The organism is Dubosiella newyorkensis, from assembly GCF_001945605.1.
GTDB classification, from domain to species: Bacteria; Bacillota_I; Bacilli_A; order Erysipelotrichales; family Erysipelotrichaceae; genus Dubosiella; species Dubosiella newyorkensis.
Genome location: NZ_MPKA01000067.1, coordinates 1 through 115,343 on the forward strand (window position 1 = coordinate 1; position 115,343 = coordinate 115,343).

102 protein-coding genes and 3 pseudogenes (1 of these 105 running past the window's edge) are annotated in these 115,343 nt (G+C 44.5%); 15 read left to right on the top strand and 90 right to left on the bottom strand.

The window, feature by feature from the left end; genetic code table 11:
* The 5 genes and pseudogenes from BO225_RS06735 to BO225_RS06755 all read right to left on the bottom strand — a co-directional run.
* Window positions 1-182 (bottom strand): annotated as a pseudogene (locus BO225_RS06735) (hypothetical protein); the annotation flags it as partial.
* Between the two features lie 99 nt (window positions 183-281).
* Window positions 282-2,186 (bottom strand): extracellular solute-binding protein, encoded by a 1,905-nt coding sequence (locus BO225_RS06740; protein ID WP_076341492.1) that lies wholly within the window; start codon window positions 2,184-2,186, stop codon window positions 282-284.
* Between the two features lies 1 nt (window position 2,187).
* On the bottom strand, window positions 2,188-3,018 hold the full coding sequence (locus BO225_RS06745; protein ID WP_076341493.1) for an ABC transporter permease: 831 nt from the start codon (window positions 3,016-3,018) through the stop codon (window positions 2,188-2,190).
* Entirely contained in the window at window positions 3,018-4,601 is a 1,584-nt protein-coding gene (locus BO225_RS06750) for an ABC transporter ATP-binding protein (RefSeq protein ID WP_076341494.1), read from the bottom strand. Before BO225_RS06750 ends, BO225_RS06745 begins: the two co-directional genes overlap by 1 nt.
* Window positions 4,602-4,614: 13 nt before the next feature.
* On the bottom strand, window positions 4,615-5,148 hold the full coding sequence (locus BO225_RS06755; RefSeq protein ID WP_076341495.1) for a helix-turn-helix domain-containing protein: 534 nt from the start codon (window positions 5,146-5,148) through the stop codon (window positions 4,615-4,617).
* 187 nt (window positions 5,149-5,335) lie between these two features.
* Between BO225_RS06755 and BO225_RS06760 the strand changes: the two genes are divergently transcribed.
* On the top strand, window positions 5,336-5,623 hold the full coding sequence (locus BO225_RS06760; RefSeq protein ID WP_076341496.1) for a rhodanese-like domain-containing protein: 288 nt from the start codon (window positions 5,336-5,338) through the stop codon (window positions 5,621-5,623).
* A gap of 20 nt (window positions 5,624-5,643) precedes the next feature.
* On the opposite strand, the gene BO225_RS06765 is transcribed toward BO225_RS06760, so the two are convergent.
* From BO225_RS06765 to BO225_RS06780, 4 genes are read right to left on the bottom strand one after another with little or no spacing between them, the layout of a single operon-like run.
* Entirely contained in the window at window positions 5,644-7,101 is a 1,458-nt protein-coding gene (locus tag BO225_RS06765) for a TrkH family potassium uptake protein (RefSeq protein WP_076341497.1), read from the bottom strand.
* On the bottom strand, window positions 7,070-7,756 hold the full coding sequence (locus BO225_RS06770; RefSeq protein WP_076341498.1) for a potassium channel family protein: 687 nt from the start codon (window positions 7,754-7,756) through the stop codon (window positions 7,070-7,072). Before BO225_RS06770 ends, BO225_RS06765 begins: the two co-directional genes overlap by 32 nt.
* A gap of 3 nt (window positions 7,757-7,759) precedes the next feature.
* Window positions 7,760-8,218 carry an NAD(P)-binding protein gene (locus BO225_RS06775; RefSeq protein ID WP_076341499.1) on the bottom strand — a complete coding sequence of 153 codons (459 nt, stop codon included), beginning with the start codon at window positions 8,216-8,218 and terminating at the stop codon, window positions 7,760-7,762.
* Window positions 8,212-8,544: a tetratricopeptide repeat protein gene (locus tag BO225_RS06780; protein ID WP_076341500.1), complete on the bottom strand. Its 333-nt coding sequence runs from the start codon at window positions 8,542-8,544 to the stop codon at window positions 8,212-8,214. Before BO225_RS06780 ends, BO225_RS06775 begins: the two co-directional genes overlap by 7 nt.
* A 99-nt stretch (window positions 8,545-8,643) precedes the next feature.
* Here BO225_RS06780 and BO225_RS06785 point away from each other — a divergent pair, with 99 nt between their 5' ends.
* Both BO225_RS06785 and BO225_RS06790 read left to right on the top strand, forming a co-directional pair.
* Complete coding sequence (locus BO225_RS06785; RefSeq protein WP_076341501.1) at window positions 8,644-10,134, top strand: ATP-binding protein; 1,491 nt, start codon at window positions 8,644-8,646, stop codon at window positions 10,132-10,134.
* The gene (locus tag BO225_RS06790) at window positions 10,131-10,817 is read left to right on the top strand and encodes a response regulator (protein ID WP_233120304.1); all 687 of its coding nucleotides are present in this window, start codon (window positions 10,131-10,133) and stop codon (window positions 10,815-10,817) included. The genes BO225_RS06785 and BO225_RS06790 overlap by 4 nt, the downstream gene beginning before the upstream one ends.
* Before the next feature lie 465 nt (window positions 10,818-11,282).
* Here BO225_RS06790 and BO225_RS06800 read toward each other — a convergent pair whose 3' ends face one another.
* From BO225_RS06800 to BO225_RS06875, 16 genes are all read right to left on the bottom strand, one after another.
* A complete protein-coding gene (locus tag BO225_RS06800; RefSeq protein ID WP_076341504.1) occupies window positions 11,283-12,254 on the bottom strand; it encodes a HipA domain-containing protein in 972 nt (323 codons plus the stop codon).
* On the bottom strand, window positions 12,251-12,574 hold the full coding sequence (locus tag BO225_RS06805; RefSeq protein ID WP_076341505.1) for a HipA N-terminal domain-containing protein: 324 nt from the start codon (window positions 12,572-12,574) through the stop codon (window positions 12,251-12,253). The genes BO225_RS06800 and BO225_RS06805 overlap by 4 nt, the downstream gene beginning before the upstream one ends.
* Window positions 12,571-12,780, bottom strand: coding sequence for a type II toxin-antitoxin system Y4mF family antitoxin (locus BO225_RS06810; RefSeq protein ID WP_076341506.1), 210 nt, complete (start codon window positions 12,778-12,780; stop codon window positions 12,571-12,573). Before BO225_RS06810 ends, BO225_RS06805 begins: the two co-directional genes overlap by 4 nt.
* Before the next feature lie 194 nt (window positions 12,781-12,974).
* Window positions 12,975-13,739, bottom strand: coding sequence for an enhanced serine sensitivity protein SseB C-terminal domain-containing protein (locus BO225_RS06815; protein ID WP_076341507.1), 765 nt, complete (start codon window positions 13,737-13,739; stop codon window positions 12,975-12,977).
* A gap of 2 nt (window positions 13,740-13,741) precedes the next feature.
* A complete protein-coding gene (locus BO225_RS06820; protein WP_076341508.1) occupies window positions 13,742-15,070 on the bottom strand; it encodes a TldD/PmbA family protein in 1,329 nt (442 codons plus the stop codon).
* A complete protein-coding gene (locus BO225_RS06825; RefSeq protein ID WP_076341509.1) occupies window positions 15,063-16,451 on the bottom strand; it encodes a TldD/PmbA family protein in 1,389 nt (462 codons plus the stop codon). The genes BO225_RS06820 and BO225_RS06825 overlap by 8 nt, the downstream gene beginning before the upstream one ends.
* A gap of 79 nt (window positions 16,452-16,530) precedes the next feature.
* Window positions 16,531-17,031, bottom strand: a complete 501-nt coding sequence (locus BO225_RS06830) for a hypothetical protein (RefSeq protein ID WP_076341510.1) — start codon at window positions 17,029-17,031, stop codon at window positions 16,531-16,533.
* An 85-nt stretch (window positions 17,032-17,116) separates the two neighbouring features.
* Entirely contained in the window at window positions 17,117-17,863 is a 747-nt protein-coding gene (gene trpA / locus BO225_RS06835; protein WP_076341511.1) for a tryptophan synthase subunit alpha, read from the bottom strand.
* Complete coding sequence (gene trpB / locus BO225_RS06840) at window positions 17,856-19,040, bottom strand: tryptophan synthase subunit beta (RefSeq protein ID WP_076341512.1); 1,185 nt, start codon at window positions 19,038-19,040, stop codon at window positions 17,856-17,858. The genes trpA and trpB overlap by 8 nt, the downstream gene beginning before the upstream one ends.
* Entirely contained in the window at window positions 19,037-19,639 is a 603-nt protein-coding gene (locus tag BO225_RS06845; protein WP_076341513.1) for a phosphoribosylanthranilate isomerase, read from the bottom strand. The genes trpB and BO225_RS06845 overlap by 4 nt, the downstream gene beginning before the upstream one ends.
* Window positions 19,636-20,415, bottom strand: coding sequence for an indole-3-glycerol phosphate synthase TrpC (gene trpC, locus BO225_RS06850; protein WP_076341514.1), 780 nt, complete (start codon window positions 20,413-20,415; stop codon window positions 19,636-19,638). The genes BO225_RS06845 and trpC overlap by 4 nt, the downstream gene beginning before the upstream one ends.
* On the bottom strand, window positions 20,408-21,418 hold the full coding sequence (trpD, locus tag BO225_RS06855; RefSeq protein WP_076341515.1) for an anthranilate phosphoribosyltransferase: 1,011 nt from the start codon (window positions 21,416-21,418) through the stop codon (window positions 20,408-20,410). The genes trpC and trpD overlap by 8 nt, the downstream gene beginning before the upstream one ends.
* Entirely contained in the window at window positions 21,415-21,975 is a 561-nt protein-coding gene (locus tag BO225_RS06860) for an anthranilate synthase component II (RefSeq protein WP_076341516.1), read from the bottom strand. Before BO225_RS06860 ends, trpD begins: the two co-directional genes overlap by 4 nt.
* A gap of 84 nt (window positions 21,976-22,059) precedes the next feature.
* Entirely contained in the window at window positions 22,060-23,415 is a 1,356-nt protein-coding gene (locus BO225_RS06865; protein ID WP_198936111.1) for an anthranilate synthase component I family protein, read from the bottom strand.
* A gap of 548 nt (window positions 23,416-23,963) precedes the next feature.
* Window positions 23,964-24,656 (bottom strand): N-acetylmannosamine-6-phosphate 2-epimerase, encoded by a 693-nt coding sequence (locus BO225_RS06870; RefSeq protein ID WP_076341517.1) that lies wholly within the window; start codon window positions 24,654-24,656, stop codon window positions 23,964-23,966.
* Window positions 24,657-24,707: 51 nt separating this feature from the next.
* Entirely contained in the window at window positions 24,708-25,328 is a 621-nt protein-coding gene (locus BO225_RS06875) for a hypothetical protein (protein ID WP_076341518.1), read from the bottom strand.
* 123 nt (window positions 25,329-25,451) lie between these two features.
* Here BO225_RS06875 and ilvC point away from each other — a divergent pair, with 123 nt between their 5' ends.
* A complete protein-coding gene (gene ilvC, locus BO225_RS06880) occupies window positions 25,452-26,477 on the top strand; it encodes a ketol-acid reductoisomerase (RefSeq protein WP_076341519.1) in 1,026 nt (341 codons plus the stop codon).
* Window positions 26,478-26,694: 217 nt separating this feature from the next.
* On the opposite strand, the gene BO225_RS06885 is transcribed toward ilvC, so the two are convergent.
* The 7 genes from BO225_RS06885 to BO225_RS06915 all read right to left on the bottom strand — a co-directional run bounded on the left by BO225_RS06885 (window position 26,695) and on the right by BO225_RS06915 (window position 35,807).
* Entirely contained in the window at window positions 26,695-27,372 is a 678-nt protein-coding gene (locus tag BO225_RS06885) for a DUF4357 domain-containing protein (RefSeq protein ID WP_076341520.1), read from the bottom strand.
* Window positions 27,373-27,450: 78 nt separating this feature from the next.
* Window positions 27,451-28,377, bottom strand: a complete 927-nt coding sequence (locus BO225_RS06890; RefSeq protein WP_076341521.1) for a site-specific integrase — start codon at window positions 28,375-28,377, stop codon at window positions 27,451-27,453.
* 20 nt (window positions 28,378-28,397) lie between these two features.
* Window positions 28,398-28,991 (bottom strand): restriction endonuclease subunit S, encoded by a 594-nt coding sequence (locus BO225_RS06895; RefSeq protein WP_076341522.1) that lies wholly within the window; start codon window positions 28,989-28,991, stop codon window positions 28,398-28,400.
* 92 nt (window positions 28,992-29,083) lie between these two features.
* Window positions 29,084-30,697: a type I restriction-modification system subunit M gene (locus BO225_RS06900; RefSeq protein ID WP_076341523.1), complete on the bottom strand. Its 1,614-nt coding sequence runs from the start codon at window positions 30,695-30,697 to the stop codon at window positions 29,084-29,086.
* Between the two features lie 63 nt (window positions 30,698-30,760).
* Window positions 30,761-32,044, bottom strand: a complete 1,284-nt coding sequence (locus BO225_RS06905) for a restriction endonuclease subunit S (protein ID WP_076341524.1) — start codon at window positions 32,042-32,044, stop codon at window positions 30,761-30,763.
* 9 nt (window positions 32,045-32,053) lie between these two features.
* A complete protein-coding gene (locus BO225_RS06910) occupies window positions 32,054-35,248 on the bottom strand; it encodes a type I restriction endonuclease subunit R (protein WP_076341525.1) in 3,195 nt (1,064 codons plus the stop codon).
* A complete protein-coding gene (locus BO225_RS06915; protein WP_076341526.1) occupies window positions 35,241-35,807 on the bottom strand; it encodes a restriction endonuclease subunit S in 567 nt (188 codons plus the stop codon). The genes BO225_RS06910 and BO225_RS06915 overlap by 8 nt, the downstream gene beginning before the upstream one ends.
* Window positions 35,808-36,123: 316 nt before the next feature.
* Here BO225_RS06915 and BO225_RS06920 point away from each other — a divergent pair, with 316 nt between their 5' ends.
* Window positions 36,124-37,257: a polysaccharide deacetylase family protein gene (locus tag BO225_RS06920; RefSeq protein WP_076341527.1), complete on the top strand. Its 1,134-nt coding sequence runs from the start codon at window positions 36,124-36,126 to the stop codon at window positions 37,255-37,257.
* A gap of 64 nt (window positions 37,258-37,321) precedes the next feature.
* Here BO225_RS06920 and BO225_RS13140 read toward each other — a convergent pair whose 3' ends face one another.
* The 4 genes and pseudogenes from BO225_RS13140 to BO225_RS12990 form a co-directional block, all read right to left on the bottom strand.
* Window positions 37,322-37,630 carry a hypothetical protein gene (locus tag BO225_RS13140; protein WP_473213613.1) on the bottom strand — a complete coding sequence of 103 codons (309 nt, stop codon included), beginning with the start codon at window positions 37,628-37,630 and terminating at the stop codon, window positions 37,322-37,324.
* Window positions 37,610-38,491: pseudogene (locus BO225_RS13145) on the bottom strand (alpha-amylase family glycosyl hydrolase); the annotation flags it as partial. The gene BO225_RS13140 and the pseudogene BO225_RS13145, both read right to left, overlap by 21 nt.
* 16 nt (window positions 38,492-38,507) lie before the next feature.
* On the bottom strand, window positions 38,508-39,293 hold the full coding sequence (locus tag BO225_RS12025; RefSeq protein WP_233120305.1) for a PTS transporter subunit EIIC: 786 nt from the start codon (window positions 39,291-39,293) through the stop codon (window positions 38,508-38,510).
* A gap of 310 nt (window positions 39,294-39,603) precedes the next feature.
* Window positions 39,604-39,738 (bottom strand): annotated as a pseudogene (locus BO225_RS12990) (hypothetical protein); the annotation flags it as partial.
* A 136-nt stretch (window positions 39,739-39,874) separates the two neighbouring features.
* Between BO225_RS12990 and BO225_RS06945 the strand changes: the two are divergent.
* From BO225_RS06945 to BO225_RS06955, 3 genes are read left to right on the top strand one after another with little or no spacing between them, the layout of a single operon-like run.
* The gene (locus BO225_RS06945; protein WP_076341532.1) at window positions 39,875-41,146 is read left to right on the top strand and encodes an ATP-binding protein; all 1,272 of its coding nucleotides are present in this window, start codon (window positions 39,875-39,877) and stop codon (window positions 41,144-41,146) included.
* 54 nt (window positions 41,147-41,200) lie between these two features.
* On the top strand, window positions 41,201-42,019 hold the full coding sequence (locus BO225_RS06950; RefSeq protein WP_076341533.1) for a histidinol-phosphatase HisJ family protein: 819 nt from the start codon (window positions 41,201-41,203) through the stop codon (window positions 42,017-42,019).
* Between the two features lie 24 nt (window positions 42,020-42,043).
* The gene (locus BO225_RS06955) at window positions 42,044-42,427 is read left to right on the top strand and encodes a VOC family protein (RefSeq protein ID WP_076341534.1); all 384 of its coding nucleotides are present in this window, start codon (window positions 42,044-42,046) and stop codon (window positions 42,425-42,427) included.
* 24 nt (window positions 42,428-42,451) lie between these two features.
* On the opposite strand, the gene treR is transcribed toward BO225_RS06955, so the two are convergent.
* Window positions 42,452-43,165 (bottom strand): trehalose operon repressor, encoded by a 714-nt coding sequence (gene treR / locus BO225_RS06960; RefSeq protein WP_076341535.1) that lies wholly within the window; start codon window positions 43,163-43,165, stop codon window positions 42,452-42,454.
* 98 nt (window positions 43,166-43,263) lie between these two features.
* Between treR and BO225_RS06965 the strand changes: the two genes are divergently transcribed.
* A complete protein-coding gene (locus tag BO225_RS06965; RefSeq protein ID WP_076341536.1) occupies window positions 43,264-43,581 on the top strand; it encodes a hypothetical protein in 318 nt (105 codons plus the stop codon).
* Window positions 43,582-43,682: 101 nt separating this feature from the next.
* Here BO225_RS06965 and amrS read toward each other — a convergent pair whose 3' ends face one another.
* From amrS to BO225_RS07010, 9 genes are all read right to left on the bottom strand, one after another.
* Entirely contained in the window at window positions 43,683-44,498 is an 816-nt protein-coding gene (amrS, locus tag BO225_RS06970; protein ID WP_076341537.1) for an AmmeMemoRadiSam system radical SAM enzyme, read from the bottom strand.
* Window positions 44,495-45,883 carry an AmmeMemoRadiSam system protein A gene (gene amrA / locus BO225_RS06975; protein WP_076341538.1) on the bottom strand — a complete coding sequence of 463 codons (1,389 nt, stop codon included), beginning with the start codon at window positions 45,881-45,883 and terminating at the stop codon, window positions 44,495-44,497. Before amrA ends, amrS begins: the two co-directional genes overlap by 4 nt.
* 76 nt (window positions 45,884-45,959) lie before the next feature.
* The gene (locus BO225_RS06980; protein WP_076341539.1) at window positions 45,960-46,565 is read right to left on the bottom strand and encodes a hypothetical protein; all 606 of its coding nucleotides are present in this window, start codon (window positions 46,563-46,565) and stop codon (window positions 45,960-45,962) included.
* Between the two features lie 43 nt (window positions 46,566-46,608).
* A complete protein-coding gene (locus BO225_RS06985) occupies window positions 46,609-48,057 on the bottom strand; it encodes an alpha-amylase (RefSeq protein WP_198936112.1) in 1,449 nt (482 codons plus the stop codon).
* Window positions 48,058-48,104: 47 nt separating this feature from the next.
* Window positions 48,105-48,932, bottom strand: a complete 828-nt coding sequence (locus tag BO225_RS06990) for a hypothetical protein (RefSeq protein WP_143356789.1) — start codon at window positions 48,930-48,932, stop codon at window positions 48,105-48,107.
* Window positions 48,911-49,312: a hypothetical protein gene (locus tag BO225_RS06995; RefSeq protein WP_143356790.1), complete on the bottom strand. Its 402-nt coding sequence runs from the start codon at window positions 49,310-49,312 to the stop codon at window positions 48,911-48,913. Before BO225_RS06995 ends, BO225_RS06990 begins: the two co-directional genes overlap by 22 nt.
* A 106-nt stretch (window positions 49,313-49,418) precedes the next feature.
* A complete protein-coding gene (locus BO225_RS07000) occupies window positions 49,419-49,901 on the bottom strand; it encodes an HD domain-containing protein (RefSeq protein ID WP_076341542.1) in 483 nt (160 codons plus the stop codon).
* A gap of 77 nt (window positions 49,902-49,978) precedes the next feature.
* On the bottom strand, window positions 49,979-51,676 hold the full coding sequence (locus tag BO225_RS07005) for an ABC-ATPase domain-containing protein (RefSeq protein WP_076341543.1): 1,698 nt from the start codon (window positions 51,674-51,676) through the stop codon (window positions 49,979-49,981).
* A gap of 73 nt (window positions 51,677-51,749) precedes the next feature.
* Entirely contained in the window at window positions 51,750-52,499 is a 750-nt protein-coding gene (locus BO225_RS07010) for an alpha/beta hydrolase (protein WP_233120306.1), read from the bottom strand.
* A 210-nt stretch (window positions 52,500-52,709) separates the two neighbouring features.
* Between BO225_RS07010 and ftsH the strand changes: the two genes are divergently transcribed.
* Window positions 52,710-54,575, top strand: coding sequence for an ATP-dependent zinc metalloprotease FtsH (gene ftsH / locus BO225_RS07015; RefSeq protein ID WP_076341544.1), 1,866 nt, complete (start codon window positions 52,710-52,712; stop codon window positions 54,573-54,575).
* A gap of 95 nt (window positions 54,576-54,670) precedes the next feature.
* A complete protein-coding gene (locus BO225_RS07020) occupies window positions 54,671-55,276 on the top strand; it encodes a flavin reductase (RefSeq protein ID WP_198936113.1) in 606 nt (201 codons plus the stop codon).
* Window positions 55,277-55,327: 51 nt separating this feature from the next.
* Here the strand turns inward: BO225_RS07020 and BO225_RS07025 are convergent, their stop codons facing one another.
* From BO225_RS07025 to BO225_RS07075, 11 genes are all read right to left on the bottom strand, one after another.
* Window positions 55,328-56,629, bottom strand: a complete 1,302-nt coding sequence (locus BO225_RS07025; RefSeq protein WP_076341546.1) for an O-acetylhomoserine aminocarboxypropyltransferase/cysteine synthase family protein — start codon at window positions 56,627-56,629, stop codon at window positions 55,328-55,330.
* Window positions 56,630-56,838: 209 nt separating this feature from the next.
* A complete protein-coding gene (locus BO225_RS07030; protein WP_076341547.1) occupies window positions 56,839-57,747 on the bottom strand; it encodes a LysR family transcriptional regulator in 909 nt (302 codons plus the stop codon).
* Between the two features lie 109 nt (window positions 57,748-57,856).
* Window positions 57,857-58,270, bottom strand: coding sequence for a pyridoxamine 5'-phosphate oxidase family protein (locus tag BO225_RS07035; RefSeq protein WP_076341548.1), 414 nt, complete (start codon window positions 58,268-58,270; stop codon window positions 57,857-57,859).
* A gap of 2 nt (window positions 58,271-58,272) precedes the next feature.
* Complete coding sequence (locus BO225_RS07040; RefSeq protein ID WP_076341549.1) at window positions 58,273-59,748, bottom strand: family 1 glycosylhydrolase; 1,476 nt, start codon at window positions 59,746-59,748, stop codon at window positions 58,273-58,275.
* Window positions 59,749-59,817: 69 nt separating this feature from the next.
* A complete protein-coding gene (locus BO225_RS07045) occupies window positions 59,818-60,561 on the bottom strand; it encodes an HAD-IIB family hydrolase (RefSeq protein ID WP_076341550.1) in 744 nt (247 codons plus the stop codon).
* A 72-nt stretch (window positions 60,562-60,633) separates the two neighbouring features.
* Window positions 60,634-61,884, bottom strand: coding sequence for an alcohol dehydrogenase catalytic domain-containing protein (locus tag BO225_RS07050; protein ID WP_076341551.1), 1,251 nt, complete (start codon window positions 61,882-61,884; stop codon window positions 60,634-60,636).
* Between the two features lie 5 nt (window positions 61,885-61,889).
* Window positions 61,890-62,825: a 1-phosphofructokinase gene (gene pfkB, locus BO225_RS07055; RefSeq protein ID WP_076341552.1), complete on the bottom strand. Its 936-nt coding sequence runs from the start codon at window positions 62,823-62,825 to the stop codon at window positions 61,890-61,892.
* Window positions 62,822-63,286, bottom strand: a complete 465-nt coding sequence (locus tag BO225_RS07060; protein ID WP_076341553.1) for a PTS mannitol transporter subunit IIA — start codon at window positions 63,284-63,286, stop codon at window positions 62,822-62,824. The genes pfkB and BO225_RS07060 overlap by 4 nt, the downstream gene beginning before the upstream one ends.
* A 20-nt stretch (window positions 63,287-63,306) precedes the next feature.
* A complete protein-coding gene (locus BO225_RS07065) occupies window positions 63,307-65,349 on the bottom strand; it encodes a BglG family transcription antiterminator (protein ID WP_076341554.1) in 2,043 nt (680 codons plus the stop codon).
* Window positions 65,350-65,355: 6 nt separating this feature from the next.
* Complete coding sequence (locus BO225_RS07070) at window positions 65,356-66,729, bottom strand: PTS mannitol transporter subunit IIBC (RefSeq protein WP_076341555.1); 1,374 nt, start codon at window positions 66,727-66,729, stop codon at window positions 65,356-65,358.
* A 166-nt stretch (window positions 66,730-66,895) separates the two neighbouring features.
* Complete coding sequence (locus BO225_RS07075) at window positions 66,896-67,267, bottom strand: BlaI/MecI/CopY family transcriptional regulator (protein WP_076341556.1); 372 nt, start codon at window positions 67,265-67,267, stop codon at window positions 66,896-66,898.
* Window positions 67,268-67,623: 356 nt separating this feature from the next.
* On the opposite strand from BO225_RS07075, the gene BO225_RS07080 reads away from it, so the two are divergent.
* Window positions 67,624-68,688 carry a sugar kinase gene (locus BO225_RS07080; RefSeq protein ID WP_076341557.1) on the top strand — a complete coding sequence of 355 codons (1,065 nt, stop codon included), beginning with the start codon at window positions 67,624-67,626 and terminating at the stop codon, window positions 68,686-68,688.
* A gap of 13 nt (window positions 68,689-68,701) precedes the next feature.
* Here the strand turns inward: BO225_RS07080 and BO225_RS07085 are convergent, their stop codons facing one another.
* The 8 genes from BO225_RS07085 to BO225_RS07120 all read right to left on the bottom strand — a co-directional run bounded on the left by BO225_RS07085 (window position 68,702) and on the right by BO225_RS07120 (window position 77,402).
* Window positions 68,702-69,178, bottom strand: coding sequence for a methylated-DNA--[protein]-cysteine S-methyltransferase (locus tag BO225_RS07085; RefSeq protein ID WP_076341558.1), 477 nt, complete (start codon window positions 69,176-69,178; stop codon window positions 68,702-68,704).
* Window positions 69,172-71,577 (bottom strand): glycyl radical protein, encoded by a 2,406-nt coding sequence (locus BO225_RS07090; protein WP_076341559.1) that lies wholly within the window; start codon window positions 71,575-71,577, stop codon window positions 69,172-69,174. Before BO225_RS07090 ends, BO225_RS07085 begins: the two co-directional genes overlap by 7 nt.
* Before the next feature lies 1 nt (window position 71,578).
* Window positions 71,579-72,286, bottom strand: a complete 708-nt coding sequence (deoC, locus tag BO225_RS07095; protein ID WP_076341560.1) for a deoxyribose-phosphate aldolase — start codon at window positions 72,284-72,286, stop codon at window positions 71,579-71,581.
* 80 nt (window positions 72,287-72,366) lie between these two features.
* Entirely contained in the window at window positions 72,367-73,554 is a 1,188-nt protein-coding gene (locus BO225_RS07100; protein ID WP_076341561.1) for an oxygen-binding di-iron domain-containing protein, read from the bottom strand.
* Window positions 73,555-73,659: 105 nt separating this feature from the next.
* Complete coding sequence (locus BO225_RS07105; protein WP_076341562.1) at window positions 73,660-74,985, bottom strand: MATE family efflux transporter; 1,326 nt, start codon at window positions 74,983-74,985, stop codon at window positions 73,660-73,662.
* On the bottom strand, window positions 74,982-75,413 hold the full coding sequence (locus BO225_RS07110) for a MarR family winged helix-turn-helix transcriptional regulator (protein WP_076341563.1): 432 nt from the start codon (window positions 75,411-75,413) through the stop codon (window positions 74,982-74,984). The genes BO225_RS07105 and BO225_RS07110 overlap by 4 nt, the downstream gene beginning before the upstream one ends.
* Before the next feature lie 71 nt (window positions 75,414-75,484).
* Entirely contained in the window at window positions 75,485-75,985 is a 501-nt protein-coding gene (locus BO225_RS07115; RefSeq protein ID WP_076341564.1) for a nitroreductase family protein, read from the bottom strand.
* A gap of 13 nt (window positions 75,986-75,998) precedes the next feature.
* The gene (locus BO225_RS07120) at window positions 75,999-77,402 is read right to left on the bottom strand and encodes an aldehyde dehydrogenase family protein (RefSeq protein ID WP_233120307.1); all 1,404 of its coding nucleotides are present in this window, start codon (window positions 77,400-77,402) and stop codon (window positions 75,999-76,001) included.
* Between the two features lie 49 nt (window positions 77,403-77,451).
* Here BO225_RS07120 and BO225_RS07125 point away from each other — a divergent pair, with 49 nt between their 5' ends.
* A complete protein-coding gene (locus BO225_RS07125; RefSeq protein ID WP_076341565.1) occupies window positions 77,452-78,960 on the top strand; it encodes a carboxypeptidase M32 in 1,509 nt (502 codons plus the stop codon).
* Window positions 78,961-79,348: 388 nt separating this feature from the next.
* Here BO225_RS07125 and trxA read toward each other — a convergent pair whose 3' ends face one another.
* From trxA to BO225_RS07170, 9 genes are all read right to left on the bottom strand, one after another.
* Entirely contained in the window at window positions 79,349-79,675 is a 327-nt protein-coding gene (gene trxA / locus BO225_RS07130) for a thioredoxin (protein WP_076341566.1), read from the bottom strand.
* 61 nt (window positions 79,676-79,736) lie between these two features.
* Window positions 79,737-81,113, bottom strand: a complete 1,377-nt coding sequence (gene purF / locus BO225_RS07135) for an amidophosphoribosyltransferase (protein ID WP_076341567.1) — start codon at window positions 81,111-81,113, stop codon at window positions 79,737-79,739.
* A 38-nt stretch (window positions 81,114-81,151) separates the two neighbouring features.
* Window positions 81,152-81,613: a pyridoxamine 5'-phosphate oxidase family protein gene (locus tag BO225_RS07140; protein WP_076341568.1), complete on the bottom strand. Its 462-nt coding sequence runs from the start codon at window positions 81,611-81,613 to the stop codon at window positions 81,152-81,154.
* Window positions 81,591-82,736 carry an AI-2E family transporter gene (locus BO225_RS07145; protein WP_076341569.1) on the bottom strand — a complete coding sequence of 382 codons (1,146 nt, stop codon included), beginning with the start codon at window positions 82,734-82,736 and terminating at the stop codon, window positions 81,591-81,593. The genes BO225_RS07140 and BO225_RS07145 overlap by 23 nt, the downstream gene beginning before the upstream one ends.
* Window positions 82,737-82,853: 117 nt before the next feature.
* On the bottom strand, window positions 82,854-84,113 hold the full coding sequence (locus BO225_RS07150) for an RNA-binding domain-containing protein (RefSeq protein ID WP_076341570.1): 1,260 nt from the start codon (window positions 84,111-84,113) through the stop codon (window positions 82,854-82,856).
* A gap of 117 nt (window positions 84,114-84,230) precedes the next feature.
* Window positions 84,231-85,472, bottom strand: a complete 1,242-nt coding sequence (locus BO225_RS07155) for a mechanosensitive ion channel (RefSeq protein WP_076341571.1) — start codon at window positions 85,470-85,472, stop codon at window positions 84,231-84,233.
* A 142-nt stretch (window positions 85,473-85,614) separates the two neighbouring features.
* Window positions 85,615-87,285: a formate--tetrahydrofolate ligase gene (locus BO225_RS07160; protein WP_076341572.1), complete on the bottom strand. Its 1,671-nt coding sequence runs from the start codon at window positions 87,283-87,285 to the stop codon at window positions 85,615-85,617.
* Window positions 87,286-87,287: 2 nt separating this feature from the next.
* A complete protein-coding gene (gene purD, locus BO225_RS07165) occupies window positions 87,288-88,523 on the bottom strand; it encodes a phosphoribosylamine--glycine ligase (RefSeq protein ID WP_076341573.1) in 1,236 nt (411 codons plus the stop codon).
* Between the two features lie 16 nt (window positions 88,524-88,539).
* Window positions 88,540-88,863, bottom strand: a complete 324-nt coding sequence (locus BO225_RS07170; RefSeq protein ID WP_076341574.1) for a cyclic-di-AMP receptor — start codon at window positions 88,861-88,863, stop codon at window positions 88,540-88,542.
* 178 nt (window positions 88,864-89,041) lie between these two features.
* Here BO225_RS07170 and BO225_RS07175 point away from each other — a divergent pair, with 178 nt between their 5' ends.
* Complete coding sequence (locus BO225_RS07175; RefSeq protein ID WP_076341575.1) at window positions 89,042-90,448, top strand: polysaccharide deacetylase family protein; 1,407 nt, start codon at window positions 89,042-89,044, stop codon at window positions 90,446-90,448.
* Window positions 90,449-90,484: 36 nt separating this feature from the next.
* Window positions 90,485-91,003: a GNAT family N-acetyltransferase gene (locus tag BO225_RS07180; protein ID WP_076341576.1), complete on the top strand. Its 519-nt coding sequence runs from the start codon at window positions 90,485-90,487 to the stop codon at window positions 91,001-91,003.
* Window positions 91,004-91,027: 24 nt separating this feature from the next.
* On the opposite strand, the gene BO225_RS07185 is transcribed toward BO225_RS07180, so the two are convergent.
* From BO225_RS07185 to BO225_RS07260, 16 genes are all read right to left on the bottom strand, one after another.
* Window positions 91,028-91,870: a Cof-type HAD-IIB family hydrolase gene (locus BO225_RS07185; RefSeq protein ID WP_076341577.1), complete on the bottom strand. Its 843-nt coding sequence runs from the start codon at window positions 91,868-91,870 to the stop codon at window positions 91,028-91,030.
* A 93-nt stretch (window positions 91,871-91,963) separates the two neighbouring features.
* A complete protein-coding gene (locus BO225_RS07190; protein WP_076341578.1) occupies window positions 91,964-92,452 on the bottom strand; it encodes a PocR ligand-binding domain-containing protein in 489 nt (162 codons plus the stop codon).
* Between the two features lie 61 nt (window positions 92,453-92,513).
* On the bottom strand, window positions 92,514-94,976 hold the full coding sequence (locus BO225_RS07195) for a hybrid sensor histidine kinase/response regulator (protein WP_076341579.1): 2,463 nt from the start codon (window positions 94,974-94,976) through the stop codon (window positions 92,514-92,516).
* The gene (locus tag BO225_RS07200; RefSeq protein ID WP_076341580.1) at window positions 94,973-95,320 is read right to left on the bottom strand and encodes an Hpt domain-containing protein; all 348 of its coding nucleotides are present in this window, start codon (window positions 95,318-95,320) and stop codon (window positions 94,973-94,975) included. Before BO225_RS07200 ends, BO225_RS07195 begins: the two co-directional genes overlap by 4 nt.
* Window position 95,321: 1 nt before the next feature.
* A complete protein-coding gene (locus tag BO225_RS07205) occupies window positions 95,322-97,361 on the bottom strand; it encodes a bifunctional diguanylate cyclase/phosphohydrolase (RefSeq protein WP_076341581.1) in 2,040 nt (679 codons plus the stop codon).
* Between the two features lie 2 nt (window positions 97,362-97,363).
* The gene (locus tag BO225_RS07210; protein WP_076341582.1) at window positions 97,364-98,419 is read right to left on the bottom strand and encodes a type IV pilus twitching motility protein PilT; all 1,056 of its coding nucleotides are present in this window, start codon (window positions 98,417-98,419) and stop codon (window positions 97,364-97,366) included.
* Between the two features lie 2 nt (window positions 98,420-98,421).
* Window positions 98,422-98,787, bottom strand: coding sequence for a hypothetical protein (locus BO225_RS07215; protein ID WP_076341583.1), 366 nt, complete (start codon window positions 98,785-98,787; stop codon window positions 98,422-98,424).
* Window positions 98,777-99,154, bottom strand: coding sequence for a hypothetical protein (locus BO225_RS07220; RefSeq protein ID WP_076341584.1), 378 nt, complete (start codon window positions 99,152-99,154; stop codon window positions 98,777-98,779). Before BO225_RS07220 ends, BO225_RS07215 begins: the two co-directional genes overlap by 11 nt.
* A gap of 4 nt (window positions 99,155-99,158) precedes the next feature.
* Window positions 99,159-99,590, bottom strand: coding sequence for a DUF4860 domain-containing protein (locus BO225_RS07225; protein ID WP_076341585.1), 432 nt, complete (start codon window positions 99,588-99,590; stop codon window positions 99,159-99,161).
* A 2-nt stretch (window positions 99,591-99,592) separates the two neighbouring features.
* Complete coding sequence (locus BO225_RS07230; protein ID WP_076341586.1) at window positions 99,593-99,886, bottom strand: hypothetical protein; 294 nt, start codon at window positions 99,884-99,886, stop codon at window positions 99,593-99,595.
* Between the two features lie 9 nt (window positions 99,887-99,895).
* Window positions 99,896-100,942 (bottom strand): type II secretion system F family protein, encoded by a 1,047-nt coding sequence (locus tag BO225_RS07235; RefSeq protein ID WP_076341587.1) that lies wholly within the window; start codon window positions 100,940-100,942, stop codon window positions 99,896-99,898.
* 2 nt (window positions 100,943-100,944) lie between these two features.
* Window positions 100,945-101,805 (bottom strand): transglutaminase-like domain-containing protein, encoded by an 861-nt coding sequence (locus tag BO225_RS07240; protein WP_076341588.1) that lies wholly within the window; start codon window positions 101,803-101,805, stop codon window positions 100,945-100,947.
* Window positions 101,806-101,952: 147 nt separating this feature from the next.
* A complete protein-coding gene (locus tag BO225_RS07245) occupies window positions 101,953-102,861 on the bottom strand; it encodes an NAD(P)/FAD-dependent oxidoreductase (RefSeq protein ID WP_076341589.1) in 909 nt (302 codons plus the stop codon).
* Window positions 102,862-102,886: 25 nt separating this feature from the next.
* Window positions 102,887-103,834, bottom strand: coding sequence for an HPr(Ser) kinase/phosphatase (gene hprK, locus BO225_RS07250; protein WP_076341590.1), 948 nt, complete (start codon window positions 103,832-103,834; stop codon window positions 102,887-102,889).
* A gap of 6 nt (window positions 103,835-103,840) precedes the next feature.
* Entirely contained in the window at window positions 103,841-106,660 is a 2,820-nt protein-coding gene (uvrA, locus tag BO225_RS07255) for an excinuclease ABC subunit UvrA (RefSeq protein ID WP_083632133.1), read from the bottom strand.
* Between the two features lie 146 nt (window positions 106,661-106,806).
* On the bottom strand, window positions 106,807-115,343 hold the 3' portion of the coding sequence (locus tag BO225_RS07260) for a Spy0128 family protein (RefSeq protein ID WP_143356791.1). Its footprint extends 2,491 nt past the window's final position; the window shows 8,537 of its 11,028 coding nt (coding positions 2,492-11,028); the start codon falls outside the window, past its right edge; its stop codon occupies window positions 106,807-106,809.

Here is a 115,343-nt window from a genome sequence, read left to right on the forward strand (position 1 = left end):
ATATACAACGATTCGATCTCCCGAACCGAATAGTCTTCGAATTCCGGAATCGTTTTTTTCACGATATAAGCCAGGATCGCCTTTTTGGAAAGCACCTTTTTGCAGGCCGCATCGAATGTCTTTTCTTGATTCCATTGTAGCATAGGATACGAGAATATTTCTTCTCGAACAAAGCTGTACATAGTGATTCCCCCTTCTTATATTCAATACGACAAAAATCAAAAAAATGGTCCCAAAAAAGAAAAGAACTTCTCCAAAAAATTTAGAGAAGTTCTTTTTCCTTAATTCGCGTTGCTTGCCGCGATCTTCACTTTCGCGAACATATCGGCAATCATCTTTCGCGTATCCGCATTATATTCGAACACTTCATCGTTTTTATAACCTGTCCGCGGAACATACGCGTTGATTCCTTCAAAATCTGTTTCGGCAAGCTCATCCTCCACCTCTTTATTTGGAGAAGTATACCCTACATAGCTTGAATTATCATACGCAGCTTCATATTGACACGTATAATTGATAAACGCGTACGCCAAATCAACATTTTCTGCATTCTTTGGAATAACCATCGCATCCGTCCACAAATTCGTACCACTTGTCGGCAAATAGTATCCGATATTCTCATTTTCAGACATCACATACGCGGCATCCCCCGAATAGATCAAACCAAGCGCTTTACGACCTTGCGCCATATTATCTATGATCTCATCCGTCACGATCTCAGGATCCATTTCCTGCACACAACGAAGCAACCAATTATACGCTGCATTGATTTCTTCCGGATCCGAAGTATTCATCGAATAGTTCAGCGCCTTCAAAGCCATCATGAACGAATCACGCTCCGAATCGTACAAATACAAATCACCTTTATACTTTGGATCCAAGAAAATATTGAACCCTTCCTTTTCCAGATCAGAAAGAGGCACTTTATTTTTATCATACACGATTCCTACGCTGCCCCAGAAATAAGGAACAGAGTACGCATTATGTGGATCATACGCCAAATCAAGAACACTAGAATCCAAAAGATCCATTGAATCTTGGATCCGCGATGGATCCAAAGGTTGCAACAAGTCTTCCTGAATGAGCCGTTGAATCATATAATCGCTAGGAATCAAAATATCATAACGATCTTTGTTCGCCACCTTGATATACATCTGCTCATTCGAATCAAATGTATCCATGACCACTTTGGCCCCTGTCTCCTCTTCAAAATCAGAAATGAAGTTTTCCCCAACATATTCTCCTGGCATATAGATATGGAGCGTTTGTCCCGCATACGGTTTACTTCCCGCTTGCCGACCCCATCCAAACAAGCCGATCACTAGCGCAACAATAGCCACCGCCCCTACGATCTTTGGCCACTTCTTCTTTGGCAGAAGCTCTCCCATATTCACTTCTTCTTTCTTCACCATTTTCTTTCTCAAAAACGGAAGAATATTCATCAACACCAAACCGATCGTAATGAAAAGAACCACAAGCGTCGAAATCGCGTTGATGCTTGGATTCACGCGCTTCGACATCGTATACACCATGATCGAAAGGTTCTTTACCCCTTGACCTGTCGAAAAATAAGAAATGATAAAATCATCAAACGACATCGTAAACGCGATCAACGCTCCCGAAACGATTCCCGGCATGATCTGAGGAACAATAACTTTCGTGAGCGCCTGCCAAGGAGAAGCTCCAAGATCCATCGCCGCATCTGCCAAATTTGGATCCAAGCTTCTAAGCTTTGGCATGATCGAAAGCATCACATACGGAATACAAAAAGCAATATGCGCTAATAATAAAGTCGTAAAGCCTCGATCGATCTGGAACGTGATGAACAAAAGCATCAAGCCGATCGCCGTTACGATCTCCGGATTCATCATCGGCAAATCGTTGACCTGCTGAATATAACGCTTCACCCACTTTTTCGAATACGCCATCCCGATCGCCGTGATCGTTCCTACGATCGTCGAAACAGCCGTTGCGATCAGCGCGATCACGATCGTGACATATAACGATTCCATCATGCCATGATTCTTGAACATCGCCTCATACCAGCGCAGCGAGAACCCCGTAAAAGCCGTCAGCGATTTCGAATCATTGAACGAGAAGATGATCATAAAAACGATCGGCAAGTAGAAAAAGATCAGCGCAAGCGTCATGATGACCTTGCCAAAAATTCTCTTGTCCTTCTGCATCCTATCTCTCCTTGTTGGCTTTTTGATCGAGCTTGCGGACAAAAAGCATCAAAAGCATCATTACGAGCGCCATGATCATCGAGATAGCCGAACCAAAATTCCATTCTCCCACAGTGATGAATTGATTCTCGATGACATTTCCAATCAAGAAATATTGACCGCCACCCAACAATTTTGGAATGAAGAAAGCCGAAACCGCAGGCAAGAAGACAAGCGTGATCCCCGAAACGACACCTGGAAGCGAAAGCGGAAACACGATACGCCAAAACGTTTGAAATTTATTGGCACCTAGATCCGAACTCGCATCCAGCAACGAACGATCCATCTTCGAAAGCGACGTGTTGATCTGCAAGATCATAAATGGCAGAAAGTTGTACACCATACCAATCAACACAGCCGTTTGTGTATATAAGAGCTTGACATCATGAAACCCAAACAACGAAAGCAGCCAAGCAGCCGGTCCTCCATCGCTCAAGATCCCGATCCATGCATATGTACGAACTAGCATATTGATCCACATCGGCACAGTGACCGCCATGATCAAGACACCTTGCATCTTTTCTGAACAGCGGGAAATAAAATACGCGATCGGATAGCCAAGCAACAAACAAATCGCCGTCGTCTTCAAAGCGATCCACAACGAACGCCACAAAATGATCAAAAAGTCTTTATCTGTAAAAAAGCGAATATAATTATCCAAACTCAACTGGAAGTGAACGATCGAGTTGCCCGGCTTCAAAAATGAATACATCAAAATCAAAATCATAGGGACAAGCAACATCACAAAACTCCAAATCAAGTAAGGGATCGCCAATTGAGCAAACTTTTTCATTAGAATCCCATCTTCTCCATCACATGAATATCTTCAGGCTGGAAGGAGAGTCCGACCTCTTTGCCTTCCTCCACAAAATCTGTCGTATGGATCTTCAATTCCCGACCTGTCGTCCAGAACGTCATCGGATAGATCCCTTCCTTGATCGTGTCTGGATCAAAGTTATAATCCACCGAAAGATCGACTTTCTCATCTTCATTGTCCAGTTTCCAGCCTTGCGCGTTCGCCCACGTCTTCAAATCCGTATCGAGAGCCATCGATTCTTTGATCTCATCGACCGTTTTAAAGAAGTTGAACGCCGAAACCGCCTCATTCGCCTTTTTATTCTCTACGACACGCTGATCGACCACCCAAATACGGCGTGTGATCGAAAGCCCATTGATCGTAGAAAACGTGACCTCATATTGACCGATCTCGTTCTTTAAATCGGTATCCACTTTTTGGATCGGAAAATACTCATCGGTTTCTTTTGACCACGCTTGCGCATCGGCGCGAGCGATCAGAACCGACTCATCCCAATCCTTCATATCCTCGATATCGAGATAAAAGTCATTCGCCGAGATCCGAACATCTTCTTTTTCCACGACATTGGTTTCGTTGTTGTTGACATGCATATTCACAGTCACATGCGTTCCAGGAACCGTCTCGACCATCACTTCATAATGCACACCTTTGAACAACACGTTTTCTACCGTCCCAGTCAACTTGCCTTGATTCAGAGGTACGATATCAATATCTTCCGGACGAATGATGATATCCACATTCTCGTTTTCCTTGAATCCAACATCGACACAATCAAAATTCATATCATCAAAACGCACAAGCTTGTCTTTGAGCATCTTCCCTGGAATGATGTTCGATTCTCCGACGAACTGCGCTACATATTTATTGACTGGTTCGTTGTAGATCTCTTGTGGAGAGCCCACCTGCTGGATCTCCCCCTCCTTCATAACCACGATCTTATCCGACATCGTCAGCGCCTCTTCTTGATCGTGCGTCACAAAAATAAACGTGATCCCGACCTCTTGCTGGATCCGCTTCAATTCGTACTGCATCTCCTTGCGAAGCTTGAGATCGAGCGCCCCTAACGGCTCATCCAAAAGCAGAACATTTGGCTCGTTTACCAACGCTCTTGCGATCGCGACCCGCTGCTGCTGGCCCCCCGAAAGAAGGGTGACATCTTTATTTTCATACCCCTCTAGACCAATTAGACGCAGCATCTTCATCACCTTCTGCTCGATGACATCTTTACTCATCTTTTTGATTTTCAAGCCAAAAGCGATATTATCAAACACATTCATATGCGGAAAGAGAGCGTACTTTTGAAACACCGTATTCAGCTCCCGCTTATAAGGAGGCAGTTTCGCGATATCTTTTCCATCAAAGATCACTTCTCCTTTATCCGGTTCTAGAAAGCCGCCTAAGATCCGCAGTAGCGTCGTTTTTCCGCAGCCACTCGGCCCTAAGAGCGTCACAAACTCGTTTTGATAAATATCGAGATCGATCCCTTTCAATATGATCTGGTTGTCAAATTTCTTGACAATATTCTTAAATTGAATGATCTTCTTGTTTTCTTGTTCCATGGTCTGATCCTTTCTAAAACATCGGAGGCATCGTGATCCAAAGCACCTTGGCTTCTTTGCGACTCGGATTCTTTAAATAATGACTTGGCGCCGCGTTCAAATAAAACGTCTCTTTCGCCTTGAGACGATACGTCTCTTTCCCCATCACTAGGCAAATATCGCCTTTCAGCACATAGCCAAACTCTTGGCCGCGATGTGGATCGATCGTCTGCGAGATCCCATTGCCTTCTAGCGTGAGCAAGATCGGCTCCATCTCGTTTTTTTGCGCGTTCGGCACGATCCACTCGATCGTATACCCTTCTTGCTCGGAGACAAAAAAATCCTCCTTGCCAAAAACGACCTGCTCCTTTCCTTCTTCTTTAAAAAAGGAAGCGAGATTCGTTCCGAGCGCTTCGAGAATATCTTCCAATGAAGAGATGCTCGGAGAAGTCAAATTCCGTTCGACTTGCGACAGAAAACCTTTCGTCAGCTCCGAACGAGAAGCGAGTTCCTCAAGCGTCAGATCATTGGTAAGACGCAGTTGTTTGATCTTTGTTCCAATGTCCATACTCCGCTCCTTGTGTTTAAAATATAAAACTATTTATTTATATCTAACAAACAATCATTATTATAAACAAAAAGTTTGCAAATACAATACACAACTGATTGCTATTTTTTTATTGTTATATCTCAAGCAAAACAATAGGGTTCCAACATAAGTGACCCTATACTAAATATTGAAAGAAGGAAAAAAAATGGAACAAAAAGAATATCCAACCGATGCGTTCGTCAAAGAAGCGCACGAAAAACACATTCCGATCATCGATGTGCGTCCAAAAGAAATGTATGAAGAAGGCCACATTCCAGGAGCGATCAATATCCCGCTCTCTACGATCCAAGATGCGGATGTCAAAGATGGAAGCTACCTCTATTGTATAATCGGCTACCACGCCGGACTCGCCCAAGAAGCACTCGCAAAAAGAGGCATCCACACGACCGATATCGGCGGACTCGATTTCTATCACGGACCACTTGAAAAATAAAAAAGATAGAGCCAAAAACTCTATCTTTTTATGAATTGCTTTCTTACGGAATACAGCGCGACAAAGACGACGAAAATCTCCAAACGACCCAACACCATTCCGATCATTTCCACGAGCAAGACAGGCTCGATCGTCTGCGGTCCCGTCATTCCGAAAGACAAGCCGACCGTTCCTAAAGAAGAGGCAAAATCAAACAAGGCTTCGATCACGCCACAATTGGAAAACACACAAATCAAGAACGTCCCCGCCATCAAGATCAATATATAGACCCCAATAAAACAAAAGATCTGCCGGATCAAAGCATCTGTTGCCCTTACTTTTCCTTGCGTGCGCGTAAATTCGATCGAGGAAAGTCCAGGAACATCTTCCACTTCTCTTCTTATATGTGCTTTGATCGCCTTCAAAAACAAATCGACTCGCATGATCTTGATCCCTCCTGCTGTAGAGCCCATTCCACCTCCGATGATCATCAAAACGAGCAGCACACATATCGGAGCGGAGGTCCACTCTGCATACGACATCGAAGAAAAGCCCGTCGTCGAGATTGCCGAAATTCCATCTAGGAGCGCTTTTCGAAAACTCTCGATCCACGAAAAGTCCATCTGAAAGCGAAGCAGCACAGTCAATACCACAACAGAAGCGACGATCAAGCCGCTCATGAACTTGACTTCGCTCACCTTCCAAACTTGCTTGAACTTGCCTTTGGTCAAAAGAAGCAGCACCGCAAAATTCGTCGTTCCAAACAACATCAATACGACCGTCACGAGCTCGATCGCCCAAGAATCGTATTCGCCAATGCTTCCAGCCTTTACCGAAAATCCTCCTGTCGAAAGAGAAGCCATCGCGTGGTTGATCGAATCAAAAAGAGGCATGCCCGCCATACAATAAGCCAACGTGCCTGCTGCCAACAAAAAAAGAAAGATCTTAAAGATCGTCCTTGCGGTTTTTTTCAAAGTCGGCATGAGCTGATCTGGATGCCCTTCGCTTTGAAAAAGCATCACATCGTGTGGGTCGTGTGTGACCATGACCATCATCATCACAAAGCCTAGGCCGCCACAAAACTGCATGAAGCTGCGATGAAACAAAAAGATATGCGGCACTTGGTTTACATCCATGACTGAAAGGCCTGTCGTCGTCCATCCCGAAGTCGATTCAAACAACGACTGGATCAAAGGAAGCTGTCCAGAAAACACAAAAGGCATGGCGCCGATCAAGATCGCCCAAAGCCACGTCCCCACCACGACAAGCGCGCTCTTTTTTCCAAGAGCTGGACGGTTTTCTTTTGAAGATCCCTTTTTCTGACAAGAACGAACATAAAGCAGCGTCCCGATGCCAACGGAAAACAACCCACTGTATAAAAAAGACAAACTATATTTTAAATCTTGCGGATAAAACACCACCACCCCAATAGGAATAAGACATAAAAGCCCAATCAAGATCATTAGTTTACCAAAACAAATGTTTACGCTGCTTTTCATTGCTCTTTTCTCCTTTCAGGATTTGGATCGCTTCTTGTTTTTGGACATCACTTGTGATCAGCACGAGCTGATCGCCTTCCATGATCGTCGTTTCTCCTTGGGGAACGAACAATCCATCCTGTCGTAAAATACTGCCAATCACAGTATTGCTCGGAAGCGAGAGCTCCCATAACTTTTTATGGATCGCAGCGTCGCTCGCCTCCATATCCAACTTGACGATCTGAAGTCCTTCTTCCAACCGCATTTCGTCCATAAACGCCTCTTGTTCGATCATGCGCGTGATCAAAGAGACTGCGCAGACAACGCGATCGACCCCACATCGTATAAAGAACTTCTTGTTGGCTAAATTACTTACAAGCGCAGTCGTACGCACCTTTGGAAAAATATTCTTCGCTAGGCGGCAAATCATCAAATTGTCTTCATCTCGCGGACAGAGCGCAATGACTTGACAAAACGCTTCCATTTGCAGATCTTCAAGGACATAGGGTTTTGTCCCATCGGCACAAATAACTTTTGAAGGACGATATTCCATTAGCTTTTGACAATCTTCTTCGCTTTTATTGATCAAAACTGGCATCATTCCTCGAGTGGATAAAGATTGGGCGAGCGATTTCGCTTTAGCGCGCCCTCCAACGATCAATACTTTTTCTTTCATGTTCTATCTCCGTAAAATTTGCGTATTCTCGCTTTCCTTCTGCAACAAAGAAGAACAGCGCTCTACCCATAGATCATCTAAACAAATCGTTTCGATCGCATAACCATCCATCACCTGTTTTCTTTCTGGATCGATTAAGCGGACAAAGATCTTGGCATGCTCGTTACACTCTCTTAAAAGAAGAGCGCACATCACATTCGTGCAATCATCATTGGTCGTCACGAAGATCTGATCCATCTCTTTTACGTGGACCATCGACAAATCATCCATATCTGTCACATTTCCGCATGCTTTCAATCCATCATAATTTGGAGATAGCTTGACGAAGGCCGCTTCGTTTTGGTCCACGATCGTGACGCTCTCTTCTCTTTGCGAACAAAGGCTCGCTAGAGAAGCGCCTAATCGAGAACATCCAAGAACGAGCACGTTATGTTCATGCTTTCTATTTCTTCCTTTTACCATGCTAGTAACCTCCTTTTCTTGGGCGTTTCTTCATACACGCCACTTCCTCGATATTCGACTTCGCTGAATAAAAATAAATTTTCTTTTGCGGGCGTATATGTCGAATCGAGTCCGACAGCAGCCCGAAAATGCTTGATCGCTGTTTGGCGGTTGCCGATCTTCATCAACAACAACCCCATAAAATTATGTGGCTGCGGAGAATCTGGATATTCCATCATAAGATCCAAGATCTTCTGTCTTCCTAATTCATACTTTCTATTTTCTATATATTCACGAATTTCTTGACTTGCCTGCCGCAAGTTCATCGTTGTTTGTTCCACGTTCATTGCCTCGCTTTCAACTACAGTATAAGCATACAGAAAACGATGCAAGAAAGGTGTGAGAGTCGACTTTTGAATGTTAGAATTGTGTGAGGAAAGAAAAATATGCTACAGACGACTCCAAAAGCGCAAAAATCGCTTCTTAAAAACCTTGGCATGATGATCTTATGCCTTTTATTACCGACTGCGATCGGCTTTTTATTTATTTCCTTCAAGCTGAGCGACACGACGATCATCTTGTTGTATTTATTTGGCGTGGTTTTGTGCGCCAAGTTCACAGATGGTTTTTACTATGGGATCAACGCGTCGGTGATCGCGGTGATGCTCTTCAACTATTTTTTCACCGATCCCCTATTTACTTTGCGGGTGAATAATTCCGATTATCCGATCACGATGCTGATCATGATGATCATTTCCCTTTTGATCAGCACATTGACCTCGCAAGAAAAACAAAGCGCAACTCTCGCTCGGCATAGCGCCTTGCAAGCCACGACGCTCTACAACTTTACGAACACGCTTTTAGAAGCCAACGAGATCGAGCAAGCCCAAGAGATCATCGTTCGCTCCTTTAGCGACACGTTCCATACTAAAGCCGCTTTTTTACCTCAGACCAAAAAAGGCCAGGCGGCCCCTTATCTTCTCCAGCAAATCCAAGCGAACACGATTAAGCATCGAAAATATCGACCAGAAAATCTAGAGCGCGAGTTTTCAAGTTGGCCCATCAAAAACAAAGAGGGCGCTTTTGGCTTGCTTTTGCTTCCAAAAATAAAAGAGGGCGGCTTTGACGAGGCTCAAAAACAACTCATCCATTCGATGTGCGCCTGCGCGGCTTTGGGATTGGATCGGATCGAGAACCTCCATCAATATATGGCTTCGCAAGAAAAGATCACCCAAGAACAATATCGTTCGAATTTGCTTCGATCCATTTCCCACGATCTTAGGACCCCGCTTTCAGGGATCATGGGAACGAGCGAAGTCCTCATGCGACTTGAAATCTCTCAAGAAGAGCGTATCCAAATGGCGCAAGGTATTTATCAAGAGGCAAGCTGGCTTTATTCACTCGTTGAAAATATCTTGAATCTTACACGGATGGAAGAAGGACATCTTATTTTGAACAAGCAAGAAGCGCTTGCCGAAGAAATCATCGAAGCGGCTTGCTCGACGGTCGAAAAGCGCAATAAAGATCGAACGATCCAAGTAAACATCCCCTCTGAGATCATCACGGTCGATGTCGATGAAAAGCTGATCGTTCAGCTGCTCGTTAACTTGCTTGAAAACGCGATCCGGCATACGCCCCAAGAAAATAAAGTCGAGATCGTTCTCGAAGCCGATCCTATCAAAAAAGAAGTCCGCTTTATTGTCCAGGATGAAGGCGAGGGAATCGGCAAAGAAGATTTGCCACATATTTTTGAGCCTTTTTATACATCGAGCCAAAATCAAAAAGATCGAGCGCGCGGCATCGGACTTGGTCTTGCGATCTGTCGTTCGATCGCCCAAGCGCATGATGGAGAACTGACAGCGCATAATCGTTGTGATCGAAGCGGCGCTCGATTCATATGCACCCTCCTTATGACAGAAAGGAAAGATCTATCGTGAATATTTTAATCATCGAAGACGATCAGCAGATCCGCAGCTTTCTAAGCTACATTTTAGAAAAAGAAGGATATCATCCAGAGATGGCGGCGACAGGAAAAGAAGGGCTCCAATTGCTGAAAGAAAAAGAATTCCAGTTGATCTTGCTGGATCTAGGTTTGCCCGATCTTGATGGAATGCAAGTAATCGAGAAAGTCCGCGCCGCTTCCAATCTTCCGATCCTCGTGATTTCGGCCCGCGATCAAGATCACGAAAAAGCGGACGCCCTTGATCTAGGCGCTGACGATTATTTAACGAAGCCATTTTCAACGACCGAACTTTTAGCCAGGATCCGCACGGCCCTTCGTCATGCCCAAAATGAAAACAAGACCCAGGCCGCCCTTGTCAAAAGCGTGCAAGGGTTGACGATCGATCTTGATTCTCATCGTGTCTTTGTCAACGAAAAAGAGATCCATTTGACGCCGCTTGAGTTTTCGCTTTTAGCGTGCTTATTCGAGCAAATTGGCAAAGTGTATACGACGCAAGCGATCTTGCAAAAAGTATATGGGACCCAATATGGAAGCGATACGCGGGCGTTGCGCACCTTGATGGCTTCTCTTCGCCGCAAGATCGAACCTCAGCCAGCTAAACCGCGCTATATTTTAACGGAAATTGGTGTCGGGTATCGTTTGAACGATCACGCATAAAAAAATGATGGATCTTGGAGCCATCGTTTCAGACTGCCGTCCAATAGAGTGTCGGCAGTTTTTTCTTTTTGCAACTGTTACCTATCCTACTCATATACTATATTTAGAAGTATTTCTACAAAAGCCATGAAACCCGATTCGATATTAACGATCGATTCCCGGGATAATTCAAAGCTTGATTTTTTTGGATTACTTTTGAGATCGTTTCCCATTTTTTAATGACCTCTTTATCTGAATAATCATCAACGCTCAATTTATTTTAAGGAGGTTTTTTTCATGTCTGATGAATATTCATGTCACGATCAGAAAACAAGCGCATTGGATCAGGTTTTCTAGATCATTCTCAACGAATGCATTCAGAACAGATCCAGCATTTTCAAAGGCCCTACAAACATACGAAGAGAAAACCCTCACAAAAAATGAATTTAAGTTATCCAAAAACTTGACAGATTTCCAGTATCTAGCTTACTTTGACAAATCAACATGAAGCAAATCCGCTCGCTCCTTGATCAATCGTTTCACGTTTTCTTTTTCTTCTTCAGGCAAAAAAGATTGTTCGCACGCTTCCAAAAAAAGATCAATATTTTTCAGCATTCGTTCGATTAGTCTTTCAGCAGTTTTCTTTTCGATCTCAATTGAATGCGCAAACTTCAAAAAATCCCCTCGCCTCAAATTTCGTTTTTTTCCATTCAACGTTAAAGCGGTTTGATCTAAATCTGTAGGCATCACGATATTAACAGGAAGTTGATCATACACCGGAGAAAGCTGATATACACCCGCTTTGTTTTGAATCAACGAGAAATTTTTTAAATGCATATCGGAATTGCCAATAAGAAACGCAAAAACAAGCCGGATAAACAATTCAGTCAAGTCGAATTGATAGAAAGCCGAATATTTTTTTATCGTTTTCGCACACCGCTCATAAGAACTGTTGTATTTGTCTTCCGTTAAACGGTTCTGAAGCTGGCAAAAATCTTCCATCGCCATTTTTACGACTTTTTTCTTTTTCTCCACCCGGTCAATTCGTTTCGTAATATACGCCAACGTCCCGTTTGTTAATCGAATCAACCCGAATGGGACGGCAGGAATCTTAGCGATTTGCGCAAGACGCATCCCCAGCTGCTCAAATTCAGGAAGATAAGAAAATTTTTCTGTTTGTGGTTTTAAAATATACCCTGTCGGATAATCCACGATCGTTAACCTCGATCCCGTCTCTTCTTCGATCAAATGTAAAGAAAGCTTTTTTTGAACGCCAGGCACCGTATATCCTTCGCTTACCGTTTTTCGGGCGATTTCCTGCAAGATCGAATCATCCAAATCAAGAACCGGATGCAAAGTCATTCCGAAAAATTTTTTAGTACATCCCGTATGCCATTGCGACTCCATTTCTTCTGGCGTAGGATCGACAAGCTCTTTGCCACAATATAAACATCTCATCTTTCACTCTCTCCCCATATAGACACATTTCCAATGGCATCTTTACAAGCTACAAGCAACACGCCAAAACGATCTTTACGATCAAGCTTCCAGTTTTGGATTGTCACATCATACAACCATCCTTCTGGAATTAGTCCATCAAAAAAAGGAAATAACACAGACGATTCATATGGTTCTTCGCGAAGCGGCAAAGTCAAGCTGACATCTTTCGCACCTTTTATGGCTAAATAGTCTTTTTCATAGGAAAAACGATAGCCGCTATCCGTCTCTTCAATGGTTCCGGCTTTTTGTTCCTCCACCCATACATTTCCTTTTCTCATTCCTCGCTCCGTTTCAAATCACCCGGCACCGCTTCCTTGCCAAACATCCTCAGCGCCTTGTTCACCTTGTCCATTCGAACCGTTTCCTTTCCTTGCTCCAGTTCTCGGACAAACCGCAATCCCAGTCCAGCTCGCAAGGCGAACTCCTCCTGCGTGATTCCAAGTTTTCTTCGCTCCGTTTTGATATAGTTTCCAATCGTTGTCATGTTGACATTTTATACCTTATCGGGTACATATTCAACAAAAACCACGATATAATACCTTATCGGGTATAAAAACGGATATTCCATCTGTGTGAGTACCCGAACGGGTATAATTTTGTTTAAGAAAAAAAGAACTATGCTCGCTTCTAGTCTTGCCTAGAAACTTACACAGTTCAATTTACACTCTTACTTTTTTCTCAACCTTTGATATAGATCGGCGTTGAATCCGCCATGATCTGTTGCGCGACTTGCTGGGTCGAAAACATGAATTCGATCGCCTTATGATCGGTCTTTCCTTTGCACGCTTCGCCTAAGCGTTGAAAGAGCTTAGGATCTTGCGGATCCATATCGACGATGCAAAGCCAATGCACTTCCTCGCCTTCAATACGTTCCTTCAAATACATCGACTGGATGCTTGGAAGCTCTTGAGCTTCTTGATAGAGCGCCTGGATGAGCGCTTCGACTTTTTTGACCGGCTCGCGCACTTGCAGCTTTTCGCCTTTTTTGATCCGTGTCGGTTTGATCACTGTCTTCTTTGTCTTTTGGATGCCTTCTAAAAATTCAACATCGATCGGAACGTTGATCGAGAATGGATCGAGCACGATCCCTTCGACTTGATCTTTGGCCATTTCCACGAACGGCATGAATTGATCGAAAGACAAGACGAGCGTATGGACGCTTTCGTCTTGGTTCCATGAGCTGAGCTCTTCATAGTCCGTGAACATTGGAAAGTAGTATCTTCCTTTGTCATCCTGCAATAAAAGCAGCTGGATCTGGGTGTCTGGCTCGAACACGAGCTGACCGTTTTCATCCTTATCGGGTTTTTTATCCCATTTGGCTGGAGCGAGAACATCCGTATCTCGCAAGATGCGGGCCATGTTCGTGATCGTTTCTTGATTTTCGTTTTCACGAAGCGCTTCGAGCGCTTTTTTTAATTCAGTATTCTTATATACATTTGCCATATTTATTCTCCACTGACTGCGCATTTTTCAAAAAGAATGCTAGGACAAACAACTTGCTTATACGTCCAGTCCATATCGTTTCCGATCGCCACGACATGGTTCATCAAATCCAAGAACGTGCCTGCGATCGTGATCAAAGTGACCGGCTCTGATCTTTTTCCATCCTTGACTCTATATCCGGAAGCCTGCAAAGAGAATTGCGTCGAGACAAAATGAATCCCCGCATGCAGTCCCATCAGATCCGTGATGACTAAGCCATTCTGCATTTGCTCCATCAAGCCATCCAGATCTTTTTCTCCTGGGACGATGCTCAAATTCATCGGCTGCACGCTCACTGGCGAAGCATACCCGGACTTGAAGCCATTGCCTGTGCTTTCCGTATTCATCTTGATCGCCGATTTGATATCATAGAGCGCTTGCTCGAACACGCCATGATCGACGAGCACCTTACGCTTCGTCAAAACTCCTTCATCATCAAAATTCGCGATGCTCAAAGCGTTAGGATCTCTTGGATCATCGATCACGCTGACCTGTTCAGAAAAGATCTTCTTGCCTAGATCCTTAGCGATCGGCGAGATCCCTTTCGCGATCAAATCGCCCGAGAAAAGACCCGCAAACGCTCCGAAAAGCGAACTCATCGCATCTTTTTCTAAAATGATCGGACATGTTGTCGATGGAATCGAGCGCGCCCCTAATTGATCCAGCGCCTCTTGACACACCTCTTTCACAAAAGCGTCTATATCGAACGTATCGAAATTCTCGACGACCTCGACCTTTGTCGCGTCTTTATAGACCCCGTTTTCGAGAGCGACGATAGAACAAACAAGATATTGAACTTGGTCCTCGTCTTCTAAATGCAGGCCGAGCGAATTCGTGATCTCGCGCGCCCCTTTTCCTTCCTCATAGCCAAGATAGCCGACTTGGACGATCCGTGGATCGTAGGCTAGACATTTTTCTTCGATCTTGTCCATCGTCTTTTCCACTTGCTGCATAGAAGGCTGTACCCATTGCCGAGAAGAAACCGCTTTTTCTTCCAAAGGCTTTGGTGTGGCGAACACGACTTTTTCAGGCGTCTGGATCGTCTTGGCTTGATCGACGAGCTGCTTGAGCACGCTATCCATCTTCGAATCGTCCACTTGTTCAAGAGCGATCATCGCCACATTGCCATCGACGATCCCTCTTAGCGATGTCCCTAAGATCTTGCTTGTCACAAAGGTATCCATCGCATGCTCGTACCACGTCATTTCCTTTGACGCGCTAAGCGATTGATAGATCTCAAAAGATTCTAAGCCAAGCTCCTTGGCTTTTTCGATCCAAGCTTGCTTATTCATTGGCAGTACCTCCTACGGTGATCTCTTTGACTCTAAGTCTTGGCTGTCCTACATCGGTCGGGATCGAACCGCTGATCGAACCACACATTCCTTGGGCCCGTTCCAAATTATCTCCCACCATATCGATGTTCATCAAGATCTCTTGTCCCGTTCCGATCAAAGAAGCGCCTTTGACCGGATCGGTGATCTTTCCGTTTTCGATCATATAGCCTTCTTGCACCGCAAAATTGAATTCTCCCGTTTGAGGGTTGACGCTGCCTCCCCCCATCTTTTTGGCATATAAACCACGCTCGATCCCTTTAAGCATGTCTTCAAGAGTATCCGTGCCTGGTGCGATATACGTATTGGACATTCGAGACGTTGGCTCGTATTTATACGATTGCCGGCGGGAAGAGCCACTAGAGGCCATACCCATTCGACGGCCATTGAGCGTATCGATCATATAGCTTTTTAAGATACCATGATCGATCAAGACGCGGCGTTGTTGCGGATTGCCTTCGTCATCGATATTTTGCGAGCCCCACGCATTCGGGATCGTTCCATCATCGATGGCCGTGACTTTTTCATTGGCGATCTGTTCGCCTAGCTTGTTGGCGAAGACAGATTGATTTTTAGCCACCGCTGTCGCTTCCAAGGAATGCCCGCACGCCTCATGGAAAATGACACCGCCAAACCCATTATCGATGATGACAGGCATCTTGCCCGAAGGGCAAGGCTTGGCTTGGCTGAGGACAAGCGCGATCCGAGTGGCTTCTTTCCCGATCGAGCTAGGACTTGTCGTTTCAAAAAATTCAAGCCCCATGCTTCCTCCAGGCGAACAAGCGCCCGACTGGAGCGTTTTTCCATCGCTTACATACGAGCTGATCGCCATACGTACCCGGTGACGATCGTCTTGGACAAGACGTCCATTCGAATTCGAGATCTGTACCTTTTGATGAACGCTCGCCAGCGAAGCCGACACTTTTTCCACCTTCTCACTCGCCTCATAAGCGGCTTGGCTTCCTTCCATTAAAAGATCCACTTTCTCTTGAAGGGGACTGGCAAGCGGATCGATACGGATCGGATGCTTGTCTTCGATCTTTTCTTCCTTCAATTGGACCTTGACACCCTCGTCTTTTGGACCTAACGCGTCCACAAGGTCGGCGATCACATTTTTGAGCGAGTCCATATCTTCAATATCCGTATAGCCATAGACAGATTGAACGCCTTTATATAAGCGGATCCCTACTCCTGAACTTTGCGAGCGGTCCACGCCCTCAACGACCTGATTGAGCATGGAAATACTTTCTTTATTCGTATCTTCTTCAAAGATTTCCGCAAAATCGGCTTCGGAGCGCATGCACAAAGTGAGCAGTTCTTCCAACTGTTCTTTTTTTAACATGGTTTTCCTTCTTCCTATTTTATATAGAACAAATTATACCACAGAAGAACGAAAAAAAAGCAGACAAGCGACTTGTCTGCTAAATCAAGATTTTCTCGAGCGTATGCCGGACGATATCGTTTACCATATTCACGCTCAGCGATTTCTGGAGCTGTTTTTCTTTTTGGCTTTGCCATTGATATAAGATCATACTGCTTTCATCTTCATAATAGGCATACAAAACGATAATATACAACGAATCGAGGATCTCGTACAATTTTGAATCTTTTTCGCAAGAGGACATGACCAAAATAAGCTGCGAACGAAGCGCTAAGATCCGAGATGAAAACGTTGTCTTTGGGGCTGAAAAATCGATCGTCATCCCGCCTTTACCCGTGCATACGACCCCTTCCTTATCGGTGAACGAATACAATAAATCGCAATGTTGATCATCAAGATATGTATTGATCTCATTGAGCAGATCTTTCCATTGTTTCATTGCGATTTCATGCGCTTTATATTGATATTCGGCTTCTAGGCGCTGCAGTTCATCGCTCCAGTGCGAGAGGTCAAATGAATAAGTTTTTTCGTTTTTATACATATTCCTTTTCCTTTAAATATTCTATGGAAAATTCTAACGATATTTAAGTAAATGTCAATTAAATATGTGTTAAAAAAGTGATACATTACATTGTAAGCGCTTCCTTGATCGATTTTGCGAACAAATGAACAGGTTCTGGGGCTTCTCGACCATACTTTTCACATAATTGAACGATCGCGCTTCCAATGATGATCCCATCGCTTTTTCTTGCCATTTGTCGAGCTTGTTGAGCGTTCGAGATTCCAAATCCGATAAGACAAGGTATGGGGGTGTAATCTCGAGCTTGCTCGATCACATCAAAGATCTCTTCATGCAAGCTGGCTCTTGTTCCTGTGATTCCTAAAGAAGAAACACAATACAAGAAGCCGCGCGCTTTTTTGGCGATCTTTTCTAAACGCGAAGAGGAAGTCAACGTGATCAAAGAGATCAAATCGATCTGGTACTTTCGGCAAATCGCGTCGAACTCTTCCTTTTCTTCGTAAGGCACATCGGGCAAAATAAGGCCTTGAAGACCTACCTCCTGCATCCGCTGGACAAATTTTTCGATCCCATAAGCAAAAACGACATTCGAATACGTCATGACATAAAGCGGGATCGTATACGTTTTTCGCACTTTTTCTACGAGTGAAAAGAGGGCGTTGGCATCCACATTTTGTTGGAGGGCCCTTGAAGAGGCGGCTTGGATCACTGGCCCTTCGGCTACAGGATCGGAAAATGGGATCCCTAGCTCGATCGCGTCCGCGCCAGCTTCCACTAAAGAAGCGATGAGCTTTTCGCTCGTTTCAAGATCAGGATCTCCACACATGATATACGGAATAAAGGCTTTACTCATAAATTTCTTCTCCTTGATAGCGCGCTAAGGCAGCACAATCTTTATCTCCTCGTCCAGATACCGTGACAACCAACACTTTGTCTTTTCCTAGAGTCGGAGCCAGCTTTTTGACATATGCAAGAGCGTGAGCGCTCTCGATAGCAGGAATGATCCCTTCGATCTTCGAGACGTATTGAAAAGCTTCCAAAGCTTCATCGTCTTTGATCGGAACATACTTGGCTCTTCCTTGATCAGCAAGATGGGCGTGTTCAGGACCAATGCCCGGATAATCGAGTCCGGCAGAAATCGAATACACGGGCGCGATCTGTCCTTTCTCGTCTTGGCAGAAATACGATTTCATGCCATGAAAGATACCAAGTTTCCCTACGGCCATCGTAGCGGCAGTCTCGTTTATGTCAATGCCCCTTCCAGCCGCTTCTGCGCCAATGAGCTCCACCTCTTTTTCATCAATATAATGATAAAAGCTTCCGATCGCGTTGGAGCCTCCACCTACGCAAGCGATGATCGCGTCGGGCATCCGTGCTTCCTTTTCTAAGATCTGTTCTTTTGATTCTTTGGAGATGATGGCTTGAAAATCGCGCACCATGCTTGGAAAAGGATGAGGGCCCATGACGCTTCCTAAACAATAGTGCGTATCTTCGATGCGTCGGGTCCATTCGCGCATCGCTTCGTTGACTGCATCTTTCAAGGTGGCTGTCCCGCTTGTCACAGAAACGACTTCGGCTCCCAAAAGCTTCATTTTATAGACATTGAGCGCTTGGCGCACAATATCTTCCTGTCCCATATATATAACGCATTCCATGCCAAAGAGAGCGGCCGCGGTGGCGGTGGCCACGCCGTGTTGTCCAGCGCCTGTTTCGGCGATGAGCCTTTTCTTCCCCATTTTTTTGGCGAGCAGCGCTTGCCCCAGCACGTTGTTGATCTTATGGGCTCCTGTATGGTTGAGGTCTTCGCGTTTCAAATAGATCTTGGCGCCCTTTAGATCTTCGCTCATTCTTTTGGCGAAATAGAGGGGCGAAGGTCGATTAGCGTATTCTTTTAAAAGTGTCGTCAATTCTTCTTGAAAGGCGGGATCCTCTTTATAGTGCGTATAGGCTGCCTCGAGTTCTTCAAGAGCGTGCATGAGGGTTTCGGGAACATATTGTCCGCCATGGATTCCAAATCTTCCTTTTGTCATTGTGGTTGTCCTTTCATTTTTTGGATGAGTTCTTGAATGCGGGCTGCCGTTTTTTGACCATTCTCTTCGGCGCCGCTCGATACATCGATCATATAAGGTTCATAGCGCATAGCTTGCCGGATATTGTGGGCATCGATCCCTCCGGCGAGGGCGAATTTTCGCTTGACCTCTTGTAGCTGGTCCCAATCGAACGTCTTTCCTTCTCCTTTTCCCGCATCGAGAAGCACGAGATCGGCTTTTGACGCGTTTACCGTATCAAAGGATAGTTTAGGATCGACTTGGAAGGCTTGAATGATCGGGACTGTTGTTTGTTTTTTTAATTGTTCGATCATGTCTTCTTGTTCTTGGCCATGGAGCTGTATGGCGTCGATCGAGCCTTCTTGAACGAGGTCGAGCATCGTATCTAGGGGAGCGTCGACAAATACGCCTACTTTCATGATGCTTGGATCAAGCTTGTCGGCGAGTTTCTTGATTTCTTGTTTTTGGATCGAGCGTTTTGATGGTGGATAGTCGATCACGAAGCCGACCATATCGATCTTGGCTTGATTGACGGCTTGGATGTCGGTTTCGTTTTTGAGTCCGCAGATCTTGAGTTTCATAGTCGTTTCCCTTCGAGTCGTTCGAGCGCTTCTTTTTTATTGTCCGAGCGCATCATATATTCGCCAATCAGCACGGCGTCGACATAGTTTTGTTTGAGCTTGTCGATTTGTTCTTTCGAATCGATGCCGGATTCGCAGACAAAGAGCGTGGATGGCGGGATGTTGTCGCGAAGCTGCAGGCTTTGTTCGATGTTGACGGAAAAGTCGCGTAGATCGCGATTGTTGATGCCAACGATCTTAGCCCCTGCCCTAAGCGCTTTGGCGATATCTTCTTCATTTCTGCTTTCGACTAGAGCGTCCATTCCAAGTCGATGCGTGAGTTCTAAATAGCTTTTGAGTGTGGCTTCATCTAAAAGAGAGGCGATCAATAAAATGGCGGAAGCTCCCAATGCGGCCGATTCATAGATCATATAGGGATCAATGATAAAATCTTTGCGCAATACGGGAATAGAAACGGTTTTGGCGATTTGTTGGACATATTCGCTTTTTCCTAAAAAGAATTCGGGTTCGCTCAATACGGAGATCGCGTGCGCGCCGGCTTGTTCGTATTGTTTGGCGATTTCAAGAGGTTCAAAGTGTTCTTTGATCACTCCTTTGGAGGGCGAGGCTTTTTTGACTTCTAAAATATAGGCGAAATCTTGGTTTTTAAGCGCCTCATAAAAGGAGGGATGCGTTGGTGTTGGTGTTTCGAGCAGCTTAGAAAGAGGTACGGTTCTTTTTTGGTGTTCGACGCGCTTTCGCGTGCTGGCTACGATTTGTTCTAAAATATTAGGCATAGCTGGCCTCGATCATTTTTTGTAGGATGTTGTATGGGGCGAAGGAGTCGAGTTGTCGTTCGGCTAAACGGACACCTTCAAGGAGCGAATTGACTTTGTTTGCGGCATAAAGAGCGGCTCCAGCATTGAGGCAGACGGCTTGGCGTTTGGCGCCTCGTTCTTTGCCTTGCAAGATGTCGAGGGTGATTTTGGCGTTCTCTTGCGCGTTTCCGCCGACGAGCGCTTCTTTGGGCTGACGTTCATAGCCAAATTGTTCGGGTTCGATCGTATATGTATGAAATTGTCCTTGGTCGATTTCGCAAACATAGGTGGCGTCGCTCATCGAGATTTCATCGAGTCCATCGAGTCCATAGACGACAAGGCCTCTCTTTACGCCAAGCTGGCTCAATACGTGGGCCATCGTTTCGACTAAGTCTTTGGAAAAGACGCCCATGACTTGGGTGGTGGCTTGAGCTGGATTGGTGAGGGGTCCTAAAATATTGAAGATCGTTGGGATCTTGAGTTCTTTGCGCACAGGGGCGGCGTATTTCATTGCCGGATGATGGTTAGGGGCGTATAAAAAACATATGTTGGCGGTTTCTAAGCTGTCTAGGCATTGTTTTGGGGTGGTGTTCAAGTTGAGGCCGAGGGCTTCGAGACAGTCGGCGGCCCCGCATTTGGAGGAGGCGGCTCGATTGCCATGTTTAGCGACTTTGATGCCGGTGCTGGCGATCACGAACGAGGCGGTCGTCGAGATATTGAATGTGTTGGAATGGTCGCCTCCTGTTCCTACGATTTCGAAGACTTCGTCTTTTGGGTGGATCTGAATGGCGGCGGAGCGCATGCCTTGGGCGGAGCCAACGATTTCTTCGATGGTTTCTTTTTTCATTTTTAGCGCGATCAAATAGGAGGCGATCAAAGCGGGGGAGCAATTTCCTTGCATGATTTCTTCCATGACGTTTTTGGCTTCGTTTTGATCAAGGGAGTGGTTTTGGGCTAGTTTTTGGATGGCGGTTTGGATCATGATTGGATTCCTTTCATTAGATTGGCGATGATTTGCGTGCCTTGGGGGCTCAAGATCGATTCGGGATGAAACTGCACCCCATATACAGGATAGGTCGTATGTTCGATGGACATGATTTCTTCTTCACAGATGCTGGTGGTTTTTAAGTGTTCTGGAAGTTTTGTGATGGCTAGCGAGTGGTAGCGCCCTCCTTCAAAGGTGTCGATATTTTCGAATAATGGGCTTGGTTGTGTCACTTGGATCGTTTTGGCTTTGCCGTGGATCTTTTCTTTGGCGTAGCCAATTTCTCCGCCTAAGGCGAGGGCGATCGCTTGATGGCCAAGGCAGACACCAAAGATCGGATAGGTCGTATAGAGCTGTTGGATCAATTCGATGCAGATGCCAGCGTCTTCGGGTCGTCCTGGTCCTGGAGAGAGGACGATGAGCGCTGGATCGAGCTTTTTGATCGTTTCGATATCGATTTCGTCATTTCTTGCGACTTGGACTTCATCATAGCTGGCGAAGCAGTGGTATAGGTTGTAGGAGAACGAGTCGTAGTTGTCAATGAGCAAGATCATAGTGGGCTCCTTTCTGGATCGATTGCAGGATCGACGAGGCTTTGATGTGACATTCTTGGAATTCGCGTTCTGGGTCGGAATCGGCTACGATGCCAGCCCCGACCGAATATAGAGTTGGTCTTCTTTTTTGTAGGCGAGGCGGATGCCGATGCAAAAATCGAGGTTTTGGCTGAAATCAATGTAGCCAAAGGCGCCTCCATAAATGCCGCGTTCGCTTTGTTCGAGTTCTTGTATGATTTGGCAGGCGCGAAATTTGGGCGCGCCAGAAAGTGTTCCTGCTGGCAAGGTGGCAAATAGGGCGTCGAGTGGATGGGCGCTTTCTAAAAGTTCGCCTTGGATGGTGGAGGCTAGGTGCATGAGCGTAGAGAAGCGGACGATGTCTTGGTAGCGGGATACGTGGATCGTTTGGTTTTTGCAGATTTTTCCAAGATCGTTGCGTCCTAGGTCGACGAGCATGTCGTGTTCGGCTTTTTCTTTTGGATCGTGTTTGAGTTCATATTCGAGTTGTTGGTCTTCTTGTTCGTTTTTGCCTCTTGGGCGAGTTCCCGCTAATGGGTAGGTCATTACTTGGCGATCATGGACGGCGATGAGCGTTTCTGGACTGGCGCCTGCGAGTTCGAGATCGTCCATGTGGGCGTAAAATAAATAGGGGCTTGGATTTTGGATGCGAAGTCTTTGATAGAGGGAAAAGAGGCTTCCTGTCACTTTGGCTTGCATCCGGTTGGAGAGGACGACTTGAAAGATGTCGCCTTCTTGGATATATTGTTTGGCTTTGGTCACGTTTTGGATAAAAGCGGGTTTTTCAAATTGGAGGCTGAAGTCTTCTAAGATCGTGAATAGTTCGCTGTTTTGCGTGATTTCGTTTTCGTGAAGTTTTGTTTCGAGTTCTTCGATTTGTTTTTGGGCCTTTTTATAGTTGGTTTCTAGATCGTTGGTTTGGATGCCGCTGATCAAGTGGATCTTGTGTTCATAGTGATCGTAGGCGATCAGGGTGTCATACATGGCTAGATCGAAGTCGTTGAACATGGTTTGTTTGCTGAAGCGAAGTTTGGGTTCGCTACAGCGCAGGCTTTCGTAGGCGAAATAGCCGACCAATCCTCCGCAGAAGAAGGGGTAGAGATTGGGGGTCTGTTGTTGGTCGATCATGGCTTGTAGTGCTTGTTTGGGGTCGGTTGTTTTTTGGTGGGTTTTTGTGTCGTGGAGCCGATCGTGTATGGTGAGGGTCTCATTTTTGTATTGGATGGTGTATTGGGGTTCGTAGCCCATATAGGAATAGCGGTCTTTTATGGAGCTTTCGAGCAAAAACGAGCGAGAGGTGCCAGCTTTTACTGTTTGGAAGAGGTCAATGGCGTTTTGATCGGCCTCGATCGTTTTGATGAGGGGGATGCGTTTGGCGTGGGTTTGTTGATAGATAGTTTGGATTTCATAAAGATCGTTCATCGTTTTTCTCCTCTATAGAAAAAGCCCGTCCTTAACGAAGCTTTTTCTTCGTCAAGGACGAGCTTGATTTATTTCTATAGCCCGCGGTGCCACCTTGATTCTTCGAGTTTGAAGCGCTTTAGAATGCAATCACATTCTTGATCTTTTACGCAGATCGTACGTCATAGAGTACTCGGAATGTTCCTTTGACTATGCCCTCGGCGGTCCATTTGGCAGTTCGCTTTTCTATCTGGCTTCCACCGTCCCAGACTCTCTATGAGCGCGTCGCTGCTTTGATCTCCGCTTCATCGGTTTGGTTGGGTACAGAATACAGAGTTTGAAAATAAATGTCAAATAATTTTCTCTTTTTTTCTGAATATAATTGTAACTTCTAGAAAATTTACAAAAAAAACAGATCCCGAAGAATCTGTTTTCTATCCTTTATTTTGGAGGGTGATGATCAATATGAACGCGATCACGCCCATGATCGTCCAAAATAAGTATTTTTTCCAGTTTTGCATGGATGCCACCTCGTATCTTTGTTTCATTATACGAGATGGAGCGTGTTTTTAGTCTTCGATTGCTTCCACGAATCGTCTTGTGATCACTTGTGGGCGGGTAATGATGGAGCCGACAACGACGCTGTACGCGCCTAGGTCGAGGACGCGTTTAACTTTTTCTGGCGTATCGATATTTCCTTCTCCGATCACTGGATGCTTTGCGGTTTTTAGAAGTTCGCGGATGATTTCGAAATCGTTGGTTTCGATCTTATCGCCTTCGCTTTCTGAGGTATAGCCTACGAGCGTCGTTCCGATAAAGTCAAAACCTAGATCATCGGCGTGGCACATTTCTTCGAGTGTCGCGCAATCGGCCATGAGTGGCTGGTCTGGATATTTGGCGCGGATCTCTGCGTAGAATTCGTCGAGTGTTTTGTTGTCGGGACGTTGGCGGCATGTGGCATCGACGGCGATCACGTCGGGTCTTTGTTCCATGGCCATTAGTTCGTCGACTTCTTTCATCGTTGGGGTAATGTAGACGTGATTGTCTCCATATTGGCGTTTGATGATGCCAATAATCGGAAGGTCTACTTCTTTTTGGATTTCTTGAATGTCTTCGACGGTGTTGGCGCGGATGCCGCTTGCTCCGCCTTCCTTGGCGGCTTTGGCCATTCGGCCCATGATAAAGGACGAGTGCAGCGGTTCTTCAGGAAGCGCTTGGCACGATACGATCAGTTTTCCTTTGGCTTGTTCAATTCGACTCATTGTTTTCTCCTTTGAATGGTATATCTTTATGCGAATATTATACTTATTTTCTCAAGAAATCGCAAACGGCAAAAGCAGATCCTTCGTGTCGAGCAGTTGGTGCTTGATGACGACTAGATCGGCATAAGAGATTGTGTCGTATTCGGCGCGCTGTAGTTGCAGCTGCATAAAGGAGATCAAGGTGGCTAGAGAGGCCCAGGTGGCGCTTTCGCCCTTGCCTTGGTCGACTAGAGTGTGGATATTGGATTCGTTCAAGGCTTGCAGATAGGAAAAGAGGGTCGTTTGGGCGCTTGGCATTCCGGCAAGCATTTCTTTTAAATGGGGGTAGAGGCTTGTTCTGCAGGCGTTCAAGAGCGCTTTGGCGTAAAACAAGACGGATGCGCTGTAATCAGCGTCCAGGTCTTCGTCATAGTATTCTTCGAGGTCGATGGCGGCTTCGAGAGCGTCTTGCATCGTGCCTGGCAGGTTTTCAAATTCTTCTTCGATCATATTGAGTTTTTGAAAGAGCGGGTCGGTTTCTTCGATTTCTTCTTGTGCTTGTCGTTCCATGTTGGGTTCGATATCGCCTCGCATCATATTTTGGGCTATGGATTGTAGGTTGGCTTTTTCTTCTTCGCTGAGGGAATCGACCATTTTTTGGATGGCGCTAAAATCTATATCATTCCAATTCATTGTATATCCTCCGTTATGATTTATTGTAACAGATGGAAAGGGGTTTTCAGAAAAATTTTCAAAGTTTCTTGAACAACTTTTCATTTCCTCGTATAATGCTCGTTATAGGGAGATGTAAATTATATGGAAAACGCAAGAATCTTTTACGAAAACGATTGTAATATTGGTCAGCTTGACGGAAAAACGATCGCGATCATTGGATATGGATCGCAGGGCCATGCGCATGCGCTTAACTTGAAAGAATCGGGATGCAATGTGATCATCGGTCTATATGAAGGTTCAAAATCTTGGGAAAAAGCGGAAAAAGCTGGTTTTGAAGTGTATACGGCGGCGGAAGCTGTAAAAAAAGCGGATATCATCATGGTGTTGATCAATGATGAAAAACAAGCGGCTTTGTATGAAGAAAGCATTAAGCCAAATCTTAAAGAAGACGATATGCTCATGTTCGCGCATGGGTTCAATATTCATTTTGGCGCGATCCAACCTCCAAAGAATATCGATGTGGCGATGATCGCTCCTAAAGCGCCTGGCCATACTGTTCGTTCTGAATATTTAGCAGGCAAAGGTACGCCTTGCTTGATCGCGGTAGAACAAGATCATTCTGGGAAAGCGTGGGATCTTGCCCTTGCTTACGCGGCTGCGATCGGTGGCGCTAGAGCAGGTGTATTGGAAACGACATTCCGCACAGAAACGGAAACCGACCTTTTTGGAGAACAAGCTGTTCTTTGTGGTGGCGTTTGCGCTTTGATGCAAGCTGGTTTCGAAACGCTCGTAGAAGCGGGATACGATCCTAGAAACGCTTATTTTGAATGTATTCATGAAATGAAGCTGATCGTAGATTTGATCTATCAAAGCGGTTTTGCGGGAATGCGTTATTCCATTTCGAATACAGCTGAATACGGCGACTACATCACTGGACCAAAAATCATTACTGAAGAAACGAAAAAAGCGATGAAGCAAGTGCTAAAGGACATCCAGGATGGAACATTCGCTCAAGAATTCTTAGTTGGCATGTCGGATGCCGGTAAACAAACGAAGTTCAAAGCGCTTCGTAAATTGGCTAGCGAACATCCAAGCGAAAAAGTCGGAAAAGAGATCCGTAAATTATATAGCTGGAACAACGAAGACGAGCTGCTCATCAACAACTAAAAAGAAGATAAAAAAAACAAAGAGAGAAATCAGCGCTCTATCAGCGATCTGTATTTCAGCTCTTTGTTTTTTTATGAAAAACTCGTAGGCAAGCCCCGCTCATGCGGGGAAATACTAACAAGTCCTCTTCAATAAGCACATCAGATTTAATGCCTACTTTTTTTCTTTCTTCAATCATAACATAACATGAACACTTCTATTTATAATGTTTAAAAAATCAATCTGGTTTAAATCTATAAATATCTAAAGGTTGTCTACTCTGATCTTTCCATTCCTTCCAACCATTTATTGCTTTTCCAATTACTACCGAACCCGCCGTGGATGGAGAATGACAAATAACATTTTGTTGCAAAATATTATTCTTAATCTGCGCATTTTTTCTGCATTCAGGCAGTCGATCCTGATCTGATGGAGCACATGTACTTCCTTTGAGTACAATAAAATTCCCATCCTTCACTTCCATAGCGGCTTTCACCAACCCAAACCCCTTAACTTTTCGATTCAAAAAATACGTTCCTTCTGGAATATTTCCGCATTCTTCATTACTTCTTCTTTTCTTTGTGGCTTCAGTAAACACTTGTTCTTTTGTTTCCATACTTGGATAGATTTGAAGTCCTTCAAATGACGACAAAAGCTGTATTACCAAATCTAGATCCAATGCAAAAAGCTCTGTATTTGGAACTCGACTCTTACTAAAAATATCATCCAATAAAGCCTCTTTTTCATCATAATCATTCACTTCAATCGCAAATTTTCTGCGTAATCCAGTTACATTTGAATATCCATTACGCTCTAAGTTATACATGCGTGATTCAAAATTATTTTTCCCTGTTTTTCCGATCTTAATCAATCCAGGAACAACAGTACTCATCACATAGATTATTCCTTTAGCCATATAATTATCCTTATGTTTTGCTTTTAAATATTATATCGCACTCATAAAGCTTCATCAACGTAAGTCGCTATTAAAATCTTAACCGAGTGTGGATAAAGATCTCATAACCAGATCTATATCCTTGTTTTCTAATTCTTGAATAATATGTATATAAGTCTTTTGGGTCGTAGTCATACTCGCATGTCCTAACCGACGTGCAACACTTGCTGTGGAAACACCCGCAAACAATAACAATGAGGCATGAGTATGACGAAGTCCATGAATTGTAATGACTGGAATATTCGTCTCCCTGCAGTGTCTAGCCAAAACATCATTTGCTGTTGAATTATAGATTTTCTTATTTACAAAAATCGGATCTTCTTCCGGTAAATTTTTAACTAACGTTGAAAATTGAACGACTGTTTGCCAATCAATTTGAATTTTACGAACAGAAGAAGCATTCTTGGTAGGTAAAAAACCGCCACTTCCTTTGTAATCCCAAGTTTTTGAAACCGATATAGTTTGCCTAGAAAAATCAAAATCTTTTGGTGTAATAGCAAGAGCTTCTGAAAATCGCATTCCTGTTTTAGCTACAAGCAAAATAAACCAATCCCATGAAATTTCTTCTTTTAAATAAAGAGAGGCTATAAGAGTATGGAGTTCATATTGATTTAAGTATTTAATTTTCTTATCCCTGGGCTGTTTCCCTTTTATGATTGCTTTACGTGTTGGATCTCTTGGAATTAGACCTTCATCAACCGCATCTAAAATAGCTCCCTTTAGCTGATGATGAAAATCCATCGTAGTTTGTTTTTCGTGATCTAGAGCATAATCATTCAAAATCTGTTGATACGTTATTCTAGATAAATCTCCAAGATGTAAATTAGGCGCTAACTTTTTTACCCACCTCAATGACATATAATACTTATTTAATGTTACGTCACGAATAGCACCTTTCTTATAAACTTCGATCCATTTTTCAAAATATTCCCAAAACAGAATTGTATTATTAACTTCATTAATCATCTTTTTTTCTCCATCTTTGTTCATAACGACTTACGTTGATGAAGGGTGATAAGGTGATCGAGATAATTAAAAAAATTTCCAATCTTTCCTTGTTCCACTAGAGATTTTGGATAAGATATATAAGTTGACTTTAAAGAAGTTTTAGAAATTGAACTAACTTTAATCCCTTGTGTTAACGGGAGCAATTGATCATGATAATAAGCTGAATTTAAATAATAGCCAAGATAACGTGGCGCAAATTTACTTTGTGGTCGATAAGGAATAGTATGTAACCCAGAAATCACAATTTCTTCCGTTAATCCTTCAATTTCTGTACATTTCCCCACAGTTTCATCTTCAGCTGTATCTGCCATAACGATATCGCCATTTTTTAAAAATGATTCTTTATATTTTGAAATGATAGATTCATCTTTTATTGTTGGTAATTCCTCTTTTTTTACATTTAGTACTTCACTAAAAATAACTAATAAATCTCCATAGTGAACATTTTTAACTTTTCCTTCTCCAGACGATAGTTCAGCTCTTGAAAGAGTATTATTTTGTAAGTTTATAAATGCTTCGCCTAACCTTCGCTGTTCCCAAACAAAAACAAAAGGAGAGCAAAAAAAATAAATTGGCTCTCAAATTCTCTCTTTCAATTTTTTATAACAAATTGGATTGAATTGAATCAAATTGAACAAAAAATCTATATTTTTTATATGAGTTTCTACTGAATTGGGGTTAATCCTAACATTTTTAATTGTTCATTGATTTCTTTTTGAAGCTTTTGAATCTCTTCATCATCTTTAGATATTTCACGAATGACTGCTTCAAGATCAATTTCTTCTTCAGGCTCAGAAGTATCAACATATCTTGGAATGTTTAGATTATAATCATTACTCTCTATCTCAGCGTAAGTAGCTACATGTGAATACTTATCTATATCTTCTCGATTCTTGTAAGTTTGGTAAATTTTTTCAATATTCTCTTTTGTTAAAATATTTTTGTTTTTTATTTTTTCGTACTCGTTGCTTGCATCAATAAAAAATACATCTCTAGTCTTTTTGTTACGCTTTAGAACCATAATAATGGTTGGAATACTCGTTCCATAAAACAAATTAGCTGGTAATCCAATAATAGTATCAATCAAGTTTTTCTTAATTAGATTTTCTCGAATCATTCCTTCTGCAGCACCTCTAAAAAGAACTCCATGAGGTAATACGATTGCCATAGTTCCTTCACTATTTAGATGAAAGAGTCCGTGAAGAAGAAATGCATAGTCCGCTTTAGATTTTGGAGCAGTTCTTCCATAGTCTTTGTATCGCGGATCTTTAATCGTGCTTTCAGTTGGTTCCCATTTTGCAGAATATGGCGGATTTGCTACGACCGCATCAAATGAACGTGGATGATCGATTCCTTTTGCATCTGGTCCATCTGGCCAGTCTCTCCCCAACGTATTCGCATTACTAATATGCATATTTTGATAGTTAACACCATGCATCATTAGATTCATCCGAGCTAAGTTATATGTTGTTGTATTCATTTCTTGCCCATAATATTGAATAGCTCCCGGTTTATGACCACCTTTTAACTCATCTCCTACCGTAAGCAGCAAAGAACCTGACCCACAAGTAGGATCGTATACAGTAAAGGCTTGCTTTTCAGCTTCTTTATCTTCTGTTACAATCTTAGCCATTACTATAGAAACTTCGTGAGGAGTATAAAACTCTCCGCCCTTTTTTCCTGCTGACGCAGCAAATTGTTGAATTAAATACTCATAAATTGATCCTAAAACATCTTTTCCAGAATCATCTTTATAAGCAATATCATTCACTAAATTTACAATTTTATTTAACGACTTTGCACGATCAACCGTTGTCGTTCCTAATCGAGAGTCGCCTAAATTTACATCACTAAATACGCCATAAAAGTCAATCTCGGCTTCCTTATTCATTTTGGTACTCGCATTGAATTCATCAAATATTTTTTGATAATCGCTTGGAATCACCTTAGAATTATTAATTTTATCGATTAAGGATTGCCATGTATTCTCAGGCATAATTCCATAACCAAGAGCTGAAGTTAATTCTTCCAAAAAATCTTTTCTATTTTCTTCATTATTGGCATCTTTTGCATAAGCTTCATTAACCGTCATACCAGGTTCAACTATTATCAAGTCTTGATCAACCAAATAATTCATCTGTTTTTCTGAAAGATACCGATAAAACATAAAAGCTAAAATATAGTTTTTATATTCAGAAGCATCCATTGTTCCACGAAGCTTATTAGCCATCTCCCAAAGAGAAGACTTGATTTCATCTAATTTTCTTTTTTCTGACATATTCTTTATCCTATTAAATAGGATTCTCCTTTCTTTTATATCAAATTGTAATCTGCTTAATCATTAAACAAACATTTGTTGTAAGAGTCCTTTTTTCAATTCTTTCAAGTGATCTAGCTTTCGCTGATGAAGGGTAATAAGATGGTCAATCTGGTTAAAAAATAAAGCGATTCTTTCTTGTTCTTGTTTTGAAGGATAAATCATCAAATATTTCAACATTTCTTCAATCTTTAATACTCGATTTCTTCCAGCTCCTCCTGGTGAAGATAACCATAAATGATGACGAAACCGCTCATCAATAATCACATATCGGAAAAAATCTGGAACCATATCATCGTGAAACGAGAACTGAGGGAATCGATGAGAAACAAGCTTTCCAGCATCGTTTATATCTGTAATAGCTACAGCATGTTCCCATCCAAAAGTAATATTTACGATAAATTTTCCCTCTGCTACCCGATACATCTGGGCTGTCTCTAACTCATTCCCTTTTTTTACGTAGCTGTGAAAAGTACCTTTTGCATGACTTCTAATGCCTAAACGATTATATCCTTCATGGGGCGTATTTACAGCATCGACATATTTATCCACTATTTCTCCAAACCTACGCTGTTCCCAATCGTTTTTGAATCCTGGGAAGCGTAACTCGGGAACTTTTTCTCCATTTTTTGGAAACATTTTTTGCAATAAGCCTTTTTTTAACTTTTTTAGATCATCAAGCTTACGCTGATGAAGGGTGATAAGGTGATCGAGATAATTAAAAAAATTTCCAATCTTTCCTTGTTCCACTAGAGATTTTGGATAAGATATATAAGTTGACTTTAAAGAAGTTTTAGAAATTGAACTAACTTTAATCCCTTGTGTTAACGGGAGCAATTGATCATGATAATAAGCTGAATTTAAATAATAGCCAAGATAACGTGGCGCAAATTTACTTTGTGGTCGATAAGGAATAGTATGTAACCCAGAAATCACAATTTCTTCCGTTAATCCTTCAATTTCTGTACATTTCCCCACAGTTTCATCTTCAGCTGTATCTGCCATAACGATATCGCCATTTTTTAAAAATGATTCTTTATATTTTGAAATGATAGATTCATCTTTTATTGTTGGTAATTCCTCTTTTTTTACATTTAGTACTTCACTAAAAATAACTAATAAATCTCCATAGTGAACATTTTTAACTTTTCCTTCTCCAGACGATAGTTCAGCTCTTGAAAGAGTATTATTTTGTAAGTTTATAAATGCTTCGCCTAACCTTCGCTGTTCCCAAGGTTCCGTAAATCCAGGGAATCTCAACTTAGGTACATTGGCTTTTTTATCTTTTTTTTGTTCTTTTTCACTCATAATCTCTCCTTATTCTGGGTGTTTCATTTGATCTGCTAATTCATAAATTGCGGTTCTTAATGAATTTCTATATTTGATTTTAGACATTTTTTGAATTTCAGGATCTAATGATAGTTCTTTATATGTACTTGCTCCCTCTTTTAAAATATTTGTTAGCTGATTTGCATCGTCTAAGTCTTTTTCATTATATTTGTGATTGTTAATCATATTTAAAAGTTCTTGGGAAGATACGACATCTGTAATTCCCCATTTATTTCTAAATCGGAGTAGTTTTCGTTGTAGGTTATCATTCTTCGCTTCTTTTATAACATCATAACTACTAGTAAGTTTAAATGGATATTTTAAACTGGATCCTGAAGGTGGAAAATCTTTATTCTTGATTGCTCGTGTTGTTTCAAAGATTTCTTTAGCATAAGTTCGATCTTCAAGTCCATTTGCGAATTTATAAATTTCTTTTTCCGTTTCTGCTACTAATTCTTTTTTATCCTCATGAACTTGATTCAATAAGTCTTCTAATAGTTTAGTTAAATAATCGTAATTCACTAACACGTCTTTTAGATATTCAACTTTTAAATCAATCAATATTGGAGAAATTTTCTTCTTTTTTGCGATTTTTTCTTTCAATTCATTTACAACCACAGTATTCAACCGTTGATTTTCTTCTGGTGTCATGCCAATCTTCACAATTAAAGCATCTGGATTATCATAGTCAAACCCAGACTCAGGATCTTTATTTCCATCGGAAGAATCGTCTCGCGGTGGAAACTGCTTAAGTTTTGCAAGTCCTTGATAGTATTTTCTTAACTTAGACAACAGTTGTTCGTCTTCTTTTTCTGAAGGAGGTATTTCATTAAAATTATCCGTCATTTTTCGAATATCCTTAATTTCATCCTGCACTTTTTTAAGCACTTTTTCAAAATCTCCTGCTAAAACTCCGTCATCTTCTAATAATTTTCCTTGTTCTCCAGTGCTTTTATTCGCATTTTCTTTATTTGTATATACAGCTAACGCCTCTTTCATTAATTTTTCGTTTTCTCTTGGCCATCTATAATTCACCACGTGTCCGTATGGTTTATCAACTGGATCTTCGATTCGATTCGTTCTTGAATAAGCCTGTACCAAATCCGCATCACGAAGAGTTCTATCTACATAAAGAGAGTTTAGTTGAGGAGCATCAAATCCAGTCAGCAATTGGTCTACCACTATAACTAAGTCTAAAAATTTTCCATCCGAATTTGTTTTTTTCAAACGAGATTCTAAATCTTCACGATATTCTGCCGCTGTAGAAGAATCAAAAGATGTGTCAAATTGTTTATTGTACTCATCAATGGCTTCATCTAACCCTTTATTGGTTTCAAGCATAGAATCACCGTTTGAAGCATCTTGAGAAAAAGTAACCGCGACCTTTAACGGATAGGCATATGGTTCTTCTTTTTGAGCCCGTAAAAACTCACGGAAATACATCATTGCCATAGGAGTGCTAGCTCCGCCACCACCTACTCTTGTTGTAAGTAAAGCATTGTATTTTCCGTCAACAGATCGATTTCTCCAATTGGACATAATATCTCGAACTACTTCTTTTACGTGAGCATAGTTATTATCATAGAAACTCTTCGAGACTTTATCATCCATATCATATTCAGTCATATTATTGATTTTTTCATTGATCTGTTCTTCGGTCCAATCTGGATGCTCGTTTCTGAAAAAGGCAGGTAGATACTGTTCCTTCATGGCTTTCTCTGAAATAGTGGTTAAAAAATCTACTTTGAATCCTAGAACATTTTTATCTGCAATTGCGTCTCGAATTGTATAGGCATGTAATAAAGAACCAAAAATATGTTTTGTTGAATACCTTGAATTTGTATGATCAAACATCGGTGTCCCAGTGTATCCAATAAATGCACTCTTTTTAAAGGCTTTTTGGACTTTTTCGAAAGCCCCTCCTCCAGTTGAGCGATGAGCCTCATCAACAATAAATAAGAAATTACGATCCGGAGCTTTAAAATTTTTCCGAGAAACTAGACGTTCGAGCTTTTGAACAGAAGTTATGATAATGTCATTATTTTTTTCTTTTAACTTATGGCTAAGTTCACTTGTATTTTTCGTATTCTGGATACTCGTCACTTCTTCTTTTGATTCTGGATCATAAGCTCGATAATTCTCCAAAGTTTGACTTGTTAGCGCCTTTCGGTCAACTAAAAAGATAACCTTATCTACATTTGGCAATTTACTTGCTAACCATGCTGTTTTAAAAGAAGTAATTGTTTTACCAGAACCCGTAGTGTGCCAAACATAACCAAGTTTTCCTGACCCATAATCAAAATCATACCCTTTAACTGCATTTATAACTTTTTCAGTAGCTACCACTTGATAAGGCCGCATAACTTTTAACGTCTCTTTATTTTGAGTTCCATCCAAAATCATATAATTAGTCGCCATATTATGCGCCATTGGAATCGATAAAAAACTATCTGTAAACTCTCTCCAATCTCTGATAATTTTATTATCTGACCTTCTCTGCCAGTGGAAAGCAAAAGCCGTATTGAACCGCTCAGCTGTCGTATTCGCCATATATCGCGCATTGTTTGGAGACATAGCAATCAATATTTGCAAAGTTGAAAAAATATCTCTAAACTGATTTTCATCTGCATATTGCTGCATTTGATTCAAACCTTCTTTAATATCGTGAGAAGCCTTCTTCAATTCTATCTGAATAATTGGCAATCCATTAATCAATAACGTTACATCAAATCTACGATTCTTTTTTCCAGGAATTACAGCTGGTCTTTCAATTTGATTAACTACTTGATAGACCGTATTTCCCGCACCAATTTGAGATTGATCAAAAACAGTTAAAAATACGTGCCTTCCATCATCCAAATCTACTTCAACCTGAGACACACCATTCAAACCGTATAAAAATTGTCCTGCTTTAAACGGAGTTGTAAGTTCATTGATCACTCGTTTTACTTGCGCAAATTCATTCTCTGATAACGGCCTTTCGAGTGTATCCTGATTAAGTCTTTCAAGAATCTTTTTAAAATTATCCCAAAGCTGATTGGTTGTTTTAATCTTAGGTTCATAAACCCAATTTCGTGTTTTCAAAATATGAAACTCATCTTTTAAATCTTCTTTAGTCGATAATGGACTATTACATAATTTTTCAATTAAATTTTTTTCAAATTGATTTTCAGTCTCAATCATATAACTTTTTTAATTGTGCAAGCACAACCTTCTCCTTTCGTTCGGAATTTTTCTTTTTTAATCGTGTTAATTTTTTCAAATTCAAATAAAGATCACCAATGATTTTTTGTTCTTCTAGACTTGGTAGTTTTGGTAATCTTAAATTTTCTAACTCTCGAACCGAAATTAAATGAGAGTTTATTCCGTTTGATTTTCTTCTCATTTCTTTTTCAATCATATGATCTTCATTCAGCAAATAAAGCAGATAAGCCGAATCCAAATTAGAGTTAGGAACTATTCTATAGAAGTTTTTTGTTAACATAAACCCATTGTGTACAGGTTGGACAATTGCAGCATCGCCAGTAATGGAATTAACAATTAAATCTCCGGTATGAACAACCATTACAGAATCATTGGTTCGTATTTGACGAGCCTCTTTCAAATTTTCTTCTGTATCATCCAATTCTAGATCCCGCTGCAACATATCTTGTGTGTAATAATAATACACAGGAGATTCATCCGATTCTGAAACCCTTATCCGAAACTGAGGAATTCCTGATTCAACTATAAAATCTTTCATATCTCATTATGTGCTTTTTTATAAGCACCCTTTCTAATTACATTATACTTCGCTGCTACATAAAGTCAATATTTGTTCTTAATGAAAAGCACATAATCAAGCCAAAAAAGAATTCATCCATTGCTGACAATAAATACAAATCTAAACTCTTATACTAGAAGTTCTTCAGAAATAATATTGCTTAACTTTTCCTTCGATCTCGACAAATCTTTTTAGGTATAGGTAGTCTTCAACGATTAATTTCCTAACCCTGCCCATCTCATAAATTCCGCATTTTTCTATTCCTTTTGAAAGAACTTTTTTTTACAATTAATTTATGGCAAAAATCAATCGTAAAAAACAAATCCGAAACCTTTCGATCCTTACGGCCGTGTTATTGATCGGAATCGGCGGAAGTCTAGCTCTTGTTTTACCAAAAACACAATCTAAGCCCAAAGAAGCGCAAGAGACTAAATCAATCACTCCCTCCTACACACCACTTTCAAAAGCAGAATACGCAAAAGTTGGCGTTAATGAACTGGGGGATGTTCCGATCATGATGTATCACGGAATTCAGAACCTCACCAACGACCAAACCCCCTATACAGGAGGCAACATCGATGTGGATGGATATCAACGCACAGCTGAAGCGTTTCGAAACGACTTACAGTTTTATTATGAAAACGGCTATCGAATGATTCCTCTGATCGATTATGTGAATGGCACGATCGATGTCGAAGGAGGTAAAAGTCCGATCATCTTGACATTCGATGACGGGATCGAAAACAATATGCTCGTGAACGGACTTGATGAAAAAGGAAACTTAATTATCGATCCAAACTGTGCTGTCGGTATTCTTGAAGCCTTCAAAAAAGAGCACCCGGACATGCCAGTCACTGCCACCTTTTTCTTGAACGAAGGCTTATTTTCTCAACCCGAATATAATGAAAAGATCCTTCCTTGGATGATCGAGCATGGCTATGATATCGGAAATCACACGCTCCACCATCCCGATCTTCTAACGACCACTTTAGAGCAAACCCAAGAAGAAGTGGGCGGACAATACGCGATCTTGGACCAAATCGTTCCCGATCAATATGTGCCGATCGTAGCCCTGCCTTTTGGATCTCCCTACGACTTAGAGCACCCCAATATGGATGCTGTCTTCCAAGGCACCTACAACGATCGCCCATACACCACAAAAAGCGCTCTTCAAGTCGCTTGGGAAGCGAACGCCTCTCCTTTCTCAAAAACGTTTGAACCTCGCTTTTTAAAAAGAATCCGAGCCTATGACAATAATGGAGAAAACTTCGATATTCAAATGAACTTTGAACGTCTCAAAACTTCCCGCTATGTTTCGGACGGAGATCCCGACACCATCGTCTATCCCGAATCTTTGCAAGACATGTTCAATGAACAAACCAAAAAGAAAACGATCCCTTATCCCGATTCTATGCAGAAAGAAGAATAATCTGCATATTTCCATGCAGAAAAAAGAATCTACATGAAACAATGAAAAAACCGTTAGCCAAACGCTATCGGCTTTTTTTAACAGCAATCGCTTCATACGGACGCAAAACAAACACTCCATTTTCATAGATCCGATCTGGATAATTGGACAACAACAGTTCTAGCTCTTGTAAATCAAGCTCCACATTGGTTTTTGTTCCATAGAAATTGCACAATACATAAATTTCTTCATCCATTCCCTCCCGCTTATACGCATACACAAAAGGATGATCTTTACAGAACGGAACATATCGACCATTTTGAATCGTTTCATTTTGTTTTCGGATCTGGATCAGCTTTTTATAAAAAGCATAAATCGAATGCGGATCTTTCATGCTCGCTTGTACATTGATCGTCTTATAGCTTGGATTGATCTCGATCCAAGGTTTCGTATCGGAAAAGCCAGCAAACTCTTGATCGTTCCACTGCATCGGGCTGCGCGCGTTATCCCGCGACTTCGCGCCTAAGATCTTTAAGATCTCCGTTCCGCTTTTTCCTTCTTCCTTTAAGATCTTGGTATAGTTCAAGCTCTCCACATCTTGATACAAGTCGATCGAACCAAAATAATTATTTGTCATTCCAATTTCTTCGCCCTGATAAATATAAGGTGTTCCTCTCATGAAATGGAGCGCCAACGCCAACATTTTCGCAGACTCGTTTGGATACTTTCGATCATCTCCAAAACGCGAAACACTTCTTGGCTAATCATGACAATTCCAAAACAAAGCCATCGTGCTATCGGCTTCCTGCATCCCTTCTTGCCAAGTATGGAACAAATGTTTGAGTTCTTCAAAATCAAATGGTTTAAGCGTCCACTTTTCCTTATTTTCATAATCGACTTTCAAGTGATGAAAGTTAAAGACCATATCCAATTCTTCCGCCTCTTTGTTCGCGTATTTTTTACAATTCTCTAACGAAGTGCTCGACATCTCCCCAACCGTCATGATCGTTGGATCTTGTCCAAACGAATTTCTATTCAGCTCGTGCAAATATTCATGAATGTGCGGACCATCCGAATAGAAGCGTCTTCCATCCCCTATATCATCATTTTCAAACGATCCCTTCGACATGTTGTTGACCACATCGAAACGAAAGCCCTGGATGCCTTTTTGCATCCAAAACTTAATGATATTGGCACACTCTTCCCGCACTTTAGGATTGTCCCAATTGAGATCCGCTTGCGAAACATCATACAAATGAAGATAGTATTCATCAAGATGCGGAACATTGTGGAAAGATCGAAAGAATGCCTGGAATTCCTCCTACGCCAATATTCGTGGCCGTCACTCCAAAGCTAACAGAAACGGTAGCTGCCAAAGAAGAGCCGACCATACCACATAAGAATGGAAAACCATAGCGCAAATTCACACCAAAGATCGCAGGTTCTGTCACACTCAAATAACATGAAATCATAGCTGGAATTGAGATTTGTTGGGCCTTCTCATTTTTCTTTTGGAGAACACTCATCGCAAAAACAGCAGAGCCTTGGGCGATATTGGAAAGAGCGATCATTGGCCAAAGATTCGTTCCACCAAAAGATGCGACAAGCTGCGAATCGATGGCGTTGGTCATATGATGGAGTCCTGTGATGACAAGGGGCGCATAGACAAATCCAAAAATAGTCGCGAACAACCATTTTACATTCGAATTCAAACCTGCCCAAATGATATCGGAAATCCATCCGCCAATGACCCATCCAACAGGGCCTAAGATCGTATACGCCACAAGAACCGCAAGAACAAGCGAACAAAACGGAACGACGATCATGCTTACGAGAGCAGGCGTGATCTTTCGAAAGAATTTTTCAATAAAGACAAGAGCGAATCCAGCCAAGATGGCAGGGAGCACTTGCACTTGATAGCCAATCATTTCTACTTGCGCAAACCCAAAATCCCAAACAGGAATTTCTGTCGCGCCCGCGACCGCATAGGCGTTGAGAAGTTGTGGAGAAACGAGCGTGATTCCTAAAACGATTCCTAAAATTTGGGTGGTGCCCATCTTTTTCGTGATCGACCACGTGATCCCGACAGGCAGGAATGAGGGGGGCAAAAATTTCACCCAAATCGGACATGATCTTTTGAATTGGTGTTTGTTGCGATTTCGCATCGCTCTTCAACGCTTCTTTGGACACGCCTTCGATTCCAGAAACATCCACAAAATCGTTATAGTATTCTTGGACTTCGTTGCCAATAATGACTTGAAATTGTCCCGACTGGGTAAAGGTGCCTTTCGCGCTCGGTAATTCTTCGATCGTCTCTATATTGACAAGCGATGGATCGACAAGCACAAACCACATACGAGTCACACAATGCGTCACCCCTTGAATGTTTTCTTTACCACCAACGAGTATAAGGAGTTGTTTCGCTTCATCTTTGAATTTTGACATGAGTTCTCTCTCTTTCTTTTCTATTGATCTATCTTGTACGTACAAGATGTCAACCATGAAAAAAAGAAATAATTTTCCTACAAATGAGGGAATAGATTTCCTACAAATGAGGGAATAGATTTCCTACAAATGAGGGAATTCTGTTGAATTCCCTCATTTTATAATGATAAAATCCTTGTAGGAGGTCATTATTATGGAATACAAACCTCGCATTCTTGATGAACTTTTAGAAGATAAGTTAGCTGGAAAAGGTGCTGTTTTAATTGAAGGTCCAAAATGGTGTGGTAAAACAACAACAGCTGAACAGGTTGCTAAAAGCGTTCTTTACCTTGCCGATCCAAAGGAACGAGATGAATATTTGAATCTTGTAGATATAAATCCTTCCCTTCTTTTGGAAGGAAAAACACCTCGATTGATTGATGAATGGCAAATTGCTCCAAAATTATGGGATGCGGCTCGTTTTGAAATCGACCATCGAAATCAAGAAGGTCAATTTATATTTACAGGTTCTGCTGTACCAGCAGACTCTACTCAAATCGAGCATAGTGGAACTGGACGTTTCGCTTGGTTGACCATGTACCCAATGTCGTTATTTGAATCTGGAGAATCTTCAGGTTTCGTTTCTCTGAAAGACCTTTTCAATGATCCCTCTATGATATCGGCTAAAAATGATCTAAAAATCGACGAGCTCGCCTTTTTGGTTTGTCGAGGAGGATGGCCAAGAGCAACTTTCATGAAGCCAAAAATCGCTCTTGAACAAGCGTACGATTATTATGAAGCCATTATACGTTCAGATATTTCACGAGTAGATGGTATTCAAAGAAATCCAGAACGAGTAAAAAAGCTTATGCGAGTCTATGCAAGACATAGCGGTCAACAAGTCGCTTTAACAACACTTAGAAAAGATATGCTAGCTAACGATTCAGAAGGACTTGATGTCGACACAATCAACACATACATCTTGGCTCTTAAAAAAATCTTTGTGATCGAAGATGTAGAATCCTGGAATCCAAATCTTCGTTCGAAAGCTGCAATCCGCTCTTCCGACACTCGTTATTTTGTCGATCCATCCATTGCGGCAGCCTCCTTAGGAATTGGACCAACTGATTTGATCAACGATCTAAATACTTTTGGATTTCTCTTCGAGACCCTTTGTATTCGTGATCTAAAAGTTTACGCATCCGCATTAAACGGTAAGATTTATCACTATCGAGATAGTTATGGATTAGAATGTGACGCAGTCCTTCATTTACGAAACGGAGATTATGGATTGATCGAAATCAAACTTGGAGGCGAAAGACTCATTGAAGAAGGAGCTAAAAACCTTAAAAAACTCGCGAATAATTTAGATACCACAAAAATGAAATCTCCCTCGTTTCTCATGGTTTTGGTCGGAACTGGCAGCTATGCCTATAAACGAAAAGATGGGATTTTCGTAGTTCCGATCGGATGCCTAAAAAACTAGCTCTTTTGGATTCAAACTACTATATAATGAAAGCATCAGAAAGGTAGAACGCAAATGAAAACAGACTATCATCTTCACACAGCCTATAGCGACGATTCCATCTATCCCATGGAACAACTCATTCAAGACGCGATCCAACTAGGGCTCGAAGAAATCTGCATCACTGACCACGTAGACCATGGCGTTAAATACGATGCCGATGATCCAAACCGCCCAAAAGATGCGGTTTTGAACGTCGATTATCCGCGCTACTTTGACGAGCTCGCCACCCTCATTCCCCAATACCAAGATAAAATCACGATCAAAAAAGGACTTGAATTTGGTATCCAGCTTCATACGATCGACGCCTATCAAAAGCTGTTCGAACAATATCCACTCGACTTCGTGCTTCTTTCCATCCATCAAATCGAAAACCAAGAATTTTGGAACCAAGAATTTCAAAAAGGAAAAAGCCAACAAAAATATAATGAAAAATATTATGATTACTTGTACGAGATCCTCCAACATTACGATGCCTACAGCGTTCTTTCCCATTTGGATTTGATCGTCCGCTACGATCCAAAAGGCCGCTACCCTTTCGAAAACGTAAAGCCAAAAATTGAAAAGATCTTGCGCCACATCATCAAGAACGGAAAAGGAATCGAAGTCAATACTTCCTCCTTCCAATATGGATTGGACGATCTAATGCCTTCCCGAAAGATCCTAGCCCTCTATAAAGAGCTCGGAGGAACGATCATCACTATCGGAAGCGACGCCCACACCCAACAATACGTAGGCAATCATATCGAAGAAGTCAAAGCCGAACTCAAAACAATGGGCTTTCAATACTTCCATACATTCGATGCCATGAAACCAATCGCTCACCCGCTTTAAAAGAAAGGAAAAAGCAGAATTTTCATGAAAATAGAACATACAGCCATTTATTTTAACGATCTCGAAAAAGCTAAGGTGTTTTTTGAAACGTATTTTAACGCCACGCCCAACGAACTCTACCACAATCCAAGAACAGGATTTCGCTCCTACTTTTTATCGTTCGAAGAAGGAGCTCGCCTAGAAATCATGAACAAAGAACAAATGGAAGACTTGCCAAAACCACTCAACCGAACCGGCTTGGCTCATCTTAGTTTTTCTCTTGGATCCAAAGAAGCGGTCGATCAACTCACCCAACGCCTCAAAAACGATGGATATGAAGTGATCAGCGGACCAAGAACGACTGGAGACGGCTATTATGAAAGCTGCTTCTTAGACTTTGAAAACAATCAAATCGAAATTTCCGAATAAAAAAAGCGTCCTCCAGCGACGCTTTTACTTTTCCCTTCTCGAAAATTCTACAAACCGAAACTTGTCGGGCCGATGTTTTGACACCGTATAACAAAACAAAGTCGCATCCTCTAAAAAGTTGTACGATTTAACACAAACGAGCAAATCATACCCCTCCAGATCGAGCAGCTTCTTTTCTTCTTCGCTCGCCTTAACGACCGTGATCTCTTTTCGCGCAAACGCGATCGGCAAACCCAAAGTATTCTCAATATATTCATAAATCGAATCCGAAGCAATCTGCGCATCCAGACCAGGAATGATCTTGGCATTGATATAATCTTCATCCAAAATGATCTTTTCCCCATCGATCTTTCGAATTCGTTTGATCTCATACACAAAACTTTCCGGACCCACATTCAACTTTTTTTGAATACGCGCATTAGGATGCCCATACTCAAAAGAAGACACGATCGTTTTCGAATGATACCGATACGCCGATCGTTCTAGCTCTTTAAAACTTGTTAAACCCGAAACCGGAAAAGAAATCAGACCCACATCCAAAACCAGCGAACCCTTCCGCTTTTCCTTTTGAATATAGCCCGAAGACGCCAACAAATTCAAAGCCTTCCGAACCGTATCCCGACTCGAATCATACAGCTTCATCAACTCGTTTTCGCTAGGCAAATACGTCCCTGCCCCATACTCTTTTTCTTCGATCTTGCCCTTTAAATCCTCATAAATATCGTGATACTTTGCCATAGACCCACCTCTGTGCCATTATACGTACAAGAAAACCACAAAATCAACTTGTAAGCGTTTTCATAAAAGATTAAAATAGAAGAAAAGGAGATTTTGATATGACACATGAAGAAATTGCTGCCTACGTGCAACCCATCTTAAACGAAGCTTTTGAAGAAATCATGGATGACGTGACCCAAGCCAACCGGATCTCCGTGATCGCCAAGATCTACCACGAACTCTATGAGATCCCAGAAGACCGTCTCCAATGGCTCGACGATGAAGAAATGAAAGAAATGATCCTCACGATCTACTACGCTCTTTCTCGCCAGCGCCACGCGTTAACGACAGGCGTCGCCAAAGAAGTCAAGAAATATGTCAAAGCAAGCTATAAGGACTGGAAACTATTAGAAGACATGTCCTCCGATGAAGACTGATGAAGATCAGTCTTTTTTTTCATCCCAATCACGCAGGAATGATTCGATCCATGCACAAAATTGTTCGCCACTTCCTATACTTCATCTAAAAAAGGAAATGCCTACACATTTCCTAAATACACACGACGCAAATACTTCTTAGCGATCTCCTTCAAATGCTTCAAAGACTCGATCGAAGTTGGCGCCTCCTTCTCCTTCCAACGCGGAAAATACCGCGTCAAATGCAGCGGAATATTCGGATCGATGCTCGCGATGAACTTTGCCAAATTCTCGATCTCCTCATCCGAATCGTTCTTATGTGGCACCACCAAAGTCGTGATCTCCACATCCGCCTTGCTTGCCGCTCTTTCAATAAAGCGTTTGACCGTCTCGAGATCGCCCGACAAATACTGATAATATTCTTGCATGAACCCTTTCAAATCAATATTGAACGCGTCCACATACGGAAGCACTTCATCCAAAGCCTTCAAGCTCGCGCTGCCATTCGTGACCACGGCGACCTTCAAACCCTTTTCTTTCGCCAGCTTCCCCGTATCCCGGATAAACTCCCAAGACATCATCGGCTCATTATACGTGAACGCGATCCCAATATTGCCATACGGCACGAGCTCGACCGCCTTTTCAACAAGCTCTTCCGGAGTGATCGTTTCGCAACGAGCATCCAGATCCTCTTGCGCGATCTCATGATTTTGACAAAAAGGACACGCCAAATTACACCCATAACTTCCCACCGATAAGATCATGGAACCAGGATGAAAGTCATGCAATGGCTTCTTTTCGATCGGATCGAGCGCCGCCGAAGAGATCTTCCCATAATTACGATCGACGATCTTTCCATTCACATTCATGCGCCCCTTGCACCAGCCAACCTGACCATCCCGCAATTCACATTCTCGAAAACACGTTTCACACTTCATACATGCCGCACCACTTCAAAACGCTCTAACGTGCAACCCGGCTCATCCGTCAATAAACCAGCCTTCTGTTTCGCGATCGAAACTTGCTTTGTGATCGTATCGACACCCTCCAAATCCGGAAGCAATAAGCCACGCTTGCCATTCTTCGAAACGATCACTCCATACTTTTTCACATCCAGCTGACTTTCATCCTCGATGATCTCTGGTTTCCCTAACACATCCACATTGATCTCCAGCTCTTCCAGCTCCCAAGGCTGAATCGCCGGAAAACGAGGATCCCGCATCGAAGCCGCGAGCGCGTTACGCACGATCTCCGTCGCCACATTCGCCTCCGTTGGCTCCGTCGTTCCAATACAACCACGAAGCTCGCCATTTTTATGGATCGAAACAAAAACACCCGCCCTCTCTTCCAACATTTCACTCGGAAGCGAAGCCGAAGGAATCACCAACTCATTTTCATGAATCAAATCATTGATCGTATCCCGCGCCAACTTGACATACGCGTCCTCCTTCTTGATCCTCTCCTCGTACGCGTTTCGATCTTGCGCCTCAGCCATGATCAAAAAATGACGATCCAAATCTTCTTTAGGATCTGTAAACGTAGCTACGCCATAACCAACCCCAAATTCAGCCGAATGCGCCAACGCCTTCGCATCCACAGACAAGCCATCCAAAGCTCCCGCTAATATACAAAACGACTTCTGACCACAAACCATCGCCTTCTCCGCGTCCTCTTCCGAAACCTCGAGCAACCTTAAAAAATCTCCATCACCCAAGATCTCCATGATCTTCTCATCGTACTTTGGACCTTCTGGACGATAGCCATAATGCGTACCCGCCTTTTGACAATGCGAAAGATCGCCACTCGCTACGATCGAAACCTTACGTCCCAATTTCTGAGCCGCCTCTTGGATCGCCTGCCCCACTTGATAATGCACCTTATTATTCGGACCCCCAAGACCGATCCGTACAAACTTCGTCTCCGGCGCTAAAGACTTCAAAAAGTAAAGCGGAACCATCGTCCCATGATCCAAAGAACCATCTTGTTTGCCTAAAGTTCCAGCCGGAATCCCATTCTCCATGCAAATCGACTCGATCGCATCGACAAGCTCTTGATCATAAGGAATTCGAAAACGATCATACGGATCGTTGAACTGAGCAAGATCTCCCTCACCATACGCCCCCTTCGAAAGCTGAATATAATCATAATAGCTTGGCGCATGTGGAGAAATGATCACCACCGTATCCGGCTTGGCCTCCACGATCTTCTGCGCCGCCTCTTCCATTGCGCTCGTAATATTCTCGATCTTTTTTTCTTCCCCACGCCCAACATTCGGAACAATGAGAGGTGGATGAGGAACAGCGATCCCATTCAAAACTGACATAAAAAAGACCTCCTCTTTAAAACCCATTATACGCTTCTTGTTCCACATAAAAAAAAGACAAGCATAAAAACTTGCCTTAATATTTGATCGTGTCCGGATGACGGATCAAGCCTTCCTTTCTCAAAAGCTCATACACTTCATCTTTTTCAAAAGGAACCTTGTTTTTCCAATAGTCGATGAACATCGATTCCGCTTCTTTCTTTTGCGAAGAAGCTCCCTTCAAAGCCGCCTCCGCCTCGACTTGCACCCAATGCGGACGCGTCAAAGACTCGTCGATCGCCTCTTTGGCCCGCTCTTCCAGATCGATACTATCCAGCAAACGATCCAGATCCTCTTCCCAAGCCGGCAAGAAATTCAACACCCGATACGCCGTAGAAGGAAGCTCCAACTTTTCGTATTCGTTCAAAGACGCTTCATCTTCCTGCGAAACACGAATCGTCTTAAAATCATAAGGGCGAAGCTCTTCCAATTGAGCTTGACTCAGCGTAGGATCGAGATCCATGAAACGCGCGAAATATTCCGCTTCCTTTTCATCCAGATCATACTCTGTCCACAACATTGTATACGGCCTTTCCCGACTCGCATCGCATTTGACCACATACCCAAGCTCAAGAGTCGTCGAAGCGCCCTTCGTTTTCGAAACCCAAATATAAAATGTATTCAATAGTTCTTGATTCGACATAACAGCCTCCTACATCGATATATGTAAGAAAATTATATCATAATCATAAAGCCTGTTTCATCTTTTGATAGTCTTCTTCCAAAATATACACGGAAGCGCAGCCCCCGCCACACGAAAACAAACCTTTTCCTTCTTCATCCATATACACTTTATGATTTTCATCATGAAGATCGACAAACACTTTCTTCGCCAACGACAAATCGTTGACCTCTTTCTCTTTGTAGTCCGCGATCGTCAAGATCACCACGACAGGATGTTCTCCGGGCGCCAGCCAACACATCTTCTGCCCATCGTCATCGTTAAAATCCACGATCGAATCCGACAATAAATTTTTTCGGATCCAAACCATCTCCCGCAAATATGGCGTAGGCTGAATATTATCATGAGGGATCCCATAATAATCCCCATAGAACACACATGGATACTGACAACGATTCAACAAAATAAGCGCGTAAGCAGCCGGCTTGAACCACTCCGAAACCCACGACTCCAAAGCTTGACCAGGCTGCGTATCATGATTATCACTAAAAGCACACGCAAAATCCGGCTCAAGATCACTCAAAGTCCCATCAAAAATATGCCGAATATCGTAGTTGCCATTCGAATTGCTCGCCTCCATGAGCCGATAGTGCAACGGCACATCAAAAAGCTTCATACAATGCCCACTATCCTTCAAATACTCGACCAACTCATCCGTGTTGTTCGTCCAAAACTCGCCCACCGCAAAATCAGGATGATTGCCATATTCCTTCATATTTTTCAACCATCCAATAAAGAATCGCGCATCGATGCTTTTGATCGCGTCAAGACGAAAGCCCTTCACTCCCGTCACTTTCGTATACCAGCTCCCCCAGCGATACAATTCCGCCACAACTTCCGGCACCGAAAAATCAACATCCGCACCCATGATATAATCAAAATTACCACGCTCGTGACTCACATTCTCCGACCATTCTTTTCCCTCGAACTGAATGATATCGTTCCGATTCGTATTGGCATCATAATCCGTTCCCGTAAAATCATCCTTATCCCATTGAAAATCGGAATATTTACCATCCCTTTCAGGAAACGTGAATTTTGTCCATACTTTCGCATCAAAATAATCACTCGTCTTTTGATTTCGGTCTCCATCGTTGATCGTCTGCACCCGCGCCGTTTCCGATTCATCCGACCCCATGCGATGATTAAGGACAATATCGCCAATCGAAATCATTCCTTCTTTATTGATCGCGTCGACAGCTTCAATATATTCTTCTTTCGACCCATACTTTGTTTCGATAGACCCTTTGGCGCAAAACTCCCCCAAATCGTACATATCGTACACACCATAGCCAACATCCGCTTGACCTGCCTGCCCTTTATAGGCAGGCGGAAGCCAAACCATCGTAAATCCATTGTTCTTTAAGGCGTTGACTTCCTTTTTGACCTCTTTCCATAAAGATTGGTCTTCTGGTAAATACCATTCAAAAAACTGCATCATTGTTTCTTTCATATTTTTCACCATCCTAGAACCCTATTGTAGTGAATTTTTCAGAAAATTTATTTCATTTGCCCACCAAAGAATTTTGAAAGCGTCTCAGGCTGAGCGAAATGATCAAACGCTTTCTTTTCCTCGTCGCCAATGATATCGGCCGTATGGTACTGGATAAATTGACTATAGATCCCCTCCATCGGGATCCGCGTATTGATCGGTCCCGATCCTGCCATATAGGTATAGGTATCTTGATCTAGATCAACGACAAGATAGCGCGAATTGAATAAGATCTTCACGCCCTCGAGCACATCGACAAAGATCCGATTCTCGACTTCGAGATGTTTTCTTCGATCCCGCATCTTCTTGAACAAATAAATGAGCAAGAGCGCGAACAAAATGAGTAGACACCCCTCCAAGATAAAGCCGCTCCGATTGGCGTTGGAAACCATCACATCCGTAATTTGGCGAGGAAACCCTTGCACGAGCATGAAATCATAGCAAGGCACAGGCAAAACACTCACATTTTCGATCGGACCTTCTTTCTCGTTGACAAAAATCGTCTCTTTTTGATCGTTTACCGCATCTATGACTTGCCGACTATCGGAAGTGCTCATCGATTTTTGATCGAGCAAATACGGATAGAGCGGATCCCCACTCACATTGGAAGAAGAACTCGCCACGATCGTTCCATCCTTCGAGCTCAAAAGCATCGGCACGCGCACATTGAAATATTCTGTCGTCAACATCGAACGCAAATAATCTTGCGCGAAAAACAGCCCAAGAAAAAGACCTTTGATCTCGCCGCCCTCTTTGACAGGCGCGTAAAAAACGATCATCGGCTTTCCATTGATGCGGGAAGCCGACACATATTCTAGGCCACTTGCCCCAGACATCCCTTTTTAAAATACGACCGATCTTGGATCTGGCACACTTGCCCGTCGCTTGAAAGATTGTTTCCATCCCGATCGACATAGCGGACCGCGTCAAAATTCGTATGGTTTTCAAGTTCTTTGAGTGTATCGACATCAATAAGCGCGGAACTATCTCCCATCGACGCTAAATAGGCGCTGTTTTCGATCCGCTGCAGCGCGGTGTTGAACTCGCTGCCGATCCTTTCTGCGCTTTGGGCCGCGAACGATTTGGCGTACTCCTTATTTTGTTCTTGGATGCGTGTCACATTGGCAGCCATGTAATACCACAACAAGCCATAGCCGATCACGAATACGAGCACGACGATTCCTAGCGATTTCCACTTCTTCTGCCGATTCTTCATGATCTTTTTCCCTTTTTCTTTCTTTTTTTCGATACTTTTATTGTGTTTTCTCTCCGTTTTTCTGACAACAAAAAAAGCACCTGAACTCGATTCAGGTGCTCGCAATTTATTTTGTCGTCTCAAAGCTCCAGTTTTTGAACCAGCACTCTTTAAAAGCGCAAATCTTGTCCGCCAAGGTGATGATCCAGCCTTCCCGATGTTTTGGAGGCTTGATCGTCAAAGGAAACATGTGCTTTAAGATCGCGTCCTTCTCTCTTGGATCCAATCCAAAATCCCGATGCGCGTTCTTGCACGCAAAGCGTGGATGCTTGAATCCATGCCATTTATGCCAATCGGCATCTTCATGCCAATCATAAAGATAATAATCATGCAAAAGGGATGCGCGGATCAGTCGATCCTCATCGACTTTGATCTTTAAAAGATCCGCGATCTTCAAACTCGTGTAGGCGACATGACACACATGTTCATGAACGCTCACGTTTTTATGGTGTCTATATTGATGTTGTTGGAAAAAAGGGCCTTTTTGTTCCAGTCGAGTCACATGGTGGCGCACCTTCTCCTTCATCAGCTCTCTTTTCTTCGTATTCATAAGACGATTATAAGAAATTGACCCTTAACAATCAATATAAACATCATGGTATTTTAGAGGACAGATTCACACGGTCTTTATCTTTTTTGTTTCATTTTTTGCGAACGATACCGATTCATGACCGCCATGAAATCTTGTTTCCGCACTTGACAAAAATCGCGCTTTCCAAGCACGCTTAGTCCCCTCTTCTCGATCTCTTCCATCAACAGATCGGCGACTTCCCCTAACGTTTTTTTACCATCGATATACTTTTGATGGGCTTTGAGCACCATGGCTCCAAGAGTAGGAAGCTGTTCTGGATCGATGAGCTGCTCGATCAAACGCACATCCAATGGCTCCTGATCAAGAATGATTGCGTCTAAGCCTTGGGTCTTCACTTTGATCCGGTCTTTGCTTCCGATCGGACCAGGAAGCAATACACGCTTCCGATAAAACGCTTCTGGCTTTTCTTTCGTATGCGGGGAGCATAAGCTTGGATACGCCAGCGCCATTTCCTTCGCTCGATCCGTCACATTCAATGGAATGTATTGATCCATCTGGATCACAAGATCCGCCACTTCAAAGAAGGCGCCACTCGAGCCAGCCACCAAGATCGTGCTGCACCCTTCCATTTCATACAACTGCTCGATCCGATCCACCAAAGGAACGATCGGCTCTTGGTCGCGATGGACGACTTTTTGCATCAAAGCGTCCCGCACCATAAAATTGGCGGCGCTCGTATCTTCATCCATCAACAAAAGCTTGCAGCCCGCCTCAAGCGATTCACTCACAGAAGCGGCTTGCGAAGTAGAGCCCGAAGCGTCTTCGGTCGAAAAATCTTTAGTCGACTTGTGGTTTGGCAGATCGCGGATAAACGTTTCGATAAAATCGTTATGGACGCTTCGTCCATCTTCGGCGCGCGATTTGATCGCGGTAGGATCGCACACGACAAATTCACGACCATCCCCATCAATGTGATCGTAGATCCCTCGCTCTAGCGCCATCAACAAAGTCGATTTACCATGATAGCCTCCCCCGATGATCAGCGTGATCCCTTTTGGAATACCCATGCCTTTGATCTCTTTGCGATGCGGCAGCACGATCTTCACCTCCAAAGAAGAAGGAGAAAGAAAAGGCACGGCCTCTTCCATCGGCTTTTGAGAGACGCCTGATTTTCTTGGCAAGATCGAACCATTGGCCACAAAAGCGACAAGTCCTTTCTCTTTGATCGCTTCGCGCAGCGCATGCTGATCGTCCGCTAGGCTGTGAGCGATCATGAGCGCTTCCCGGTCGGTTTCACTTAATTTTTCATAAAGCAAAGCCGATTCGATCTTAGAAGGCAAATAATCAAAAAGGATACGCAAAAGCTCTAAGGAGAGGACTTTGCGCCCATTGGCTGGAAAGCCAACATGAAAGCGGAGCGTGATCGTATCCTCTTCAACTCGGATCGCGGAACGTTCCAAGACCTCTTGTTTTGGTTTTGAGATCGAGATCACACCGCTTTTTCCGCTCCCTTTGCCTCTGAACGGGTCGTCTTTGAGTTGCTTGACAAAAAAGCGAAGCAGACGATCCTCTAACGATACACGACGATATTTTGTATCGTGGAATTTTTTAGGAAACGTATTGGGCACGCGGATAGATACGTCGCTTGGCGCGGCGAACGGGTCGCCCTGCACGTGGTCGATCGATAAAATATAAGAAGGACAGGTGTATTCTCCTCTGCAGTCTTTATAGGCTGGATATCCCCGTCCTTGTATCCTTTGACAAATTTGGATCAAATCTTGTTTTGTTTTCATAAACTACACCTCAATGCATCTTCATCATAGCGTGTTTTCATGAACAAAACTTGTATTATGACTTCAATAACAATTAACACCACAAATAATCAAAATACATTTTATTTTGCGCTTCCCAGCTCGCTTCATTGTGTTTCCCATCCGGAATGATATTGATTTGAGAAAGGGCGGGCTTTGTGATCGAAGCAAAATGATCTAAATACGAATAAAGCGTCTGGCTATCCCGGCTCATTTCTTGATCGCCAATGCTCAAATACAAACGCGTATCGGGATGCAGCCAATCCTCCCCCACCTCTTCTTCGAGTTCTTTGGCGCATAAAATCAAAGAGGGCGAAAGACAAGCTGCCTTCGAAAAGATGCGGTTATAACGGATTACGCCATAATATGCCATCAATCCTCCCATCGATGATCCGCCGATCCCCGTGGCCTCGCGCGAAGGCCATGTCCGAAAACGCATGTCGATCATAGGCTTAAGCGTATGAACAAGCCAGTGCATGAACAATTCGCCATTGCCCTTGAGCGGTCCTAAAAAAGAATGCTCCTTGGGATAAGGACAATATTCATGAAGGCGGTTATTGCCTTCATGATCGCATTCGATGCCAACGATGATAAATGGCTTCTCATACGTGGATAAAAAGGCCTCTAGACTCCAGCTTTTGCCATATGTCGCGTCTTCATCGAAAAACAAATTATGACCATCGAGCATATACATGACCGGATATCGCTGGTCGCTTTGATCATAGTCGTCTGGCAAATAAATGTGCAAAGTCGTCATTCGATGCAATTCTTCGATTAAATATGGTTGTTTTAAGATCATACTCATGAATTCCTTTCTTTTAAGCGCTTTCTTTTCTTTCCTATTCTCTATTATACGGGTAAAAATAAGAAAAAAAAAGAATACAGAACATAATACAATTCATGAAATGTCTATGCATCGTGTGAATTCTAATCTTTCTTTAAACAAGCTAGCACTCTTGTTGATATGTTGCTAAAAACAAGTATAATAAAGACATTCCAATTAGAGGAGAAGTCTATGAATAAACAAAAAAAATCGCTATACAACTATTATTTGATCGCTTTGATCGTGGTCGTTCTCCTGAACTGGGTCTTGTTCCCTTTTCTAAGCTCGCAAAGGATCAAGGACGAATCTTATTCGACCTTTTTAGATCAAGTCGAGGAGAGAAAAGTCGATAAAGTCCAGATCCAGGACAACACGATCTCCTACACGCTCAAAGGAGAAGACCAAAAGTATGAAACGGTCGCGATGAACGATCCAGATCTTGTCAACCGCCTGAAGCAATCGGGCGCCACGTTCGCGCAGATCCCGACGAGTCAAATGAATCCGATCCTCGTTTCTTTGATCTCCTTTTTCTTGCCTCTTGTGATCTTGTATGGACTTGGCACATGGTTCTTTAAACGCATGCAAAAGAAGATGGGCGACCTGCCAGATCAAATGTCCTTTAGTCAAGGCGGCTTTGGGATGGGAGGCCTAGGCAAATCGAACGCGAAAGTCTACGTCGGCGAAAAAACGAAGACGACCTTTAAAGATGTAGCCGGACAAGAAGAAGCGAAAGACAATCTTAAAGAGATCGTCGACTTCTTGAACAACCCGGCAAAATATAAAGAGATCGGCGCCAAGATGCCAAAGGGCGCACTTCTTGTCGGCCCTCCAGGCACAGGGAAAACCTTATTAGCAAAAGCCGTCGCTGGAGAAGCGGGCGTTCCATTCTTCTCGATCTCAGGTTCTGAATTCGTTGAAATGTTCGTTGGTCGAGGCGCGGCCAAAGTGCGCGATCTATTTAAGCAGGCCCGCGAAAAAGCCCCATGCATCGTCTTTATCGACGAGATCGATACGGTCGGTAAAAAAAGAGATTCTGGGGGAATCACCGGCAACGATGAACGCGAGCAAACGCTCAACCAGCTCTTAGCGGAAATGGATGGTTTCGATGGTTCGAAAGGCGTCGTACTTTTAGCCGCGACCAACCGTCCGGACACCTTGGACCCTGCCTTGACACGTCCTGGTCGTTTTGACCGCCGGATCCCTGTCGAGCTGCCAGATCTAAGAGGGCGGGAAGCGATCTTGAAGCTACATGCGAAAAACATTAAGACCTCTTCAGAAATCGACTACAACGCCATCGCAAGGGCGGCTGCCGGCTCGAGTGGGGCCGATCTTGCCAACATCATCAACGAGGGCGCTCTTTTAGCCGTCCGCGATGGCCGCAAGCAAGTCACGCAGCGTGATCTTGAAGAAGCGATCGAGATCGTGATCGCTGGCGAACAAAAGAAAGGGGCTGTCATTTCGCCAAAAGAGCGGATGATCGTCTCTTATCATGAAATCGGCCATGCGCTCGTCGCGGCCAAATGCAAAAACACGGCGCCTGTCCATAAGATCACGATCATTCCTCGTACAAAGGGCGCTTTAGGCTATACGATGCAAGTCGAAGAAGAAGAAACGAACTTATTGACGAAAGAAGAAGCATACCAGCGGATCATGACCTATTGTGGAGGAAGAGCGGCCGAAGATCTTGTCTTCCATTCGATCACAAGCGGCGCGAGCAACGATATCGAACAAGCCACAAAGCTTGCGCGGGCCATGGTCACTCGCCTTGGAATGTCGGAAAATTTTGGAATGACAGCCTTAGAGACAGTCAACAACGCCTACTTAGGTGGAGACACGACACTAGCTTGCTCGAATGAGACAGCGGCCAAGATCGACCAAGAAGTGATCGACTTGATCAAGAAAGCGTACAAAGACGCGTATTCGATCTTAGATGAAAATAAGATGAAGCTGCACGATCTTGCCAAATTCTTATATGAGAGGGAAACGATTTCAGGCGAAGAGTTCATGGAAATCTTGAACAAGCCAGCGCAGATCCCGTCTTCTCAAAGCGAAAACTAAAAAAAGAAAGCATTTGAGGATACATCTGGAACGAAAAAAGTCAATAATGGATGTAAGATAGAAATAGAGGTATTACATTCATGGATGCACAAGTTATGCGAAATTTTACGTATGGTCTGTTTGTATTGACGGGTTGCGATGGCGAACACAATTCTGGTTGTATCATCAACACGGCGATCCAAGCTTCTGAACTGCCTGATGTCGTGACAGTGAGCGTCAGTAAAGACAGTTATACGTGTGAACTGATTCAAAGAAGTCGTAAATTTAATATTTCGATTTTGGATGAGGACGCGAAATTCGAGATCTTCCGTCATTTTGGATTCCAGTCAGGCCGCGATTTTGATAAATTCAAAGACTATGACCACAAGGCGCGCTCAGAAAATGGACTCTACTATATTACGGAAGGAACCAACGCGTTTGTGAGCTGCGAAGTCGATCAGGAGATCGATCTTGGCTCGCATGTGATGTTTGTCGCGTTCGTGACCGAAGCGAAAGTACTCAGCGACGTTCCTAGCGCTAGCTATACGTATTATCACACGCACATCAAACCAAAATTCGAAGACAAGAAAACGACAAGCGGGAAAAAAGGCTGGAGATGTATTATTTGCGGATACATTTATGAAGGAGCCGATCTTCCATCTGACTTCATTTGCCCTTGGTGCAAGCACCCGGCTTCTGACTTTGAACCGATCGATCTATAAAATCAAAAAAGAGATCTTAGCGAAATATATCGCTTGGATCTCTTTTCTTTTTTATCGTTCTTTTTGTCGATTTTTCACAGCCTCGAATCCACGTTCGAGATCTTGAAGAAGATCGTCGATATGCTCGGTCCCGATTGAGAGCCGGATCGTATTTGGCCGGATCCCTTGTTCGGCGAGCTCCTCTTTTGAAAGCTGCGAGTGGGTGGTCGAAGCAGGATGGATCACTAAGCTTTTCACATCGGCCACGTTTGCAAGCAAAGAGAAGATCTCTAGCGCGTCGATGAATGCCCAAGCCTCCTCTTGGCCTCCACGAATATCAAAAGTAAAGATCGATCCGCCATCGTTCGGGAAATATTTCTCATATAATGCGTGGTCTGGATGGTCAGGAAGCGAAGGATGGTTGACTCGTTCGACAAGGGGATGTTTGCGTAAATATTCAACGACTTTTTTGGCGTTTTGAGCGTGGCGTTCTAAACGGAGCGAAAGCGTTTCGGTCCCCTGCAGCAATAAGAACGCGTTGAATGGTGAAATCGTCGCCCCCGTATCGCGCAAAAGGATCGCGCGAATATAAGTGACAAGCGCAGCAGGTCCTGCCGCTTCATAGAACGAGATTCCATGATAGCTTGGATTGGGCGCCGCGATATTCGGGTATTTATCGCTTTTGCTCCAATCAAATTTGCCTGAGTCGACGATCACTCCGCCTAATGTCGTTCCATGACCGCCTATGAATTTTGTGGCCGAATGGACGACAATATCGGCGCCATACTCGATGGGCCGGATCCAGAAAGGGGTTCCAAATGTATTGTCGATCACTACGGGGATCCCGTGACGATGGGCGATTTGGGAAACAGCTTCGATGTCTGGAATATCGCTGTTGGGATTTCCGAGCGTTTCTAAAAAAATGGCGCGCGTGTCTTCTTGAATAGCGGCTTCCAGCTCTTCAAGATCGTGCACATTGACAAAGGTCGTATCGATCCCATATTGAGGGAGCGTATGGGCCAGCAAATTATAGGTGCCTCCATAGATCGTTTTTTGAGCGACGATATGACCTCCATTGGCTGCCAATGCTTGAAGCGTATAGGCGATCGCGGCCGCTCCTGAAGCAACGGCCAGCGCGGCGATCCCTCCTTCTAACGCGGCGATCCGCTTTTCAAAGACTTCTTGAGTGGAGTTGGTGAGGCGGCCATAAATATTGCCGGCGTCTGCCAATCCAAATCGGTCTGCCGCGTGCTGGCTATCATGAAATACATACGAGGTCGTTTGATAGATCGGTACGGCGCGCGCATCCGTCGCGGGATCGGCTTGTTCTTGTCCAACGTGCAGTTGTAATGTTTCAAATTTATAATCACTCATTTTATTTCTCCTTCTTTCGTGTTTAATTGTTGATCGACTCCCAAACATAGGTCCGGGAGCAAAGCATTCGTTCACTAAAGAAGCATCGAGCAAAACAAAAATGCAAGCCCATATTTTCTTCCTCCTTTGGATTGAATTGGTCATATTATACTAGGAAGGAGGGTGGTTGTAACTTTTTGGTTTTGATCATCGGTGATCAGAAAAATTGATCATTCAATTTCGCGATATTGAAGCAATTCTTCGATATACGCTTTTCCATAGAGTGAAAACGTGCTTCTTTTGCGGGTGATATAGCCGATGATCAAAGGATCTTCTTCTATGAGCTTGATCGCGCTCAAGCCTTGTAGAGTGGCATCTTTTCTAGAAAGCATACCTGAACCGATCGAATACCCGCCTAGCTTCGCGATGATTTCCATCGATGTGGCTCGATCATCCGATTTGATCATCTTCTCAAACACATGATCGGCCATCGCCTCTTCGTTGAGATACAGGCTTCCTTCTACGCTTTGATCGAAACAAACATAAGGATAGGGCGCCATTTCTTCGATCGAGATTTCTTTACGTCCTGCCAAATCATGATCTTTCCATACATAAATATACGTTTCTCGCTGCATCGGTGGTGTAAAAAGCAAACCATATTCTCGAAACAGTTTTTTCATGAGCGCTTTGTTCGCGCTTGAATACGATACGATCCCGCCTTCGCTTTTGGAAGTTCGAACATCATCAAGCACCGCTTTCGTTTTTGTTTCATGGATCGAAAACACGAACTTTTGGGGATCAAATTTTTTGATCACGTTCGTAAACGCTTCGATGGCGAAGGTAAAATGCTGGGTCGAGACCGAAAAGCGTTCTCGCTCATCTTTTTTCGTTAAAAACCGATCTTCCAAGATTTCATATTGGCCGACGGCTTTTTTGGCGAAGTTGACAAAATCCCGCCCTTCCTTGCTCAAAGCGACTCCTTTATTCGTCCTTTCAAAGAGCAGGAATCCAAGCTCTTCTTCGAGTTCATGAACGCTGGAAGAAAGAGCGGGTTGAGAAATATAGAGTCGACTCGACGCTTCGCGCATCGAATGACATTCGGCGATCTTCAAAACGTATTTAAGTTGATTGATATTCATGCGAACACCTCTTTTTTTATTCTACCCAAAAAAAGCCCTCATCCAAGAGGACTTCTTCATTCATCATGACCTTTGTCTTTGTTTGCCTTCGATCTTTTCAACGGTAAACTTATAGACGGCTGTATTCAATACTACCCGGTCGATATACGTACTTCCTTCCACGAGTCGTTTTGGCGCGCAGCGTTCCAACAAAGCCATCAAGCCATTCTTTTTTTTCGTCTTCTTTTTCGACAAGCTCGATCTTTCCATGCGCGATCACGCTGGCGTAATCGGTCGAAAAAAGCTCAGGACGCAGCGTTTCATGATCAACGATGCAAAAACCAGCATTGGGGTTCGCTTGTACATATTCATAACGCATTCCTTCTTGCGCGCCATGGAAATAAAAGCATCCATCTCGATATCCATAATTCATCGGAATCGAATACGGCTTTCCTTCCTGGCTCAGCGCTAGCGTTCCATACGTATTATTCAAGATCAGCGCTTCGATCGCCCCACGATCAAGAGCGCACTTTTCTTTCCGCACGCTTATTCTCCAAGATCTTCCCCGTTGGAGGCGATCACTTGCTTGTACCAATCAAATGAATCCTTCTTCAAACGAGCTCCTTTTCCTGTGCCATCGTCTTGATAATCGACATAAATAAAGCCATAGCGTTTGTGCATTTCTCCCGTCGAAGCCGACACAAGATCAATGCAACCCCAAGGCGTATAGCCAATCAAATCCACGCCATCGATTTCGATCGCCTCTTTCATCGCCTTGATATGATCCCACAAATACTCGATATGCGCTTGGTCGTGGATCGATCCATCTTCTTCGAGCACATCTTGCGTGCCAACTCCGTTCTCCACGATCATCAAAGGCTTTTGATAGCGATCATACAAAATATTCAAAGAATAGCGAAGTCCCATCGGGTCGATCTGCCAGCCCCAATCCGAAGCCTTCAAATACGGATTCTTGAAGCCAAGCGACATATTTCCAATCGATGTTTCGGCCGCGTCGCTTTGTTTAGCCGCGCAATTGCTCATATAATACGAGAACGAGATAAAGTCGACCGTTCCCTCCTTCAAGACCTTCTTTTCCTCTTCGCTCAAATGAATATCGATCCCCTCTCGCTCGTATTCTTTAAGCTTGAATGCTGGATAATAGCCACGCGCCTGCACATCACAATAGAACCAGTTCGTATTCATCTCTTGCCAGCAAGCCATGATATCCTCCGGATTGCATGTCAAAGGATAATACGCCATGAACGCGATCATATTGCCGACTTGATTGCGCGGGTCGATCTCATGAAGCAGCTTGACCGCTTCAGCGCTCGCTAAAAGCTGATGCTTCGTCGCCATCGCCAGTTTTTTAGGATCCGTTGAAGGCACACCAGCCCCCATAAAGCCTCCATGCTCCAACGTATTGATCTCATTGAACGTCAACCAATACTCTACTTTTCCTTTATAGCGTTCAGCAACGACCTCGACATAATGAAGATACGCGTCGATCGTGCGAGGATCCACCCAAGAGCCCCATTCGTTGCTCAATCCGATCGGCGTTTCATAATGAGAAAGCGTCACGAGCGGCTTGATCCCATATTTCAAGCATTCATCGAATAATTCATCATAAAAGCGAAGCCCTTCTTCGTTTGGCTCTTCTTCTAGCCCCGTAGGAAAGATCCGCGTCCAGTTGATCGAAAGGCGGAACGTTTTAAAGCCCATTTCGGCAAACAACGCGATATCCTCTTTAAAACGATGATAGCCATCCACCGCCTCATGAGACGGATAATCAAAGCCTTCAAACACCCCAAATACAGCATCTTCTGGGGCATCGAGCGTAAAGAGCTCATCCTTATGGATCTTGCCATCCGCCGTTTTATACGTTACATACCGAGGCGTTGTTCTCGATCCTCTTGTCACGACATCCGCGCTCGAAACACCTTTTCCCCCAGCGTTCCAGCCCCCTTCATATTGGTTGGCAGCCACTGCGCCACCCCATAAAAAATCCTTTGGAAAACTCATAGCCATCTTCTCCTTTTCTTTTTCTTTATTATACTGAGAAAAAATGGAACAAAAAATGAAACGTTGTTCCTATTTTTCGATGATCTCGATCGCCTCCGCGATCGAAGAAACGATCCTTTGCGCCTTTTGTTGCACTGGTTCAGGCGCGTAAGGAAAACTAAAACTATGCTCGATTCCCTCGATCATCGGCAAATCGTTGTAGTTGTCCCCAATACAATACAAATCAGACTTGGAACATCCAAACGCCTGTGCCAGTGCCTCGATGCCTGTCGCCTTCGAATGCGGCCAAGCGACCACATCCACGAACGTACCATTTCGAAACGTGCTGCAGTTCACGTTTTTCGCATGGATCTTTTCTAAGATCGACTTCGCCTCTTCTTCGCTCTCTCTTTCGATCGACACTTGCAAGATCGGCTCATTGATCTGCTCGACAGAAGAGAGGATCACCGTCTTTTTGGCCACGTTTTTGGCCGCCCACGAATTCGGATCCGCAAAAAAGTGTTCCATGCCGACAACTACCATCCCTTGGATGTCCGCAATCTCGATCAATTGCTCCAAAACCATTTTCGAAAGCGTATCTTCAAACAACACTTCCTCTTTCGAGAGCGCCACGCTCGCTCCCGAAGAAGCGATCACAAAATCAAAATGCAGATCGTTGGTCTGCAGATCCCATAAATTCCTCAAAGGTCTCCCCGAACACAATCCAAACTTATTTCCTTCCTTCTGAAACCTTTTGATCGCTTCTAGATCCTTTGGATGATAACCATCCTCAAAATGAAGCGTTCCATCGTAATCACTTGCCAAAATCTTCATAACGTCCTCCTTGGTCCCCTTCCATTGTCCCACGCCTACTCAAAAAGACAAGAAAAAAAGCTAGTCGATCGACTAGCTAAAATGCTCCAACAACATTTTTTCGGCCTCGCTGGACCACAATCCTTTATTCGCTTTGCATACCGCATCCAATTCCTTAAAGAACGGATCGCTTTCTCCAAGCTTTCCAAAATCCTCGATCGCAGTCATCGGCATATTGATATGCGTGTAGACCAGCTTTTTTCCACCCGGGACATTTGGAAGATCCTTCGTCGTTTCAACGACCGAATCGAGTCCTCCAACATGCGTGATCATGACCGCCGAATTGATCAGACCCGCGTTGTTTTTGTCGATCGCCTCTTTCATATCATCGATCGTTCCACCGGTGCTGCCAATGATCTTGCTGCGCGAATAATGACAATCGTACAAATTGACGTTGGCAGAGAATTTAGGATCCGTCGGCCCCGCGAACAAATTCATGCATCCATCATAGGCCATGATCTGGTTACCGATCTCGCAAACCCCTTGATTCGGAATATACACGAACACATCGTCGTAGCCTTTCCCTTCGCTCAGTTCCATAAGCCCTTTGACTTGGTCGTCCATTTTCGAAGTATTGACATAAATCAGCTCGACTCCATGTTCTTTCGCCTCTTCTTCCGAAATGACTTCCCGCGCCCGCTCGATCCTTTCATCGTTGATCTCCGTAACAACGATTCGCTTCGGCTTGTTTTCATACGTCAATCCATACGAGATCGCGCCTAGTCCCATCGGGCCGCATCCACCAAGAATGATTAGATTTCCATCTTTTTTCGTTCCCATGATGTGCTGATATCCTCCAGGCTTTGTATGATAATTCGTATGATAACCACCAATACAGCACGATACTGGCTCAGCCACCGAACTTGCGAAATAAGAATCGCCATCAAACGTCCAGACACAACCAGCCTCTAAAATATCGTTTGGAAAAATACAATATTCTGTATCGCCCCCGCACCATTCATATGAATACCCTGGCGACTCCATTTGGCCAGGAATGGCGGGCTGCTGCGCGAACTTTTGGCCCGGCTTGAACGTGTCCTGCCACTTTTTCCCTACTTTCACGATATCTCCCGCAAATTCGTGACCGATGATGATCGGATGCTCTTTGACATCGTTAGGCACACGCTTATGCTTTTCCCCTTGCTTGACCGTTTTCCAAGTCGACATGCAAATCGAATCGGAAACGACCTTGACTAAAATTTCATCGTCCTTGATTTCAGGAAGCTCAAATGTATCGAGGCGAATATCATCCACCCCATATAAACGGACTGCTCTAGTTTTCATTTCGATTACCCTCTCATTCTTTCTATTTGTACAAGATCCTTCAGATCTTCGATCACTTCAAGCCTCGCGGGCTGCGTGCCCTCAGTCGTGCAAGCGCCCGCGCTTGTTGCCATGCATAGGATCGCCAGCTCTTCTAAAGAAAGCTTATTTTCCAATCCAAGCGCCATCGCCGCCACCATCGCATCGCCCGCGCCCACGCTCGATTTCAAATCGATCGGCAACACAGGACAATACAAGAAAGCTTCTTCGCTTAAAAACAGCGCGCCTTCGCCCCCCATGCTGATGACGACAAGACGTGTTTGATCATTCAACAACTTTTCGCCAAGCATAACTGTATCTTCTAAACTTTCCGGCTCTCTCACCCCAAAATATTGAGCCAGCTCAAAGCGGTTTGGCTTGATCGCGTATGGCTTAGCCTGGATCCCTTCCTTGAAAAGCTCTCCATCCGCATCGAGAAGCACCCGGATCCCGCTTTCCCTGAGTGAAGCGATCATCTCTTTATAGATCTTATTTTCTACGCCTGGCGATACGTTGCCCGACAAGACCACATACGAAGAAGGATCAGCTTTCTTCTTGATCAGCTCGACTAGCGCTTGCACATCCTCCATCTCTACATAAGGTCCCGGCTCATTGAGTTCGGTCAATTCCATCTTGGCATTGAGCACCTTCAAATTCGTCCGGGTGTTTCCCTCGACCCACACAAATTCATTCTCGATGCCAAGATGATCCAAACTATCTTCGATGACGCGTCCGCTCGAACCTGCTAAAAATCCAGTCGCAAAGCTATTCGAGCCAAGCGCTAACAGCGTTTTCGAAACATTCACTCCCTTGCCGCCCGCGTCTTGTCGCACATCGCGCAGCCGATTCAGACCTCCGACCACAAGTGTATCCACAAGAGCGGTCTTATCGATCGCTGGATTGAACGTGACCGTGACGATCATGCTGCTTCTCCTGTAAGAACACGATAGATCAAGTCTGGATCGCCTTGGACCACTTGCTCTACGACATCCATATCGCCTAGCTTTTCCGCGATATTTTGAAGGATCGCTACATGCTCGTCAGTCGTTGCGGCGATTCCGATCACGATGCGTACAGTTCCGCCACCCCACGCGATCCCTTCCGGATAAATATCGACCGCAAGCCCCGTCTTTTTGACATAATCTTTGACTTCATATTCGCCATGGGGAATGGCGATATCGTTTCCAATATAGGTCGTCAAAGAATGATCGCGGTTGAGCATTCCTTGAATATAAGGCTCTTCAATATAGCCAGCGTTGCGCAAGACCGTTCCGATCGAGACGATCGCCGAGTCACTGCTGTCGGCTTTTTGATTCACGCGGATATTTTCGATTTTTAAGATTTGCGGTTTCTCTTCTTTTTTCTTTCTTTTAAATAGTGCCATGTTTTTTTCCTTTTCTCTTTCTATGCGAAGGATTCTGTCTGAAGCATTTCCAAATACAAATTGGACAGCACGGAGACGATCCTTCTTTCCTCTTGAGCCAAGACCGCTTGTTTCAGTTCGGTTGACTCCATCATATTGATCGTGATCAAAGACAGAAGCTTTTGTTCATACATTGCATGCGCCTTAGGCAACAATAAGACAACGACAGCCTCGATCTTAGGATACTTTGTGAATTTTCCTTCTTTTGGCCAAATAAATTGCGCTTGCGCGCTCTTGACGCCTTCGCTTGTGGCGTGAAGCAAGCCAAAATGGAGCTCATCTATGAACAAAGAGCCGATCTCTTCTCTTTTTTTGAGGGCCTCCTCGATCATGGACTGGTTTCCGAGCGCTAACACACTGGCTTCTCCGATCATATCTTCCACCGAAGCGTCTGGATCGATGTGAGCGAACACTAAATTGTTCAAGATCCCCAACATTTGCTGGCTGCATTGCTGGATCGAAGCGATCTTTTGTTGGTGATCGACGCTTTGATCCGCTGATCGCGCGATCGGCAGATCCGCTATGATTTCACGAATCGTGTCGATATCTTGCGCGGAGAGGAGCGGATTGACCTTGATTACCGGCAAACGAGTCGATTGAAGCTCGAAAGTCGTGATGATCAAATCGAGCCCTTCAAAATCTTGTTGATAATATTGTTCTAAAGAGAGTGTCTTAAATTTGATGCGATTTTGAAATACCGACTGTAGGCGAGCGACCAGCAAGGCCGAAACGCCGACCCCAGAAGCGCACACGACTCCGGCTTGGACCTTTGTTCGACGGGCTTCGATCCGCCTTCTCTCTAGGCTGGCGCCAATGTGCATCGTCATAAAACCAATTTCTGCCTCAGAGATCGACAAATCGATCTTCGCTTCTAATTTTTTAGCGGCTTTTTTTGTGTCCGCATACAAGCTCGGGTATTGTTCTTGGATCTTCTCAAGAAGCGGATTATAGATCGGAAGCGCATATTGAAGGCGGATAAGCGTTGGCTGCAAATGCGTGATGAAGCCTTGCATGAATTGAGGATCCATTTTGAGCGAAGAGCGGATCGGCAAAGGCAGCTGCTCGATCAAAAAGAAAGCGAGCTCATCGATTTGTTTATTATCATTCGTATTTTGTGGATTGGCGCTTTTGGAGCCCAGCAAATGCATGGCGATAAAAGTCGTCTCGGCTTGCGGGATCTGGATCAAAAACGTCTCCTCGAGCTTTTGGCTGATCTTTTGGGCTTGTTCCATCGCTGAAGTCTTGGCGATCGAAGCATAGAGCGCAGGATCGGAAACGATCTCTTCTCCTTTTTGGATACGCTCGATGGCTACGACAAGATGAATGATCAAGCCAATGTAGGCGCTTTGGGCGTATTGATCGAGATGCAGCGTTTTATATTCGTTCGTAAACAGATCCAAGACTTCATCAAGGATCGTTTGGTTCAAAAGCTTCAAGATCCCTTCGTTGCTGGAGGCGAAAATTTCTTTTTGCAGCGCTTGCGGATCTAAGGAGTCGACATCGTTTTGAAAGTTTTCAAGTGTATTATGAACGATGGCGCTCATCGCCCTCCGCCTATTTTCTTCGCTCCCAAGAACTTGAATCTTATTTTTATGGGTGCGATCGAGCTTTAGATCGTATCGAGCCAAAAGCGGCTCGATCGCTTCTAGATCTTTCGAAACCGTCGTTTCCGAGACTTCAAATAGATTTCCATAATAGACGAGCTTCTTCACTTCAGGAAAGCGGAGCAGCTCGAAGGCGAGATACTTCTGCCGTTCCTCTTTATGAAAGTAAGGGATCGATTCAGCCTCTAGATCATCAAGAAGAGCTCGCTTATCTTCCTCTTTTCCTTCTAGGCGGATCCCTTTCCCCGCTTTGCTTGCAAGAGAAAGACGATAGCGCTTGAGATCGACATTCTGCAATTCACGAAAGATCGTCCTCCTCGAAGTTTTGAGACGTTTCGCCAAAGCATCGATCGAAACATAGTCTGGATCCTGTTCTAAGCAGATCTTCAAGATTTGCTTGAACCGATTGGAATACAGCATTTTCCCTTAAGCTCCACAAAGATCATGCACGATCTGATCGTATTCGCTGCTGGCCATAAAGTTTTGGATCGGATAGATCTTCGCTTGCGGGCAGCGCGCTTTCGCTCGTTCGACAAGCGAGTTCTGGGTCACGATGATTTGCGTGTCGAGAGGCACTTCATTTAACGCGGAATGTGGCACTGTGATATCGATGCCCGCCGCTTTGAGTTTTTTCGTCAAGTTGGCGGCTCCCATCGCGCTCGAGCCCATGCCTGCATCGCATGCGAAGACGATCTTGAGATCGGCTGGCACGAAAGAGGAAGCTGCAGGAGCGAGTCCTTTGGAGGCTTGCTTGCTGGCGTTCACTTTCGCTTGAGCTTCTTGTAAGTTGCCTTCTTTCGCAAACACTTTCAACAAGATGGCGTTGACTGCAAACGAGACAGCAGCAGCCACAAGGATCGAAAGCAAGATGCCTAGATAACTGTCTTTCGCGCACATGCCAAGAATAGCGATGATCGAGCCTGGCGAAGCGGCCGAGACCAATCCAGAGTGGAAGAGCGTGTTGATGAAGACACCGCTCATGCCTCCGAGAATGACTCCGACCAAAGTGATCGGATTCATGAGCACGAATGGAAAATAGATTTCATGAATACCACCGAAAAATTCGATGATCATCGCCGAAAGCGACGATTCTTTGACTTCTCCTTTTCCAAAAAAGAAATACGCGAGCAACAAACCTAAGCCCGGTCCCGGGTTGGCTTCGATCATAAAGAAGATCGATTTTCCTGTTTCTTGGACTTGTTCCATGCCAAGAGGAGTAAAGATGCCGTGATTGAGGGCATTGTTCAAAAACAAGATCTTGGCTGGCTCGACTAAGATCGAAGTCAAAGGAAGCAATGAATGCTCTACAAGCCAATTGACACCGTACGAAAGAGCCGAAGTGATCGCCACACAAGCGGGCTCGATCAATAGACAGCCAACGCAGGCGAGTATCGCGCCAAGGATGCCGGCTGAAAAGTTGTTGACGAGCATTTCGAATCCACTTGGGATGTGTCCATCCAAGAGGGTGTCGACTTTTTTCATCAAATAGCCGCCGAGAGGTCCGGCGATCATGGCGCCGATAAACATCGGTGTTTCCGTTCCGGCGATGATCCCGATCGCAAAACACGCGCCAATAATACCGCCTCGATGTTCATAGATCATCTTTCCGCCAGAGTAGGCGATCAAGAGCGGAAGCAAAAAGCGTTGCATCGGAGCGACGATTTCGTTGAGGGTCGGATTTGGAAGCCATCCTTTTGGAATAAAAAGAGCGGTGATCAAACCCCAAGCGATAAAAATAGAAATGTTGGGCATGACCATGCTCGATAGAGCGCGGCCAAATTTTTGAACTTTTTCTTTCATGATTCTTTCCTTTCTTGTTTGTTTTGTTGATTTAAGTATAAAAAAGTCTTCGTTTTTTTTCTATGTGGTCCGATTTTTATTTGGCACACCGAGTTGTGTCAAAGAATCAAAGAGAATGTCTTTTGGATCATGACAAAAAAAATAAAGAGACAACGACGTTGTCTCTTTATTTTGATTCAAGTTCTGCTTTTCTTTCCTTGATCAAATCTTCCATTTGATTGAGCACTTCAAGGCTTGTGGCATGCTGGATGAAATTCGCTGCCAGCTCAAAGGAAGTGTCGCGTACTAAGAAGTTATCAAAGTACTCTGCTTGGCTAATGCATGGACTGAATTCACGAGTCAAAGCATTTTTGTTGTAGCCAAGACCAGCGATTTCTATGAAATTCATAGATAAGAGTTTTCGAATAACGGCCTGTACTGTGTTTTTGCTGATGTGTGGGGCTTCCAAGCAAATATCATTGGATGACAATGGCTTATTCGATCTCCAAAAAATCTCCATGATTTCATTTTCACGTTTGGTTAAATGGGAAACTTTCATTACATTGACCTCTCTTTATTTTTACAATTCTATTATAAATTTTTCTGCAAAAAATTACAAGGAAATGATATATCGTTTCTTCATTTTTTTCGTTAAAATGAGCAATCTATGATTATAAGAACGAAAATCACTCTCGATTGTATGCATTCCTTGACTTATCTAAATACTTTAGGACTTGGATATATAAAAATTTAACAGAAACAAAAGTTCGTACGTACAAGAATCATGAAATTAAATTACGTTATTGCCCGTACCAACTTAATCAGTATAACACAAATATACTTAGGATACGATACTTTTTTGACTGGAAACGTTTTCAAATGTCTATTTTTTACAAAGTATGATAAGTTATTCTTATGGAACAAAATACGCAAACAAAATTTATTACAATTGGAGAGATCTTATTAAGATTGAGTCCTCCTAATTATGGAAAGATCATCGTAAGCAATATGTTCGAGGCCAATTATGGAGGGAGCGAAGCCAATATCGCGCTTGCTTTATCGAACCTTGGTGTGGACAGCACCTTCTTTTCGATCGTTCCCGACAACCCGCTAGGCAAGGCGGCCATCCGCATGCTTCGAAGCAACGATGTCCATTGCACTCCGGTCATCCTTTCTACAGAAGAAGAGACCCCTAGCCATCGACTAGGCACCTACTATTTAGAAACAGGATATGGGATCCGTCCAAGCAAGGTCACGTACGATCGCAAACATAGCGCGATCAGCGAATTCGACTTTTCTAAGATCGATCTCGACGCGCTTCTCGATGGTTTTGACTGGCTCCATTTGAGCGGCATCACGCCTGCCCTCTCGAACAACTGCGCTCAATTTATTTTGGATTGCCTAAAAAAAGCGAAAGAGAAAGGCATTATCGTCAGCTTTGATGGCAACTTCCGCGCCACGTTGTGGACCTGGGAAGAAGCGCGCGATTTTTGTACGCGATGCCTTCCGTATGTCGATGTTCTCTTAGGCATCGAACCGTATCATTTATGGAAAGAAGAAGGAGATCCTTCCAAAGGCGATTGGAAAGACGATATTCCTTATCAGCCTTCGTTAGAAGAACAAGAAGCGATCTTCCAACGTTTCATAGAACGCTATCCAAATCTGAAATGCATCGCCCGCCATGTTCGGACCGCCCATACGGTCAGCGAAAACAGCTTGAAGGCGTATATGTGGCAAGAAGGAAAAACGTTCGAAAGCAAATCGTTCCGTTTCCATATTTTAGATCGAGTCGGAGGTGGGGACGCGTTCGCGAGCGGATTAATCTACGCGATGATCCACCAGTTCCCGCTTCAAGAACAAATCGATTTTGCGGTAGCAAGCAGCGTGCTCAAACATACGATCCATGGCGATGGAAATTTGATCGACGACGAGCAGCTCATCAAAAACCTCATCGAAATGAATTACGATATCAAACGTTAGAAGACAGGCTTGTTCAACCTGTCTTCTTTTCATGTTCTAAAAGACGCTTTTTATTTTGGATCCCGCCAGCATATCCGGAAAGCGAGCCATCCGACTTAACAACACGATGGCACGGGATGACGATCATAAAAGGATTTTTAGAGATCGCTTGCCCTACCGCTTGCGATGAAGAAGGCGCTCGATTCATTTTGAGCGCGATCTTTTTATAGCTTGTCACCGTATTATAAGGAATCATTAACAGCTCTTTCCACACTTCCTGCTGAAAAGGCGTTCCATATTTCCAAGAAAGACGAGGCGTGAAATTAGGCTTATGTCCGGCAAAATAGAGATCGAGCCATCGAATGATCCCGCCAAAACAAGTCCGATCTTCCTCTTCAATAAAATCAGACGTCTCGATAAAACGGATACGGATCAAGGCGCCATTTTCGCTTTCCAGCAAGAGATCGGAAAATGGATCTGGAGTCTTGTAGATGTGTATTTTTTTCACCATTGATTTTCCGTACGAGCAATGATCGCATCTTGGGCTTCGGGCATGAGCGATACGAACTGAGCGCAATATCCAGCGACCCGAACGATCAGATCTTGATGCTGTTGAGGATATTTTTGCGCTTCTTTGAGCAGCTGTGAAGAATGGATATTGAATTGGTTATGATAGATCCCCTTCTGTTGGCTGACACGCAAAAACGCAAGAAAGCGTTCAAGATTCTCTTCGCCCTCTAGCGATTCAAAGGCAAAGCGCATATTCAAGAGCTGGCCAGCCGCCACTTTCGAATTTGGAAGCCTAGAAACCGAATTGATCACAGCACCCGGTCCATTTCGATCCGTTCCTTGCACAGGAGAACAGCCTTCATTGAGCGGGGCTCTTGCTTCTCGTCCATCGGGTGTGGCGCCCACATCAAGTCCATTCGGGACATACGAGGTGATGTTGCTTGTAGACATCGTATACGCGCTGATCTTCGGCCCTTTTCCTGTTCTTAGGCTCGTATAGTGCGGCAAAAGCTTTAAATACGATTCGAATACATCGCTAACGATCTGATCGACATACACTTCGTCGTTGCCAAATTTTGGAGCCGCCAACAAAAGTTTCTGGATCCGTTTCGAGGAAGCGGATTTCCAATTGTCCTCCATCGCCTGGATCATCTCGTTCCAAGAAACGACCTTTTCTTCAAAGACTTTTTGTTTGATGGCGGCCAACGAGTTGCCCACCACGCACGGTCCAATGTTGGATTGGGAAATGATATCGTACTTGCATCCTCCTTCTTTGAGCGTTTTTTGCAGTTCGAAGGAGTTGGCGATCAAACAAGAGGCGAGCAGATCGGCATCGTAGATTTCCAAAGAGGCGTCGCAGATCTTATCGCACTCTACCGCAAGATCTGAATAAAACCGGAGCGCCATTTCCCACGCTTCCCACACTTGTTCATACGTTTCATAGTTTTCTTTCAAAGACAAAAGCTGAATGCCTGTTTGTGGATCTTTGCCATGGTAGAGCACGATTTCGAGCACCTTTCCCCAGTTCACATACGTCATTCCGGTAGCCCGGTGTCCATATTTTCCAGGCACCCCTGTTTCTACACAACCGATCGGACAATAATCATAGGCGTCTTCTCGATCTACGCCAAGATCAAGCAAGCCTTTGATCGCGACTTCGTCATTGAACAAGGATGGCATTCCACAGCCTGTGCGGATCAAAAGAGCGGCGCGCTCTAAAAGAGGCTTGGGAGTACGGGCGTGATAGCGCATCGAAAAGTTAGGCTCGGCCAAACGAGTCTGATGCATCGCTTCCATGCATAAGTACGAAAGGAGATTGGTGCCGTCGCTTCCATCTTTTTTAAGACCGCCGACCACGAGGTTGGAATAGAGCGGATAGCCTTGTGAAAAGCGCGTATGGCCATACGGGCGTACTTTGTTATTGATGGAGCACAACAAGAAAAAGTGAGTGATGAGTTCGAGCGCCTTATCTTGATTAAGTGTTCCTCGTTTTAGATCCTCCGTATAATACGGTTCCATATATTGGTCGAATCTTCCAAAACAAAACGAATGTCCATTAGATTCGATCATTTGCAAGACATGAAGCATATACACGCTTTCGATCGCTTCGTAAAACGATCTCGCCTTGCCTCGAAGCATCGTACGAGCGATATGAGCCATGTGTTCCAGTTCTTTTTTACGGATTGGATCCGCTTCTAGGTTTGCCATATCTTCAAGAAGGCATGCGTACCGTTCACAAAAGGCGAGGCTGGCTGTTAAGACGATCTCGACGGCTTGATCATACGGATCCTTCTGGATTTTTTGACGTTTTTTCGCTCTCTCGATCAGTCCCAAAAGCCCTTTTTCTAACAACATTTCATGATCGATCACGATATGTCCATCGCCGGACATAGAAATCCCCCCTAAATGAAGGGTGCCTTGTTTAGCGGCCTGCCGGATCGTGTCGCTTAGATGGGCTTGAACTTGATCTTGATGGGTCTTTCCTTTCCAATAAGGTTCGATGGCGTAGAGCGCTTTTTTTGTCGCTTCATCGCATTCAAATCGGTCGCCAGTCCTTTGTTCGAATGGAGTGGCTCCGTTTCTTCCATCGAGCTCGTCAATGACCCATTCGATCGAGTATTCTGGAAAGATCGGCGCCGCAAAGCTCTTAGAGGCTTGGTTGCCAAAAAACAAGCTGTCTGGCTCGATGTAAAGATCCATATGTTCTAGGGTGTAGGCGAATGCTTTGGCTTTCCTTACGATGTACGGTTCGCCCTCGCTTTCTTGAAAGCTTTGCGTATAGAAGACGGCTCGCTGAGAACAAAGACTCGCCTGTCGTTTGGTGAGTCTTTGTCGGATCGTATCGATCCTTTCCCAGTTGATCGTAGAATCTACGGCCGTGTAGTTTAAAAAGCGAGTCATTTTAAAGTCCAAGAACGACTGGCACTGAGCGATATCCAACGCCCATGCGATCGATGCCCATATCGATCAATTTGAAGAAGTGTTCTTGGGTGCGGATACATCCGGAACCTTTGATCTTGATCTCATCGCCTGCTTCATCCATCATGATCTGGATGACTTCTGGAGTTGCCCCATGTGCTTCATGGCCAGTTAAAAAGCCTGTGCTCGTTTTGACGAAATCGACGCCGGCTTCTTTGCATATAGAAACCATCTTGCGGATCTGTTCTTCGTTGAGCGCGTCGGTTTCAAAGATCACTTTGATTTCACGTCCATATTTATGAGCGGCTTGAGCGCATTCTTTCAGATCCGCTAGCACTTCATCATAAAGGCCAGAGCGGATCTTGCCAAAGTTGGCAACGATATCGACTTCTTTGACCGTATCGTATTTAGCGACTTCTTCGATTTGTTCGACGCGGCTTTTGGTCGAGCTTGCGCCAAATGGAAAATCGGTGACAGGACAAAGCATCGTCTTGCTTCCTTTTACATAAGGTTCTAAGAGTTCCATATAGGCTGGGTTGATGCAGATCGTCGCGCAGCCAAGCTTGACGCCATCTTTTGTCAAGTCGATGATCTCTTCTTCGGTAAATTCAGGTTTCAAGACAGAATAGTCAATATAAGAGGCGAGTTCCTCTGTGCTCATTTCACATGCTTTTTTGTTTGGGTGTTTCATAATCTTTCCTCCTATTCTCATCATACGCTCATGATCGAGGAGAAAACAATAAAAAAAGAGCAATATATGCTCTTTTCTGCTCATTTCAGCAAAGATCCTACAAACGCAGGGACCTGTGCTAGATCGTCTTCTTGCATCGTCCAATTAACTTTGACTTCTTCATCGATCACATGAAAGCCAGCCTCGGTCAAGTATTTTTTTAAATGGGGCACGCTCTCTCCGCTCCATCCCCACGTTCCAAATGCGCCTGCTTTCTTGCCTTTGAACTTGAGCTGTTTTAAGAAAGCAAGCCATCCAGCTACGCTGGATAGAATATCGTTGCCTACGGTCGGCGATCCTAGCGCGATCGCTTTCGATTTTAAGATTTCTGTCATGATATCGTTTTTATCGGTCTTCGCGATATTGAATACTTTTACGATTGTATTTGGCGATTGATGGGCAATTTCTTCTGCAATTTTATGCGCGATCTTTTCGGTGCCGTTCCACATCGTGTCGTAGACGATCGTCACTTGATCTTCTTGATAGGCATTAGCCCATTCTGCGTATTTTTCAATGATTTGGGATGGCTCTTTACGCCAGATCGCGCCATGGCTTGGACAAATCATATCGATCGGCAAATGGAACGATTCAATTTCTTTCAGTTTGCGGATAAGCATTGGCGCGTATGGGTTTAAAATATTCGCATAATATTTCATCGCTTCTTTCATCATCACGCATCGATCGGCTTTGTCGTTAAAGAGTTCTTCGATCGCATAATGTTGTCCAAACGCGTCGTTTGAAAACAAGATATTGTCTTCTGTTAAGTAGGTCGCCATAGAATCTGGCCAATGAAGCATCGGCATTTCAATAAAGATCAATTTTTTCCCATTGCCGATCTCCAGCGTATCTCCTGTTTTCACTACATGAAAATTCCATCCTTTTTTGCCGTATTGTCCTTCAAGACTCTTGACAGCGTTCTTCGTACAATAAATCGGCGTGTCAGGGATTTTTTCCATCAGATCGCTCAGCGCGCCTGAATGATCGCATTCTCCATGGTTGGCGATGATATAATCGATAGAATGCAGATCGATTTCTTGTTCTAAGTTTTCAATAAAATCAAAGCGATGCGGGATCCATACCGTATCGATCAATACTGTTTTTTCTTCTTGGATCAAATAGGCGTTTTGACTGGATCCATGCTCCACAGAATAATCGTCGCCATGAAAATGCTTTAGCTCCCAGTCAATATAGCCGATCCAGTAAACATTGTTTTTTACTTGTCGCTTCATAGGTCTATCCTTTCTATTGTCATTCTTGGTATTAACATGGATCTCGCTTTTATTCTATTGGAATGATCTACAAAAAAAGCTCCGCCTTAGGAAGAGCTTCTATTATTAATATCCATATTTCTTTTTTTCTTCTTTCAAGAAGAAAGCCGAAACAAACAAGGCGCCCACTTCAGCCACTGAGATTGCCGCCCAAATGCCATCCAATCCAAAAAGAAGCGGCATGACGATGATCGAAACGACCTGGAAGACAAACGTTCTCACAAACGAAAGAAGGCCCGAAATAAAGCCATTATTGAGTGCTGTGAAAAAAGAGCTCGCGAAAATATTGAAGCCCGCCACTAAGAATGATAACGAATAGATCCTGATCGCGTGACTTGTCAAAGTCATCAGCTCAATCGAATACGAAACGAAGATCGAAGCGAGCAAATTCGCCATCATCTCGGCCAAGATCGTCAGCACGACAGCTGCGATCGCGATCAAGATCAGCGACTTTTTCAATAAATTTTTCAATTCTTTATGGTTGTTGGCGCCATATTGATAGCCTAGTACAGGCGTGATCCCGAAGGCGTAGCCAAGATAGGCTCCGACAAACACGAAGGCGATATATTGAATGATCCCATAGGCGACCACGCCATCCGAGCCGATCATCTTCATCAGCTCTAAGTTATAGAGCACATTGATCACGCTCATGCTCAAATTCGAAATCATTTCCGAAGAACCATTGAAACAAGCTTGGCCAAGCGCTCTAAGATCTAAGCGCGTCTTTCCTAAGGCGAGTGGCGTTGGATTTGGAAACAAAAAATAGAAGAACGGGATGATCCCACCAACGAGCCAGCTCAATCCGGTCGCAAGCGCCGCTCCGAGTATTCCCCATCGAAATACCGAAATGAACAAATAATCTAAAACGATGTTCGTAAAACCGGCCGCCAGTGTCAGCGCCAAAGAAAGTTTTGGCCTCTCTGCGGTCACTAGAAACGACTGTGATGCATTTTGAAGAAAATAGCCGACCATAAAGATCGAAAGTGTCCGTCCATAGATCACGCAGTATGGGACGAGTTCTTCGCTCGCTCCTAAAAGGCGCGCAAAATCTTCCATAAAAAAGATGCCGATCACGGACAAGAGCGCTCCGATTCCCATCAGCACGTAGATCAGCATTGAAAAGATTTCGTTCGCTTTGGTGTGTTCCCCTTCGCCAAGCGTCTTGGCGATCAGCGCGCTTCCGCCCATTCCGATCATAAAGCCGACCGCCCCCATGATCGCGATGATCGGCCAAATCAAATTCAAGGCTGCGAACGCGTCATTTCCCGCGACATTGGAAACAAAGATCCCGTCCACGATCGTGTATAAAGAGGTGAAGATTACCATCACGATCGAAGGGATCGTAAACGAAAGTAATTTTTTATAAGTAAAATGATCACTCAATTGTATCAAATGAGCACCTCCTCTAAATGTTCTTTATACAAATCTGTATATCGTTTTGACAACGACAAAAACAAGGCTGCTTCTTCTCCCATTTTTTCGAGCACCTTCTTTTCGAGCTCGACAAAAGGCAAAATATGCTCATGATAGTATTGGCTTCCTTTCTCGTTCATCGAAATACCGCCTTTTCCTTTTTTGAGTTCGATCAATCCTCTTTTTTCTAGCGATTTAATGGCTGAATTGATCGTCTGCTTGCTCAAAAAACAAGCGTCCGCCAGCTCCTTTTGGGCAAGGCTCCCTTCTGCTTTGCCGATCGCCGCCAAGATCCCATAAGCGCTGTCTGAAAGACCGAGCGACTTCGCTTCTTTATGGACAAAATAATCCATCTCTTTAAAAAAGGCCGTCTGCGTTTGGAGACGGACCGTTGTATCCTTTTTCATAAAAAATCTCCCCTTAATCCGAAATCGGACTTGTCTATCTTAGCATAGGAAAAGGAGAAGTCAAGAAAGTTCTAATACGTATTGTAGTGGACTTTTTTAGGATCCCATTTATCTTTTGGCTTTAGTTCATGAAGCGGATGACCAAAAGAGAGCACCCAATAAGGAACGATGTTTTCTGGCAGCTTGAAGAATGTTTTCAAGAACTCGACCCGCTCTTGTTCTGGATAGCCACCAAGCCAAACGTCGCCTAATCCTAAAGAGCGCGCCTCTACAAGCATGTTCTCGCTCATCGCAGAAAGGTCCATCACATCATAGGCGTCCCCGAATTGATGGTCGCGGTTCGCCAACAAGACAACGCCAAGCTTCGCTTCTTTTAAACACATGGCGTATGGCGAAAAATGCGAAAGTTCTTCCAGCTCTTTTGGATCCGTGACAACGATCACTTCCCAAGGTTGCGCGTTGACGGCGCTAGGCGCGCAAAAGCCCGCCTTTACGATCTGTTCGATCTGCTCTTTGGATAGAGTCTCGTCTGTATATTGGCGAACGCTTGTCCTTTCAAAAATCGCATTCATTGTATTTCCTCCTTTATTTTAAAAACAATTGGATGATAGCTTCTTTTCCTTTTGTATATGGCCGATACGGGATCGGAAGATCGAGAAGCGAAGAAGAGCGGAGCACGCTCTTTTGATGACTGAACCGCTCAAAGCCATATTTTCCATGGTAATGGCCCAAGCCCGAACTTTGTAAACCGCCAAAAGGCAAATGGATATTCGCCAGATGAAGGATCGTGTTGTTCACACAGCTTCCTCCGCATGGAAACGTATTCTCGAATTGTTGAATATGCGCTTTGTTTTTGGAGAACAAATAGGCGGCTAATGGGTGCGGCTTGTTGGCCAACGTATTGAGCAAATCATCGAAATCTTCATATTCATAAATTGGCAAGAGCGGTCCAAAGATCTCCTCTAGATCGAGGGCGCTATCTTTTTTGACATTTTCTATTAGAGTAGGCGCGATCTGCAGGCTGTCTTCATCGTATTCGCCTCCATAGACGATTTCTCCATCGGCAAGCAGGCTGCGTACTCTTTCAAAGTGTTTTTGGTCGATGATCTTCCCCATCGCTTTCAAGTTTGGATATTGAAGGCGGATCTGGTGTTCGATCTGCTGAAGAAGCGCTCTTTTTTGGGAGCGATGCACATAGACATGATCAACCGCCACACATGTCTGCCCCGCGTTCAAAAACTTGCCAAAGACGATCTTTTTGGCCGCCAAGACTAAATTGACTTCTTGGTCGACGATGCATGGCGACTTGCCTCCGAGCTCTAAAGTGATGGGCACTAAATGTTCGCTGGCTGCCTTCATGACCTCCTGTCCTACTTTGGGCGATCCTGTAAAAAAGATCGAATCTACATTTTGGTGAAAGAGCGCTTGGTTTTCTTGACGTCCGCCTTGCACGACTTCGACATAGGAAGCGGGAAAAACTTGATGCACGATTTCTTCGATCACGCGGCTTGTATGGGCTGAATAGTTGCTTGGCTTCAAGATCACGGTATTGCCGGCTACTAAGGCTTCGATCATAGGCTGCATCGACAAAAGAAACGGATAATTCCATGGAGAAACAATCAAGACGCAGCCATAAGGGATCGAGATGATCTTCGAACAGGACGGAAAAAGGAACAAAGGCGTAGGCACTCTTTTGGGCTTGGCTAAACGATCCAAGTGCTTGAGCATAAAATCGATCGACTCATAGACGAGGCCGATCTCGCACATATAGGCTTCCATCTTCTCTTTTCCTAAATCGAGCCATAGCGCTTCTTCTACTTGTTTTTGTTGACGCTGGATTTCTTTTTTCAGTTGTTTGAGTTTTTCTTTGCGAAAAGCAAGCGACAATGTTCGATGGGTATTGAACATCGCTTTTTGTTTTTCGACAAGCGATTTTATTTTTTGAGGTTCCATAAAACGATTATAGGCCGAAATCGAAAGAATTGCCATTTTGATTGCCTATCCGAATACGGTAAAATAGTTGTAATGGAGGAAAGTTATGAAGCTACAATTTGAACCTTTTTATCAAGAGTATTTAGATGTGCTCGCCGCCTATGATCTTGCGAGCGCCACCATGTATACTGACCAGTGGACTGTAGCGCCTAAAGGGGGCATTCCGAATTCGAGCGCTAAAATGGCCACTTTGAGCAAACTCGCTTTTAAAGTCGAGAACGATCCCGAAACAGTGGAAAAGATCAAAGCGTATTATCAAACGCTGCCAGAAGGATCTCTCGAACAAAAAGAAGTCAAGATGCGTCTCGACGAGCTCGCTTTATCGCAAAACGCTTCGATCGAAGAATTCGAGGCGCTCACGAAAGCTCGCAACGAAGCTGAATACCAATGGCATCAAGCCAAAGAAAACAGCGACTATGCGGCGTTCAAGCCTTATTTGAAAGATTTGATGGAAAAATCGATCGCTTATCAAAAGCATTCTCCTAAGTTCACGGGCAACAATATTTATGATGTGTTCCTCGACGCTTACGAGCCAGAAATGAATGAAGAAAAATACGATGCTTTCTTTCAAGTCATCAAAGAAGAGCTTCCGCCTTTGATTCAAAAGATCCAAAAAAGCGGAAAAAAGATCGATGATCAGGCGTTGCGTGAAGAATTCGCGATCGAACGGCAAGAAAAATTCATGAATACGATCATGGACTACTTACAAGTCGATCCAGACCGGGTCAGCTTAGGAACGACGGAGCATCCTTTCACGAACTTCCTTTCTCATAACGATATGCGGATCACGACGCATTATTATCCAAATCGTTTTTTGAGTGCCATCCTCTCGACTGTGCATGAATATGGTCATGCCTTATATGGTCTTCAGATGAATGAAGCTTTTGAAGGAACGATGCTCAATCATGGTGTCGGCTCGGCTGCCCACGAGTCGCAGTCACGCTTTTTAGAGAACCATATTGGGCGTTCCAAGGCGTTTTGGGAAGCGAATTATCCTGCGCTTGTCGAGCAGTTCCCGGAATTTGAAAACGTCTCGGTCGATGAATTGGTCGATATGATCAATCTCAGCAAGCCTGATCTCATTAGGACTGAAGCGGACGAGCTCACGTATCCGCTCCATATCTTGATTCGTTATGAACTTGAAAAAAAGATCGCGAATGGCGAAATGGATTATGATACGCTTCCTGAACAATGGGCTGATCTTTATGAAAAATATTTGGGCGTTCGTCCTAAAACGGATGCGGAAGGCGTCTTACAAGATGTGCATTGGTCCAATGGGTATTTAGGCTATTTTCCGACGTATGCTTTAGGCAGCGCTTACGCGGCCCAGATCTTTGCGGCGATGCAAAAACAAATCGATGTCGAACAAGTGCTCAAAGAAGGAAAGATGGAAGTGATCACGAATTGGCTCAAAGACAACGTGCACCATTATGCGGGTTCAAAAACGATGGCGGAGATCGTTGAACTCGTTTCAGGCGAGCCATTTGATCCGCACTATTATGTGAACTATTTAAAAGATAAATATTCAAAACTTTATCAAATTCAAGAAGATTAAACGAAGCGTTTTTAGACTCGAGAAGATTCTCTTTGGAGCATAGAGAATCTTCTTTTTTGTTTCTTTGGTTTAGTCGGATCCTGATAATCGTGAGAAATTTTAACCTAATCGTGAGATTTATCGTGAGAATTCTCACGATTCTTTTTTTGACTCTGACTTCCTTTAGCCAGATAACTAAAAAAGAGCCCAACGGGCTCTGCATCCGGCTCCCTCATCGATCTGGACATACAATGGGAATTCTTGGTGTACCAAAAAAGAGAAAGTCTGAATGCAACTGATATGATACCGAATTTTCTTCGATTTCTACGAAAAGTGGAAAAGATAGTCGTTGAATGTGCCTTTTTGGTCAAAAAAAAGGAGTTTTTTCAAACTCCTCATCTCTTTAAATTTAGGCTGCCTTTTTTTCAGCTTCGTCGAGCCAAGCCATCAATTGTGGTTCTGGCAAGTAACCGGACATTGCGGTAACACCTTTTCCATCTTTGAAGTAAATCAAAGTAGGAACGCTCATGACTTTGAAGGCGCTGGCGATATCTGGGAATTTATCAATATCGCATTTAACGATCTCTACTTTTCCTTCTACTTTTTTAGATACCGATTCAAGAACGGGTGTCAACATTTTACAAGGTCCGCACCATTCTGCGAAGAAATCGACAAGCACATTGCCTTTTCCAACATATTCTTTAAACTGATCTATACTTTCAACATATTTTACCATATACATATCCTCCATCTATGTCCATCTTAATCATTTCTAAAACAAAGCGCTATTCATACGCTCAATTCTCTAACTTCTCTTGATATGAAAAGAGAGGCGTGCAATACGCTCCATCAAAACAAGCGGTACATAAGCCAACGTGGCCAGCTGCTTCCTTGAGCTCCTCGACAGACATGAACTTCAAAGAGTCCGCCTCAATATAGTCTTTGATCTGCTCCTCGCTCATGCGCGCTCCGATCAGCTCCTCTTTCGTGCTCGTATCCACCCCATAAAAACAAGGGGAAGTGATGATCGGCGAAGCGATTCGCACATGCACTTCTTTGGCGCCCGCTTCTTTGAGCAGTCGAACGATCCTGCGTGAAGTCGTGCCCCGAACGATCGAATCATCGATCATGACGACGCGTTTGCCCTCGATCACATCTTTGATCGGAGAAAGTTTCATACGCACGCCCCGATCACGCAACGCTTGGGTCGGTTGAATAAAAGTTCGGGTCACGAACCGATTTTTAACAAGCCCTTGCTCCAATTCGATCCCCGCACATTCAGCATATCCGATCGCTGCCGAAAGCGAAGAATCTGGGACCCCGACGACAAGGTCGGCCTCGATCCAATCGTTCTTGGCCAACAACCGTCCTGTCTCTTTTCGAAAGGCGTGGACGTTGATCGATTCGATGTCGCTGTCTGGACGCGCAAAATAAATATATTCCATCGCGCACATATATTGGAACGAAGGAAGGGCGTATCGTTCTCTCGAAACGATTCCCTTATAAAAGCGGACGATCTCGCCAGGCAAGATCTCTGTATGCTCGTACAAGCCAAGAATATCGAGAGCGCACGTTTCCGAAGCGATCACATAGCCATCTTCCATTTTTGAAAAGGAAAGCGGACGAAGTCCTTTTTGGTCCCGGACCGCGATCAATTCATCTTCGCCCATCACGATCAAAGAAAACGCGCCCACAAGCTTGGCCGCTGTCTTCTTTACCCGCTCATAGAGGCTGCCTTTTTCTTTTTGAATATTGTGAAGGATGATCTCGCTATCGCTCGTGCCTTGAAAGATGCATCCTTCTTTTTCTAATTCGACGCGAAGCTCTTTCTCGTTGACGATCTGTCCATTGTGCACGACAGCGACTTGCTCTTTCAATCCGCGCGCGACGATCGGCTGGATATTCGCGTTTTCTTGCCCTCCGGCTGTCGAATACCGAACATGTCCGACCGCTGTTTCGCCCTTCAGCTTTTTAAGACTCTCCTTTGTAAAGAGATCGATCGTTAATCCTTTTCCTTTTTGGATCGAGATCTTTCCTTGATCCATCACGGCGATCCCGCTCGCTTCTTGACCACGATGCTGCAAAGTATGCAGTCCATAATACGTTATAAGGGAAGCTTGTGGCAGACGATAGGCGCCAAAGACGCCGCACTCTTCATGGATTTCATCAAACACGACTCACGTCCTCCTTCAATCAATGGCTTTATTATACCTCAAAGGACCTTTTTTGTGACCACATCTCGAAGGTCGATTTTATAAAACCCTAAAGAAGGATCGCTCAATATGTGATCGAACTCGATTTCTTCTTTTTGAAAGCCGCAATGCTCTAAGAGCGCGAAAAGCGCTTGTTCTTTTTCTTTGCCAGAAACTTCTTGGACGCGGCCGATCGCTCGCAACGACTCGAAACATGGAGTATAGTGCCGATCATCGATCCGATAGCCGCAAAGACGATCGATAAGGATGCTGACTTCCAGCTCGTACTTGAACACTTCCATTTTACGACCTTCTTTTTTGCTGCAGAAAAAGAGCGTGATCTCTTCATTGCGATCGATGAATCCATAAGAAACGGGCTGGATAAAATATCCCGATTCATCTTGAAGTCCCATATGCAAGATCTGGCAACGTTCTAAGATCTTATGGATCTCGTCGCGCTTATTCGTAAACCTCTTTTTCATGATCCTTCTCTTCCTTTTTCTTTTCTTCGTTTTCAAAGTGGATCCGCGCGAGCTTGTAGATGCTTGCCATGATCGGAATGCCTAAAAACATACCAGGCACGCCCGCTAAGGAACCACCCACGACCACGGTGATCATGACATAAATGCCAGGAAGCCCAACTTGGCTGCCTACGACCCGTGGATAAATGATATTGCTTTCGAATTGCTGCAAAATGCACAAATAGATCAAGAACACGACCGAAAGCCAAGGCGACACAGTGAAAACCATGAACATTCCGATCGCCCCACCAATATAGGCACCAATCATCGGAATGATATTGATCACTCCGACCAGCGTGCCGATCATGAGCGGATACGGAAGCTTGAGAATAAACATGCCTAACGCGCACGTCGAACCTAAAATCAGCGCTTCTAAACATTGTCCGCAAATAAAGGACGAAAAAGAATCATAAATGATATAGAGGGCGCGAGTGATCTTTTGTTCTGTTTCCGGCTTGAGCCACAAATTACATGCGCGATGATATAAACGGACAAATCGTTGTTTATCGAGCAGCACATAGATCGCGAAAATGATGACGATGATCAAATTGACAATGCTTGTCACAACGGTTCCAACCATGCCTACAGCACTTCCGAGCATGTTCGATACCCCTGTTGTCGTGAAATGAACGAAATTCTTGACGACTTGTTCCCAGTCGATATCCATCGTTTCGATATAAGCGACGATTTGCGGATTGTCGGCAAACAGCTTTTTAAAGAACGTCTCTGTTTCTGAAAAATAGCCAGGAAGCACTTTGACCATGACTTCGCCTGCTTCGATCAAGGAAGGGACGACAAGCCAAACAAGAGCCGCCAACAACAAGATCACGATGACCAGCGACAAAAGCAAGGCGAGAGCCCGTTTGCTTTTGAGGATGAATTTCGAGTGCGACTTGGAAAGAAAATCCTCGATCGGGCGCATGATCAAATTGATCACGAACGCGAGCATCGCGCCAAAGACTAAACTTGAGATCGCTCCCCAAAATGTTTTTAAAAGAGCAAGAACTTGATCAAGCCGCAAAACGAGAATCACAAGAGCTGTAATGCTTAAAAGCAGCTTCCAATTTATTTTTTCAGAACGCATAGACGCACTTCCTTTCATTGAGTATTTTCATTATAACGAAGGCATTCCTAAATTGAGCTTGTAATGCTTTTAGAGAATCTATACAAAACAGAAGAGAACTGATTCAGATCTCCTCTGTTAAATGCTTTTTGATAATAAGTAACCTGTGCTTCTTCCAACACCTGTTTTCTCGACGATATTCTTTTCAATCAAGTGATTTAAGATTGTTCTAGTTTTGGTCCGGCTGAACGGTGAAATCTTCATGATTTGGGACATTGTGTGAATGCGCGTTGGACTCAGTTGTTCACAAATTATGCTTTCATCTTCACTTAATTCGATATGATCTTTGAATAAAGGAAGAGCAATCAAGATCGAGTGTTCACTGATTAGAAATGTCGGTTGAGTGATGCTATTTTCATACGCTTGTCGGATTCGATAAATACCGGTCCCGAAAATTTCTACTAACTTTAAACGGAAAAATATATTTCCAAGAATTCGATTTCTCAATACTGATCCATGTTTTCCTAAAAACTCCTCTTTCGTGATTTCGGAAGGAAGTCCTCCTGGTGAAAGTATTTCGATTCGATCTTCAAACATTGAAACTTGAATGTTTCTTTTTGAATCCCATACACGATGGATCAGGGCATTCGCAATGGCTTCGCGAAAAGCGACTTCAGGAACTAATTCTATTTTTTCCCGTTCGAATCCAGTAATGGTTTCATATTGATATTGTTCTTTATATATTTGTGCGACTTGATCATATTGAAGCAAAATCGATTGATTCACAAAAGAAACTCTTTTCCAAATGATATTTTCATCCTTTCCAAATACAGCCACATCGATTCCTGGAAAAGTATTGCGATCTGCTAATATTTCTGCCGCAAGATTGTACTTTTGATGTTTGTCATATAATTCCAGAGATTTTAATACATTTTCATTCATTTCTTGAATTCCTAACGTTTGTCGCAAATATTCCGCCAACGTTGAAAAAGTAAGATCTTCTTTTTGCGAGGGTAGTTCTTCAAACTCTAAATTCTTTCCTTCCAAGATCAATCTAGATAGCTCTAGATCATCTACTTCTATTGTGGCAGTGTCATTTCGTTTATACGCTTTTCCTTTATATCGATAAGGCGTATGTTCTCCCTTTTGAACATGTAGTTCAATTGTTGCATTTTCCAAGACTTCAAGCGAATATTCAGGTTGTGGATGAATATTATCATTGATTTGATTCTCAATATTCAAGCATAATTCTTCTGGATTCGAAATCGGAACGACCTTTCCTTGATCATTCATCCCAAAAACAATAATCCCTCCTTCATAATTCGAAAAGGCACTCACAGTTTTCAAGTATTGGGGTGTCATTTTTTCTTTCCATTCAAGATTCTTATTTTCTTTCATAATATTCTCCTAGGCCTATTATAAACTTTTTGAGCATGCGCGAAAAAATTTTCGCGCAAATTTATGCGCAAATCGCGCGCAAAAAAAAAGCCTTGACCTAAGCCAAGACTTCTTTCTCTATTTTTTTGATTTGCCTTCTACTGTTGTTGAATCCATTGTTTCTGGTTTTGGCGCTTTTAGCTCTTCTTTTTTGATCTTGACTTGAAGCTCGGCTAATACCGATTTCGCAAAATCTCTTCCGCCAACTCCAAAAGCGATCGCGAAAGCGACAGCCAAAGCGGCGACGATCAAGATGAACGTGCTATCCACTAATGTGCGAGCGATACCTAATTGGTTGAGGATCATGAATCCACCAATGACATAGATCAAATACTTGAACATCGAACCAACCGCTGGATGGCCATTCTTTTTGAATACATTCGAGACGATGCTGCCAATCAAAACGCAGATCGCAAAAATGATAAAAGCCGCCAACGCATAAGGCATGTAAGCGATGATCGAAGTTCCGATGCTTGTCAACACGCCAAGATGCAACGTCGCGAAACTTTCAACAATGAAGAAGATCACCAAAATAACTTCGACCGTTTTTCCTGTCACATTCGATAAAGAGAATGTTGGATTTTTCGTTCCTGTCAATTCAGCCAGTTTCGCGTCAAGTCCAGAGGACTCGATCAAACGCGTGATGATATTGCCAATAAATTTCGCTAAGATCCATCCGATCACGATAATGATCAAGGCTGCCAAAATACTTGGAATATAGTTGAATACAGTCGAAAGCATAGCGATCGCTGGATCCGAAATGGCGCGGATGTTCAATACCGATAAAGCGGAAATGATCACTGGGATCAAGATCAAAACGTAAACGATATACGCAAGCGTATTGGAAAGTTCTCCTTGCTCGTTGACTTGGATACCCGCGATCTTTTGAAGCCGATTGACTTCGAGCTTGTTCAAGATCGGCACGAGCAGTTCACGAACGAGCTTGGCAATATAGAATCCGATCCAAAGGATGATGATCGCAAACAAGATGTTTGGAACATAACCCCATACGGTATTCAGCAACGCTAAGATCGGCGCTGTCACTTGTGTCATGCCTAAGATCTCGAAGATGCCTGGCACGAACAATAAAAAGACGATCAATTGTACGAGTTTGCCGATGAGCTCAATTGTTTTCATGCCTGTATTTTCTTGGCCATTTTTATCTGTACGTTTTAAGTCAGCAAGCTTCGTATGTTTCAATAGCTTTTCGATGAGCGATTTCGCGATGGCTGCCACCACAAAAGCTAAGATCAGGACAAGAATCGCTTTGAGCGCCGTCCCGAATCCAGAATTAAAAAATTCATAAAATTTTTCTGTCATACTATAACCTCTGCTTCTTTGATTAGAAGCTTCTCTACCTTAAGGTAGTTTTACAGTATCATAGCTCTATTAAAAAATCTCATTGTATGCCTCACGCAAAAAAGAGCGATTCCCTTATGAAAAGGAGATCGCTCTTTACGCATCAGAATAATCCCGTGATCTTTCCGTTCGCGTCAATATCCATATCTAAAGCGCTTGGATGTTTAGGAAGACCTGGCATCGTCAGCACTTTTCCTGTCAGCGCCACGATAAATCCAGCCCCTAAAGAAGGACGAAGCTCTCGGACCGTAATCGTAAAATCCGTCGGCCGACCCATCACTTTGCCATCATCGCTCAACGACATTTGCGTCTTGGCCATACAGATCGGCAAATCGTTCCAGCCTAGCTCATTGAAGCGTTCGATCTGCTCTTTCGCTTCTGGCGTGAATTCCACGCCTTTAGCGCCATACACTTTTCGAGCGATCGACTCGATCTTCGATTCGATCGAATCGTTCACATCATACAATGGCGCAAAATCGTTTTCCTGCTCGCAAAGCTGCACGACTTGATTCGCTAGATCGATCGCGCCTTCTCCACCTTTCGCCCACACTTGCGAAAGAGCCATCGGATGTCCATTGGCTTGGCACCATTCCTGCAGCGCTTTGACTTCTTCTGGCGTGTCGCTGACAAACTCGTTGATCGCCACGATATATGGAAGGCCAAATTGCTGGATCGTATCGATATGCTTCGCTAAGTTTTCGCAGCCTTTGAGCATCGCTTCCACATTTTCCTCTTTCAGATCTTCATAAGCGACACCGCCATGTTGTTTGAGGGCACGGATCGTCGCCACGATCACGACCGCGTTAGGATGCAGATCGGCCAGCCGGCATTTGATATCCAAAAATTTTTCAGCCCCTAGATCCGCTCCAAATCCCGCTTCGGTCACTACATAATCGGCTAAGCGAAGCGCCGTCTTGGTCGCGATCACCGAATTGCATCCGTGCGCGATATTGGCAAACGGTCCGCCATGGATCAAGACCGGATTGTGTTCGAGCGTCTGAACGAGATTTGGCAAGATCGCATCTTTCATCACCATCGCCATCGCTCCTTCGATGCCTAGATCTCTGACAAAGACAGGTTTTTGATCGTACGTGTAGGCGACAAGGATCTTTCCAAAACGTTCTTTCAGATCCATCAAGTCGCTAGCCAAGCATAAAGAAGCCATGATCTCGCTAGCCACCGTGATATTGAAACCATCTTCTCGTTTGACGCCATTGACTTTCGCGCCAAGCCCGATGTCGATTTGACGGAGCTCGCGCTCGTTCATATCCAAGCAGCGCTTGAAGGTGATCGAGGCAGGATCGATATTCAAAGCGTTCCCTTGATAAATATGGTTGTCGAGGATCGCGCTCACTAAGTTGTTGCACGTCGTAATGGCATGCATATCCCCTGTAAAATGCAAGTTGATGTCTTCCATTGGCACGACTTGAGCATAGCCGCCTCCTGCAGCGCCTCCCTTTAAGCCAAAGACAGGTCCTAAAGAAGGTTCGCGCAAAGCCATCATCGTCTTTTTGCCAATGCGGTTCAAGGCGTCTCCAAGCCCTACTGTGGTCGTCGATTTTCCTTCGCCCGCTTTTGTCGGATTGATCGCTGTGACCAGGATCAATTTCCCTTCTTTATTTTTTTCCAGCTCCTTGATCAAATCAAAGGCGAGCTTCGCCTTGTACTTTCCATAATGCTCGAGGGCATCATTAGGAATATCGACTTTTGCGGCGACAGTCTCGATCGGTTCAAGCACGCATTCTTGCGCGATCTCTAAATCAGTTTTAGCCATACTCACTCCATATCCTTTCTTCCAATATCGTTTCGATAAAACAAATGATCGCAGTGGATCTTCTCGATCTCGCTGTATGTTTTTTGATATGCTTCTTCCAAAGTGTCTGCCAAAGAAACGAGCATGAGGACGCGTCCTCCATCTGTAAGCAGATCGCCGCTCTCTTCTTTCGTGCCCATATGATAAAGCAAGCCATCCACTTGATCATATCCTGTGATCTTGGCTCCTTTCGTGGAGGAGGCTGGATAGTTGGTGCTTGCGAGCACGACCCCATGCGCCACTTGATCGTTCCACTTCAGCTCGATCTCTTTTTGTTCCATCACATCCAATATGGCTTGGATAAAATCCGATTCTAAGCGGGAAAGGATAACTTCCGCTTCTGGGTCGCCAAATCGAGCGTTGAATTCGATGACTTTGATCCCATCGTCGGTCAGCATGAGCCCGCCATACAAAAAGCCAGTGAATGGGACCCCTTCTTGCACCATCGCTTTTGCCATTGGCCGCATGACTTTCTCCATTGTCTCTTCAATGATTTCTGGAGTGATCTTCTTGACAGGTGAATAGGAACCCATGCCCCCAGTATTTGGCCCTGTATCGTTATCGCCCACTCGTTTATGGTCTTGGGCGACTTCAAGAGGAATGACCAGATCGCCGCACACAAGAGCGATCAAAGAATATTCAAAGCCTTCCAAATAGTCTTCGATTACCACTTTGTTTTCAGGGATCGAAAAGGCGATCTGGAGCGCTTGGTCGGCTTCTTCGATCGTATTGGCGATCGTGACCCCTTTTCCGGCCTTCAGACCATTTTCCTTGATCACGATCGGCACGCCTTTTTGATGAACATAAGCGAGCGCTTGCTCATACGTATCGAACGTTTGATAGTCGGCTGTCGGGATCCCGTACTTTTTCATGATTGTCTTCGCGAAATCTTTGCTGGATTCCACTTGGGCGGCCGCCTGACTTGGCGCGAAGATCTTCAATCCTTCTTTAAAGAAGGCATCTTGGATGCCTAAAGCTAAAGCGGATTCTGGTCCGACAATCGTAAGATCGATATCGTTTTCTTTCGCGAAAGCGACAAGCTCATCGATCTTGTCGTCTTGGATCGGCACACACTCGCCCAATTCACGCATTCCAGGATTTCCTGGAGCCATATATAATGTATCGCACAAAGAAGAGCGGCTAGCCGCCAACGCAAGAGCGTGCTCTCTTCCTCCCTTTCCTACAACGAGAATCTTCATCTTTCTATATCCTTTCTCAAATTTTTAAAAATTGTTCCACATCGAGCACGAAGATCGTCGCGCCTCCTACTTGCACTTCGATCGGAAAAGACATATAGCGTCCCATATCATAACCTGCCGAGCTTGGAATGAGTTCCGAACGTTTACGCGAGCTTTCCTTGATCAATTCGATCGCTTCCTGCACGTCCTCGTCTTCGCAGCCGATCATCAGTGTTGTGTTGCCTGCCCGTAAAAAGCCGCCTGTCGTGTTCAGCTTTGTGACTTGAAATTTCTTTTCGGTTAGGGCTCTAGATGCGGTGGAGCTGTCTTCATTGGATAAAATTGCTAAGATCAGTTTCATATCGAGCCTCCTTTCTATGTTTTCTTGATGATTTTTTACTTTTTTAAGTTTGGAATCTTCTCCCTTTCCAATTATAACAAAACCTTTTGTTTTTTTTCTTATTTTTTTATAGGAGCCAGTTCATTCTTTTTGTCGATTCGTTATATAATAAAAAGGAAGCGATAGAGAGGAAGCAAAAATGGCAAAAAGAAAAAGAAGAAGGTTTCATTTAGGTCGTTTGCTCGCTGTTTTGCTCGTTCCGCTCGTCCTAATCGCAGCGATTTATTTTGTCTATTTGAAGCTCAATCCACTGCAGCTCAAAGCTCGAGATATCGTAGTGGAATACAAAGAAAAGTTTGATCCAAAAGACAACATCAAACGGGTATTTGGCGGATCGAAAGATGATGTAAAAATCGAGGGGACGATCGATACGAACGCAAAAGGCGAATACCCGATCACCTATACTTACGGCAACGAAAAGATCAACGCGATCGTGAATGTCAAAGACCAAAAACCGCCTGTACTGACTTTGCAGGAAGCCAAAGTTGATATGAAGGATAAAGGGGATCCTAAATTGATCATCAAAGAGGTCAAAGACGCCAGCGAAGTCACATTTGATTTTAAATACGATAAAAAAACATTTGATGAGCGTGGCAAACACAAGATCGAAGTCACGGCAACCGATGAAGATGGAAACACGACCACAGAAACAGGAACTTTGATCCGGGAAGAGGATTCGAAAGCGCCAACTTTAGTCGATCCGGATCAAAAGATCACGATCAAGCAAGGTGAAGAGCTCGATCTTTCCGCGATCAAAGTCAAAGACGATTTCGATCCAGAACCGACTGTGACGATGGATGAAGAATTCGATTCAGAAGAAGCGGGAAAACAGACGATCACGATCAAAGTCTCCGATCGTTCCGGCAATGAAAAAGAATACGAACAGATCGTCAATGTGAAGGAAGATCCAGCCTATGGCAAAAAAGTCGTCTATTTGACTTTTGATGATGGTCCAAGCGAAAACACCGCCAAGATCTTAGATATTTTAGACAAATACAACGCGAAAGCGACGTTCTTCGTGACCGGAAACCACCCAGAATACAATAAATATATGAAACGGGCCGCTAAAGAAGGCCATACGATCGGCCTCCACACGTATACACATAACTATTCCCAACTGTACAGCAGCGAGGAAGCGTATTTCGATGACTTGCAGCAGATCTCGGATATGGTCGAAGATGTGACGGGCAAAAAATCAAAAGTGATCCGTTTTCCGGGAGGTTCGAGCAATATGATCTCGGCCAATTATGTCGATGGTCTCATGACTACGCTTACCCAGAAAGTCCAAGAACAAGGCTATCAATATTTCGATTGGAACGTCGATTCGACCGACGCGAGCGGCAACCGGGTCCCTGTTTCGCAGCTTGTCGAAAACGCCACCGCGAGCGATGATCAATACATCAACATTTTGATGCACGATACAGATGCCAAAGACACGACCGTCGAAGCGCTGCCGGAAATCATTAAATATTATAAAGACAAAGGCTATGTGTTCTTGGGGCTGGATACGGATTCGTACGCGCCTCATCACAATGTCGTCAACTAAAGAGCGGAAACGCTCTTTTCTAGAAAGAGGAGAAAGATGGAAATCGAACTTAAAAAATGGAGTTTCGAGGATGAAGAAGCTCTTACCAAACTATGCAACGCGATCGATCGAAGCTACTTATCCGATCGTCTTCCAAATCCCTATACGAAAAGCGCAGCCCAGTGGTGGCTCAATATGATCCAGGAAAACGAGAATAAAAACGGCGTGTTTCGAAAGATCGTCGCTCAAGGCAAGATCGTTGGCACGATCTCGGTCGAAAAAAAAGATGATGTTAACCGGAAAGACGCGGAAATTGGATACTATGTGCTACCCGAAGAATACGGGAAAGGCATTATGAGCGAAGCCGTTAAGAAAATTTGCGAACTCGCTTTTCAAGAGCTCGACATCATTCGAATCACTGGATCGGTTTTCGAACCGAATATCGCCTCGAGAAGAGTGCTTGAAAAAAATGGTTTCTTGCTTGAAGGCGTTTTAAAAAGCGCGGTATTCAAAAACGATACGATCTATGATCTTTGCCTTTATGGAAAAGTTAAAGAAGATAAAAAAACTGGCTGAAATTTTTTTCAGCCAGTTTTTCATTCAATCGATCAGCTTCAAATATTTGAACGCGTTGTAGAGGCCATCCTCGTTCACATCGTCTGTGATATAATCAGCCGCTGCCTTGATGCCTTCTCCTCCATTGCCCATCGCCACATTGTAGTGACAAAGCTCGAACATCGAAAGATCGATATTCGCGTCCCCAAAAGAAATTGTATCGGCTTGATCGGCCTTCAAATGATCGAGAAGCACTTCGATCGCATGCTTTTTCGTGATCCCTGTCGGCCCTAGATCGCCAAAGAGCGCCTGCTCGCCTTTGCCGCCCCAAGTATTGGCGACCAACTCAGGAAACGCCTCCTTGGAGTCAAGATGATCTTGATACGAAGAAAGAATAAAGCTGATCTTGTTCACATCTTCGCGGTAAAGATCTTCGTTTTCCAAGAAGATGAATCCATTCACGAAAGAGTTGGCGCTCGCCTTGGCGCTTGCTTCATCCGCTCCTTTCCCGGTCGCATATTTCTGCATCACGATCGGGCCTTGCTCTTTCATATATTCGTTGGCGTACATGCCTGAATTGGCTTCCAAATAAAAGCCGAGTTTTCTTTCGTTGCACCAGTCAACGATCTTTTGAACCTCTTCTTTGCTCAATCCTTGATGCATCACGACCTGACCCGCATCTTCCACATAGGCGCCATTCCCGCCGATCATTCCATCTAGTTCTGGCAAATCGCGCTGTTCGATCTCCGCCTTCGAGCATCCCGTGCAAATATAGACTTTATGCCCGTTTTTGCGCGCTTGATCCACCGCTTTTTTCGCGGAGGCGGGCGTTTTCGCTTCATAATCGATCAATGTGCCATCGACATCCAAAAATACGATCTTACTCATTCCTGTTCCTCCTTCTTTCTTTTTTTCATTATACCAAATCAAAAAAAGCGAATATATGGAACGCTGTTACAAAAAAAAGACCCGTTCTCCGGGTCATTCGCAAAGCGTTTTGTAGTAAGAAAGAAGCGCCAATAAAAGCTGAATACTGTCGTTGACTTCTTCTTCATCCATTTCCACGATCTTCTCGTAATTTTGCATCATGATCTCTTTTGGCAGATCGTATTTCACAACGATATACTCGATCCAGCGTTCCTTGTCTTCGATTTGCTGAGAAGTGATGACGCCCTCCGAGACGATAACGCCTTTCACATCCTCAAAGTCTACAGGAACCGACCATTTCACTAGACCAGCGTGGCATGAATACATTTGGATCTCGTTTTTTCCTAACGCATTCGTATAATTCTCTATAGTGCAAGCTTCGCAATGTTCGAGCGCTTTATTACTCATTTTAATGCACTTGCAAAAGAAGTTTTTCTCCTTCGCGCTATCCACATCGCCAATATCTTGAACAAAATATGAGCGAAGACCTGTTATTTGATGATAGAAATCCATTGCTTTTTGAATTGCTTCCAATGATCTCATAATCCTAAATCCCTCCGATTCGTATTCTTTTCTTTTATTTAACCACAGAATGAAAGCGTATTCAAGATATGGAAGGCGCAGACAAATATTTCCGCAACATCTGCATCACCAAAGCGATATCGATCGGCTTTGGAATATGGGCATTCATGCCCGCTTCTTTCGCGCGGGTCGCGTCTTCATTGAACGCGTCGGCCGTCATCGCCAAGATCAATACATCCGCATCCGCCCTCTTGGAATGGCGGATCCTTTTCGCCGCCTCATAACCATCCATGTTCGGCATCCGGATATCCATCAAAATCGCGTCATAATAGCCGACCGAACTCGATTCGAAAAGATCGAGCGCCTCTTTTCCATCCTTCGCCCGCTCCAAAAGCAAACCTCGCTCCTCGAGAAGATCGTGCGCGATCTCATAATTGAGCTCGTTATCTTCCGCGATCAAGATCCGCTTTCCAGCAAGAGAACTATTCTCTTCCTTCTTTTCCACTTCCTTTTCTTCAAGCGTAAAGAACGGCTGTATCCCTTCATATAAAGAAGAAGGAAACAGAGGCTTTTGAATAAATCCATCAATACCCGCCTCTTTGGCTTGGCTTTGGATCTCCGAAAAATCATAAGCCGAAATCAAAATGATCGGGATCGGCTCGGCCACCTGTGCACGGATCCTTTTCGCCAATTCGATCCCATCGCAAGATGGCATCTTCCAGTCGAGAAGAACCACATCATAGTGCTTCTCCTTGAGCTTGTTCAGCGCCTTGTTCACATCGATATAGGATTCCAAAGAAATTCCCATCTGTTCGAGCGATTCCGACACCGTTTCGAGAAAGAGCGGATCATCATCGATCACCATGAGATTGAGCGGAGGCAAAGAAACAACCGTTCCTTGTGCGCTGGCCTTCTTCAGATCCAAAATGACATGGAACTGGCTGCCCGAGCCGATCTCACTTTCGATCAAGATCTGTCCGCCCATCGCGTCAATAATATGTTTCGTGATCGCCATTCCTAAACCACTGCCCTCTGTATGATCCACGACCTGGCTTCTTTCGCGCGTGAAAGAATCATAGATCTTGGCGATAAATTCTTTCGACATGCCAATACCCGTATCTTCCACGACCATATGAAGACGAATGAATTCAGGCTTGTCCTCTAAGGCCTCTTCTCGTAAGCTTACCGTGATCCGTCCGCCCTCTGGCGTAAATTTGATCGCGTTCGATAATAAATTCATAAAGATCTGGGACATCCGCACAGAATCGCCATATACGTTTTCATACTCCACGTTGCTCAAAAGCACATCAAAATCTTGATGCTTCGCGAGAACTTGGGGCTGAGCGATCGCCACAATGTCCCCCACAAGCTCTTTGAGCGATAAAACTTCATATTGCAGCGTCAATTTGCCGCTTTCGATCTTCGACATATCGAGCACATCGTTGATCAAACTCAAAAGATGCTTACTCGACTGCATGATCTTCAAAAGACAATGCTTCACTCGATCTCTATCCTCTTCATGCGCCAATGCGATCGTCGTCATTCCCATGATCCCATTCATTGGCGTCCGGATATCGTGCGACATTTTTGACAAGAATTCGCTTTTGGCGTTGCTAGCCACCATAAGCTTGTCATTTAAGATCCGAAGCTGCTCGATCTGACGCTTCGAGAACCGATAATATTGATAAAATCCGATCAATAAAACGCCAAAGATCAAGACAGAACCAAGACCGATCCAAAAGATCGTCTTCATGTTCAACCCATTGATCAAATCGTTGATCACGCCAAAAGGCATCGTCGTGATCAAATACGATTTTGTATACGGCAAAGGCGTCGCATAGATCCGGATCCTTTCTCCATGCTCCGTCCAGACATTCGAATACGTCTCGTTTTTCTCCATCGCTTGCTGTAGACCTTTGACATCTTCGGATTTCCAACGATCAAAATAAGACCCATTGAAACCGTCGTCCGAATCGCGGATCACATACGAGCCATCGTTGGCAATGATCAAGCTCGCCACCGGACTTTTCTCTTCCGGCTTAAATAGACGAGCCGCCAAGTCGGTAGCCGGAATCTCGCCCACTAAAGCTTTTCCACGATACGGGATCCCAAAAGCGATCACTCTCCCGTTTTGAGAGGTGCCTGTGCGAACGACGATCTCGCCATCTTGGATCCCCTTCAAAAAAGAAGCTTTACTGTTGAGCTCGCTTGGATCGCCATAGAGAAGATCTACATTTCCTTGACTATCGTAGATCGCCAAAGAACTCATCCCTTTTGTCTTGGCGCTCTCGATCATATCGGCTTGATCTTCATTCAAGCCGATCTCCGCGAGTTGGTCCAGCCTTGTCTCTACGATCGTCTCGAAATGCTGGACATTTTTATCGCTGATCCCTTCCATATAAATGTTTCCGATTTCAGTGATCGTCTTCACGCTATCGTGCTGCAGGACATAGATCAAGCCAGTCATGATGGCTACACTCAACACGATGAACCCAATAAAACAAAGGAGCATCGGCTTTAATGAAAAATTCTTTTGTTCATTCATATTTTCTCGATCGCTTGAATCGCCCGCTCATACACGGGCACAGTTTCCTCAAAAACAAGCACGCCCTGCTCATCCCATTCATGCCGCAAGAGATCCGATAATTGATTGGCTTGCATATACAGATCGTGCATGCCTAAATTCTGGCATACCCCTTTCAGTGTGTGGGCCGCCAAAAACGCTTGTTCCCGATCTTTGTTTTGGATCGCTTCCTGCAATGAAGCAAAGCTAGGATCGTCGATAAATTTCTTTAAAAACTTCACGATCATCTTATCGCTTGGAAGTCGCTTTCGGACCTCCTCGTACGAACCTCCTAATTCCTTAAAACAATCTTTTAATGTATACATCCTACTCTCCTTTATAGATTTTTAGACAACCGCGGCCGCTCCGCTTCGCTTCATAAAGCATAAAATCCGCCACATTGAACAAATCGTCAAAATTCCGTTTGATATATTCTGTACTTGCCACACCCATACTGATCGAAATCGGAAACCCTTTATAAGAGCCACTGCTGATCGTATGGAAGATCCGGTCCATGATCGTCTCCAAATTCCCTGGATATTGAAGCATGATCAAAAACTCATCGCCGCCGATCCGCCCGGCAATATCGAGCTTGCGGATCGAGCCTTGGATCCGTTTGGCTAAATAAGCAAGCACCTCGTCTCCAAAGGCGTGTCCATATTCATCGTTGGCGTTTTTGAAAAAATCAAGATCAAGGATCGCAATCGCGTACTCCATCATTTCGTCCGCTTCCTCGAGCCGTTTTTTCACTTGGATCTGGGTATAATTCTTATTTAAAAGACCAGTCAATTCATCGATCGAAGCGCTTCGCTCCAACATCTCGTGCGTCATCTTTTGAGAATGGATATCCAAAAGCAAGCCTAAATAGCCACGCACATCTTTTGGATCCTTTTCATGATAGAGCGGATGCAAAATGATCCGCCACCAATGCGGCTCTCCGCCATGCTCCGTCGAAAAATTAAAATCGATATCGTCCTCTTTCCCTTTTGAACATTCGATCTCGTGCAGGATCCGATCTATATTTTCTTTTCCTAGCTTTTCAAGCAAAAGAGGATCGTGCTGCGGATCCAGGATCGAAGAAGGGATCTCGTATTTTTTCGCCATCGAAGACGAGATCGTCAAAAACATCGGATCGAGCGAGATCTCAAAACGGATCTCCTGAGTCTTCTCTGAATAAAACGTATACGAGATCTGATCGCGCTTCGAAATCAGATCAAGCGCTTCTGCCGCAAAATCATCCCGCAACGAAGGCGTCAAGATCGGATCGGTGCATAAATCAAGGAACTCGCGCCGATCGCTGATGACCTCCATCTTTGCCATCTGCACGATCTCTTTGAGCTCCTTTTGCACCGTCGGATCTTTGAGCACTTGCAGAAGCAACGGATTGAAGCAGCCACATTCGCCATTCAAGATCATATCGATCGCTTTTTGCGGAGGGAACGCTTTCTTATAGACACGCTCCATCGTCAGCGCGTCATAAACGTCCGCGATCGCGACCACTTGCGCGCTGATCGGGATCTCGCTTCCCTTCAGGCCATCCGGATACCCGCTTCCATCAAAGCGTTCATGGTGCCATCTGGCGATCTGCTTTGAAACGATCATAAGCGGTTCGTTGCGATAATTCGGCACTTTATTCAAAATGTCATATCCGTTTTTGGCGTGCTTCTTGATCTGCTCGAATTCTTCTGGATCGAGGCGAGAGGGTTTGTTTAAGATCTTGGAAGGCACTGTGATCTTTCCGACATCGTGCAAGGAAGAAGCGAGCGCGATCTGCTCGATCGTCTCATTGTCCAATTTGAGTTGCGGATCGATCTCGGTCAGCTTTTTTAAAAGGACTTTCGTGATCTGCCGCACATTCAAGACGTGCTGTCCGCTCTCCTCGTTTCTAAATTCGACAATATGCGACAAGATGTTGATGAGCATGTCGCTTTGCTTGCCTTGCTCCTTAACCTGCTTTTGGACAAGGTATTGGAGCCGTTTTTGTTTGGCGTGCGCCAAGATCGTATTTTCGACACGATGTCGAACGATCGAGACATTGAACGGGCGAACGATAAAATCAAAAATCCCATATCCATACGCTTGATCGATAAACTCGCCATCGCTCTCTGCCGTGATCATGATGATTGGGATCTGGCTTAGCCAACCTCTTTGTTTCATGATCTTCAAAAACTCAAAACCATTCATGTGCGGCATATAGTAATCCAGCAAGATCAAAGAAATCCCATGCGGATCTTTTTCCACGACTTGAAGGCCCTCGAATCCGTTATCCGCTTTGATGATTTCATATTGCTCCTCCAAGATCTCGCTGAGCATCTCCTGATTGAAGGCCGAATCATCGACGATCAATATTTTTGGCTTTTGATCCATACTTATCGGACCTTTCTTTGAAAGGCGATCGGATCTTGGACAAAGCCGAGCGCCTTTTCCTTTGAGACGATTTTATTTCGCACCAGTTCTGCGATCGAATCGTCCATCGAGATCATTCCTTGTTCTTTGGAAGTATGGATCACGTTGTTGATCTGGAAGATCTTGCCTTCCCGGATCAAATTCGCGATCGCCGGAGTCACGATCATGATCTCGAAAGCAGGATGCAGCTTGCCATCTTCTCCAGGAATGAGCTGCTGCGAGACGACCGCTTTGAGCACCATCGAAAGCTGTACCCGGATCTGCGATTGCTGATTGGGCGGAAAGGCGTCGATGATGCGGTCGATCGTCTTGGCCGCCCCTAACGTATGCAAGCTCGACAAGAGCAGCTGTCCTGTCTCGGCGGCGCTGATCGCCGTTTGGATCGTTTCAAAATCACGCATTTCTCCAAGCAAGATCACATTGGGCGTTTGTCGAAGCGCGGCCCTTAGCGCCGCGGCATAATCCTTGGTATCGAGCGAGATCTCTCTTTGCGAGATCAAAGAACGCTTATGCGAATGGATGAATTCGATCGGATCTTCAAGAGTGATGATATGCCCACCCTTATTTTCGTTGATACGATCGATCAAGCACGCTAAAGTGGTCGACTTTCCGCTTCCCGCAGGCCCTGTGACCAGCACCATTCCATTTTTTGTGTTGGCCAGCTCTAAGATCGAAGGCAAGATTTCCATATGCTTTGGATCTGGCAAGCCAAAAGGGACGACCCGTACGACGCAGGCAAAAGAGCCTCTTTGTTTATAGGCATTGCATCGAAACCGTCCAAGAGAAGGAATGGCGAACGAAAAATCATCATCGCCGCTTTTTTTCAGCGTTTCTTTGTCGCGATCTGCTATTTTATAAATCTGGTCGATCCACATCGAAGAATCGCTGGGCATGATTTTCTTTTCAAAGAGCGGTTTCAATTTCCCTTCGGATTTGACTTGGATCGTGGCGCCCGGAATGATAAAAAGATCCGAACTTTTCTGAAGGATCGCTTCCTTCAAGATCTCTGAAATATCCATGCTTACTTCTCCTTTCCGTCCCATACTGGAATATGGGTGTCTTCGATCCAATCGGCTTTAGATTCGATCGTTTCCTTTTTGATTTGTACGCCTCCTGCCTCATTCACAAGCAAGACTTGAAGAACGCGGTTATCATCGATCGGGATCGTCACGCTCTCTTGAAAAGGCTCTTCCCCTCTCTCCATCCTCAAGCGTTTGATTTCTAGCTCGCTGATCGCTTCATGATACGCTTTAGAGGAGGCGATCGCTTGATCCACACGGGTATCTTGCATCTTGGCCGAATACAGCCCGAGCGTTCCAAAACAAATGAGCGCGAGCACTAAGGCGATCAGCACAAAAGACGCCGTTCCAATTCCTTTATTTCGCATCGCCATCTCCTTGTCCTTTGACCTTGCTTTCAAGATGGATCAATTCTTGATCTTGAAAAGACAATCTCAGATCGATCGTATGCAGGCCCTCTTCGTAAGAAGTCTTCTTTTCGAGAACATACTTTCCGTCTTCATCTTCTTCCATATAGGCGTCCATCCGGACCTGAAAATCTCGCCCTTCTTGTGGGTCGATCCGATACGCTTCGATCAGCTCCCCCATATAGATCTGGCCATAGCTTTTCGCTTGGGCCCTCTCATGGATCAAAAAGGTCTTGGCGTAGAGCTGGACGATCACCACCGAAGCGAGCGCAAAAAAGAAAAGAATGATGATCATTTCCATAAAGCTCGCGTTCCGATTTTTTTTCACGATCTCACTCCTTTCTTTGATGGACTAAGCGTTGTTCTTTCCCTTCTCGATTTCTTAAAATGATCTCGAACCGGCCATTTTCTTCTTCCACGATAAAACCAGGAAGCGATACGATCTTTTCTTGCGGTTTTTTTTCAAATGGCAGCTCGGAAAGAGCGCTCCATTCGTAGAGCGTTCCATCGATCTCGTAGATATACGTCGAATATCCATCGTATTGAAGGCAGAGCGCTCCATTTTCGATCTGAATATCCTCGTATCCGTTCCGCAATTTATTTTGAATATATAAATAGGCGGTCCGCAGGTTGTTGGACGCCTCGTCTTGCGAGGTGATCGTTCCATACACACGTGTACCTAGAAGGACAAGGATCAGCGAGAACAAGACGAACAAGCCATAAAGCGTAAAGATGAAAAAATCTTGCCAGCTTCTCTTCTTCATCTTCAATTTCCTCCTCGCTCGATCACGATGATCCGCGGCCGCAAGTTTTCTGCGAGCACTTCGTAGCGAACGATATATCGCTCTGCATCATAATGGATCGACTCGTCGCTAAGCAGCTCCTGCAAGCTAGCCGGATAGCGGCCCTCTAAAGCGTATTGGTTGACGATCGCTTCCTCCAAGCTTTCTTGAAGCAGCTTGGTCGATTCGCTGCTAGTCTTTGCGCTGATCAAGCCGATCGCGAAAATAGCGATCGCGATGATCGAGAAAAGCGCGAGCCCTAAACGAAATTTACGCATACCTCGCTCCTAGCCCATCGAAAGCATGAGCGAGATCAGCGGCAGCATCGTCGAAAGAAGGATGCCGCCAACGATCAGTGTCAGCAGCGCCACGATTGTTGGCTCGACGATCGATACGATATGCTCGATCCCTTCATCGACTCGCTTTTCATACAAATCGGAAAGCTCCATAAAGACTTGGTCGACTTGGCCTGTTTCGTTGCCGACTTCGATCATTTTTTCTTGAAGGGGAGCGAAAAGATGGGAGGCTTCGATCGCTTGATCGAAATCATTGGTTTTCAAAAATGTCTCATAGCACGTTTTCGCTTGTTTTTGAGAGCTTGCTGTCGGCATAAAGCGCGGCAGAAGCTCGATCGTCTCCTCTAAGGAGTATCCGCTTCTTAGCGCCATCGACACGACTTGTGAAAAACGCTGAGCGGCTTGGGCTTCAAAGATATGGTGCAATGGCGGAATAAAGCGCGCCGCCTTGAGCAAGATCTCTTTACCTTGATGGCGTTTATATAAAATATAAAGGAGGATGGCCGCGATTCCGATCAATGCTGTCAAGACAAGGATGGCGTAGCCGATCCCGATCCCGATATTCAAGATCGGCGTTTCTTCTTGGGAAATCCCTAGGTTTTCATAGACGCGGATAAAGACTGGGATCACCTGGATGACCATCACGCCAATGACGATCGCCATCATGAATAAAAGAATGAGCGGATAGGTCAAAGCGGAGCGAAGCGTTTCTTTCAAGCGGGCTTCTTTTTTATAGTATTCGGAAAGAAGATGAAGGACGCTTTCTAAATTGCCTGTCAGTTCGGCGATCTTGATCATTTGCAGAAAATAAGCGGGGAAAGCGTTTGTTTCTTTGAACGCTTCATACATCGTTTTTCCTTGCTTGATGTAGGTGTTGATCGTTTCTAACAGGGCCCCGTATTCGCTTTGACGATACGAGGAAGCGAGAATATCGATCCCATCGTAAAAGAGGATCCCCGATCGTAAGATCATCGAGCATTGGGAACATAAAATAGCGAGTTGTTCGGCGCTCATCGTGTATTTTGATTTTGTTGGCATGCTCAATACCTCCTGTCTTCTATATAGTCTTCGGTTTTGTTTTTATTGTTTTTGCCATAGGTCGGATCGTACCATGTCCATTCGCCATCGATCTCGACTTGGTTCCAGGCATGATAGATCCCTTCGCTGGATAGATCCCCCATCACAAGGCGGGTCGGGATATTTTGGGCGCGCAGCATCGCGGCCATAAGGGCGGCATAGTCGAAGCAGATCCCTTTTTTTTCTTGAAGCACTTGTTCAAGATTGGGGATATAGCCCGCCTGGACATTGGCGGCCTTTTCGTTGTCGTAATCCATGTATTGGATGAGGTAGTTATAGATGGCGTCGATCTTTTCTTGATCGCCCTCGAGTCCATCGCACAGATCGTACGACAATAAAATGGCGGGATATTCGTGGGTATACCACACGAATTGATTGGGAAAGACAAAAACGCGGTCCTCCTGTTTTTGTTGAACAGATAGATCTTCCGAATAGATCTGGGCGTATTTGTTGTCTTGTATATTTTGATAAAACGTGATCGAATATTCACCATTTCCCATCTGCAGTGGGAAAACGCTGTATTCCATATTGGAAGGGAGAGTATAGGTGTATTGGTCGGTGCCAAGCTGGATGCGGCATTTCAGCTTCGCATCAAAAGGCTGGAGCGTCCGGACCATGACATAGCCATCGCTCGTGTTGGAGGCGTCGATCTCGATCTGGCCATTCGATAAGACGACTTCGTTCGAAGAAGAAGGCTCGTTGATCGTGATCTCGCCTTTGTAGATCGAACCCGGCTCGATTTCTTGAAATTTTGTAGACTGAGAGGAGCAAGCGCTAAAAAAAAGACAAAAAAGCGCGAGGATCCATCGATATACACGCCACATTTGCCTTTCCCCCCTTTCTTATTTTAGAAAATATAACATATTTCACCCTTTTTAGCAAACGTCCTATGCACCTGACTTGAAAATCCAAAATTTATGTGATTTTATGAATTTTTACCAAAAAAAATAGAAGATGAACTCTTTCATCTTCTATTCACGAACTCTTCGAAAAGCCATTTGGCCAACTAAGGCGCCTTCGCCTGTCGCGGTCACGACTTGTCTGAGCTGCTTGTCGACAATATCCCCTGCCGCGTACAAGTTTTTCACGCTCGTTTCCATGTCGCGGTCGACCATCACGTAGCCATGCTCATTGGTTACACCTAGATCTTTGACGGCTTCGCTTAAAGGATCGGAGCCGATATAAGGGAAGATCCCCGCGCATTCGATCGTTTTTTCTTCGCCTGTCTTCACGTTTTTGATCACGATGCCTTTGACGATCTCATCAAAGAGCACTTTTACTGGCACGTGCTCGCGGATGATCTCGATCTTGTCGTTGTGCTCTACATCGTATTGAAGCTTGGATTCGGCCCGGAATTGATCGCGCCGGATGACGATATAGATCTTATTGACGAACTGCGTCAAATAAATCGATTCCTCAAGCGCGGAGTTTCCGCCCCCGATCACGACGACATCTCTTCCTCGAAAGAAGGCGCCATCGCAAACAGCGCAATACGAAACGCCTTTCCCGATGCCTTCCTGTTCGCCAGGAATGTTCATCATCCGCTCTTTCGTTCCGGTCGCGAAAAGGACAGCTTTAGCTTTGATCGTATTTCCATCTTTTAAATGGATCGTTTTGTCTTCATCGACCTTTTCGACTTCTCCAGCCACATAGTCGGCGCCAAAAGCGAGCGCTTGATCGAACATCGTCATCGCCAGCTCCGCGCCTCCCATTTCTTTGATGCCTGGATAATTTTCGATATGATACGTTTTTAACAGCTTTCCGCCTGGAGCGCCCGCTTCGATGATGCATGTATCGAGTCCGGCACGAGAGGCGTACAAGGCCGCGCTCATGCCTGCAGGTCCAGCGCCCACGATCACAAATTCATATTCTTTTTTCATCGATCCTTCCTCCTTGATCGTTGATCTACGCTTCCTCTTCTTCGTCGCGGTTTTTCGCGATCTCCTTGAGGACGCGTTCTTCAAATTCTTTTGCTGAATCGGTACCTTGGATCAGCAATAAATAATTCATCACAGCCGTTTCAATGATGGTGGCCATTGGCCGCCCCGCGCTGACAGGGATCCGCATTTCTAAGATCTTGATTCCAAGGATCTCTTGATACGTTTTTTCTTCGATGCCTACCCGGTCATAATCGCTTGTGCTTCTAAACGATTCGAGCGTGATCATCAGATCGATATTGGTCTGTTTCGTGATCGAGGCGATCCCATACATTTTTTCAACATCGATGATACCGACTCCTCTAAGTTCCATGAACCCTTCGATCATCGGCGTTGGCCGGCCGATCAGCTGATTATGGATCCGGAAGCAGTCGACCCGATCATCCGCGACAAGCTGATGGCCGCGCTGGATGAGCTCTAGAACGATTTCGGATTTTCCCATCCCGCTTTTTCCGGTGATCAATACCCCCACGCCATGAACCCGCACGAGTTCGCCATGAAGGATCATCGACTTGGCGAGTCTTTCATCAAGATAATTCGTTATGTTGACGATCACGTGCGACGTTTTTTCCTCCGAGCTGAAAACGGGAAAGTTTTTACGGTTCGCGATCTCTTTGAGCACTTCTGGACAAGCGTTGCCATTGGTGATCAAGATCGCTGGCGTTTTTGGCCCTGTCAAATATTCAAAGGCGCGTCGCTGCGAGATCTCGTCCATTTCGGAGTGGATATATCCGATCTCCTTGTCGCCAAGGACCACAAGACGTTTGACTTGGGTGCCTGGGAAATAGCCGGCGAGCTCCAAGCCCGGACGGTTCGTATCGACTTGGGTGAGCGGTCGCTGCAAAGCTTGGGCGTTTCCTGTGATGACGTTCCACATAAATTTTTCTACGATGTCTTTGACAACGACTTTGCTCATAATGTTCTACTCCTGTTCTAATAGTGGTTTTAAATATTGGCCTGTGTAGCTTTCTTTGACTTGAACGATTTCTTCTGGAGTGCCTGTGGCGACGACTTGTCCGCCATCGACTCCGCCTTCTGGACCAATATCAATGATATAGTCGGCGTTTTTGATCACATCGAGATTGTGTTCGATCACGACAACTGTATCTCCATTATCTACTAGGCGCTGTAAAACCTCAATGAGTTTTTTGACATCATTCGAATGAAGCCCGGTCGTCGGCTCATCGAGAACGAACAGCGTCTTGCCCGTGGCTTTTTTCTGCAGCTCGCTGGCGAGCTTGACGCGCTGGGCTTCGCCTCCCGATAAAGTGGTGGCGCTTTGTCCTAGCTTGATATAAGAGAGTCCGACATCTTTGAGTGTTTGAAGCTTGTGACGAATTTTTGAAATATTCGAGAAGAATTCAGTCGCTTCTTCCACTGTCATTTCTAACACGTCGGCGATCGTTTTGTCTTTGTATTTGACTTGAAGCGTTTCTTCGTTATAACGCTTTCCGTGGCATACATCGCAAGGCACATATACGTCAGGCAAGAAATGCATCGAGATCTTTTTGATCCCATCTCCTTGGCACGCTTCGCATCGCCCCCCTTTGACATTGAAAGAAAAGCGGCCTTTTTCATATCCTAGCAGCTTGGCTTCTTTCGTTTGGGCGAATAAGTCGCGGATATCGTCGAACACACCCGTATAGGTGGCTGGATTGGAGCGAGGGGTCCGCCCGATCGGATCTTGGGAAATCTCGACGAGCTTGTCGATCTGTTCCATGCCTTCGATCTTTTTGCAGGCGCCTGGCTTGATGCGCACACGGCCCAATGAATGCTGGATGCCGTGGGTGAGCACCTCGGTGACGAGCGATGATTTTCCTGAGCCCGAAACGCCGGTCACGACAGTCAGCGTGCCTAATGGAAAGTCGACGCTCACATTTTTGAGGTTGTTCTGCGTCGCCTTGATCACACGCACCTTTTGGCCATTGCCTTTCCGGCGACTCGTTGGCACTTGGATCTTTTTGCGACCGGACAAATAGTCGCCTGTGATCGAATTAGGATTGGCCATGACTTCTTCTGGGGTCCCAGCGGCCACGATTTCTCCACCATGCACGCCGGCGCCAGGTCCGACATCCACGATATAGTCGCTCGCGCGCATCGTGTCTTCATCGTGTTCGACTACGATAAGCGTATTGCCTAGATCGCGCATATCTTTGAGCGTATGGATGAGTTTGTCATTATCCCGCTGATGGAGTCCGATGCTTGGCTCGTCCAAGACATACATGACGCCTGTCAGCTTGGAGCCGATCTGGGTCGCAAGACGGATCCGCTGCAGCTCGCCGCCAGATAGGGTGCCAGAGAGCCGATCCAAGCTCAAATAGGTCAAGCCGACATTGGATAAAAATTCAAGGCGCGACTTGATTTCTTTGATAATGAGCGCGGAGATCTTTTGCTGGGAAGGATCGAGCTGCAGATCGTTCATGAATCGAAGGGCGTCCTTGACTGACATTTGGGTCCATTCATAAATATTTTTTCCGCCCACTTTGACGGCGAGCACTTTGGGATTCAAGCGAGCTCCATGACACGTTTGACATTCTGTCTCGCCAATGAAGGAGCCATACCATTCGCGGTTCCAGCTCGAATTGGTTTCAAGAAAGCGGCGTTCGATCATAGGCACGACGCCTTCGATATAATCGTATTTTTCGGAATTGGTTCCCGATCTTGAATAGAGCGTATAGCGGATCTTTTCGTGGGAGCCATACAAAACATAGTTGAGCTTCTTTTTCGGGATCTTATTGATCGGTGTATCGACAGAAATATCGTAATGGTCCAAAAGCGCCTTCATGCGCTGCCATTCGAGATTTTCCGTATTTACGATATTTTTATAATAGTGGATCCCCCCTTGGGCGATCGAAAGGCTTCGGTCAGGGATCAAGAGGTCGAGATCGACTTTTTGTTCGATACCAAGACCTTTGCATGTCGGACAAGCGCCTAATGGCGCATTGAAGGAAAACAGCTTTGGTTCGAGTTTTGGAACGGTGAAGCCGCAGATCTTGCACGCGTAGTTGCTCGACAGCAAGATCTCTTCATCGCCCGCTAAGACACTCACCATCCCTTCGCCTAGATTGGCGGCGGTTTCTAAAGAATCATAGAAGCGGGAGCGGTTGTCGCTTTTGACGATCCGGTCGATGACGATATCGATATCGTGCTTCTTGTTTTTTTCTAATGGCTCCATTTCTTCGATCATGACGATCTGTCCATCGATCCTGGCGCGGATATAGCCTTCCTTGATCATTTTATCGAGCACATCTTTGAAGGTTCCTTTTTTGCCCCGCACAAGAGGAGCCATGATCGTGCAGCGCGTCCGGTCAGGAAGGATCATCATTTGATCGACCATTTCGCTGATCGTGCTGCCGCTGATCGGTTCTCCATGCTCTGGACAATAAGGCACGCCGATCCGAGCGTAAAGCAAGCGCAAATAGTCGTAGATCTCGGTCACGGTCCCGACTGTGGAGCGCGGGTTGTTGGAGGTCGTTTTTTGATCGATGGCGATCGCAGGAGAAAGTCCATCGATTTGATCGACGTCTGGCTTTTCGCTGTTGCCTAAAAATTGACGGGCATACGCGGAAAGCGATTCCATATAGCGTCTTTGTCCTTCGGCATAGATCGTATCGAAGGCGAGGGACGTTTTTCCAGATCCCGAGACACCCGTCATGATGACAAGCTGGTCGCGCGGGATCTTTAAATCGATATTTTTTAAATTATTTTCACGAGCCCCTTTAATCGTTATATATTGATCCATTTCAAGTCCTCCTTTATCCATATTTTCTGTATTCTCGTTATGATTATACAGATTTTCGCTTAGTTTGTCTCTTTCTTATTATACTTGTTTTTCACTTTTTTGACGCATGAAAAGCGTGGTCCAAATTGGAGCCACGCTTTTTTTAATTAAAGGATATCCTTTCTCTTTTTCCAAAGGAGTCCAATGCCCAACAAGCTCAAAATAAGCAGGCTTGTCCATGCAAGATGGTTGGTTTGAGCGGCCGTGTTGGCGCTTGTCGGTTTGGTTGGCGTGCCGTTTTTCGAAGAGGCCGGCGTACCAGGCTCTACGGAAACGGTGACTTCATTGGTAGGAACGCGCTGATCTTGATAGAGCAGGACGCCCGTGTTGATCCAGGCGCTGTTTTGAGTCACGACTGGGATCTTCACTTTAAAGGATACATCGACGCTTTCGTCAGGAGCGAGGTGATCGATCTTCCATCTCACGATACCGTTTTCGATCGTTCCATCATGATCGATCGAGTTAGGAACAAAGCGAAGTCCTTGCGGAATCGCGTCTTTGACTTGCAGATCACGCACTTCTTCTTTTCCTCGATTCTGGATGCGGAGGATGTAGGTGATCGTATCGTCGATATGCGCTTTGATCCGGATCTTGGATGGTGTTCCATCGTTGTGGGCTTGCAGCTTTTCGATCGTGATATTTGGTTCTTCTTTTGGCGTTTCGATCTCGACTTCATTGGATGGAGTCGGCTCGTCTGGACGGGTCGATTCGCTCGCCTGCGCGATATTTTTCCAAAGTCCATCTTGAGCTGGGACTTCGATCGCGAAAGAGACGGTTCTTTCTGTTCCTGTCTTCATCGTGCCTAAATGCCATGTGATCGTGCCGTTTTCCACCACGCCATCGTCGGATACGCTGCCTTCGACAAGGATCAATCCGCTCGGTATCGTATCAGAGACGACCACATCGTTGGCATCGGCCTGTCCTGCGCTTGTGACTTTGATAAAGTAGGTGACGATATCTTTTTCATCGACGCTCAGCTTGTCTTTCGTTCGATTGCCTTCATTGCGTTTTTGCGATTTTTCGATCTTAAGGCTTGGAGCGAACGTTTCGACTTCGACTGGTGGCGTCTTCTTTGGTTCTGGTTCTTCGTCATCGTAAGCGGAGGCGACATTGATCCATCGCGTATATTCTTTGACGGCTGGCACTTTGACTTGGAACGACACCGTTTTCTTTTCCTTAACGTTCAGGTTGGCGATCTTCCATGTGATCATACCCTCTTTTTCTTGGCCTTGATCGCTGATCGAGTCTTGAACAAGGCTCAAACCGTCTGGAACGATATCTTCGATGACGACATTGTGGACGGCCAGGTTTCCTTTGTTTTCGACGTCGATTTCATACGTGATCGTGTCCCCGGCTTTGGCTTGAAGCCTGCTTTGGGTGAAGGAGCCTCCATTTTTCGCTTGGCGTTTGAGGATTTCTAGATTTGGCGTATTGATCTCGATTTCGACTGGCGGCGTTTTGAATGGTTCTGGTTCGTCAGGATGACTGAGGCTTGCGATATTTTCCCAGCGAGTCGCCTCTTTGATGTCTGGAACTTTGACTTTGAACCACACTTCTTTTTCTTCGTTTGGTTCCAATGTACCGATGTTCCAAATGATCTCTCCTGTTTCAGAGCGTTCATATGGATACGTTGGATCGATTTCCACAAGCTGCAGATCGCCATTTTCATGGGTCGGGATCGAGTCTTTGATCTGCACGTCATGGGCTGGCAGCGCGCTTTTATTGGTCGCTTTCAAATAGTAGGTGACAATATCTTGCGCTTTTCCATGAAGCAATTCTTTGTGCCGGTCTCCCTCGTTGAGTTTATGTTCTTTTTCAAGAACGACTTTTGGCGCGTCGGTCTCGACTTCGACTTTATTGGATGGGATATCGACTGGATCGCCTGTCTCTGGATTGTTTGGATTGTTGTCGTAATGCGTTTGGGCGCCATTCTCCCATAGTGTGTATTCCATCACGCTTGGAAGCTTCACCGTGAAGGTCACGGTTTTGGATTGTCCGATCTTGAGATCGCCGATTTTCCATGTGATCGTTTGCGTTTGCTTGTCGTACGATCCGTTGTCGCTTGCTTCTTGATAGTTCAAGAAGAGCGTGTGGGTTTTCTTATCGCTTGGTAGCGTGTCTTCAATGACGACATTTTTGGCGATCGCTTTGCCGGTGTTCGTAACCGTTAAACGATAGGTGAGCGTTTCGCCTATTTTCCCTGTGCGTCTTTGGGTCGTGAAGTCTGGATCGCTTTCGAGCTTTTGGTCTTTGAAGATCGTTAGTGCTGGCACATCGGTGGCGACTTCGACTTCATTGGAGTCTTTTGGCTCTTCCTCTTCATAGACGAGAGTGGCGATATTTTTCCAAGTCGTTTTTTGATCGACTTTTGGCACTTCGACGCTGAACGAGACTTGTTTGGTTTCTTCTGCTTCGATCGCGCCTAGATTCCAAAGGATCTGTTTTGTTTCTGGATCATAGATGCCTTGGTCGCTGATCGTATCTTGTTTCAATTCCAGTCCATTTGGCACGACATCTTTTACAAACACGTTTTCGATGGTATGCAGGCTTGGATTGTGGATCTTGAGCGTGTAGGTGACTAGATCGCCAGATTCAACAGCTTGGAATTGTTTTGTCATTTCTTGGTTGTTGATGGCTTGGAATTTTTCGATGTTCAATTCTTTGACGATCGTTTCGATATGGACCGTATTCGATTGTTTTGGCTCTTCGCCTTCGGCTTGCACGCTTCCTGTATTTGGCCAACGGGTGTCTTGTTCGACGATCGGCACTTGGATCTGGAACGATACGATTTTCGTTCCGCCTTTGGCTGGTAGTGTTCCAACATTCCAGCGCAGCGTGCGCGTCGCTTCGTCATACTTTCCTTCGTTGAAGGCTTTGACAAAGAGAAGGCCCTCTTCGATCGTATCGTTCACGATCACGTTTTTGGCTTCTTCTTCTCCTGTGTTGGTCACGACAAGATCGTAGGTGACTAGATCGCCAGGTCGTACTTGGAGCGGGTCGATACCATCATAGCGGATGTCTTGGCCGACAGATTCATATTTATGAATGCTCACATTTGGCTTGGCTGGTTCGGTTTCGACCGTCACTTTGTTAGATGGTTCTGGATCGATTTCGTCGGATCTTACATAGGCGATGTTGGTCCACGTGTTGGATTGGTCGACTTTTGGCACTTGGACTTGGAATGTGAGCGTGCGGCTCGTTTGGGCGGCTAGATCGCCAATATTCCATGTGATATTGCCTTCCTCATCGAGTGTGGCATCGACGAGCGACTGTTCTAAAAGGATCAGTCCATCTGGCACGTGGTCGGAAACGATCACGTTTTTAGCGATCGCATCTCCTGTGTTTTTGATCGTGAGCTTATAGGTCACGATATCGTTTGTTTCCACAGTTTCTTGATCACGTGTGAAGTTTTTGAAGTTGATCGATTGTTCTTTTTCGATCGAAAGTTGTGGTTTCTGGTCGATATTTTTATACGTGTTGGTGAATACGATCGTGTCGTTGGCTAATGGCTGATCGTTCATATCGGTGTACTGGATCGAGTCGACGTGCAGCGTGCCCGAGCGCTGCGTGACGTTCACGATCGCTTTATAGTGGGTGGTTTCGTAGCTCATGCCCGAAATTTGGTTGTTGATTTCTTGGATCTCATAGACGTAGCGTCCTGGCTTCGTGTAGGTGATCGCATCGAATTCGAAGCGTCCAAAGGCGTTATTTGTTGTTGTCGTTCTTTCTGGCAGCGGCGTGTCTTGGGCTGGCATCGTTTCGATTTCTTTCAGGCGTGTTGGCAGCTTGAGTTTTTTCTGCGCTTCATTTGGCGTGCTTCCGTTTCCCGTTTCTTCGATTGGCAAAGACGAACGATAGATGTGGAAGCTTTCGTCGAGTGGTTCTTCTTCGAATTCTTCTTGTTCGCTTGGCTCGTTTTGGATCGTTTGTTCCGTGTTTTCGAGCGATCTTTGACTTTCTGTTTCGGTTCCGATCGCCGAGATCTTGAACTGGAATTCTTGGCCTTTCATTTCGAAGAAGTCGCTGGCTGGATCCATGGTTTTGAATCCATGGATCTTCGCGTTGTCGGTGCTTGGTTTCAGGTTTCTGAATGTGACTTGCGCGTCTATGCCATTCGAGATCGTTCCTTTGGCGCTACCGATCGTGTCGATGTGTAGATATTTATCGATCCAGCGATCTTTCGTGCGTTCCTCGATCGTATATGTGGCTTGTTGCCCTAGGCCATACACGATGAGGGTTTCCTCGTGTTTGAGCGAGAATTCCACTTTTCCATTGGCGTCGAGTTGGATCGTTTCCTCTTCGATCGTATTGGAGGTGAGGCGCTTGGTTTCTAGTGTTTGATTGGCGAGCACGGTTCCTAGATCGAGTTCGAATGGGAATTCAAAGTTGATGTCGGTTTCATCGAGTGTTTGGCCAGTGCCTGGGATCAATTGTTTGCTGATTCTTAAGCCGGCGTCGTTTGTAAAGACATGGTCTTGTTCTCGATTTTTTTCTTCGACGCGCAAAGTTCCATTTTCATCTTTGACTTCGAGCATGTATTCGATCGGATCGAGCGCGTATTGGATCGTCTCATCTTTTCCTTCGACTTCTTGGATCGTCACGGAGTAGAGGCCTGGCTGTTCGAATTCGATGAGGGCAAAATTGATCGTTCCATCGGCGTTGTTTTTGGCTTGGCGATCGAAGGCGATCGTTGGATCGTCCACTTTTTCGACGTGCATCTTGAATTGGTAGGCGTCTTCTTGTAGCGAAGCGCCTAGAAGTTGTTTAAAGAGCGTTGGTCTCCAAGTTCCGCTTGGCTGGTACGTGTTGGTGAACTGGATTGAGTCGACAATATTGTCTTCCGCTTTATTTTGTTTATAGATGGTCGGTGTGGCTTCCAAGTTCCCGTTTTCGTACGTGACTTGGATCGAGATCACATATTCTTCGCTTGAATATTTGATGTGTTCGATCGAGCCTCGATGTTCTTTGACTACGTACTCGAACGTCTTTCCTGCGTGGCTTTGGTCAAAGATGATTGGGTCGAATGTCGTATTGACGATATGGGCGCCATTTCCTTGCACGCTCACTTGTTCATGTTCTGGCATTGGCGCCTCTGGCGTGATCGCTTCGAGTGTGAAGACGAATTGATCAGTGGCTTCCATTGGGCGTCCGATCATGTTTTTGGTGACTGGGATCGCATAGCTTTCTTCTGGTTTGTAAGTATTGGTGAAGCTGATCGTTTCAACGTTTGTTGTCGGATTGGAATACGTTGGTTCCACGACAAGGGTTCCATTTCCTTGACTGACTTTGACTTGAACGGTGTATGTGGCAGGATCGTAGTTCATGCCAGATAGGCCGGTCGAAAGCTCTTTGATCGTATACGTATAGTCTCCTATTTTGGTGTAGGTGATCGGCGCGAATGTCGCTTCTACTTCGTTTCCACTTGTTGGCAAGATGGAAAGGATCGGATTGGTTGGCATTGGCGCGTCCTTTTCTCCTGTAATCTCAAATAAGAATCGATCGCCTTGGGTGAACGTTCTTCCTTCTAGTTTTTTCGTGACAGGAATTCGCAAGGTTCCTTTTGGCTGATACGTATTCGTGAAGGCGACTGGAGCGTCTTCGTTCACAACGGTTTCATTTTCTTTCACATCGAATGTGATCGTGGATCCTTCAAGTTTTGGCGTGAGTGTGATCGTATGGATTTGTGGATCATAGTTCATGCCTTGTTCTGTTCCGGCGATCTCGTCGATCAAGAAGGTGTAAGACTGTCCTGTATCGACTTTGGTGAATGGGCCGATTTCAAAGCGGGCTTTGGATAAAGCTAGTTTTCCATCGACTACTTGGGCGCTGATCGTTATTTCATCCTTGTCTGGAAGGAATCGTCTTGATTGCGCATTTCCTCGAATACGGAATGTAAAATTGTCCGATGCCAAAACTTCACGTCCTTCGATCGTCTTTTCGATCGGGATGATCGTAGTGGCTGGAAGGACCGCGGTGTTTGTAAAGACGACTGGTGGTGTTCCTTCTTGGATCGTGCTTGTGATCGTTCCATTCGTGTTTTCAGCTTGAACGTTTACCGTATAAATGTTCGTATCATAGAGCATGTCTGGATCGTTTCCAGCTTGTTCCATAATCTTGTAGGTGTAGGTCCTTTTTGTATTGACTGGGACTTGCGTGTCATCGAGCGGGATCTCGAATTTTCCCGTTTCTTGTGCCATTTCCAAGATCTTGTTTTCAGGAAGCGGCTGTCCTTCTTCCCCTTGGATCTCGAAGCGGTAGATGTCCGTTCCAAATTCTTTGTTTACGAGTTTCTTTTTGACTGGGATCTCGATCTTGCCGATCGCATGATAGGTGTTGGTGATCATTAATGGCTGCGAAGATGAGATTGGAACGAGTTTTTCTTCTCCGTTTTCCATTTGTACTTCATGCAGGTCGACTTGGAGTTTTCCATCCGCATTTAAGTTAACGGAAGCGCGTACTTTCCGTTCGCTTGTATCGTAGTCGACTCGTTCTAGATCTCCTTTTTCTTCTTGGATCGTGAAATCATACGATTTTCCTACATCTTTGAGTGTAAATTCTCCAATGTTGAAGGCGCCTTTCGTGTCTTTTGTTAGATCGATCGTCAGTTTTGATGGGGATTTGATCTTGGATTGAGAGTTTTCATCGCCTCGAATGTGGAATGTAAAGAGGTCTTCTGCTTGAGCTGTTCTTCCATTCAATGTTTTTTGGATTGGGATCGATGCGGTGATTGGATCCACTTTGGTGTTGATGATTTCGATCGGATTCGTGTCGACCATTTCCGTTACGATTTCATCTTTTTTCGTCGTTTCATTGGTTTTGACTTGCGCGTGAACCTTCACAGTATACAGTTTCGTTTCATACCGCATATTTGGATCGGTTCCCACTTTTTCCTGAATCGTATAGACAAAATCTTTTGATTCATTTTTAGGCACATCCGCTTCGGTCAAAGGAATCACGAATGTATTTGTTGCTGTGCCTGTGCCTTCTTTTCCTAAGATCGTCAAGACCGGATTGGCTGGCATTGGCGCGTTGCCCTCTCCTTTTAGAACGAATTCATATTCCGTTTTTCCATCGAATGTAGTGTTCTGCAATGTCTTGCTGACTGGAATTTCAATTTGTCCAATCGATTGGAAGGTGTTTGTAAAGAGGACTGGATCGTTATTCGAGAAAGGTTGTTTATTTTCTCCATCCATCGTGTAGACTTCGGCTTTCAGCTGTTTTCCGGAATCGCTTTCCATCAATGAAATGTCCATGTGTACTTCGGCTTTATGGGTATCATACAACAACTGCTCGATGGATCCGGCTGCTTCGCTGATCGTAAAGACATAATTTCCTACGTCTGTGCGGTCAAGCTCTTTAAACTCAAAGTTGGCTTGATCCGTTCCTGTTTTGGATTGAATCGAGATAATATCTCTTGCGACAAGTTCTTTTACTGGTTTTGGATTTCCTTCTTTGTCTTCGATTTTAAAGAAGAATTCGTCACCGGCTTGTATCTCTCTTCCCACTAAATTCTTCTGGATAGGAAGTGCCATATTGATTGGCTGGATGTAATCGTTGGTAAACTCGATTGCGGCTTCCTTACCACTTTCATCGGTCATCGTGGAAGTGGCTACGAGTTTTCCACTCTCCGCATCTTGGCTCACATGAACTATCACCGTGTATTTGGCTTTAGAGTATTCGACATTTTCTTCGTTGCCTGCTTCTTCCGTGATCGTATAGGTATTGTCTTTATTGATATGTGTCGAATCAAATTCGATTGGCGCGAATTGCCCGGTCAATGTGCTGGTAGCGATTGGCGTCGCGGTTCCGCTTTCACTCACGTTTTGAAGTGTGATCGTATCCTTTTCTGGCATTGGCGCGCCCGCTTGTCCCGCAATTTTAAACCGATACGTTTCTTTGCCGTTAAATTCTCGTCCTGTCATCTTTTTGGTGACTGGAATTTGAACGAGCGCGATTTGTTTTGCGGTATTGACAAAGTCGACCGTCACCTTTTTATTGTCGGTTGTGTTGGCAACGATCGTGCCGGAAGCCGATTTTAAAGCGGTATTTCCATTGATGCTTTCGACATCAAAATGAAGGTCGCCGGCTTCCGTAATGAGCGTTTCCTCATTGACTTCATATTTGGTGTCTGCCGGAATGTTGTATAGTGTCAGTTCATCGTCTTTTTTCAGATCGAAAGTATACGTTCCGTCTTTTCCGATTTCTTTTTCTCCTGTTTCTTGTTTTCTAGGTTCAGCTGACGGATTTTCCGATTTTGTTCCTCGTTTTAAAATGTATGGAACTTTTGTCAGTTTCCTGCCTTCTGGAGGAGTGAGCGTGACATGGAATCGGAACGCTTCATCAGTGGTGGCTGAATTTGTCGCGAGCGCTTTGGTCAGCACAAGAATTCCTGGATCTTCCGCGTTAATAAATTTAACGTAGTTTTCTCCTTTAATTAAATTGGCGAATTGTTTTCCTTCCTGGTACTCGCCTTGTTTCAGTCCTTCATCGATCGTTCCACTCAGGAAGGTCGTTGAAATATCATTCGTACTTGTTAAATCGGTTTTGTTTCCGCTATGATCGATCTTCTTAATTTCTTGGATATCGTATTTATAACCGCCGTTTTTCGTACCTGTTTCGCCTGGACCCAATCGTGGCAATCCGG

Excerpts from the sequence above, each read along its gene's own strand:
- BO225_RS07050 (WP_076341551.1), bottom strand. The coding sequence starts at position 61,884 with ATGAAAACTAGAGCAGTCCGTTTATATGGGGTGGATGATATTCGCCTC.
- BO225_RS07240 (WP_076341588.1), bottom strand. The coding sequence starts at position 101,805 with ATGTGGCGTGTATATCGATGGATCCTCGCGCTTTTTTGTCTTTTTTTT.
- BO225_RS06955 (WP_076341534.1), top strand. The coding sequence starts at position 42,044 with ATGAAAATAGAACATACAGCCATTTATTTTAACGATCTCGAAAAAGCT.
- BO225_RS07000 (WP_076341542.1), bottom strand. The coding sequence starts at position 49,901 with ATGAATACGAAGAAAAGAGAGCTGATGAAGGAGAAGGTGCGCCACCAT.
- BO225_RS06750 (WP_076341494.1), bottom strand. The coding sequence starts at position 4,601 with ATGGAACAAGAAAACAAGAAGATCATTCAATTTAAGAATATTGTCAAG.
- BO225_RS07225 (WP_076341585.1), bottom strand. The coding sequence starts at position 99,590 with ATGAAGAAGAGAAGCTGGCAAGATTTTTTCATCTTTACGCTTTATGGC.
- BO225_RS06765 (WP_076341497.1), bottom strand. The coding sequence starts at position 7,101 with ATGAAAAGCAGCGTAAACATTTGTTTTGGTAAACTAATGATCTTGATT.
- BO225_RS07205 (WP_076341581.1), bottom strand. The coding sequence starts at position 97,361 with ATGGATCAAAAGCCAAAAATATTGATCGTCGATGATTCGGCCTTCAAT.
- BO225_RS06890 (WP_076341521.1), bottom strand. The coding sequence starts at position 28,377 with ATGATTAATGAAGTTAATAATACAATTCTGTTTTGGGAATATTTTGAA.
- ilvC (WP_076341519.1), top strand. The coding sequence starts at position 25,452 with ATGGAAAACGCAAGAATCTTTTACGAAAACGATTGTAATATTGGTCAG.
- BO225_RS06825 (WP_076341509.1), bottom strand. The coding sequence starts at position 16,451 with ATGTTAAAAAAAGAACAGTTGGAAGAACTGCTCACTTTGTGCATGCGC.
- BO225_RS06760 (WP_076341496.1), top strand. The coding sequence starts at position 5,336 with ATGGAACAAAAAGAATATCCAACCGATGCGTTCGTCAAAGAAGCGCAC.
- BO225_RS07175 (WP_076341575.1), top strand. The coding sequence starts at position 89,042 with ATGGCAAAAAGAAAAAGAAGAAGGTTTCATTTAGGTCGTTTGCTCGCT.
- BO225_RS07075 (WP_076341556.1), bottom strand. The coding sequence starts at position 67,267 with ATGAAAGTTTCCCATTTAACCAAACGTGAAAATGAAATCATGGAGATT.
- BO225_RS07040 (WP_076341549.1), bottom strand. The coding sequence starts at position 59,748 with ATGAGTTTTCCAAAGGATTTTTTATGGGGTGGCGCAGTGGCTGCCAAC.
- amrA (WP_076341538.1), bottom strand. The coding sequence starts at position 45,883 with ATGTCAGTTTTGAATGGGATCGCTGTTCCTCATCCACCTCTCATTGTT.
- BO225_RS06885 (WP_076341520.1), bottom strand. The coding sequence starts at position 27,372 with ATGGCTAAAGGAATAATCTATGTGATGAGTACTGTTGTTCCTGGATTG.
- BO225_RS07200 (WP_076341580.1), bottom strand. The coding sequence starts at position 95,320 with ATGTATACATTAAAAGATTGTTTTAAGGAATTAGGAGGTTCGTACGAG.
- BO225_RS06990 (WP_143356789.1), bottom strand. The coding sequence starts at position 48,932 with ATGTCTGGGGCAAGTGGCCTAGAATATGTGTCGGCTTCCCGCATCAAT.
- trpD (WP_076341515.1), bottom strand. The coding sequence starts at position 21,418 with ATGATCCAAACCGCCATCCAAAAACTAGCCCAAAACCACTCCCTTGAT.
- BO225_RS06780 (WP_076341500.1), bottom strand. The coding sequence starts at position 8,544 with ATGAACGTGGAACAAACAACGATGAACTTGCGGCAGGCAAGTCAAGAA.
- BO225_RS06950 (WP_076341533.1), top strand. The coding sequence starts at position 41,201 with ATGAAAACAGACTATCATCTTCACACAGCCTATAGCGACGATTCCATC.
- BO225_RS13140 (WP_473213613.1), bottom strand. The coding sequence starts at position 37,630 with ATGAAAGATCCGCATTCGATTTATGCTTTTTATAAAAAGCTGATCCAG.
- trxA (WP_076341566.1), bottom strand. The coding sequence starts at position 79,675 with ATGGTAAAATATGTTGAAAGTATAGATCAGTTTAAAGAATATGTTGGA.
- BO225_RS07180 (WP_076341576.1), top strand. The coding sequence starts at position 90,485 with ATGGAAATCGAACTTAAAAAATGGAGTTTCGAGGATGAAGAAGCTCTT.
- BO225_RS12025 (WP_233120305.1), bottom strand. The coding sequence starts at position 39,293 with ATGGGCACCACCCAAATTTTAGGAATCGTTTTAGGAATCACGCTCGTT.
- BO225_RS06865 (WP_198936111.1), bottom strand. The coding sequence starts at position 23,415 with ATGAACGATCTTTATGAAATCCAAACTATCTATCAACAAACCCACGCC.
- BO225_RS07195 (WP_076341579.1), bottom strand. The coding sequence starts at position 94,976 with ATGAATGAACAAAAGAATTTTTCATTAAAGCCGATGCTCCTTTGTTTT.
- BO225_RS07190 (WP_076341578.1), bottom strand. The coding sequence starts at position 92,452 with ATGAGATCATTGGAAGCAATTCAAAAAGCAATGGATTTCTATCATCAA.
- BO225_RS07235 (WP_076341587.1), bottom strand. The coding sequence starts at position 100,942 with ATGCCAACAAAATCAAAATACACGATGAGCGCCGAACAACTCGCTATT.
- BO225_RS06920 (WP_076341527.1), top strand. The coding sequence starts at position 36,124 with ATGGCAAAAATCAATCGTAAAAAACAAATCCGAAACCTTTCGATCCTT.
- BO225_RS06800 (WP_076341504.1), bottom strand. The coding sequence starts at position 12,254 with ATGAGATGTTTATATTGTGGCAAAGAGCTTGTCGATCCTACGCCAGAA.
- BO225_RS06875 (WP_076341518.1), bottom strand. The coding sequence starts at position 25,328 with ATGAATTGGAATGATATAGATTTTAGCGCCATCCAAAAAATGGTCGAT.
- BO225_RS06845 (WP_076341513.1), bottom strand. The coding sequence starts at position 19,639 with ATGAAACTCAAGATCTGCGGACTCAAAAACGAAACCGACATCCAAGCC.
- BO225_RS07005 (WP_076341543.1), bottom strand. The coding sequence starts at position 51,676 with ATGAAAACAAAACAAGATTTGATCCAAATTTGTCAAAGGATACAAGGA.
- hprK (WP_076341590.1), bottom strand. The coding sequence starts at position 103,834 with ATGAGCAAAGTCGTTGTCAAAGACATCGTAGAAAAATTTATGTGGAAC.
- BO225_RS06810 (WP_076341506.1), bottom strand. The coding sequence starts at position 12,780 with ATGACAACGATTGGAAACTATATCAAAACGGAGCGAAGAAAACTTGGA.
- BO225_RS06785 (WP_076341501.1), top strand. The coding sequence starts at position 8,644 with ATGCTACAGACGACTCCAAAAGCGCAAAAATCGCTTCTTAAAAACCTT.
- deoC (WP_076341560.1), bottom strand. The coding sequence starts at position 72,286 with ATGAAACACCCAAACAAAAAAGCATGTGAAATGAGCACAGAGGAACTC.
- BO225_RS06740 (WP_076341492.1), bottom strand. The coding sequence starts at position 2,186 with ATGCAGAAGGACAAGAGAATTTTTGGCAAGGTCATCATGACGCTTGCG.
- BO225_RS07090 (WP_076341559.1), bottom strand. The coding sequence starts at position 71,577 with ATGACTCGCTTTTTAAACTACACGGCCGTAGATTCTACGATCAACTGG.
- BO225_RS06945 (WP_076341532.1), top strand. The coding sequence starts at position 39,875 with ATGGAATACAAACCTCGCATTCTTGATGAACTTTTAGAAGATAAGTTA.
- BO225_RS07160 (WP_076341572.1), bottom strand. The coding sequence starts at position 87,285 with ATGGCTAAAACTGATTTAGAGATCGCGCAAGAATGCGTGCTTGAACCG.
- BO225_RS06775 (WP_076341499.1), bottom strand. The coding sequence starts at position 8,218 with ATGGTAAAAGGAAGAAATAGAAAGCATGAACATAACGTGCTCGTTCTT.
- BO225_RS07150 (WP_076341570.1), bottom strand. The coding sequence starts at position 84,113 with ATGAAAGAAAATAAGAATCTTGAATGGAAAGAAAAAATGACACCCCAA.
- BO225_RS07140 (WP_076341568.1), bottom strand. The coding sequence starts at position 81,613 with ATGAAAAAGAGGTTTACGAATAAGCGCGACGAGATCCATAAGATCTTA.
- BO225_RS06860 (WP_076341516.1), bottom strand. The coding sequence starts at position 21,975 with ATGATCTTGCTCATTGACAACTACGACTCGTTCTCCTACAACCTATAC.
- BO225_RS06965 (WP_076341536.1), top strand. The coding sequence starts at position 43,264 with ATGACACATGAAGAAATTGCTGCCTACGTGCAACCCATCTTAAACGAA.
- BO225_RS06910 (WP_076341525.1), bottom strand. The coding sequence starts at position 35,248 with ATGATTGAGACTGAAAATCAATTTGAAAAAAATTTAATTGAAAAATTA.
- treR (WP_076341535.1), bottom strand. The coding sequence starts at position 43,165 with ATGGCAAAGTATCACGATATTTATGAGGATTTAAAGGGCAAGATCGAA.
- purD (WP_076341573.1), bottom strand. The coding sequence starts at position 88,523 with ATGAAGATTCTCGTTGTAGGAAAGGGAGGAAGAGAGCACGCTCTTGCG.
- BO225_RS07125 (WP_076341565.1), top strand. The coding sequence starts at position 77,452 with ATGAAGCTACAATTTGAACCTTTTTATCAAGAGTATTTAGATGTGCTC.
- ftsH (WP_076341544.1), top strand. The coding sequence starts at position 52,710 with ATGAATAAACAAAAAAAATCGCTATACAACTATTATTTGATCGCTTTG.
- BO225_RS06980 (WP_076341539.1), bottom strand. The coding sequence starts at position 46,565 with ATGTCGAATCAAGAACTATTGAATACATTTTATATTTGGGTTTCGAAA.
- BO225_RS06900 (WP_076341523.1), bottom strand. The coding sequence starts at position 30,697 with ATGTCAGAAAAAAGAAAATTAGATGAAATCAAGTCTTCTCTTTGGGAG.
- BO225_RS06905 (WP_076341524.1), bottom strand. The coding sequence starts at position 32,044 with ATGAGTGAAAAAGAACAAAAAAAAGATAAAAAAGCCAATGTACCTAAG.
- BO225_RS07020 (WP_198936113.1), top strand. The coding sequence starts at position 54,671 with ATGCGAAATTTTACGTATGGTCTGTTTGTATTGACGGGTTGCGATGGC.
- BO225_RS06870 (WP_076341517.1), bottom strand. The coding sequence starts at position 24,656 with ATGAGTCGAATTGAACAAGCCAAAGGAAAACTGATCGTATCGTGCCAA.
- BO225_RS06830 (WP_076341510.1), bottom strand. The coding sequence starts at position 17,031 with ATGTATAAAAACGAAAAAACTTATTCATTTGACCTCTCGCACTGGAGC.
- uvrA (WP_083632133.1), bottom strand. The coding sequence starts at position 106,660 with ATGGATCAATATATAACGATTAAAGGGGCTCGTGAAAATAATTTAAAA.
- BO225_RS07080 (WP_076341557.1), top strand. The coding sequence starts at position 67,624 with ATGGAACAAAATACGCAAACAAAATTTATTACAATTGGAGAGATCTTA.
- BO225_RS07185 (WP_076341577.1), bottom strand. The coding sequence starts at position 91,870 with ATGAGTAAGATCGTATTTTTGGATGTCGATGGCACATTGATCGATTAT.
- BO225_RS07030 (WP_076341547.1), bottom strand. The coding sequence starts at position 57,747 with ATGAATATCAATCAACTTAAATACGTTTTGAAGATCGCCGAATGTCAT.
- BO225_RS07115 (WP_076341564.1), bottom strand. The coding sequence starts at position 75,985 with ATGAATGCGATTTTTGAAAGGACAAGCGTTCGCCAATATACAGACGAG.
- BO225_RS06770 (WP_076341498.1), bottom strand. The coding sequence starts at position 7,756 with ATGAAAGAAAAAGTATTGATCGTTGGAGGGCGCGCTAAAGCGAAATCG.
- BO225_RS07170 (WP_076341574.1), bottom strand. The coding sequence starts at position 88,863 with ATGAAACTGATCTTAGCAATTTTATCCAATGAAGACAGCTCCACCGCA.
- BO225_RS07100 (WP_076341561.1), bottom strand. The coding sequence starts at position 73,554 with ATGAAGCGACAAGTAAAAAACAATGTTTACTGGATCGGCTATATTGAC.
- BO225_RS06985 (WP_198936112.1), bottom strand. The coding sequence starts at position 48,057 with ATGAAAGAAACAATGATGCAGTTTTTTGAATGGTATTTACCAGAAGAC.
- BO225_RS07045 (WP_076341550.1), bottom strand. The coding sequence starts at position 60,561 with ATGAAGATTTTGGCAAGTGATTACGATGGAACGCTTCATTTTGAGGAT.
- BO225_RS06820 (WP_076341508.1), bottom strand. The coding sequence starts at position 15,070 with ATGAATAAGCAAGCTTGGATCGAAAAAGCCAAGGAGCTTGGCTTAGAA.
- trpB (WP_076341512.1), bottom strand. The coding sequence starts at position 19,040 with ATGACAAAAGGAAGATTTGGAATCCATGGCGGACAATATGTTCCCGAA.
- BO225_RS06915 (WP_076341526.1), bottom strand. The coding sequence starts at position 35,807 with ATGAAAGATTTTATAGTTGAATCAGGAATTCCTCAGTTTCGGATAAGG.
- BO225_RS07230 (WP_076341586.1), bottom strand. The coding sequence starts at position 99,886 with ATGCGTAAATTTCGTTTAGGGCTCGCGCTTTTCTCGATCATCGCGATC.
- BO225_RS07065 (WP_076341554.1), bottom strand. The coding sequence starts at position 65,349 with ATGCTGTATTCCAATCGGTTCAAGCAAATCTTGAAGATCTGCTTAGAA.
- BO225_RS07245 (WP_076341589.1), bottom strand. The coding sequence starts at position 102,861 with ATGAAAAAAGAATATGAATTTGTGATCGTGGGCGCTGGACCTGCAGGC.
- BO225_RS07120 (WP_233120307.1), bottom strand. The coding sequence starts at position 77,402 with ATGGCAATTCTTTCGATTTCGGCCTATAATCGTTTTATGGAACCTCAA.
- trpC (WP_076341514.1), bottom strand. The coding sequence starts at position 20,415 with ATGCCTAATATTTTAGAACAAATCGTAGCCAGCACGCGAAAGCGCGTC.
- trpA (WP_076341511.1), bottom strand. The coding sequence starts at position 17,863 with ATGAGTAAAGCCTTTATTCCGTATATCATGTGTGGAGATCCTGATCTT.
- BO225_RS07110 (WP_076341563.1), bottom strand. The coding sequence starts at position 75,413 with ATGAAAAAGGATACAACGGTCCGTCTCCAAACGCAGACGGCCTTTTTT.
- BO225_RS06755 (WP_076341495.1), bottom strand. The coding sequence starts at position 5,148 with ATGGACATTGGAACAAAGATCAAACAACTGCGTCTTACCAATGATCTG.
- BO225_RS07060 (WP_076341553.1), bottom strand. The coding sequence starts at position 63,286 with ATGGCACTATTTAAAAGAAAGAAAAAAGAAGAGAAACCGCAAATCTTA.
- BO225_RS06995 (WP_143356790.1), bottom strand. The coding sequence starts at position 49,312 with ATGAAGAATCGGCAGAAGAAGTGGAAATCGCTAGGAATCGTCGTGCTC.
- BO225_RS06805 (WP_076341505.1), bottom strand. The coding sequence starts at position 12,574 with ATGAGAAAAGGAAATGTATGGGTGGAGGAACAAAAAGCCGGAACCATT.
- BO225_RS07085 (WP_076341558.1), bottom strand. The coding sequence starts at position 69,178 with ATGGTGAAAAAAATACACATCTACAAGACTCCAGATCCATTTTCCGAT.
- BO225_RS06745 (WP_076341493.1), bottom strand. The coding sequence starts at position 3,018 with ATGAAAAAGTTTGCTCAATTGGCGATCCCTTACTTGATTTGGAGTTTT.
- BO225_RS07025 (WP_076341546.1), bottom strand. The coding sequence starts at position 56,629 with ATGAGTGATTATAAATTTGAAACATTACAACTGCACGTTGGACAAGAA.
- BO225_RS07010 (WP_233120306.1), bottom strand. The coding sequence starts at position 52,499 with ATGAGTATGATCTTAAAACAACCATATTTAATCGAAGAATTGCATCGA.
- BO225_RS07070 (WP_076341555.1), bottom strand. The coding sequence starts at position 66,729 with ATGAAAGAAAAAGTTCAAAAATTTGGCCGCGCTCTATCGAGCATGGTC.
- BO225_RS07210 (WP_076341582.1), bottom strand. The coding sequence starts at position 98,419 with ATGGATATTTCAGAGATCTTGAAGGAAGCGATCCTTCAGAAAAGTTCG.
- BO225_RS06815 (WP_076341507.1), bottom strand. The coding sequence starts at position 13,739 with ATGGCAAATGTATATAAGAATACTGAATTAAAAAAAGCGCTCGAAGCG.
- amrS (WP_076341537.1), bottom strand. The coding sequence starts at position 44,498 with ATGAAGTGTGAAACGTGTTTTCGAGAATGTGAATTGCGGGATGGTCAG.
- BO225_RS07145 (WP_076341569.1), bottom strand. The coding sequence starts at position 82,736 with ATGCGTTCTGAAAAAATAAATTGGAAGCTGCTTTTAAGCATTACAGCT.
- BO225_RS07215 (WP_076341583.1), bottom strand. The coding sequence starts at position 98,787 with ATGCGAAATAAAGGAATTGGAACGGCGTCTTTTGTGCTGATCGCCTTA.
- BO225_RS07155 (WP_076341571.1), bottom strand. The coding sequence starts at position 85,472 with ATGACAGAAAAATTTTATGAATTTTTTAATTCTGGATTCGGGACGGCG.
- pfkB (WP_076341552.1), bottom strand. The coding sequence starts at position 62,825 with ATGATCGTCACGGTCACGTTCAATCCAGCGATCGATAAGACCGCTCTT.